Here is a 98,688-nt window from a genome sequence, read left to right as displayed (position 1 = left end):
GCATGTGTTTCATGCACTGGCTTTTAACACACTGTTGAGTTCTCAAGAAACGGACGCGTACTTCCTCACCAGAACCCGTTCCCGGATCCCCGCTCAGAGGCGTTCATCTCGTCTACTTAATCTTAGCAGGTCCGCCGATTTCGTGTCAAATTCGGAGACTTGAACAAACCGGACCAAACCTGCCTAGGATTGGATGCCTCGTTTCCGAGGCAACCCTCGTAACTTACCGTGTCATCCGGCACCTGTCGAATCAACCGATTATTCGGCGTGCTTCGGGCGCCAGAGGACAACCCATGCCAAAGCGCGTTGAAGCGCCTCGACCGAGGTGGCTTGTCATCTCAAGGGGCTTGTCCTGGGGCCCGTCCGCCTGATCGGCGTCCGGCTCGCTCCCGGGGACGAAGTGAAAGATTAGGTCGCGATCCGCGACACGTCAAATCGCCGTACGGCAAGCATGGCGGAACGCGGGATGGCGATGCTCGTCACCCGTGCTGCGCGAGCCGTCGTCGACGAAGGCTCGCCCGCAGCCGGGGCGGATGGCGACTGGCTGTGGGAGGGAGTGATCGGCGAGTTCGGGGACGGGGCTGGGGAAGCGCGGTTAGGGGTGAGAGTCAGGCCAGCTCGGATGACGGAGCCGACGGGGTGGGGTGGGGCGTTCGGACGCTCTGGGGGCGGGGAGCGGGACGGTCTGCGCCACTTGCCGCTCTGAGGTGCGGGGTTGTGTTCGGCGGCTGGGCTTCAGCGCGTTCGTTACGAAGGCGGTGACCGGCGTGTGGAGGCGGTGGGGAGGCCGGGACGCCGACCTGGTTGTTCGGACGGCTGCCGGGTTCCGAGTGCAGGGCGGGGGTTCTGAGGGACGCGTATTCTGCCCCGGTGACCACTGCCGCCACACTTGCCCCCTCAGTCCGACCTGCGACCCGTCTGCGTTCCTCTGCCCCTTGGTGGATGGCTTTGGTCGCGGGGGCGGTGGCGTTCTCCGGGACGGGGGCGGCCACCCTGAACGGTGACGAGCTGGCCACCATCAGCGCGGCTTCCCGTTCACTGGCGGGGTTGTGGGAGCTGGCCAGGAACATCGACGGGCACTTCCTGCCGTACTACCTGTTCATGCACTTCTGGGTTAAGGCCGGCACGGCTGAGCTGTGGCTGCGGCTGCCGTCGGCGGTGGCGATCGGGGTGGCGGCCTGGTTCCTCGCGGACCTCGGAAGGCGTCTGCACAGTGTGCGGGCGGGGGTGATCGGGGCGGCGCTGTTCGCGATCCTGCCGTCCGTCTCCTATTACGGGGCTTTCGCCAGGTCCTACGCGTTCGCGGCGGCTGCGGTGGTGTTCTCGTTCTGGGCGCTGCACCGGGCGGTGGAACGTCCGGACGGGGGGCGGTGGGTGACGTACGGGGTGGCGGTGGCGCTGGTGTGCTGCACGCATCTGTTCGCGGTGCTGGCGCTGCCCGCGCACCTCGCCCTGGTGCGGCGTGGGGTGCTGGTGCGGATGGCGGTGGCGCTGGGGATCGGAGGTCTGCCCGCGGTCGTGCTGGGACTGGTCGGGTTCGGGGAGCGGCACGCGATCAGCTGGATCCCGCAGCGGGGGCCGGAGGTGTGGCTCAAGTTCCCGAAGATGGCGGCGGGCTCGACCGGGGCCGGGGTGCTGCTGTTCGTGGTCGCGCTGGCCGGCGCGGTGGTGCTGTGGAAGTCGACGGCGGGCCGTGATCGGATGCGGGACGGCGGCAGCGGGTCGGCACTGCCTGATCAGGTGTGGGGGCATGGTGACGGTTCCGCAGCCTCTGGCCAGGCGTGGGGGGACGGTTCCGCAGCCTCTAGCCAGGTGCGGGGGGACGGTTCTGCGGCGTCTGGCCGAGTGCGGGGGGATGGTGGTGGTTCGGCGGGGCGGGATCTGGGGGCCGGAGAAGGTCGGCGGTGGGCGGTCGCGGGGGTGGGGTGGCTGGTGTTGCCGCCGCTGCTGCTGCTCGCGGTCTCGCATCTGGTGACACCGGCGTACGTGGACCGGTACCTGTTCGTGACGGCGCCGGCGCTGGCGTTGCTGGCGGGGGTGGCCGTGGCGGGGGTGCCGCGGTTCCCGGTGCCGGCGGGGGTGGCCCTCGTGCTGGTGGGGGGCCTGCTCGCGGCTTCCGACCAGGTGACGGTACGCGAGGAGAACGGGCGGTTCGAGAACATCCCGTGGGCGTTGCGGGTGGTCAAGGCGGAGCCCGAGGACGCGATCGTGTACGGGCAGAGCCAGCTTCGGGCCGGGTTCGAGTACTACGCGGACGCGGCGATGCCGGACGACGTGCTGAAGACGGGTGACGTGCCGGACGCCGACGGGTTCGGCTACCCCGAAAGGTCGGAGGTCGCGGCGGCGTTGAAGGGGCGCGATCGGGTCTGGGTGGTGTGGCGGGGCACCAAGCAGGCGGGGTTGCAGGGCGACTCCGTGCCGCGGGTGGCGCAGGTGAGGCAGGCGGGGTTCGAGCCCGTGTCGGTCAAGCATTCGGCGGATCTGCCGGGGCTGACGGTGGCCCTGTTCGAACGGAAACCAGAACGGAAACCGGAACGGAAACCAGCGCGGACCCCGGCGCGGACATCAGCCCGAAAGTAGGACGGGCGGGGCATCCCGGCGGCCCGCTTCGCCATGCGGCAGTGGGCCGCGCAGGGCTCGCCTCGCCATACGACAAGTGGACCCCGCAGGGTTCGTCCAGATATACGGAAGGCGGGCCCCGGAGGACCCGCCTTGCCATACGACAAGTGAACCGCGCAGGGCTCGTCCAGGCATACGGAAGGCGGGCCCCGGAGGGCCCGCCTCGTCGGTCGGGATCAGGCGACCTCGACACCGCCGATCGACTTCTTGCCGCGGCGCAGGACCATGAACCGGCCCGCCAGCAGGTCGGACGCCTCGGGCACGTACGCCTCGTCAGTGATCTTGACGTTGTTCAGGTAGGCGCCGCCCTCCTTGACCGCGCGCCTGGCCGCCGACTTCGACTCGACCAGCCCGCTGTCGGCCAGCAGGTCGACGAAGGACGCGCCGAGTTCGGCGACGGTGGCCTTGGGGACCTCCGCCAGGGCGGCCTCCAGGGTGGCGGCGGGCAGGTCCTCCAGCGAACCCTGTCCGAACAGCGCCTTCGACGCGGCCATGACCGCTTCCAGCTCGGCGCGGCCGTGGAGCAGCTCGGTGAGGTCTTCGGCCAGCGTGCGCTGGGCCTCGCGGGCGAAGGGGCGCTCGGCGACCGCCTTCTCCAGCTCTTCGATCTCCTCGCGGCTGCGGAACGTGAACACCTTCAGGTAGTGGATCACGTCGCGGTCGTCGGAGTTGAGGAAGTACTGGTAGAAGGCGTACGGGGAGGTCATCTCGGGGTCGAGCCAGAGCGCGCCGCCCGCCGTCTTGCCGAACTTGGTGCCGTCGGCCTTGGTGATCAGCGGCTGGGTCAGGACGTGCACGTGGCCGCCCTCGATGCGGCGGATCAGGTCGGCGCCCGCCGTGATGTTGCCCCACTGGTCGCTGCCGCCGATCTGCAGGGTGCAGTTGTAGCGGCGGAACAGCTCCAGGTAGTCGTTGGACTGCAGGATCTGGTAGCTGAACTCGGTGTAGCTGAGCCCCTCGCCCGCGAGCCTGGCGGAGACCGACTCCCTGGCGAGCATGCGGTTGACCGGGAAGTGCTTGCCGATGTCGCGCAGGAAGTCGATGGCGCTGAGCTCACCGGTCCAGTCGAGGTTGCTGACCAGGCGGGCCGGGTTGGACTCGGCGTCGAAGTCGAGGAACTTGCCGACCTGGCCGCGCAGGCGCTCCACCCACTCGGCGACGATCTCGCTGGAGTTGAGGGAGCGCTCGGTGTTGCGGCCGCTCGGGTCGCCGATCAGGCCGGTGGCCCCGCCGACCAGGCCGATCGGGTTGTGCCCGGCGAGCTGCAGGCGGCGCAGCGTGAGCAACGGCACGAAGTGGCCGATGTGCAGGGACGGCGCTGTGGGGTCGAAACCGGAATAGACCGTGATCGGTGCCTTGGCCATGGACGCGCGCAGGGCGTCGAGGTCGGTGGACTGGGCGATCAATCCTCGCCACGCGAGGTCGTCGATGATGTCGGTCACGGTGATGTGGCTTCCCTGAGTCGGAGTCGGTGCCTTTAGCCTGCCCGATCGGTGTGCCGGCGCGCCACTTGGATACGCTCGGTGTCCATGTGGAGGGTCCGTCGCGAGCTGGCCGTTTTCAAGATCTTAGGGGCTCTGGCGTGCGCCGGGCTCGCCGTCTTCTGGTGGGTGGCCGGGGACGTGCGCGGGGTGATCCTCGCGGTGCCGGCGGCCGTGCTGGTGGGCGGGATGGGGCTGCGCGACGTGCTGGTGCCGGTGCGGCTGTCGGCCGACGCCGACGGGATCACGGTGGTGCACGGGTTCGCCGGCCGGCGGCACGTGCCGTGGGCGGCGATCGAGGACGTCACAGTGGACGTGCGCAGGCGGTTCGGGTTGCGCAGCGAGATGCTGGAGATCGACACCGGCGACCACCTGCACGTCTTCAGCGCTCACGAGCTGGGTGTCTCCCCCACGGAGGTGGCCGCGGAGCTGCGCCGGCGCGGCACGTGAGCGCGGTACGGCGAGACGGTCGGGTCGCCGTCGATCCAGAACCGCCACGGGGTCTCCTTGGCGGTCGAGACGCCGGTGCGCGGGCCTGACCGGATCGTGTCCGGGTCGGCGGGGCGGCCTTCGAGCACGGCGGCCGACCCGTGGGGCTGGCCGGTGAGCCTGGTGGCGTGCTGCGGCCCCGGGCGGGTGAGCCTGGTCGCGTGCTCCGGCCCGGGGCCGGAACGCCCCGGGTCGCCGGGATTCCCGAGGTTCCCGGTGAGGGGGCGCAGGGCGGCGGGCGAGCCTTCCCAGATCGCGTCGAGGCCGTTGTGCTCGCGCAGCAGGCCCAGCGCGACGGCCAGCCGGGCGGGCCCGCGGGCGAGATCACGGTCCGGCAGCCGTGCGCGCCGGCCGGCGGCCGGGGTGCGGCGGGCGCGGGCGTCGTCCAGGCCGGCGACGATCTCGCCGGCGCGGACCAGCACGGCCGAGCCGTGGCCCTCGGGCAGGCAGACGAGGTTCGCGCAGAAGTGCATGCCGTAGGTGAAGTACACGTACAGGTGGCCGGGCGGGCCGAACATGACGGCGTTGCGGGGTGTCCTGCCGCGGTAGGTGTGGGCCGCCGGGTCCTCGCCGGGGCCGCCGTACGCCTCGACCTCGGTCAGGCGGACGGCGACCGGGCCGTGCACGAGGACGCGGCCGAGCAGGTCGGGCGCGACCTCGTGCGAGGGCCGGTCGAAGAAACTCCGCGGCAGCGGCGCGGCGCTCAGTTGCCCGAGGCCCATGCCGCCTGCGCGTCGACCGCCTCGCGCAGGGCGACGAGCTGGTCGCGTACGCGGTCGGGCGCGGTGCCGCCGTGGGCCTTGCGGGCCGCCAGCGCGCCGGGCACGTTGAGCACGTCGCGGACGTCGGGCGTCAGGTGCGGCGAGACCTTGGCCAGCTCGTCGTCGGTCAGGTCGCCGAGGTCCTTGTCGTTGACCTGGCACCAGACCACCAGGTGGCCGACGGCCTCGTGCGCGTCGCGGAACGGCACGCCGCGCCGCACCAGCAGCTCGGCCAGGTCGGTGGCCAGGGCGAAGCCGTCGGGGGCCGAGGCCTCCATGCGGGCGGTGTTGACGCGCATGGTCGCGACCAGCCCGGCCATCGCGGGCAGGACGAGCAGCAGCGTGTCGACCGAGTCGAACACCGGCTCCTTGTCCTCCTGCAGGTCGCGGTTGTAGGTCAGCGGCAGGCCCTTGAGCGTGGTGAGCATCGACATGAGGTTGCCGATCAGGCGGCCGGACTTGCCGCGGGCCAGCTCGGCGACGTCGGGGTTCTTCTTCTGGGGCATGATCGACGAGCCGGTGGAGTAGGCGTCGTCCATCTCGATCCAGCGGAACTCCTGCGAGGCCCACAGGACGATCTCCTCGCCCAGCCGCGACAGGTGCACGCCGATCATCGCCGCGTCGAACAGGAACTCGGCGGCGAAGTCGCGGTCGGCGACGGCGTCCATCGAGTTGGGCGCGGCGGCGGAGAAGCCGAGCTCCTCGGCCACGGCCTGCGGGTCGAGCGGCAGCGAGGAGCCCGCCAGGGCGCCGGAGCCGAGCGGGGAGACCGCGGCGCGCTTGTCCCAGTCGGTGAGGCGGTCGATGTCGCGGGTGAAGGCGTGGACGTGGGCCAGGAGCTGGTGGCCGAAGGAGACGGGCTGGGCGTGCTGCAGGTGCGTCATGCCCGGCGCGGCGGTCTCGGCGTGCTGCTCGGCCTGGGCCATCAGCGCGGTCTCCAGCTCGACCAGGCGGGAGACGATGCTGCGCACGTGGTCGCGGAGGTAGAGGCGCAGGTCGGTGGCGATCTGGTCGTTGCGGCTGCGGCCCGCGCGCAGCTTGCCGCCGAGCGAGCCGAGCCGCTCCAGCAGGCCGCGCTCCAGCGCGGTGTGCACGTCCTCGTCGGCCACGGTCGGGCGGAACTCGCCCGCCTTGCAGGCGGCCTCCAGGTCGTCGAGCGCGCCGATCATGCGCTCGAGCTCCTCGTCGCTCAGCAGCCCCGCCCTGTGCAGCACGCGGGCGTGCGCCCTGGACGCCGCCAGGTCGTACGGCACCAGCCGCCAGTCGAAGTGCACGCTCACCGACAGCCGGGCCAGCGCGTCGGACGGACCGCTCTCGAAGCGCCCGCCCCACAGCCGCATCGGCTTGCCATCACTCACCGTCATCTCCTCCATTTCCCACGCGACCATAGTGCAACTCAGCCCTTCTTTGCGTCAGGGGCGGCCGCGATCCCGGCGACCGGTTCAGCCACGCCGGTCCGCCACGCGCAGCAGCGCCTCGGCGACGGCCTGGCCGCCCGCCGGATCCCGGCTGATGACGAGGATCGTGTCGTCGCCCGCCACCGTGCCGAGGATCGACTCCCAGTCGGCGTGGTCGATGGCGGAGGCGAGGAACTGCGCGGCGCCCGGCGGGGTGCGGACCATGACCAGGTTGGCCGAGGCCTCGGCGGCCACCAGCAGCTCCTCGGCGATGCGGTGCAGCCGCGCCGCCGGGGTCTCGCCGCCGCCGCCCGTCCTGGTGAGCGGGATGCGGTCGCCGCCCTCGCCGGGCAGCGCGTACACCAGGGAGCCGTCGTCGGCGCGCAGCTTGAGCGCGCCGAGCTCGTCCAGGTCGCGGGAAAGGGTGGCCTGGGTGACCTCGACGCCGCTCTCGGCCAGCAGCTTGGCCAGCTCGGGCTGGGAGCGCACCGCCTTGCGCTGCAGCAGGTCGGTGATCTTCGCCTGCCGCGCGGCCTTGGTCATCGGGATGGTCATCCCCGGGTCACCAGCCAGTGGAGCAGGGCCTTCTGGGCGTGCAGCCGGTTCTCCGCCTGGTCCCACACGACGCTGGCCGGCCCGTCGAGGACGTCGGCGGTGATCTCCTTGCCGCGGTAGGCGGGCAGGCAGTGCAGGACGATCGCCTCGGGCGCGGCGTGCTCCAGCAGCCCCGCGTTCACCTGGTACGGCGCGAACGCCGCCGCCCGCTCCTGCTCGCCGCTCTGCCCCATCGACACCCACGTGTCGGTGGCGATCACGTGCGCCCCCTGGACGGCCGCGGCCGGGTCGGTCATCGCCACCACCGATCCGCCGGTCCTGGCCGCGACGGCGGCGGCCTGGCCGAGGATCACCGCGTCGGGCTGGTAGCCGGCCGGGGCGGCGATCCGTACGTGCATGCCGGCCGTGGCGCCGCCGAGCAGGTAGGAGTGGGCCATGTTGTTGGCGCCGTCGCCGACGTAGGTCAGCGTCAGCCCGGCCGTGCCGCCCAGCCGCTCGCGGACGGTCTGCAGGTCGGCGAGGATCTGGCAGGGGTGGAAGTCGTCGGTGAGGGCGTTGACGACGGGCACCGCCGAGGCGGCGGCCATCTCCTCCACCAGGTGCTGCCCGGTGGTGCGCCACACGATGGCGGCCACCTGGCGGTCGAGCACGCGGGCGATGTCGGCGGTCGGCTCGCCCCTGCCCATCAGCACCGCGACGTTGTCCACGACGAGCGGCAGGCCGCCGAGCTCGCCGATGCCGGTGTGGAAGGAGACGCGGGTGCGGGCCGAGGGTTTGTCGAACAGGACGGCGACGGTCTTCGGGCCCTCGAACGGCCGGTAGCCGAACCGGTCCTTCTTCATCGCGGCGGCCAGGTCGAGCACCTCCGCCTGCTCCTCCGGCGTCAGGTCGTCGTCCCTCAGGAAGTGTCTGACCTGCGCCGAGTCCGCGCGGTGCCGGGTCACGCCGACGCCTCCTCAAGGATCGCGGGGAACGCCTCGACGAAGGCGTTCACCTCCTCGTGGGTGACCACGAGCGGCGGCGCGAGGCGGACGGCGTCCGGCTGGAGGGCGTTGACCAGGAAGCCCGCCTCGGCGGCGGCCTGCTGCACCCGCGCGGACCGCTCCTCCGAGAGGACCGCGGCCAGCCACAGCCCGCGCCCGCGCACGCCCTTCAGCAGCGGGTGGCGGACGGCCTCCAGGCCGCCGCGCAGCCCGGCGGCGACCGACTTGACGTGGTCGAGGTCGAGATTGTCCAGCACGGCCAGCGCCGCCGCGCACGAGACCGGGTTGCCGCCGAACGTCGAGCCGTGGTCGCCCTTGTCGAACAGCCTGCCGACCTCGCCGAACCCGACGCACGCGCCGATCGGCAGGCCGCCGCCGAGGCCCTTGGCCAGGGTCAGGATGTCGGGGGTGACGCCGTCGGCCTGGTGGGCGAACCAGTGGCCGGTACGGCCGATCGCCGACTGGATCTCGTCGGCCACCAGCAGCGCGCCGGTGGCGTCGCAGATCTCGCGGGCGGCCTCGAAGTAGCCCTCGGGCGGCGGGACGACGCCGGCCTCGCCCTGCGTCGGCTCCAGGAACACCGCGATGCAGTCGCCGGTCACCGCCTCCTTGAGCGCGTCGGCGTCGCCGTACGGGACGAAGCGCACGTCGACGGGGAACGGGCCGAACTGGTCGCGGATGGCCTTCTTGCCGGTCAGCGACAGGGCGCCGATCGTCCGGCCGTGGAAGCCGTTCTCGGCGGCCACGAAGTAGGAGCGGCCCTCGCGCCGGCCGTACTTGAGCGCGAGCTTGTAGGCGGCCTCGTTGGCCTCGGTGCCGGAGTTGGCGAAGAAGATCCGGGCGGGCGCGTTGAGCAGGCCGAGCAGCCGCTCGGCGAGCAGCACCTCGGGCTCGTGCAGGAACAGGTTGCTGGTGTGGGCGAGCGTGGCGACCTGCGTGGAGACGGCCTGGACCAGGGCGGGGTGGGCGTGGCCGAGCGAGCTGACCGCGATGCCGCCGATGAAGTCGAGGTACTCCTTGCCGTCGACGTCCCAGACGCGGGTGCCCTCGCCGCGGGCCAGGGCGATCGGGGGGACGCCGTAGTTGGGCATGAACGCCTGCTCGAACCGCTCGTGGAGGCTCATGAGGGCATCACCATGGTTCCGATTCCTTCGTTGGTGAAGATTTCCAGCAGCATCGAGTGGGGCACGCGGCCGTCGAGGACGTGCGCCTGGGGCACTCCCCCGCGCACGGCGGTCAGGCACGCCTCCATCTTGGGCACCATGCCGCTGGACAGCGTGGGCAGCAGCTTCTCCAGCTCGTCGGCGTCGAGCTGGTCGATCACGTCGGTGTCGTCGGGCCAGTTGGCGTACAGGCCCTCGACGTCGGTGAGGACGATCAGCTTCTGCGCGCCGAGCGCCACGGCCAGCGCGGCGGCCGCGGTGTCCGCGTTCACGTTGTAGATCTCTCCGTCGGCGCCGACGGCGACGCTGGAGACGACCGGGATGCGGCCGTCGTCGATCAGCGCGCGCACCGCGCCGGGATCGACCTTGACGATCTCGCCGACCTGGCCGATGTCCACCGGCAGGCCGTCGACCAGCGCGGGCTTGCGCTCGGCGGTGAACAGGCAGGCGTCCTCGCCGGACATGCCGACGGCGAACGGGCCGTGCCGGTTGACCAGGCCGACGATGTCGCGGCCCACCTGCCCGACCAGGACCATCCTGACGACCTGCATGGCCTCGGGTGTGGTGACGCGCAGGCCGGCGGTGAAGGTGGACTCGATGCCGTGCCTGTCGAGGGCGCTGCTGATCTGCGGGCCGCCGCCGTGGACGACGACCGGGCGCAGGCCGGCGTGGTGCAGGAACACGACGTCCTCGGCGAAGCCCTCCTTGAGGGACTCGTCGGTCATGGCGTTGCCGCCGTACTTGATGACGACGGTCGCGCCGTGGAAGCGGGTCAGCCAGGGCAGCGCCTCGATCAGCGCCTCGGCCTTGGTGGCCGCGGTGACGGCCCTCACGAGGAGTACGCCGAGTTCTCGTGGACGTACTCGGCGGTCAGGTCGGTGGTGTGGATCGTGGCGCTGTGGCGGCCGGCCGACAGGTCGATGGTGATCGTGACGTCCCGGGGGCGCATGTCGACCTTTGAGCGGTCGTCGCCGACGGAGCCGTCGCGGCAGATCCAGATGCCGTTGATGGCGACGTTGACGCGGTCGGGCTCGAAGGCGGCCTGCGTCGTGCCGACGGCGGCCAGGACGCGGCCCCAGTTGGGGTCCTCGCCGTGGATGGCGCACTTGAGCAGGTTGGAGCGGGCGACGGTGCGGCCCACCTCGACGGCGTCGTCCTCGGAGGCGGCGCCGACGACCTCGACGGCGATCGCCTTGGAGGCGCCCTCGGCGTCCACGAGGAGCTGCCTGGCCAGGTCGGCGCAGACCTCCTGCACCTTCTGCCCGAACTCGGCCAGGTCGGGCCGGACCCCGGCGGCGCCGCTGGCCAGCAGCAGCACGGTGTCGTTGGTGGACATGCAGCCGTCGGAGTCGAGCCGGTCGAAGGTGGTCGCCGTGGCGGCGCGCAACGCCGTGTCGAGCTCCTCGCTGGTCAGGTCGGCGTCGGTGGTGATCACGCAGAGCATGGTGGCCAGGGCGGGGGCGAGCATGCCGGCGCCCTTGGCCATGCCGCCGACCATGTAGCCGTCGGCCCGCTTGAAGGAGATCTTGGAGACGGTGTCGGTGGTGCGGATGGCGTCGGCCGCGGCCAGGCCGCCGTCGCGGGAGAGCTGGCCCGCGGCGGTCTGGACGCCGGTCAGCAGGGCCTCCATCGGCAGCCGCTCGCCGATCAGCCCGGTGGAGCAGACCGCGATCTCGCCGGCGCTGTCGCCGATGACCTCGGCGACCTTCTCGGCGGTGGCGTGGGTGTCCTGGAAGCCCTCGGGGCCGGTGCAGGCGTTGGCGCCGCCGGAGTTGAGCACCACCGCGCGCAGCCGCCCGCCCGCCAGGACCTGCTGCGACCAGAGCACGGGGGCGGCCTTGACGCGGTTGGCGGTGAAGACGCCCGCGGCGGCGCGGCTGGGCCCGTCGTTGACGACGAGGGCCAGGTCGCGGGCGTCGCCGGACTTGATGCCCGCGGCGATGCCCGCGGCCCGGAAGCCCAGTGGGGCGGTGACACTCATGGAGCAACTCCTGTCAGGGGAAGGCCGAGCTCTTCCGGCAGGCCGAGGGCGAGGTTGACGCTCTGGACCGCGCCTCCGGCCGTGCCCTTGGTGAGGTTGTCGATGGCGATGACGGCGACCACGCGGCCGGCGCGCTCGTCGAGCGTCACCTGGAGGGCGGCGGTGTTGGCGCCGTAGGTCATGGAGGTGGCCGGCCAGACGCCCTCGGGCAGGAGCCGGACGAACGGCTCGGCCTTCAGCGCGACCTCGTAGGCGGTGCGCAGCGACTCGCGGGTGAGGCCGGGGGCGGCGGGGGCGGTGCAGGTGGCCAGGATGCCGCGGCTCATGGGGGCCAGCGTGGGGGTGAAGGAGACGCGTACGGGGGCGCCGGCGACGGCGGACAGCCCCTGTTCCATCTCGGGGGTGTGGCGGTGGACGCCGCCCACGCCGTACGCGCTGACCGAGCCGATGACCTCGCTGCCCAGCAGGTGGGCCTTGACCGCCTTGCCCGCGCCGCTGGTGCCGCTGGCGGCCACCACGACGACGTCGGGGCCGGCCAGGCCCGCGGCGAAGGCGGGCCACAGGGCCAGCAGCACCGAGGTCGGGTAGCAGCCGGGGACGGCGACGCGCCGGGCCGCCTTCAGCACCTCGCGCTGGCCGGGCAGCTCGGGCAGGCCGTAGGGCCAGGTGCCGGCGTGGTCGCCGCCGTAGAACTCCTGCCAGGCCGCGGGGTCGGCGAGCCGGTGGTCGGCGCCGCAGTCGACCACGATCGTGTCCTCGCCGAGCTCGGCGGCGACGGCGGCGGAGTGGCCGTGCGGCAGCGCGAGGAAGACCACGTCGTGCCCGGCGAGCACGCCCGGCGTGGTCTCCTCCAGGACGCGGTCGGCGAGCTGCGGCAGGTGCGGCTGGTGGGCGCCGAGCGGGCTGCCGGCGTTGGAGGCCGCGGTGAGCGCGCCGATCTCGAACTCGGGATGGCCGAGCAGGAGGCGGAGCAGCTCACCTCCGGCGTAGCCGCTGGCTCCCGCGATCGCTGCTCTCATCCCGACCCTCCTGCATAATTATGCACCCTGTCTCATGACCTTGCTTGTGAAGATGATGCACTCAAGAGGATGATTATGCAAGCCGGGTCGGCCCGCGCCGGTGACAGGTCCATGTCCCAGTCCTTTCCAGGCCAATCCCAAGTGGCGGGCGGGATGCTGCGGGCATGAGCGACTTCCTGCCCGATCTCACCTTCGTCACCCCGTCGCGCGGGCCCGGTCCCGGGCCGTTCGGGCGCGCCGTCATCGTGCTGCTGTGGGTGGGGATCTGCGTGCTGCCGGCGGTGCTGTCGGTCCAGGACTTCCGGCTGGCCACCGGGCGGACCGGCACGCCCGGGACGCTGACCGTGCTCTCCTGCGCCGACCTGGGCCAGGGGCGTTACGACTGCAAGGGGCGGTTCACGCCCGACTCCGGCGGCCCGTCCGTCCCGGTGGACGCCTCCCCCGACTCCACGGCGGGCGACGTGACGCGGGCGCAGCTCACGCCCGAGGGCGACCGGACGGCGCCGGCCGGGACCAGGGGCGTGCTGGCCGCGATGGCGCTGCCCGCGGTGGGGCTGGGCGGGATCGGATTCCTGCCCTACGTGCTGCTCTACTGGGCCGGGGCGGGGCGGCGGGCCAGGCGGGCGGCCGTGGCGGCGGGAAGCGTGGTCACCGCCGCCGGGGCGCTGCTGATGGTCGTGGGGGTGGTGGCGGCCTACTCGTGAGGCCGCCACCCGGGCTCACCTGAGGAAGGCGGCGGCGACGCCCGCGTCCACCGGGACGTGCAGGCCCGTGGTGTGGGTCAGGTCGGAGCCGGCGAGCGCGTAGACCGCGGCGGCCACGTGCTCGGGCAGGACCTCGCGCTTGAGCAGGGTGCGCCGGGCGTAGAACTCGCCCAGGCGCTCCTCCTCCACGCCGTACACCGCCGCGCGGTTGGCGCCCCAGCCGGAGGCGAAGATGCCCGAGCCGCGCACCACGCCGTCGGGGTTCACTCCGTTGACGCGGACGCCGTGCTCGCCCAGCTCGGCGGCCAGCAGGCGGACCTGGTGGGCCTGGTCGGCCTTGGCCGCGCCGTAGGCGACGTTGTTCGGCCCGGCGAAGACGGCGTTCTTGGAGGAGATGTAGACGATGTCCCCGCCCATCGCCTGATCGATCAGCACCCGGGCGCATTCGCGGGAGACCAGGAACGAGCCGCGGGCCATCACGTCGTGCTGCAGGTCCCAGTCGTCCAGGCTGGTCTCCAGCAGGGAGCGCGACAACGACAGGCCGGCGTTGTTCACCACCAGGTCCACGCCGCCGAAGGCGAGCACGGCGGCCCGTACGGCGGCCACGACCTGATCCTCGGACGTGACGTCCACCTCCACGGCAACCGCGACGTCGGACGCCCGGTAGGCCGAGGCCCCGATCTCGGCGGCGACCTTCCCCGCGGCGGCCCGGTCGCGGTCGGCGAGCACCACGCACGCGCCCTCGGCGGCCAGCCGCCGCGCGGTCGCCGCGCCGATGCCCGAGCCCGCCCCGGTGACCAGCGCCACCCGCCCGGCCAGCGGCTTGGGCTTCGGCATCCGGCGCAGCTTGGCCTCCTCCAGCTCCCAGTACTCGATCCGGAACTTCTCCGACTCCGGGATGGGCGCGTAGGCGGAGACGGACTCGGCGCCGCGCATGACGTTGATCGCGTTGACGTAGAACTCGCCGGCCACGCGGGCGGTCTGCTTGTCCTTGCCGAAGGAGAACATGCCGACGCCGGGCACCAGCACGATCGCCGGGTCCGCGCCGCGCATCGGCGGCGAGTCCGGGGTGGCGTGGCGCTCGTAGTAGGCGGTGTAGTCGGCGCGGTAGGCGGCGTGCAGCTCGCGCAGCCGGGCGACCGCCTGGTCCAGCGGCGCGTCCGGCGGCAGGTCCAGCACCAGCGGGGCGACCTTGGTGCGCAGGAAGTGGTCGGGGCAGGACGTGCCGAGCGCGGCCAGGCGCGGGTGCTCGGCGCGGGAGAGGAAGTCCAGCACCTCCGGGGTGCCGGTGTAGTGGCCGACCTGCCGCGCGTCGGTGGAGGCCAGCCCGCGCACGACCGGGAACAGCGCGGCGGCCCGCGCGTGCCGTTCGTCCTCGGGCAGCGGCTCGTGGAGCACCGGCCCGAACGGGTCGGGGCGGCCGTTGGCGGCCAGGTACTCCTCCGCGGTGCGGATGATCTCCAGGGAGCGGGCCTCGCACTCCTGCGAGGTGGCGCCCCAGGCGGTGATGCCGTGGCCGCCGAGCACGCAGCCGACGGCCTGCGGGTTGGCCTCCTTGACGGCGGCGATGTCCAGGCCGAGCTGGAAGCCGGGCCGCCGCCACGGCACCCACACCACGCGGTCGCCGAAGACCCGCCGGGTCAGCTCCTCGCCGTCGCGCGCGGTGGCCAGGGCGATGCCGGCGTCGGGGTGCAGGTGGTCCACGTGGGCGGCCTCGACCAGGCCGTGCATGGCGGTGTCGATCGAGGGGGCGGCGCCGCCCCTGCCGTGCAGGCAGTAGTCGAAGGCGGCGACCATCTCGTCCTCGCGCTCGACGCCGGGGTAGACGGCGGCCAGCGCGCGCAGGCGGTCCAGGCGCAGGACGGCCAGGCCCGCCTCCCTGAGCGTGCCGAGGTCGCCGCCGGAGCCCTTGACCCAGAGCAGGTCGACGTCCTGGCCGGTGACCGGGTCGGCGGCGCGGCCCTTGGCGGAGGTGTTGCCGCCGGCGAAGTTGGTGTTGCGCGGGTCGGCGCCCAGGCGGTGGGAGCGGTCCAGGAGCTCGTTGATGACGTCCATGGTGGTCAGGCCCCCCAGCCGGCCTGCGTGCCGCCGACGCGCTCGGCAGCGATTTTCTCGAAATATCCGGACTTGGCGTACGCAGCCATCGGGTCGGGCGCGAGGCCCGTCTCCTCGCGCAGTTCGGCGAGCAGCGGCCGCACGTCGGTGTTGTAGGCGTCCATCAGCACGGCGTTCGCGCCCAGCACGTCTCCCCCGGCCTGGGCGGCGGCCAGCGCGTCCCGGTCGACGAGCAGCGCCTTGGCCGTGGCCTCCTGGACGTTCATGACCGAGCGGATCTGGCCGGGGATCTTGGGCTCGATGTTGTGGCACTGGTCGAGCATGAACGCCACGCCCGCCGTCAGCCCGCCGCCGCGCACGACCTCGTACATGATGCGGAAGAGCTGGAACGGGTCGGCCGCGCCCACCATGAGGTCGTCGTCGGCGTAGAAGCGGGAGTTGAAGTCGAAGCCGCCGAGCTTCCCCTCGCGCAGCAGGAACGCCACGATGAACTCGATGTTGACGCCCGGCGCGTGGTGGCCGGTGTCCACGACGACCTGCGCCTTGGGGCCGAGCCTGAGGCAGTGGGCGTAGGCGGTGCCCCAGTCGGGCACGTCGGTGGTGTAGAAGGCGGGCTCGAACAGCTTGTACTCCAGCAGGAAGCGCCGGCCCTCGCCGAGCCGGGCGTACACCGCGGACAGGGCCTCGGCCAGGCGGTCCTGGCGGGCGCGGATGTCGTCCTGGCCGGGGTAGTTGGTGCCGTCGGAGAACCAGAGCTTGAGGGTGTCCGAGCCGGTGGCGTCCATGATGTCGACGCACTCCAGCAGGTGCGCCAGCGCCTTGCGGCGCACCGCCGGGTCGGGGTTGGTGACGCTGCCGAGCATGTAGGCGTCGTCCTGGAAGACGTTGGAGTTGATCGCGCCGATGCCGACGCCGAGCTCGCGGGCGTGGGCGGCCAGGTGGGCGTAGTCGGCCACCTTGTCCCAGGGGATGTGCAGGGCGACCGTGGGCGCGACGCCGGTGTGGGCGTGCACCTGGGCGGCGTCGGCCAGTTTCTCGTACGGGTCGCGCGGCACGCCCCGCTGCGCGAACACCTTGAACCGGGTGCCGCTGTTGCCGTACGCCCACGACGGCGTCTCGATGTGCAGCGCGCGCAGGGCGGCCTTGATGTCAGTGGTCATGACTTCCCGATCAGTCCAGGTGGAACACTTCGTCCGGCGGCCGCATGCCCTCGTCGGGCCGGCCGTCGAGGGCTTCGAAGAAGGGCGCCATCTCGGCCTGCCGGCGGGCGTTGACCTCGGTGGCCTCCATCGCCTTCCTGGCGGCCGCGAAGCCGGCGGTCTCCAGGTAGCCGGCCAGCAGGCCGTCGTCGCACGGTCACCCCTCTTCAAAACGTTTTAATCCATCGCGGAGGAAACTACGATCACCCGCGGGCGCTGTCAATGCGTCTCCACGGTCAGATCGGCGGCACTGGCCAACCTCACCGTTGGTACGTTTTAATGTGGCGCCATGGCCATGGTCAGCATCAAGGACGTCGCCGCCCGCGCCGGCGTCTCCCCCGGGACGGTCTCCAACGTCCTGAACAGACCGGCGAAGGTCGCCCCGGCGACCCGCGAACGGGTGGAGGCCGCGATCCGGGAGCTCGGCTTCGTCCGGCACGGCTCGGCCTCCACCCTGCGCGCCGGCCACAGCAGGACGATCGGCCTGAGCGTCATCGACATCGGCAACCCGTTCTTCACCGAGGTCGCCGCCGGGGTCGAGGACGTCGCCAGCGAGCTGGGCTACGCGGTGATCCTCGGCAACTCGGCCGGCTCCCCGGACAAGGAGGAGCGCAACCTGGGCGTGCTGGCCGAGCAGCGGGTGCGCGGCGTGCTGATCACCCCGTCCGGCGAGGACCCGGCCCGGCTGGACCGGCTGCGCGAGCGCGGCATCAGCGTCGTGCTCGTCGACCATCCGGCCCACCGGCCCGACCAGTGCGCGGTCGCGGTGGACGACGTCGCCGGCGGCCGGGCCGCGGTGCGGCATCTGCTGGCCAGGGGCGGGCACGGCGTCGCGTACGTGACCGGCCCGCTGACCATCCGGCAGTGCGCCGAGCGGCGGCGGGGCGCAGCCGAGGCGCTGGCCGCGGCCGGGCTCGACCCCGCCTCGCTGCGGGTGGTCGGGGCGGCCGCGATGACCGCCCGCGCGGGCGAGCAGGCCGCCGCCGACCTGATGGCGGGCGGCCTGCCCGAGGCCGTGTTCTGCGCCAACGACCTGCTCGCGCTGGGCGTGCTGCGGGCCCTGCTGCGCGCCGGGGTGCGGGTGCCCGACGACGTGGCGCTGATGGGCTACGACGACATCGAGTTCGCCGCCGCCTCGGCCGTGTCGCTCAGCTCGATGCGGCAGCCGACGTACCAGCTCGGCCGCATCGCCACCGAGCTGCTGCTGGACGAGTGCGACAACCCGGCCGAGCACGCCCACCAGCACATCATGTTCCAGCCCGAACTGGTCGCGAGGGAGTCCACCCAATGAGCCGATTCGCCGCCGTGGACCTGGGCGCCTCCAGCGGCCGGGTGCTGGTCGCCGACCTGTCGGACGGGCTGGCCACGTCCGTGGTCCACCGCTTCCCCAACGGCCCGGTCCGCCTGGCCGGCCGCCTGCACTGGGACGTCCTGGGCCTCTACCGCGAGATCCTGGCCGGTCTGCGCGCGGCCGGGCCGGTCACCTCGATCGGGGTCGACTCGTGGGCCGTCGACTACGGCCTGCTCGACGAGAGCGGCGCGCTGCTCGGCAACCCGGTGCACTACCGCGACGACCGTACGCGGGGGGTGGCCGGGCAGGTCGCCGAGCTGATCGGGGCCGAGGCGCTGTACGCGGTGTCCGGGCTGCAGGTGCTCCCGTTCAACACCATCTACCAGCTTCTGGCCGACCGGCTCGACGGGGCCGCGACGATGTTGCTCGTCCCCGACCTGATCGGCTACTGGCTGACCGGCGAGATCGGCGCGGAGGTGACCAACGCCTCCACCACCGGCCTGCTCGACGTGCGCACCCGGTCCTGGGCGGTGCCGCTGATCGACCGGCTGGGCCTGCCCGAGGGGATCTTCCCCCGGCTGCGGCAGCCGGGCGAGCCGATCGGCGGGGTGCGCCGCGACGTCGCGGCGGAGATCGGCTTCTCGGCGCCGGTGCGGGCGGTGGCCTCGCACGACACCGCCTCGGCCGTGGCCGCCGTGCCGGCCGCCGGGCCCGCCTTCGCCTACGTCTCGTGCGGCACCTGGTCGCTGGCCGGGGTGGAGCTGGCCGCCCCCGTGCTCACCGAGGCGGGCCGGGCGGCCAACTTCACCAACGAGGCCGGGATCGACGGCACGGTCCGCTACCTGCGCAACGTCATGGGGCTGTGGCTGTTGCAGGAGTGCCTGCGGGCCTGGCCCGGCTCCTCGCTGGACGACCTGCTGGCGGCGGCGGCGCGCGAACGTCCGTTCGCCGCCGTGGTGGACCCCGATCTGCCGGTGTTCCTGCCGCCGGGCGACATGCCCGCGCGGATCGCCGCCGAATGCCGCCGCACCGGGCAGCGGCCGCCCTCGACGCCGGCGGGCTTCGTGCGCTGCGTGCTGGAGAGCCTGGCGCTCGGCCACCGCAACGCGATCCGGCAGGCCATGGAGCTGTCCGGCCGCGAGGTGGAGGTCGTGCACCTGGTGGGCGGCGGGTCGCGCAACGAGCTGCTGTGCCGGTTCACCGCCGACGCCTGCGGGCTGCCGGTCGTGGCCGGGCCGGCCGAGGCGACCGCGCTCGGCAACGTCCTGGTGCAGGCGCGGGCGGCCGGGCTGGTCGCCGACCTGGCCGGGATGCGCGCGCTGGTGGCCGCCACGCAGGAGCTGCGCCGGTACGAGCCGTCCGGCGACGCCGCCGCCTGGGCGGAGGCCGCCGCCCGCCTGGCCTGACGCCAACTGTCCCCCAAATACGCCTTTGACGTGGGACTTCGGGTTTCCTCCTGCCGGCGAAGGGGAGGACCGGGACCGGGGGGCACGGGCGCCGGGGGGAACGATGCCGAGCAAGGAGCGGGTGCTGCGGCTGCTGTCGCAGGGGCTGGACTACGCCGAGATCGGCAGGTTGCTGGGCGTGCCCGCGGGGCGCGCGTACCTGATCGCGACGGGCGTGCCGGCCGACGGGAGCGACGCGGTGGCACGCCGGCGGGGGCGGCCCGGCCTGCTGGCCGGACGTACCCAGCAGCTGGTCAACCCGCGCGAGGTCGGGCCGGTCGAGCGCGGCGACGTGCGCGCCTGGATGCGCGAGCGGGCCTGGAGCGACCGGCGCATGCGCCGGACGGACGCGTGAGCGGCATGGGGTTCTCCTGGCCGCTGCTGCGGCAGCTCACCGGCAAGGACAAGCTCGGCCGGGCCGCCGCGGTGAAGTCGCCGCGCACGGGCGCGCACCCGGCCCGGACGGCCGCCGCCGACCGCGTGGTCAAGTCGGTGTGCCCGTACTGCGCGGTGGGCTGCGCCCAGAACGTCTACGTCCGTGACGAGAAGGTGGTGCACATCGAGGGCGACCCCGACTCCCCGATCAGCCGGGGCCGGCTGTGCCCGAAGGGCGCCTCCAGCCTCCAGCTCACCACCGGCTCAGGACGGCTGAGCAAGGTCCTGTACCGCCCGCCGTACGCCGCCGACTGGCAGGAGCTCGACCTGGAGACCGCCATGGACATGGTGGCCGACCGGATCATCGCCACCCGCCGGGCGACCTGGGAGTGGGAGAACAAGGGCCGCCGGGTGGCCCGCACGATGGGCATCGCCAGCCTGGGCGGCGCGACGCTGGACAACGAGGAGAACTACCTCATCAAGAAGCTGCTCACCGCGCTCGGCGTGGTGCAGATCGAGAACCAGGCGCGGGTGTGCCACAGCTCGACCGTGGTGGGGCTCGGCACGTCGTTCGGGCGCGGCGGGGCCACGACGTTCCTGCAGGACCTGCAGCACTCCGACTGCGTGCTGATCCAGGGGTCGAACTTCGCCGAGGCGCATCCGGTCGGGTTCCAGTGGGTGATGGAGGCCAAGGCCCGCGGCGCGGTGGTCATCCACGTGGACCCGCGGTTCACCCGTACCAGCGCGCTGGCCGACCTGCACGTGCCGATCAGGGCGGGCTCGGACGTGGCCTTCCTCGGCGCGATCGTCAACCACGTGCTGGAGAACGAGCTGTTCTTCCGCGACTACGTCCTGCACTACACCAACGCGGCGACCATCCTGCGCGAGGACTACCGCGACGCCGAGGACCTCGACGGCCTGTTCTCCGGCTTCGACGCCGACAACCGCTGCTACGAGGACGACACCTGGCAGTACGAGGGCATGCACACCGTCGCGGCCTCCGGCGAGCGGGACGAGGACTACGACCGGCCGGCGGGCAGCCTCCCGGCCGGCCGCGCCGAGGTGCAGGGCGGCACCGGCGTGCCGCTGGGCGGCGAGCCGCGGCGGGACGAGACGCTGCGGCACCCGCGCTGCGTGCTGCAGGTGCTGCGCCGCCACTTCGCCCGCTACACGCCGGAGATGGTCCAGCAGGTGTGCGGGGTGCCGCCGGAGCTGTTCGCCCAGGTCTGCCGCCACCTGACGGAGAACTCGGGGCCGGAGCGGACCGCCGAGTTCGTCTACGCGGTGGGCTGGACGCAGCACAGCGACGGCGCCCAGTTCATCCGCACCGCCAGCATCCTTCAGCTCCTGCTGGGCAACATCGGCCGCCCCGGCGGCGGCATCCAGTCGCTGCGCGGGCACGCCAGCATCCAGGGCTCCAGCGACATCCCGACGCTGTTCAACCTGCTGCCCGGCTACATCCCGATGCCGCACGCCCACGAGCACGAGAAGATGCGCGACTTCCTGCGCGCCGACGCCGCCTGCCGCGGCTTCTGGGCGAACATGCCCGCCTACCTGGTGAGCCTGCTCAAGGCGTGGTGGGGGCCGGCCGCGACGCCCGACAACGACTTCCGCTTCGACTACCTGCCGCGCCTGACCGGCTCGCACAGCACGTACGACACGGTCCTGGCGCAGCTCGACGGCACCTGCAAGGGCTACCTGCTGCTCGGCGAGAACCCGGCCGTGGGCTCGGCCAACTCCCGGATGCAACGCCTGGGCATGGCCCGGCTCGACTGGCTGGTGGTGCGCGACCTCAACCTGATCGAGAGCGCCACCTGGTGGAAGGACGGCCCCGAGATCGAGACGGGCGAGCTGACCACGTCCGGGATCGGCACCGAGGTGTTCTTCTTCCCCGCCGCGGCCCACACCGAGAAGAGCGGCAGCTTCACCAACACCAACCGCTGGCTGCAGTGGCACCACCGGGCCGTCGAGCCGGCCGGCGACGCGCGCAGCGACCTGTGGTTCATGTACCACCTCGGGCGCATGATCCGGCAGAAGCTGGCCGGCTCCGCCGACCCGATGGACCGGCCCCTGCTCGACCTCACCTGGGACTACCCCGTGGAGGGCGAGACGGCCGAGCCGGTCGCCGAGGCGGTGCTCGCCGAGATCAACGGCTGGGACGCCGAGGGCCGGCCGCTCGACGGCTACAGCCAGCTCAAGGACGACGGCTCGACGGTGTGCGGCTGCTGGATCTACTGCGGCGTGTACGCCGGCGGCGTCAACCGGGCCGCCCGCCGCAAACCGGCCGCCGAGCAGGACTGGGTGGCCGCCGAGTGGGCGTGGGCGTGGCCGGACAACCGGCGGGTGCTCTACAACCGGGCCTCGGCCGCGCCGGACGGCCGTCCGTGGAGCGAGCGCAAGAAGCTCGTCTGGTGGGACGCGGACGCCGGCCGCTGGACCGGCCTGGACGTGCCGGACTTCGAGGAGGGCAAACCGCCGTCCTACCGGCCCGAGCCGGGGGCGCAGGGACCGGCGGCGTTGTCGGGCATCGACCCGTTCATCATGCAGGCCGACGGCAAGGGCTGGCTGTTCGCCCCCTCGGGCGTGGTGGACGGCCCGCTGCCCACCCACTACGAGCCCCAGGACTCGCCGGTCGCCAACCCGCTCTACGGGCGGCAGCGCAACCCGGCCCGCAAGCTCTACCGGCACGAGGCCAACCGTTACCAGCCGAGCGGTGCCGAGCCGGGCGCGTCGGTCTACCCGTACGTGGTGACCACGTACCGGCTGACCGAGCACTTCACGGCGGGGGGCATGAGCCGGCACACGCCGTACCTGGCCGAGCTGCAGCCGGAGATGTTCTGCGAGGTCTCGCCCGAGCTGGCCGCCGAGCGCGGGCTCGTGCACGGCGAGTGGGCCACGGTCGTCACCGCGCGCAGCGCCATCGAGGCCCGCGTGCTGGTCACCGACCGGATGGCGCCGCTGCACCTGGACGGCAAGGTCCTGCACCAGATCGGGCTGCCCTTCCACTTCGGCCCCAACGGCCTGGCCACCGGCGACGCGGCCAACGAGCTGGCGGCCATCTCGCTCGACCCCAACTCCCACATCCAGGAGGTCAAGGCCCTGTCGGCGGACATCCGCCCCGGGCGCAGGCCGCGCGGCCCGGCCCTGCCTGAGCTGGTGCTGGCCTACCGGCGGCGGGCGGGCGTGACCGAGGACACCGGAACGGAGGTGTGAGCCGTGGCCTTCGACCTCGACCGGGCGCCGCTCGACGCCGGCTACGACGACCCGCCCAGGCGCATGGGCTTCTTCACCGACACCAGCGTCTGCATCGGGTGCAAGGCGTGCGAGGTGGCCTGCAAGGAGTGGAACCAGGTGCCGGAGGACGGCCTGCTGTTCACCGGCATGTCCTACGACAACTCCGTCGGGCTCGGCGCCGACACCTGGCGGCACGTGGCGTTCGTCGAGCAGCGCAAGCCGCTGGGCCATCAGGAGACCGGCGCCCGTGACCTGGACTTCCGCTGGCTGATGGCCTCCGACGTGTGCAAGCACTGCACGCACGCGGCCTGCCTGGACGTCTGCCCGACCGGTTCGCTGTTCCGCACCGAGTACGGCACGGTCGTCGTCCAGGAGGACGTCTGCAACGGCTGCGGCTACTGCGTGCCCGCCTGCCCGTTCGGGGTGATCGGCCGGCGCGCGGCGAGCGGCACGGCCGCCAAGTGCACGATGTGCTACGACCGGCTGGAGGTCGGCCAGGAGCCGGCCTGTGCCAAGACGTGCCCGACGGACTCGATCCAGTTCGGCGAGCTGGACGAGCTGCGCGAGCGCGCCGACCGCCGTCTGGAGCAGGTGCGCGCGGCGGGCGTGTCCTCGGCCCGCCTGTACGGCCACGACCCGGCCGACGGCGTGGGCGGCACCGGCGCCTTCTTCCTGCTGCTGGACGAGCCCCAGGTGTACGGCCTGCCGCCGGACCCCGTGGTGACCACCGCGGACCTGCCGTCGATGTGGCGGCACGCCGGCGCGGCGGCGCTGGTCCTGCTGGCCGGGATGGCCGCCGCGGCGGCCTGGAGGAGGGGCCGATGAGCAACCAGACCGACGTGCGCCTGGACGACGCGCCCGGCCTGCGCACCGAGCGCGAGGCCACGCCCGGCTCGGCGGGCCGCGGCAGCCGCTCCCTGCGGCCGCCCGAGCCGGCGGCGGACTCCTACTACGGTCTGCCGGTCCTGAACGGCACGCCCTGGAGCGACCACGACATCGCCGGTTACCTGTTCCTCGGCGGCCTGGCCGGCGCCTCCTCCACGCTGGCCGCCGCCGCCGAGCTGACCGGACGCCCGGCGCTGGCCCGCGCCGCCAAGCTGGCCGCCCTGGGCGCGGTCGGCGGCTCGCTGTACGCGCTGATCCACGACCTGGGCAAGCCGTCGCGCTTCCTGAACATGTTGCGGGTGTTCAAGGTGACCTCGCCGATGAGCGTCGGCACCTGGATCCTGACCGCGTACGGGCCGCAGGCCGGGCTGGCCGCGCTCACCGGGGTGACCGGGCGGTTCCCCCGGCTGGGCCGGGCGGCCACGGTGGGGGCCGGGCTGACCGGGCCGGCGCTGGCCACCTACACCGCCGTGCTGATCTGCGACACCGCCGTCCCGGCCTGGCACGACGGGTTCAGGGAGATGCCGTTCCTGTTCGCGGGCTCGGCCGCCGCGTCGGCGGGCGGGCTCGGCATGCTGGCCGCGCCGGTCGCGCAGGCGGCCCCGGCCCGGCGGGCGGCGGTGATGGGGGCGGCCCTGGAGTGCGCGGCGGCCGTCCGCATGGAACGCCGGATGGGCCTGACCGCCGAGCCGCTGCGGCGCAGCCGTCTGCTCAGGGCGGGTCAGGCGCTGTCGGTCGCGGGCGCCCTGCTCGGTCAGGGGCTGGGCGCTCGCAGCAGGGTCGCGGCGGCAGCCGCGGGGGCGGCCCTGCTGGCCGGGTCGGTGTGCACCCGGTTCGGGATCTTCCACGCCGGGACGGCCTCGGCGTGCGACCCCCGGTACACCGTCGAGCCGCAACGCCGGCGGCTCGCCAAGTCGAGAGCGGAGCGTGATCTGTCATGAGAAGAGTCGCCGAGTACCTGCCGTTCATGGGTATCGTGCTGGTCGTCTGCACGGCGTCGTGGCTGGCGGGCAGGGGCAGGCCGGCCAGGCGGGCCTGACCCCGCCCGGGGATCGGTCGGTGGGGCTTACGCCCTCCGTGGCGGCGCGGGGCATACGATCGACAGATGACCGAAAAGACCGAAACCGCGCCTGGATGGCTGGCCCCCGAAGAGCTCGAGTCGGTGCGCGGCCAGTTGCCGATCCTCTACATCGACGCCGTGCCGGTACGCGTCGACGAGACCGGCGTGGTGACCCGCGTGGGCCTGCTGCTGCGGATCGCGGCGGACGGCACGGTCAGCCGGGCGCTGGTCTCGGGGCGGGTGCTGCACCACGAGCGCATCCGCGACGCGCTGCTGCGCCACCTGGAGAAGGACCTCGGGCCGGTGGCCCTGCCGCGCATCCCCGTCTCGCCGCAGCCTTTCACCGTCGCGGAGTACTTCCCGACGCCGGGCGTCACGCCGTACCACGACCCGCGCCAGCACGCGGTGTCGCTGGCCTACATCGTGCCCGTGGCCGGTGACTGCCGGCCCCGGCAGGACGCGCTGGACCTGGTCTGGTTCACCCCGGAGGAGGCGTCCTCGCCGGCCGTGCAGCAGGAGATGACCGGCGGCCAGGGGGTGCTGCTCAAGCAGGCGCTGGCCCACGTGGGCCGGCTGGTCTGACGCGGCGCCGCCGGGTGGCCGGCCGCCTGCACACTCGTCGCGCCGGTCGCCGGCTCCTGGAGACGGCCCATCCCTGGGTGCCCGGTCCTGCACGGATCCTCAACGGGAGCTCAACGTCCGCCGCCCTAACGTGCCCGTACGACATCCGGCACGACAAGGGAGGAAGACGTCATGAGGACGATCACCAAGCTCGGGACGGCGGCTGCGGCGGGGGCGTTCGCGCTGGCGCTGTCCGCCGGGACGCCCGCCACGGCGGCCACTTCGGCGGCGAGTGCCGCCGTCTCCGCCGTCCCGGTCTCCGCGCAGGCCGTCACGGCCACGTGGACGCAGGCCGCCGGCCCGCGCCCCAGCGTCCGGTGGTTGTGCGGCAAGCCGGTCATCAAGAAGCTGGTCCCGGCGTGCTCGCACGGCAAGTGGGAGCCGGTCACGATCAAGAAGATGCGCTGCGTGCAGGGACACGCGCCCTACGTGGGCTGGACGGGGCCGTCCAAGCTCGCCTACTGGGCGATGAAGTGCTTCAGGACGGGCGAGTGGGAGAAGTGGTGACCACCTTCCCCGCGATCGGGCCGCTGTAGCGACCTGACCCAGCTCTGAAGGCCGCCATGGACGTCCATGGCGGCCTCCGGCGTCGGCCCGGCCGTCTCCCTGTGCGCCGCCTCACCGGGCGGGGAGCCGTCACCCATGCCGGGCTTCGTCTCCGCGAGCCTGGCCGCGGCGAGCGCCTGCCCGAACCGTCTCAGGGGCGTTCGGCGCCCCTTCGCACCCAGTGGTAGAGCGGGTCGCCGGGGCAGTCGGTGTCGTAGCCGTCCCGGTGGCCCTTGACCTCGTCGCCGGCGTCGCCGTGCTCGCGCAGGTACTCGATGGCGTCGACGAGGGCGTTGAGCAGGTCGTCGTTCGGTTCGGTGAACCCGGTGTTGCCGAGCAGGGCGAGCACGGCGTAGTGGCCGGAGTTGAGCCCCGGGCCGTTGGCGGCGGGCAGGACGTGCGGACCGCGGCCCATGAAGGTGCGCCGGTGCGGGCAGCACACCATGTTGTAGCCGAGGTCGATGTAGGTCTCGCCGCGCCCGCCGGACATGTGCATGCGCTGGATGTCCCGGACCAGGTCGACGCACTTGTCGTGGTTGTCGGCGTCCGGCAGGTCGGAGGGCACCTTCCCGCCGGTGTAGTGGATCTTGACGCCTCTGGTGCCGGCCAGCCGGGTGTAACTGGTGGTGGGCTTCTTGGCGTGCCAGTCGGCACGGGTGATCAGCTGCATGTGGTGTCTCTCCTGGTAGACGATGCCTCGCCACCAGAATGTCAACTTAAAGTAGTTGTGTCATCACTTTTTGTCACTAGATTCACGTGCCGCCAAAGAAACACTTCCATGCTGGTCAGGCCGGTTCACCCCCGCTTGTACACCGTCCGGTCGTGGACGACCGCGTACGTGTTGCGCAGGGCCGCCATCGACTCGTCGTAACTGGCCGCGGCCACGCCGGTGAACAGGCAGTCGACGACCATGAGCTGGGCGATGCGGCTGCCGAGCGCGCCGGAGCGGAACTCGGTCTCGCGGGCGGCCGTCGTCAGCGTCACGTCGGCGGTGGCGGCCAGCGGCGAGTCGCGGAAGTTGGTGATCGCCACCGTGGCCGCGCCCGACCGGCGGGCGATGGCCAGGAACTCGACCGTGTCCACGGTCGCGCCGGTGTGCGAGACCGCGACGGCCACGCAGCCGGCGTCGAGCGTGGCCGCCGACGTCCAGGCCGAGTGGGCGTCGTGCCAGTTGATCGCGGTACGCCCGATGCGCGAGAGCTTCTGCTGCAGGTCCAGGCCGACCAGCGCGCTCGCGCCCACGCCGAAGGTGTCGATCCGGCGCGCGGCCAGCAGCAGGGAGACCGCCCGACCCAGGGCCTGCATGTCGAGGGAGCGGGCCGTGTCGGCGATGGACAGCGTCTCGTTGGTGGCGACCTTGGAGACGATGCCCTCCAGGCTGTCGTGGCGGTCGATGTCGCCCGACACCTCCGGCAGGCTCGACGTGGTCAGCTCCTCCCGGGCGGCGGCCCTGGTCAGGTCGATCCGGAAGTCCTTGAAGTGGGCGTATCCCATGCGCTGGTAGAAGCGCACGACCGAGGTCGTCGAGGTGGCGCAGCGGGCGGCCAGCTCGGCGATGGACAGGTTCGCGGCGGCGGCCGGGTCACCGGTGAACGTCTCGGCGATGCGCCGCTCCGATGGCCGTAATGCGGGCATGGCGGCACGGATGCGGATCAGCAGGCTTCCGTCGTCCTCGACCATTCGTCATCCATCCGTGTTGAGGAAATTTAGTACACCAGTGGTAGGGTCTGCGTAATTTTATGACCTACTGCCCCTGAGGAGACCACATGCCCCGTGGCGCGCTCTCCGCGATCGGCGCCGCCGCAGTGCTGTCCATCGCCCTGACCTCCTGTTCATCGTCTTCCGGGCCCGCGACCAGCACCGGCGCCACGGGCAAGTCCGGCGGCGCCCTGGTCGTCGGCGTGACCTCCGACCCCGACACGCTCTTCCCCTGGAAGGCCACCCAGTTCACAGCCGTGAACGTGTTGCAGAACATCTACGGCACCCTCACCGAGTTCGACAAGGACCTGAACGTCGTGCCGGGCCTGGCCGAGTCGTGGCAGGCCGCCGAGGACGGCAAGAAGCTGACCCTCACCCTGCGCAAGGGCGTGACCTTCGCCGACGGCAGCGCCTTCGACTCCAAGGACGTCAAGGCGTCCCTGGAGAAGATCATGGACGAGAAGACCGCGGCCGTGGCGCGGGCGTCGCTGGCGTCGGTGAAGTCGGTCGAGGCCCCCGACGAGAGCACGGTGGTGCTGGAGCTGACCGGCCCCGACGCCGCGCTCCCGGCGAACCTGGCCACCGTCAACATGGCGATGCTCTCCTCCGACGACACCGAGGAGAAGCTCAACGCCACCCCCAACGGCACCGGCCCGTTCACGCTGGGCAAGCGCGTCCCGAGCCAGTCGCTGACGCTGGCCAGGAACGACAAGTACTGGGGCGCCGAGAAGCCGAAGGTGGGCAGCGTCGAGTTCCGGGTGATCCCGGACGAGTCGTCCATCGTCTCGGCCATGCAGTCGGGCAACGTGCAGCTGGCGGTCTTCAACGACCCGCTGGTCGCGCAGACCGCGCAGGGCGGCGGCACGATCACCGTCACCAAGACGCCGCAGCTCAGCTACCACGCCCTCCAGCTCAACGCCCAGCGCGGCGACCTCAAGGACGTCAACGTGCGCCTGGCGATCCAGTGCGCGATCGACCGCAAGCAGGTGCTCGACACCGCCGCGCTCGGCGAGGGCGAGGTGACCGGGCCGATCACCGCCCCGGCCTTCAAGTCCGACCCGGCCAAGCGTCCCTGCCCGAGCCGCGACCTGGCCAAGGCCGCCGAGTACCTCGGCAAGGCGGGCAAGTCCGGCGGCGTGACGGTCAAGGCCATCGTCTCCCAGGGCGAGTACGCCACCTCCGTGAACGAGGCCCAGAACCTCAAGGCGCAGCTCGCCGAGGCCAAGATCACTCTGGACCTGGAGGTGCTGGAGTCCGGCGCGTTCGTGGACCGCTGGGTGGCGGCCGACTTCGACGCCGCCGTCGCGCTCAACGGCGGGCGCCCGGACCCCGACGGCTCCTACGGCCGCTACTTCACCAGCAAGGGCAACCTGAACAAGGTCGCCGGGTACAGCTCGCCGGAGCTGGACAAGCTGTTCGCCGAGGGCAAGGCCACGACCGACCCGGCCGCCCGCAAGGCGATCTACGAGAAGGTCTCGGCCGAGCTGGAGGCCAACGCGCCCTGGATCTGGCTGTTCACCAGCTACACCTACACCGGCACCACCTCCAACGTGTCCGGGTTCGTACCGATGGTCAGCGGGTCGCTGCAGTACCTGCGCACGACGTCCGTCGCCTGATGCGCCGGATCCTCGCCAGCCGGGCCATCCGGCGCGTGGCCTCGACGATCGGCACCCTGTTCGGGGTGGCCGTGTTCGTCTTCGTCATGCTCCGGGCGATCCCCGGCGACCAGATCACCGCGGGGCTCGGCACGGAGGCGGCTGCCCTCACCCCGGCGCAGCGCGCGGCCCTGGAGCAGTACTACGGGCTGGACCAGTCGCCGGTCACGCAGTTCTTCTCCTGGCTGGGCAACATGCTCACCGGCAACTTCGGCTACTCGGCCCGCTCGCAGCAGGGCGTGCTGGAGATGACGCTGCACTCGCTGCCGGTGACGTTCGAGCTCGCGGTGTTCTCGATCGTGCTGGCGCTGCTGCTGGGCGTGCCGCTCGGCATGTTGTCGGCGTCCAGGACGAACTCGCCGCGGGACGCCTTCGGCCAGGTCGTGAGCCTGGCCGGGTTGTCGGTCCCGGCGTTCCTGCTGGCCACCACGCTGCTGTCGATCTTCGCGGCGTCGTTCGGCTTCAACCCCAACGGCCAGGGCTTCGCCACACTCGCCGAGGACCCGCTGCTCAACCTGCAGCAGATGTTCCTGCCCGCGCTCGTGCTCGGCTTCGGCATCGCCGCGCCGATCCTGCGCACCACCCGTACGGCGGTGCTGGAGGTGCGCTCGGAGGACTTCGTGCGCACCGCCCGCGCCAAGGGCGTGCCGCCGCGCCGCCTGCAGGTCCGGCACGTGCTGGGCAACGCGCTGGTGCCGATCGTGACGATGACCGGGCTGCAGTTCGGCTACCTGCTCGGCGGCGCGGTCGTGGTCGAGCAGATCTTCTCGGTGCCCGGCGTGGGCCGGCAGGTGCTGCTCGGCATCCAGCAGAAGGAGTACGCGGTCGTGCAGAGCACGGTCCTGGTCATCGCGCTGGCGTTCGTGCTGGTCAACCTGCTGACCGACGGGCTGTACCGGATCATCGACCCGCGGGTGAGGGCGTCGTGACCACGCTGCGCAGGAGCCCCGCCATGCTGGCGGGCACGATCGTGCTGCTGGTGCTGGCCCTGGTGGCGGCGCTGTCGTACGCCGGGCTGCTCCCCTACGACCCGATCGCCCAGAACCCGCCCGAGCGGTTCCTGTCGCCGTCCGGGACGCACCTGTTCGGCACCGACCAGTTCGGCCGGGACGTCTTCTCCCGGGTGGCGGCCGGGGTCGGCAACTCGGCGCTCATCGCGGTGGTCGCGGTGGCCTTCGCCACCGTGGTCGGCACGCTGGGCGGCCTGGTGTCCGGTTTCTACCGCGGCTTCGCCGACGGCGCCATCGGCGGTGTGACGAACGTGCTGTTCGCGTTCCCGCCGCTGCTGCTCGCCCTCTCGCTGGCCTCGGTGCTGGACCGCAACTGGTTCACGGTCGCCGTCGCCATCGCGATCGTGTACGTCCCCATCTTCATCCGTGTCACGCGCGGCCCGGTGCTCTCCCTCCGGGAGATCGAGTACGTCAAGGCCGCGGTCTCCACCGGCCAGAGCCGCTGGCAGATCATGCTCAGGCACGTGCTGCCCAACATCACCTCGATCATCGTCATCCAGGTGGCGCTGTCGTTGTCGTGGGCGGTGCTGACCGAGGCGTCGCTGAGCTTCCTCGGCCTGGGCACGCCGCCGCCCGCCCCCTCGCTGGGCTCGATGATCTTCGAGGCGCGCAGCCTGGTGTTCGTCGCCCCCTGGACGCTGATCGCGCCGGGCGCGGTCGTCGTGCTGCTGGTGGTGGGCCTGAACCTGCTCGGCGACGGCCTGCGTGACACTCTCGACCCCAGAACCCGAGGCAAGCGGTGAACCTCTCAGAACTGACCACGGAATCGGCCGACCCGCGCTTCGCGGGCATCGACACCATGAGCGTGGCCGAGCTCGCCGCGACCATGAACGCGGCCGACGCCACCGTCCCCGCCGCGGTCGCCGCGGCGCTGCCGCAGATCACCCCGGCCATCGAGGCCGCCGCCGAGCTGGTACGGGCCGGCGGCCGGCTGGTCTACGTGGGCGCGGGCACGCCGGGCCGGCTCGGCGTCCTGGACGCCTCCGAGTGCCCGCCCACCTTCAGCACCCCGCCCGAGCAGGTCTTCGCCGTCATCGCCGGCGGCGAGCGGGCGATCGTGCACCCGTGCGAGGGCGCCGAGGACGACGCGGGGGCCGGCGCGGCGGCGATCGACGCGGCCGGCGTCGGGCCGCTGGACACGGTGGTGGGCATCGCCTCCAGCGGGCGCACGCCGTACGTGCTGGGCGCGGTGCGGCGGGCCCGCGAGCGCGGCGCGCTGACCGTCGGGCTGTCCTGCAACCCGGGCACCCCGCTCAGCGCGGCGGCCGAGCACGCGATCGAGGTGCTGGTCGGGCCCGAGGTGGTCAGCGGCTCGACCCGGCTCAAGGCGGGCACGGCGCAGAAGCTCGTGCTCAACATGTTCTCGACCATCGTCATGGTCCGGCTCGGCAAGACATACGGGAGCCTGATGGTCGATGTCAAGGCCAGCAACGGCAAGCTACGGGAACGGGCGATCAGGATCGTGCGCACGATCGCCGGCGTGGACCGCGAGGAGGCGGAACGAGTGCTCGACCAGCACGGTTTCAACGTCAAGCAGGCGGTGCTCGGCGCCCGGCTCGGGCTCGGGCCGCAGGAGGCGGCGGCGCTGCTGGACCGCAGCGAGGGACGGCTGCGCGTGGCGCTGGGAGAGCCGGCGTGAAGATCCTCGGCATGATCTCCGGCACCTCGCACGACGGCATCGACGTGGCCCTGGTCGACTTCGCCCTCGACGGCGACGTGCTGACCGGCCGCGTGCTGCACACCGCGAGCACCCCCTACCCCGGCGAGCTGCGCGCCCGGCTGGTGGCCGCGCTGCCGCCCGCGCCGGTCACGCTGGCCGAGGTGTGCGTGCTCGACACGCTCATCGGCCAGTGCTTCGCCGAGGCCGCCGCGGCCGCGGCCGAGCAGGCCGGTCCGGCCGACCTGATCGTCTCCCACGGCCAGACGGTCTTCCACTGGGTGGAGGGCGCACACGCGCGCGGCACCCTGCAGATCGGCCAGCCCGCCTGGATCGCCGAGCGCACCGGCGCGCCCGTGTTGTCGGACGTGCGCATCCGCGACATCACCGCGGGCGGGCACGGCGCCCCGCTGGTCTCCGTGCTGGACGACCTGCTGCTCGGCGGCCTGCTGACGGACGGGCGCACGGGCGGCACGGGCGACACGGCAGGCACGGGTGGCACGGGCGGCGCGGCAGGCAGGGGTGGCGCGGGTGGCGCGGCGGCGCTCAACCTGGGCGGCATCGCCAACATGACCGTCGTGCGCGACGGCGTCCTGAGCGCCTACGACATCGGCCCGGCCAACGCCCTCGTCGACGCCGTGGTGGCCGGGCGCGGCCTGAACCCGCGCGGCTACGACGAGGACGGCCGCCTCGCCGCCTCAGGCCGGGTGGACGAACGCCTGCTCGACGTGCTGCTCGACGAGCCGTACTACCGGCTGGCCGCGCCGAAGAGCACGGGCAAGGAGCTGTTCCACCTGGCCTACGTCGAGGCGGCGATCGCCAGGGCGGGCCGCGAGCCGTCCGGGCCTGACCTGGTGGCGACGCTGACCGAGCTGACGGTCCGCACGGTGGCGGCCGACGTCGCCGCGGCCGGCGTGGACGTGCTCGTCGTCTCCGGCGGCGGCTGCCGCAACCCGGTCATCATGGACGGCCTGCGCGCCGCCCTGCCCGGCGTGCGGGTGTCGCTGTCGGACGAGCTCGGCGCCCCGGCCGACGACAAGGAGGCCATCGCCTTCGCCCTCATCGGCTGGCTGACCGCCCACGGCCTGCCGGGCACCGTCCCCGGCGGCACGGGCGCGAAGGCCGCCCGGGTGCTCGGCACGCTGACGCCGGGCGCGGGCCCGCTCGTCCTGCCCGCCCCGCTGCCCACGCCGCCGCGCTCGCTGGTGCTGCGCCGATGACCCCGGCCCCCGCCGCGCCGTCCGGACCTTCGAGCCGGCCGGAGGGACCGGCGAGCGTCGAACCAGGCCCGCCCGCGGGCCTGGTCCGGGCGGCCCGGACGCCGTGGTTCGACCTGACCGAGTGCACCGGCCACCGCACCGTGCGCCGGACGGACGGCGGCGCGCTGGCCGGCGAGGCCCCCATGACCCTCGGCACGTACCACGACCTGGCCTCGGTCACCAAGGTCGTCGCCACCACCACGGCCCTCCTCCGCCTGGTCTCCGACCGCCTGGTGGACCTGGACGAGCGGGCGGCCGCGTACCTGCCGGAGGGCTGCCCCGACCAGGTGACCGTGCGGGACCTGCTGCTGCACCGGGCCGGGCTGTGGGAGTGGTGGCCGCTGTACCTCGACCCGCGGATGCCCGCACCGCGCTACGCGCCCGGCCGCGAACGGCACTACTCCGACCTGGGCTTCATCCTGCTCGGCCGGGTGGTCGAGACCGTCACCGGCACGTCGCTGGAGCGGGCGGTGGCCGAGCTGGTCACCGGCCCGCTCGGGCTGGCCGGCACCACGTACGCCCGGCCGGCGGGCCCCGAGGTGGCCATGAGCGCCCTGGACGACCGGGTCGAGATGCGCATGCTCGACACCTCCGAGCCGTACCCGGTGCCCTTCCGCAGCACGGACTTCGCCGGCTGGCGGCGCGAGCCCGTGCTGGGCCGGGTCGCCGACGGCAACGCCTGCCACGCCTTCGGCGGCGTGGCGGGCCACGCCGGGCTGTTCTCCACCGTCCCGGACCTGCTGCGGTACGCCGCCGCGCTGTCCCGCTACGAGGAGCACGACCGGCTGTGGCGGCCCGAGGTCGCCCGCGAGTTCTTCACCCCCGGCCCCGACCCCGGCCAGGCGCTCGGCTTCCGCACCTACCGGCTCGACCTGCGGGGGGAGACCGTCACCGTGCTCGGCCACCCCGGCTACGTCGGCTGCGCCGTCGGGTTCGTCCCCGGCCGGGACGTCGCGATCGCGCTGGCGAGCAACCGCCTGCTGACGACGGCCGCGCCGACGCCCACCGACGCCCTCTGGACCGGCCTGCTGCAGGCCATCACCCACCGATCGAGGACCGCATGACCCCGCTCCTGGAGATCCGCGACCTCTCCGTCGCCTTCCGCACCCGCAAGCAGGACGTCACCGTCGTCAGGAACGTCTCGATGGAGATCCTGCCGGGACAGACCGTGGCCGTGGTCGGCGAGTCGGGTTCGGGCAAGTCCACCACGGCCGCCGCGGTCAACCGGCTGCTGCCCGCGGGCGGCCGCATCACGACCGGCCAGGTGCTGTTCGACGGCCGCGACCTGGCCGGGGTGAGCGAGCGCGAGATGACCGCCGTCCGGGGGGCGGGCATCGGCCTGGTGCCCCAGGACCCGATGTCCAACCTCAACCCGCTGATGCGCATCGGCGACCAGATCGCCGAGGCCCTGGAGGTGCACGGCCTGGCCGCGGGCCGGGCGGCGCGCGGGCGCGTGACCGAGCTGCTGGAGATGGTCGGCATCCCCGAGCCGGAGCGGCGGGCCGGGCAGTACCCGCACGAGTTCTCCGGCGGCATGCGGCAGCGGGCGCTCATCGCCATGGGCCTGGCGTGCCGGCCCAAGCTGCTCATCGCCGACGAGCCGACCTCGGCCCTGGACGTGACCGTGCAGCGGCGCATCCTGGACCAGCTCGGGCAGCTGACCGCCGAGATGGGCACGGCCGTCTTCCTCATCACGCACGACCTGGCGCTGGCCGCCGAGCGGGCCGACGTGGTGGCCGTCATGTACCGGGGCGAGATCGTGGAGACCGGCCCGGCGGCCGAGCTGCTGGCCGACCCGCGGCACGAGTACACCCGGCGGCTGCTGAAGGCCGTGCCGAGCCTGTCGTCGGTGCGGGTGGCCGAGCCCGGCCCGGAGGAGAGCGCCGAGGACCTGGTCGTGGTGGAGGACCTGCGCAAGGTGTTCCCGCTGCGGGGCGGCGGCGGGGAGTTCACGGCGGTGGACGGGGTCTCCTTCACGATCCCGCGCGGCCGTACCGTCTCGGTCGTGGGCGAGTCCGGCTCGGGCAAGTCGACCACCGCCAACCTGCTGCTCGGCCTGGACGGCATCACCTCCGGCCGGATCCTGTTCGACGGCACCGACCTGACCTCGCTCGGCCGCCGGGAGCTGTTCGCCTTCCGCCGCCGGGTGCAGCCGGTCTTCCAGAACCCGTACGCCTCGCTCGACCCCCGCTACACGGTGGAGAAGTCGATCGCCGAGCCGCTGCGCGTGCATCGCGTGGGCACCCCGGCCGAGCGCGCGCGGACCGTCGCCGAGCTGCTGGAGAAGGTGTCGCTGCCGGCGTCGGTGGCCGGGCGGCTGCCGCACGAGCTGTCCGGCGGCCAGCGGCAGCGGGTGGCCATCGCGCGGGCGCTGGCGCTCTCCCCCGAGCTGGTCGTGCTCGACGAGGCCGTCTCCGCGCTGGACGTGCTGGTCCAGGCCCAGATCCTGGAGCTGCTCGCCGACCTGCAGCGCGACCTCGGGCTCAGTTACCTGTTCATCAGCCACGACCTGGCCGTCGTCCGGATGATCTCGCACCGTGTGCACGTGATGCAGGCGGGCCGGATCGTGGAGAGCGGCACGGCGGCCGAGATCTTCGGCTCGCCGCGCGCCGACTACACCCGCGAGCTGCTCGCCGCCATCCCTGGACGGGCCGCCTGATGGTAAGTTGGAAATCCGGACCTACCTGAGCGGAGGGGCCTTGTCCCGCCCGAGAGAGTGCTCGATCGCCAACGCGCTGGCCGTCGTGGGCGAGCGGTGGAGCCTGCTGGCGATGCGCGAGATCATGCTCGGGGTGCGCCGTTTCGACCAGATCGCCCGCAACACCGGCGCCAGCCGCGACATCCTCACCGCCCGGCTGCGCAAGCTGGCCGAGGTGGGCCTGCTGGAGCGGGTGCCGTACGAGCGGCACCCGCCGCGCCACGAGTACGTCCTCACCGAGGCGGGCCAGGCCCTGCACACGGTCCTGCTCGCCCTCATGGACTGGGGCGACCGGTACGTCACCGAGGGCGAGCCGCCCACCGTGTGGCGCCATTCGTGCGGCGAGCCCCTGGAGCCGCTCACGGTGTGCGCGCACTGCCGGGAGCCGGTGCGCCCGCAGGAGCTGACCGTGATCCGGGTGGACCAGCCGCAGTAGCGGGGATCGTTTTTCCAGGGGCCCGCCGGGGCCGTGGTAGGGCCTGCCCTACCACGCAAGGGCCCGCCGCCAGGATCGATCGCTGCCCCGCCGGGCCCGTAGCGTCGTGGCCATGACAACCCTCCGGCACCGCGTCGCCACCGACACCCGTTACACCCTGCTCGGCCTCCCCATGGCCGCCGCCTCCTTCACCCTCACCGTCGCCGGCGTCTCGGCCGGTCTCGGCTCGGCGGTCGTGTTCGCCGGGCTGCCCGTCCTGGCTGCCACCGCCGCCATGGCCCGCCACTTCGCCGACCTGGAGCGCGCCGCGCTCCCCGGAGTGCTCGGCCACCCGATCGCCCGCCCCCGCTACGCGCAGACCCCCGCGGGGGCGGGTTCCTTCCGCCGCATGATGAACCCGCTGGTCTCCGGCCAGGCGGCGCTGGACCTGCTGCACGCGATCATCACCTTCCCGGTCTCGCTGGCCGCCGCCGTCGTGAGCGCGGTGTGGTGGGCGGGCGCGGTGCTCGGCCTGACCTTCCCGATCTACGGCTGGGCGATCGCCGCGATCCCCGGCGTGGACGGCGGCCTGCCCGCCCTGCTCGGCCTCGGCACCGGGACCGTGCCGTTCGTGGTGTTCAACACGGCGGTGGGCCTGCTGTTCGCGCTCACGCTCGTCCCGGTGGTGCGGACGGCGGCCCTGGTGAAGGCGAGCGTGTCCCAGGCCCTGCTGACCCGCGCCCACGTCCCGTCCGTGGAGGGCGTGTCCCCGGTCTGGGTGACAGCCCGATAGGGACGGGCTACCCTCCCAAGTGCCGACGTTTCCGATCTTGTGAGGGCAGGGAAGCCGTGCCGTCGTGGGCAGAGCTGCCGATCGGCCAGGTGGTACGGCTCGACGCCGACCCCGACGCCCTGGCACTGGCCCTCGATCCCCTGCCGGACGACGCCCCGGCCGTCGTCACCTACTTCGCCGCCGAGGAACGTTCCGTCGCCGGCCTGGCCGCCTCCGTCCTGCGTGAGCTGGACAAGGCGGCCATCGCGCTGTTCCCGGCCTGGTTACCGGGCGCCGAGGGCATGCGGGAGCCGTCCGGGGTGAACGTGGCCGCGGTCCAGGCGCTGGCCCTGCGCAGGGCCTCGGTGACCGGCCACTTCGGGCCGTTCCTCGCCGAGCTGGCCCGGCGGGCGCTGAGCGGCGGGCCCAGCGGGCTGGCGCCGGAGGTCCGGGCGGCGGGGCTGGTCAGGGTGCTGGCCGACAGCTTCGGCCGGGCCCGGCTGGCGGTCCTGGTGCGGGTGCCGGACGGGCTGGGCGCGGCGGCGCTGGAAGTGCTGGTCGCCGGGTGCGAGTGGCTGGCGCACCGGGGCCGGGCCGGCGTCTGGCTGGCGGGCGCGCCCCTGCACGACGACCGCGTACGGACGATCGCCACCCCGCTCCCCGCGCACCCGCTCCTCACGGGCCCGCTCACCCTGAACCCGCTCCCCGCGCACCCGCCCCCCACGGGCCCGCTCACCCTGAACCCGCTCCCCGCGGGCCCGCTTCCCGCAGCCGTACCTGACGCTCGCGAAGCCGTCCTGCTTCCCGCGACCGCCGATCGGGCGCCCGCCGTCGCGTATCCGCCGGTGGCGGGCAGGCCGCATCCGGGCAGCGCGAGCGAGCGGGCGCTGGAGGCCGCCCTGTCTGCGCGGGCGTGGGCCGAGGGCCGGGCCTGGAACCAGACGTACCGGCCGGGGCCGCTGGACGTCCCGATCCGGGTGGACCTGGTCTGGGAGCGGGAGCGCTGCGTCGTGGAGATCGACGGCCCCGATCACCGGGCTCCGGCCAAGTTCGCCGCGGACCGGCGGCGGGACGTTCTCCTCCAACTCGACGGTTACGCCGTGCTGCGCTTTCCCGATGCTCAGGTGATGACTGACATGGACACCGTCGTCCGTCAGATCGGCCAGTTTCTGCGGAACCGCCGCAGAGCGGAAGGATGAGATATGCCGGACAAAGGGCTGACCCTGCCCGAGTTCACTGCCCTGCTGGTGCTGGCCGTCGAAGCCCGCGAGGTCTCCAACAGCGAGCTCAAGGAGCACTACAGGCTGACCATCGACGGTCAGCGGCGGCTGAAGCTCAACGACCTGAAGCTGGTCGAGAGCCACCGGCCCAGGGGCGGACGCGCCTTCGTGCACGTGCTCACCGACTCCGGGTGGGCCAGGCTGGCCGAGGACCTGCGGGCCGGGGCGATCCCGCCGCAGACCGGCTCGTCGGGGGCCATCGCGCGGGCCCTGCTCGAATGGCTGCCCCGGTTCATGCGGCGCACCGACCAGCGGCTGTCGGAGATCTTCCAGCCGGAGCCGGACGTGCCCCCCGCCGGTCTGGAGTCGCAGATCCGGGCCGCGTACGCCGAGCTGGCCGCCGCGCCCGGTTCGTGGGTGAGCCTGGCCCCGCTCCGGCGGCTGCTCCCCGCCGCCCCGAAGCAGGAGGTGGACGAGGCGCTCGTCGTGATGGAACGCCTCCCGGACGTGAACCTGGTCCCGGAGTCGAACCAGAAGACGCTCACGCCCGAGGACCGCGAAGCGGCGGTGATCATAGGCGGGCAGGACAAGCATCTGCTGTGGATCGGCGAGCTGTGAGCGGCGGCGGCATCGCGGACCTGGCCGCGCTGACGTTCAACTACACCGAGGGCGCCGACGACGTGTGGCGCCGCTCCCCCTTCCACGTCGATGGCCTGCACGGCGCGTCGACGAAGATCCTCCTCGACGGGCTGGCCGAGGCCGCCCACCGCCCCGAGAGCAGCCCCATCGGCGTGGTCGTGCAGGGCCAGCGCGGCACCGGAAAGACCCACCTGCTCGGCTGGCTGCGCGAGCGCGCCCAGCGCGAGGACGGCTACTTCGTCCTGGTCGGCCTGCTGGACGCCAAGGGGTTCTGGGAGAGCATCGTGGTCTCCCTGCTGGACAGCCTCTCCCGGCCCCGCCACGACGGGCAGACGCAGCTCACCGTGCTCCTGGACCGGCTGGCCATCATGGCGGGGCTGTCCCGCATGGCCCGCCGCTCGATCACCGGCAAGCGCGGCCTCACCAGGGACGAGCTGGACGCCTTCGTCACCGCGTTCCGCCGCGTCGGGGGCCAGGTCGGCCGCGACAGCCAGGACGCCGCGCGCGCCCTGGTCCTGCTGGCCGGCGAGGATCCGGGGCTGCAGGACCTCGGGGAGTCGTACCTGTCGTCGGCGCCCGAGGGCGAGCCGGGCGAGCGGGCCCGCTGGGGCATCCGGCAGCTCGGCCGCACGCCGCAGGAGATCGTCAGGGATCTCTCGCGGCTGATGGCGCTCACCGGCCCGACGATCGTCGCGGTGGACCAGATCGACCCGCTCGTCGCCCAGTCACGGGTCACCACCTCCGGCAGCGCCGAGCACGACCCGGCCGAGCAGCTCATGATCGAGCGCATCGCGGGCGGCCTGATGGCGCTGCGCGAGGTCACCCGCCGGACGTTGACGGTCGTGACCTGCATCCCCGCCACGTGGGCGCTCATCGAGCGGGTCGCGGTCGACACCGTGCGCGACCGCTTCCGCCAGGCGGTGCCGCTCAAGACCATCCCCGACGCGGCCACCGCCCGCACCATGGTCGCCACGCGCTTCGAGGTGCAGTACGGCGAGGCGGGCGTCAAGCCGCCGTACCCGACGTGGCCGGTCCGGCCGGAGGCGTTCGAGCAGGCGCCCGGGATCACTCCGCGGGATCTGCTCATCCGGATCGACCGGCACGTCCGCGCCTGCCTGCTGGACGGCGAGGTCAGGGAGCTGACCGGGTTCGCGGCGGAGGCGGCGGCACATGCGCAGCCGACCGCGCGCCCTGCCGAGCACGCCCACCCCGCCGACCCCGGCGATCTCGCCGCGCTCGACGGCCGCTTCGCCGAGCTGCTGGCCGCCGCGCAGGCTCCGGTGATCGACCAGGCCAGTGAGGACACCGCGATGCCCGCGCTGCTGGCCGCCGGGCTGCACGCGTGGATCGCCGAGCAGGGTGCGGCCGGCCGGGCCTTCGGCATGGACCCGCCGCCGAGCGCCAAGCCCCCGCTGCACGCCCGGCTGCGCCGCACGCTCGACGAGAGCAGGGAGGACGAGGTCCACTGGGCCTTCCGCGCGATCAGCGCGACGCACGGCAACGCGGCGCTGAACCGCCTCCGCAAGGCGTGCGTGGCGGCCGGGCTGGACGCGGAGGTGCCCAAGCGGCGGTTGTTCCTGCTGCGCGACACCCCCTGGTCACCGGGGCCGGCGACGCGGGAGGCGATCGCGGCGTTCGAGCGGGCGGGCGGCAGGACGCTGCGGATGAGCCGCCAGGACCTGCTGGTCCTCGCCGCGCTGCGGGCCCTGATCGCGGAGAACCCGCCGGAGCTGGCCGCCTGGCTCGCCGCGCGGCGGCCGACGTCCGGGATCGGCTTCCTCACCGAGGCACTGGCCGACGCGTGGAGCGTTCCGGCCGTACCGGCCCCCGAGGCCCCTGTGGCGGCGAGGAGCCGGGGCGGCGGCGACGAGGAGCACTCCCTGACGATCGGGCGGCGCGTCTCGGACGGCGAGCCGGTGCGGATCGCGCTGGAGGCGCTGCGCAAGCACACCGCGATCTTCGCCGGTTCCGGCTCGGGCAAGACCGTGCTGATCAGGCGGCTGGTCGAGGAGTGCGCCCTGCGCGGCGTCTCATCGATCGTGCTGGACCCGAACAACGACCTGGCCCGGCTGGGCGAGCCGTGGCCCGACCCGCCGCGCACGTGGGCCGAGGGCGACGCCCGCCGCGCCGCGGAGTACCTGGCGGCCACCGACGTGACCGTCTGGACGCCGGGACGGACCGGCGGACGGCCGCTGAGCTTCCAGCCGCTGCCCGACCTGGCGAGCCTGGCCGGCGACCCCGACGAGTTCGCCGAGGCGGTCGAGGCCGCGGTCGCGTTCATCGTGCCGCGGGTCAGGCTGGACGCCAACACCGACAAGGCGCTGCGCGGGCAGGCCGTGCTCAGGCGGGCGCTGGCCGCCTACGGAGGCGGCGGCGCGACCAGCCTGAGAGGGTTCGCGGCGTACCTGGCCGACCTGCCCGACGGGGTGAGCGAGCTGGCCAGCGCCCGGCGCATCGCGGCCGACCTGTCCCAGTCGCTGACCGCGGCCATGGACAACGACCCGCTGTTCGGCGGGGCCGGGGAGCCGGTCGATCCCGGGTTGCTGGTGACGCCGCCGCCGGGCAGGCGGGCCCGCGTCTCGGTGCTCAGCCTGGCCGGGCTGCCGGGCCTGGAGCAGCGGCAGAGCTTCGTCAGCCGGCTGCAGATGGAGCTGTTCGTCTGGTTCAAGCGGCACCCCGCCCAGGACCGTCCGCTGGGCGCGCTGTTCGTCATGGACGAGGCGCAGACGTTCGCCCCCGCGGCGGGAGGCGCGTCGGTCTCCACCCGCAGCACGGTGCTGCTCGCCTCCCAGGCCCGCAAGTACGGCCTGGGCCTGGTCTTCGCCACGCAGGCGCCCAAGGGGCTGCACAACCAGATCCCGGGCAACTGCGCCACGCAGTTCTTCGGCCTGCTGAACGCGCCGATCCAGATCAGCGCGGCCAGGGAGATGGCCCAGTCCAAGGGCGGCGGCGACGTGCCGGACATCTCCCGGCTGGGCGCGGGCGAGTTCTACGTGGCCGGCGAGGGCGGCGGGTTCGCCAAGGCACGCGTGCCCATGTGCCTGACGCACCACCCGAAGGCGCCGCTCACCACGGAGGAGGTCGTCGCCAGGAGCCGCGGGGGCGCCTGATCGCCACGGTCCCGGCCGTGGAGGGGGCGGCCGGGACCGCGCCGGCCTGCGCCGGTCGTCCCAGGAGGCCGGGGCTGTGCGGCCTGCGCCGGTCTTCAGGGGGACGGGCGGCGGGCCGAGGCGAGCAGGCGGCGGGCGAGTACGGCGAGGTAGAGCGCCCAGCCGGCGCCGACGACGGCCAGGGCGGCGACCGGCTGCCAGCCCGGCAGCTCCTCGACGGCCCGCCGGCACACGGCGACCGTCACCGGGATCGTGTAGAGCGCGAAGAAGGCCAGCCCGAGCACCCGTCCTGCCACGAGGAACCAGGCGTACACCCGCACGCCGCGCGGCGCCGTACGGGTGCGCCGCGCCCGCAGGTACGCCTGCGCGTCGGCCATGAGGTTCTTGTTGCCGCCGGCGTTGGCGATGGCGTAGTAGACGTCGGTGCGCATGAAGAACAGGAACTGCCAGGCGATCTGCGACAGGCAGATGACGACGACCAGCCGCACCACGGGCAGGTCGGCGGCGTACAGCACGCAGGTCCCGGCGCAGGCGAGGAACCAGTCCACCCGCATGCCCGCCAGGTGGGCGCGGTAGCGGGCGCGCCTGGGCACGCCCCAGATGCCGGTGATCCTGGTCTGCACGACGAGGAACTGCAGGCGGGTGCCGAGCGACAGCTCGGCCCGCACGCCGAGCGACCGGGCCGCGGCGATGTGGCCGAGCTCGTGCACCAGCACCAGCAGCCAGGAGCCCACGGCGAAGGCGACGGTGAAGGTGAGGCTGTCCGACCAGACCAGCGAGGAGAACGAGGGCAGCACGCCGGGCCTGGCGACCGCCGCGGCCAGGGCGCACACGGTCAGCGCGGCCAGCACGGCGTGCGCCGGGCGGGAGAACAGCCAGGCCACGTGGCCGGGCCTGATCCGGTCCCACACGTTGGGCGGACGCCGCGGCGGCCCGAGCAGCCCGGCCGCGCCGAGCCCGGTCACGAACTCGGCGACGTCCACGTCCAGGCCGCGTTCGGCCAGGACCAGGGCGCGGGCCTCGGCGGCCGTCCTGGTGCCGTCGAGCGCCTCCACCACGGCCGCCGCCACGCCGGGCACGTTGACGAACGTCTCGCCGTTGCCGATGACGTAGTCGTCGGGGCCGTCGGCCACCACGCTGAGGAACGACAGGTCCGTCAGCGGCTCGGCCTTCACCCGCACACCTCGCAGCCGTCGCGGCGGTCGAAGTCGTAGGCCGTGGTGGTCAGCGTGAGCAGGTCGAGCCAGAGGCTGCGGCCCTCGACGGCGGGAGCTCCGGTGCCGGTCAGGAAGCGGATCACCTCGGACGCGAGCATGCCCGACACGATCCCGCACAGCGGCCCGAACGACGGGATGGCCCGTCCGGGATTGTCGTTGGCGGGCAGGACGGTGGAGCCGTACCGCGCGGCCAGGGCGGCCTCCTGGCAGGCCAGGCAGCCGGTCTTGCCGGGCACGACCAGCGGCCCGAGCAGGCCGACGTGCTGGTTGAAGCCGCCGGTGACGAACGGCGTGCCGGCCCGCACGCAGGCCTCGTTGACCCAGCGGCGGATGTGCGGCTGCGGGGTGTCGACGGTGTTGACCACGAGGTCGGCGTCGGTGACGACGTCGGAGGGGCCGGTGATGCGCCGCTCGACGCGGGTGACGCGGACGTCCGGGCAGTGCTCGCGCAGCCTGCGGGCGGCCGCGGCCGTCTTGGGCTCGCCGAGGTCGCGGACGGTGTAGAGGTGCTGGCGGTGCAGGTTGCCGATCTCGACGCGGTCGTCGTCGAGCAGGGTCAGGCGGCCGACGCCGGAGGTGGCGAGGTGCAGGGCGACCTGGCCGCCGATCGCGCCGGCGCCGAGCACCGCCACGTGCCGGGCGGCGAGGTCGCCGAGCGCGGCCACGGCCCGGTCGGCCGGCTGGAACATGGCCATGAACAGCGCGAACCTGGACAGCCGGGCGTCGGCGGCGAGCGTGCCGAGCTCGGCGTCGGTGACCAGGAAGCGGGCCGCGCGCAGCTGTTCGACGGCCGAGTCGATCTCGGCGGGGGTGAGGTCGTCGAGGAGGTCGTACAGGTCGGACTGCTCGACGGGGGTCTCGGCGCACAGGCGCAGCAGGCGGCGCAGGGGCGGCGGCGCCGGGTCGAGGATCTGGCCGGTCGGGGGGAAGTCGCCGAGCCGGACGCGCCCGCGGGCGTCGTCGATGAACAGGGGGAAGACCGGATTCACCTGAATCCTGGGCATGAAGGCGGCTCCCGGGCGAGTGAGGGCCTCCCGCGGGGTCGGGCCGCGTCGCGGGAGGCCCGAAGTGGTCAGCAGCTGTTGCTGTTACCGGTGGTCTCGACTTCTTCGACCTTCTTGATCTCGATCGTCATGAGCGATCCTTCCGTCGATCTTGATGGGCCGATGAGATCATAAAGTAAAGATCGCCCCTTTTGATAGACCCAAGTACGAAATATCCGTGAAATCGTCTTATATCCGCGCAATAAAGTCGCGGGAACGTTTCCACATTAGCGCCGCCGACTCTTCCGAGTATCCGGGAAGATCGGGATCGGCGAACAAGTGCACATTTCCCGGATAAATGAAGCACTCGAATAACGGCCCCAGCTCCGTCCGCAGACTGCGGACGTCACCGGCGTCCACCCACGGGTCGCCCTCCGCGTAGTGGAGCTGCACCGGCACCGAGACCGGCCACCCCTGCGCGCTCACCTCGGCCACGGCCGCACAGCCGTGGTAGAGCAGCAGCCCCCGGGCCAGCGGGTGCGTGGCCGCCAGGAGCTGGGCCCCGAACCCGCCCAGTGAGAACCCGGCGAACACCACCGGCCCGCGCACCTGCGCGGCGATCTCCCGCCAGCGGCGCGCGAGCTCGTCGAAGCCGATCGCGTCCCGTTTGCGCAGCCCGGATTCGAGGTCGTCGAAGACCTCGCCGTCGTAGTAGTCGGGCGTGCGCACGACGTGCCCGCCCGCGCGAAGCGCCTCCGCGGCCCCCATTACCCCCGGTCGCAGGCCCTGTGCGGAGTGCAACAGGATGATCTCTGCCATGTGCACTGTGTACCACCGCGCGCAGGCCCCACCAAGGGCCCCGTTCGGGCACCCTCCCGTGCCCCGCCGCGCCGGCGTGCGGGTCCCCGGGCGGCGGCCATGTCCGCCCGGGGGGTCGCGCGGGTCAGGAGCAGGTGTAGGCGGACGGCGTCGCGGTGTCGCCGCCCGGCCTGCTGACCTGGAACCCGAAACTGGTGCTCGCGCCGGGCGCGAGCGTGCCGTTGTACCCGGCGTTCCTGGCGGTGACGTTCTGCCCGCTGACGGTGACGGCGGCGTTCCAGGAGCCGGTCAGGGTGTGCCCGGCGGGCAGGGTGAAGGTGACCGTCCAGCCGTTGATCGGGGACGTGCGGGTGTTGGTGACGGTCACGGGCTGGATGACGTACCCGCCGCTCCACTGGGTCTGCACGGTGCCCGCTGCGGTGCAGCCGCCCCCGCCGCCCCCGGTCAGGGTGGTGAAGGTGACCGCCGGGGACTCGCCGGACAGGTTGCCCGCGCCGTCGCGCGCCCGCACGTAGACCTGGTACTGGGTGGCCGCGGTCAGGCCGGTCAGGTTGATGCTGTTGCCGGTGGACTGGCCGAGCTGGGTGTCGGTGCCGCCCTGCTCGCGGTAGACGTTGTAGCCGGCCAGGCCGCTGCCGCCGGTGTCGGTGGAGGCGGCCCAGGTGAGGGTGGCCGAGTTCGCGGTGACGTTGCCCGCGGTGGGGGCGCCCGGCGTGCTGGGCGGGGTGGTGTCGGTGGAGGCGCCGCCGGCCAGGGCGTCGTGCACGGCGGTGTACGACGGCTTCTGCTGGTAGCTCTCGTTGTAGATCAGCGCGGCGCCCTGGCCGGGGAAGGTGTCGGGCACCCAGGAGTACTTGTCGGTGAAGCCCCAGATCGTCACGCCCTGGCAGGCGGTCACCGCGAGGCAGGCGTTGACGACGTTGCGGTAGTAGGTGGCCTGGGTGGCGTCCTTGGTGGCGTCCCTGGGGGTCTGCATGCGCACGTCCAGCTCGGTGATCCGGACCTGGACGCCGAGCGCGGCGAAGCGCTGCAGGTTCTGCTGGAAGTCGCTGGGGAAGCCGTACTGGATGGCCAGGTGGGACTGGAAGCCGACGCAGTCGATCGGCACGCCCTGCTGGCGCAGCGAGGAGACCAGGTTGTAGATCGCCGTGCTCTTGGCGTTGATGCCCTCGGTGTTGTAGTCGTTGATGCACAGCTTGGCGTCGGGGTCGGCGGCGCGGGCGGCGCGGAAGGCGTCGGCGATGTAGCCCGAGCCCAGCGTGTTGTACCAGAACGACGTGCGCAGGTTGCCGTTGTCCTCGAAGACCTCGTTGACCACGTCCCACGAGACCACGGCCGGGTTGTCGGCGAAGTGGCCGACGACGTTGGCGATGTGGTTCTGCATGGCCGCGCGCATCGCGGTCGCGCTCAGGCCCTGCACCCAGCCCGGCGTCTGGTTGTGCCACACGAGGGTGTGGCCGTGCACCTGCTGGTCGTTCTGGGCGGCGAAGGCGACGATCGCGTCGGCGCCGGAGTAGTTGAACTGGCCCTGGCTGGGCTCGGTGGCGTCCCACTTCATCGCGTTCTCGGCGGTGACCTGGCTGAACTCGGTCGCCGCGATGGTGCGGTAGGACGTCTCGCCGGACAGCGGGCCGGTGGCGAGCGCCGTGCCGATGAACTTGCCCTTGGCGGACGCGTGCGTGCGCAGCGGCGCCGAGGCGTCGGCGGAGGTGGCGGGGAGGAGGAAGGCTGCGAGAATCCCCAGCAGGGCGAGGACTCTGACGGACAGGGACGAGAGCACGGGCATCTACCTCCGGAGGCAGGCACTCGATTCCGAAACCTTTCGATCCGCGGCGGATCGCACCGCAGACGGTATTGACATGCGAGAGAACGGTCAATGCCGATCCCACCCAGCCCCCAAAAGAGCAGTTGGCGAGCGAAAAATATCGGCTTTCACATGAAACTTTCACGGCTGCCCGCCCCCGGGGTTTTGGCTGCTCTAGCGCGACGTACCTACCGGTCGGTACTGTGAAAGTCCGGAATAATCGTCTGATGCGGGAGTTCTGCGCATGTCCCTTTCGCACGCCCAGGTCCAAGCCCAGCTCACCGGCCCCGGCCAGCTTTTCGAGACCGAGGAGATCGGCGACACCGGGGTACGCACGTGGAAGCACGCGCCGGCACACTTCCGCGCCCTGCTGGAGACCAGCAGGTTCCACGGCGAGCAGGTCTTCCTGGTCTACGAGGACGAGCACATCACGTTCGAGGAGCACTTCCGCCGCGCCGCCACCCTGGCCGGCCGCCTGGTCGAGGAGTACGGCGTCACCAAGGGCGACCGCGTCGCCATCGCCATGCGCAACTACCCGGAATGGGTGGTCTCGTTCTCGGCCGCGCTGGCCGCCGGAGCCATCGCCGTACCGCTGAACGCCTGGTGGACGGAGGCCGAGCTGGCCTACGGCGTGCGCGACTCGGGGGCCAAGGTGCTGATCGCCGACGGCGAGCGGGCGGTCAGGCTGGCCTCCACGGGCGTGCCGATGATCGTGACCAGGGGCGAGGCGCCCGAGGGCGCGCGGTCGTTCGACGACGTGCTGGGCGAGGTCACCGCCGACGTGCGGCTGCCCGACGTCGAGCTGTCCCCCGAGGATCCGGCGACGATCTTCTACACCTCCGGCACCACCGGCCGGCCCAAGGGCGCGCTGGGCAGCCACCGCAACCTCGGCCAGTCCCCCATGACCGTGGCCTACGGCCTCGTCCGCTCGGTCACCATGGCCGGCAAGGACGCGGGCGCGGCGGCGAGCGTGCGCCGGGTGACGTTGCTGACCGTGCCGCTGTTCCACGTCACCGGCTGCTTCTCCGCCATGATCACCTCGATGTTCACCGGCGGCGGCGTGGTGCTCATGTACAAGTGGGACCCCGAGCAGGCGCTGCGGCTGATCGAGCGCGAGCGCGTCACCACGATGATCGGCGTGCCGACCAACGCCTGGCAGCTCATGTCGCACCCCGACTTCGGCAAGTACGACCTGTCGTCGCTGACCACCCTCGGCTACGGCGGCGCCCCCGCCCCGCCCAAGCTGCTGGAGCGCATCACCACGAACCTGCCCGACCGCGCCCCCTCCAACGGTTACGGCATGACCGAGACGACCGCCCTGGCCATCGGCAACGGCGGCGCCGAGTACCACGCCAGGCCCGACAGCATCGGCATGCCCTCGGCCGTCGTGGACGTGCGCGTGGTGGACCCCATGGGCGCCGAGCTGCCCGCCGGCGAGGTGGGCGAGCTGTGCGTACGCGGCCCGAACGTGATCATGGGCTACTGGAACCAGCCCGAGGCCACGGCGCAGACGTTCGTGGACGGCTGGCTGCACACCGGCGACCTGGCCAGGATCGACGAGGAGGGCTTCGTCTACATCGTGGACCGCGCCAAGGACATGGTGATCAGGGGCGGCGAGAACGTCTACTGCGCCGAGGTCGAGGCCGCCCTGTTCGAGCACCCGGCGGTGGACGACGTGGCGGTGATCGGCGTCCCGCACGACGAGCTGGGCGAGGAGGTCGGCGCGGTGATCCGGCCGGCGCCGGGCCGGTCGGTCACGCCCGAGGAGCTGCGCTCGTTCCTGGCGGACCGGATCGCCAAGTTCAAGATCCCGGCGCACGTGTGGTTCCGCGAGGGCGAGCTTCCCCGCAACCCCGGCGGCAAGATCCTCAAGACCCACCTGCGCCGCGAGGTCCTCGGCTCCTGACCGTCCCCTCCCGGGACGCCGTACCTCTCCGGACCCAGCTTCCGGGACCCGCACCCTCCTGAAACCCCTCCGGGGCGCCTCCGCAAGGAGGCGCCCCGTTCTTTTTCCCCGAAGAACCCGCAGGTCAGAGAGCGGTTCGCGGACTTCATTACCTGGCGCGTAATCGCGGCCCCTACGCCCCGGCTGACATCGTTCAAGTGTCGCAACCAGCACTTGAAGGAGCCAAGATGACCGCCCTCACCGTCACCGCCGACCGGACCAGGTTCCTGCGCCTCGCACTCGCCGCGGACGCCGTCGTCACCGGCGGCAACGGGCTGGTCTACCTGGCCCTGGCCGGCCCGGCGAGCGACCTGCTCGGCCCGGGCGCGGGCCTGCTGCGCGAGATCGGGATCTTCCTGCTCGTGTACGGCGCCGCCGTCGGCCTGCTGGCCTCCCGCCCCGCGATCAACCCGGCGGCCGTCAAGGCCGTCATCGGCCTGAACATCGCCTGGACCCTGGGCAGTGTGGCCGCCGTCGTGACCGGCGCGCTCGAACTCAGCACGCTCGGCGCCGTCTGGGCCATTGCCCAGGCCCTGGTCGTGGGGCTGTTCGCCGAGCTGCAGATCACCGGCCTGCGCCGGACCCGCCGCTAGCAGCTCTCCTGAGAACCGTTGAAAGAACTCCTGGCAGAAAGTGAGATCGTCATGACCACCGAACTCGTCGAGCGCTACGTCGCCGCCTGGAACGAGACCGACGCCGACGCCCGCGCCAAGGCCGTCGCCGAGCTGTGGACCGAGGACGCGACCTACACCGACCCCATGGCCGACGTGGCCGGGCACGCCGGGATCGCCGCCGTGATCGAGGGCGCGCAGGGCATGTTCCCGGGCCTGGTGTTCACGCCGGGCGAGGTGTTCGACGCCCACCACCACATCGCCCGCTTCACCTGGCACCTCGGCCCGGCCGGCGAGGAGCCCCTGGCCGTCGGCTTCGACGTGATCGAGCTGGCCGAGGACGGCCGCATCCGCAAGGTCCTCGGCTTCCTCGACAAGGTGCCCGCCGCCTGACATCCCTCCCGCGAAGGCCCCCGGTCCCCCCGGGGGCCTTCGCCGTTCCTAAATGATTTGCCCTCATCGCGGACGTGGTCCGACAATCAGACTTCGTGCCACTCATGCGCCTGCTCCGTCAGCTCTCCCCCGACCTGAGCCCGCTGCGCGACTCCCGCGACTACCGGCTGCTGTTCGGCGCCGGTGTCGTCACCATGTTCGGCACGATGATCACCATGGTGGCGTTGCCGTACCAGATGAAGGAGCTGACCGGTTCCTACGTCGCGGTCGGGCTGATGAGCCTGGCGGAGTTCGTGCCGATGGTGGTGTGCGGGTTGTGGGGCGGCGCGATCGCCGACGCGCTCGACCGCCGCCGGATCATCGTGCTGAGCGAGCTGGGCCTGCTGGTCACCACCGCCGCCCTCGTGGTCAACGCGATGCTCCCCCACCCGCAGGTCTGGGTCCTGTACGTGATGGGCGCCCTGTCCACCGGCATCGCCTGCCTGCAGCGTCCGAGCCTGGAGGCGGTGATGCAGCAGGTGGTCCGGCACGACCAGCAGGCCGCGGCGGCGGTGCTGAACAGCCTGCGCTGGAACGTCGGCGCGATCGTCGCCCCGGCGCTGGGCGGCCTGCTGCTGGTGCACCTCGGCACGCACGTCGCCTACGCCATCGACACGGCGACCTTCGTGCTGTCCCTGGCGCTGCTGTGGCGCATCAGCTCGCTGCCGCCCGTCGAGGACGCCGCGCCCGCCTCGCTCAGGTCGCTGGTCGAGGGCGTGCGGTACGCCACCGGCCGCGGCGACCTCATGGGCACGTACCTGGTGGACATCGCGGCCATGGTGTTCGCCATGTCCAACGCGCTGTTCCCGTTCCTGGCCGACGAGCTGCGCTCGCCCGAGTCGCTCGGCCTGCTGTACTCGGCCGCCGCCGTGGGCGCGCTGGCCGCCTCGGTGACCGGCCGCTGGACGGCCCGCGTCCAGCGGCAGGGCCTCGGCGTGATCGTCGCGGCGGCGCTGTGGGGAGTGGCGATGACGCTGACCGCGCTGGCCCCGAGCGTGTGGCTGGTCTTCCTGTGCATCGCGCTGGCCGGCGCGGCCGACATGATCAGCGGCATCTTCCGCACCACGATGTGGAACCAGACCATCCCGCAGGAGCTGCGCGGGCGGCTGGCGGGCATCGAGCTGCTGTCGTACGCCAGCGGCCCGATGCTGGGCAACGCCCGCGCGAGCCTGATGGCCAACTTCGGCGGCACCCGCTTCTCGCTGGGCGCGGGCGGCCTGCTGTGCGTGGGCGCCGTTCTCGGCCTGGCCGCCGCCCTGCCCGGGTTCCGCCGCTACGACGCCAGAACCGACGAGCACGCGATCGCCGAACGCGCCCGCCGCCTCGAACAGTCGTCCGACCAGCCCACCCCGGCCTGACCGGCCGGCCACCCCACCGGCCGGGGCGGGGCCCTACTCCGGCTCCCGCCAGCCGTCGTACCGCTCCACCAGCTCATCCACCTGGCCGAGGGCCTGCTCGTTGAGCCCCTCCACGACGACGAGCCACTGGGCGTCCTCGGCGTCGTCCTCACCGGCGAGCGTCTCCCGTACCACCCGGGGCACGCCGAGCCCCGGGAACCACTCCCCCAGCGTCTCGGCGACCTCCTCGGCATCCCCACGCTCGCCGAACACCAGCAACTGCCTCATGCCCCACATTCTCCCGCGAGTTGCACGCGTGTACGTTCGTTCACCGAGCGTGAGCGGAGTGCAGTGACTAGCGTTGGAGGATGACTGCCGAAGCGGTCCTCCCCGACTGGGCCTTCCCTCCGCCGCAGGGCTTTGTCGCCGAGGACCTCGACCGCATTCCGGATCTGCCTCCGCACACCGAGCTGATCGACGGAAGCCTGGTCTTCGCGGGCCCCCGCCAACGCTTCCACCACGACGTGATCTTCGGTCTGCACCGAGCGCTCGCCGAGGCCGCCCCCGACCGCCTCCAGGTCTGCCAGGCGATGGCCGTGAAGCTGACCCCCGAACAGCGGCCCGAGCCCGACCTGATCGTCCTTGGGCCACAAGCGCCTTCCGACGAAACGATGACCTGCTAGCAGGCCAAGGATGTCGTCCTCGCCGCCGAAGTGGTCTCGCCCGCCTCCGAGGTGCGCGACAGGAAGCGCAAGCCCACCCTCTACGCCGAGGCGGGCATCCCCCATTTCTGGCGCATCGAGAAGGCCGGCGCGCTGCCGGTGGTCTACGTCTACGAGCTCGACCCCGCCACCGGTACCTACATCGGCACCGGTGTCCACCATGACCGGCTCAAGCTGACCGTGCCGTTCGACATCGACATCGACCTCACCGCCCTCGGCCGGCGCCGCAAGTAGAAAGGGCCGGTACGGCGATCCGTACCGGCCCCCTGTGATCGGCTCAGGCGCTGCGGAGCTGGGCGCCCACGCGGTCGGCCGCCATCGCCACCGCCGCGTCCCTGGCCGCCGTCGTCTCCTCGACCGTCAACGTACGGCCCGCCGCCCGGAACCGCATCGTGTAGGCGAGCGACTTGTTCCCCTCGCCCACCTGCTCACCCGCGTAGACGTCGAACAGCCGCACCGACTCCAGCAGCTCGCCGGCCCCGTCGCGCAACGCCGCCTCCACGTCGGCCACCGGCGTGAAGTCGGGCACGACGAGCGCCACGTCCTGCGTCGCCACCGGGTACGGCGACACCGGCGGCGCCTGCACCGGCCCGGGCATGCCCGACTCCAGCCGCGACAGCTCCAGCTCCATGGCGGCGGTGCGCGGCGGCAGCCCGTACGCCTCGATGACCCGCGGGTGCAGCTCACCGGCGTGCCCCACCAGCGTGTCGCCCACGTAGAGGGCGGCGCACCGGCCCGGGTGCCAGGGCTCGTGCTGGTCGGCGCTGATGGACAGCTCGACCCGCGACTCGGCGGCGACCAGCCGGGCGGCCTGCACGGCGTCGGCCCACGAGGCCTGCCGGCCCGAGCCCCACCAGCCGGACCGCTCGAACTCCCCGGCCAGCACGACCGCGACCCGCAGCGGCTGGTCGGGCAGCGCCGCCTCGATCGAGGCCAGCTCCTCCTCGGTGGGACGGCGCGAGACGCCGAGCACCGGAGCGGCGGCGGGGGCGTTCTCCCGGGGCCGGTAGACCGCGCCCGTCTCGAACAGCGCCACGTCGCCGAAGCCGCGCCCGACGTTGCGGACCAGCGTCTTGAGCAGGCCGGGCAGCAGCGTCGTGCGCATCAGCGGCTCGTCCTCCGACAGCGGGTTGGCCAGGCGCATGGCCCGGCGTCGCGCGTCGTCGGCGGGCAGCTGCAGCCGGTCGAAGTCGTCGGCCCCGATGAACGGGTAGCTGAGCACCTCGACGTGGCCGCCCTCGGCCAGCGCCCGGCCGACCCGCCGGCGCAGCCGCTGCCCCTCGGTCAGCCCGGCGCCCGCCGGGGCGCTGGGCAGCACCGACGGCAGCCGGTCGTAGCCTTCGAGCCGGATGACCTCTTCGGCCAGATCGTTGGGGTCGGTGAGGTCGGGCCGCCACGACGGCGGGGTGACCGTGATCATGTCGGGGCCGGTGACGGCCAGCCTGGCGGCCAGCTCGCCGCCGGTCACGACGCCGGTCGGGTCGACGCCGCCCTCGCGCACGGCCGGGTCGTCGCCGTCGGTCACCAGGCAGCCCACCTGCTCCAGGCGGCCGACGACGACCTCCTTGGAGTACGGGACGCCCGCCACGGCCGACGGATGACCGGCCGGGATCGCGATGCGCGCCGGCGTGACGTCGACCTCGGCGTGCGTCACGCCGGGCTGCACGGTCGCGCCGCCCAGCTCGGCCAGCATGCGCACCGCCCGCCACGAGGCGACCAGCGGCAGCTCGCGGTCGACGCCGCGCTCGAACCGCTTGGACGCCTCCGACACCAGCCCGTGCCGGCGCGACTCGCGCGAGATGCCGGTGGCCGAGAAGTGGGCGGCCTCGATGACGATGTCGGTCGAGCCGTCGGAGATCTCGGTCTCCAGGCCGCCCATCGTGCCCGCCATGGAGATCGGGCCCGACTGGTCGGTGATGAGGATGTCGTCGGGGTCGAGCTCGCGCACGACGTGGTCGAGCGTCTCCAGCCGCTCGCCCTCCCGGGCCCGCCGGACGACGATCTCGCCGGTCAGCTTCGACCGGTCGAAGGCGTGCAGCGGCTGGCCCAGCTCCAGCATCAGGTAGTTGGTGATGTCGACGGCCAGCGACACCGGGCGCATGCCGGCCCGGCTGAGCCGCACCCGCATCCACAGCGGGCTCTGGGCGGCCGGGTCGAAGCCGCGCACCTCGCGCAGCACGAACCGGTCGCAGGCCGTCGGGTCGCCGATGGAGGCCGGCCAGGACGGCTCGGTCTCGGCGGGCACCTCGACGTCGGCCGGGTCGCGGAAGGCCACGCCGAACGCGGTGGCCACCTCGCGGGCCACGCCGCGGACGGACAGCGCGTAGCCGATGTCGGGCGTGATCTCCAGCTCGATCACGTCGTCGCGCAGGCCGAGCAGCTCGACCACGTCGGTGCCGATGGGCGTGCCGGCGGGCAGCACCATGATGCCGTTGTGGTCGTCGCCGAGGCCCAGCTCGCGCTCGGAGCAGATCATGCCCTCGGACATGCGCCCGTACGTCTTGCGCGCCCCCACCTCGAACCCGCCCGGCAGCACGCCGCCGGGCAGCACGACGGGGACGCGGTCGCCGGCGACGAAGTTCGTGGCGCCGCAGACGATCTCGCGCGGCGTCGCCTCGCCCACCTCGACCTTGCAGTGCCTGATCGGCTTCTTGAAGCCGGTGAGCTCCTCGATCTCCAGCACCTCGCCGACGACGACGTTCTTGACGTCGTGGCCGTAGGAGGTGATGGATTCCAGCTTGAGCCCGGCCATGGTGAGCCTGTCGGCCACCTCGTGCGCGGTGGCCGCCGGGAGATCGACGTACTCCCGCAGCCAGGAGAGCGGGACCTTCATCAGATCTCCATTCCGAACGGGAGCGTGAAGCGCACGTCCCCCTCGATCATGTCTCGCATGTCTTCGGCGTTGTGGCGGAACATCAGCGTGCGCTCGATCCCCATGCCGAACGCGAACCCGGAGTAGCGCGAGGGGTCGACGCCGCAGGCGATGAGCACCCGCGGGTTGACCATGCCGCAGCCGCCCCACTCGATCCAGCCCTCGGACTTGCAGGTGCGGCACGGCGGGTTGCCGGGGATCGCCGAGGCGCCGCGGCAGACGAAGCACTTCAGGTCCATCTCGGCGGACGGCTCGGTGAAGGGGAAGTAGTTCGGCCGGAACCGGGTGGTGATGCCCTCGCCGAACATGACCTCGGCGAACCTGTCGAGCGTGCCCTTGAGGTGGGCCATGGTCAGGCCCTCGTCGACGGCCAGCCCCTCGGTCTGGTGGAAGACCGGGGTGTGGGTGGCGTCGAGCTCGTCGGTGCGGAACGTCTTGCCCGGCGAGATGACGTAGACCGGCAGCTCGCGCTGGAGCAGCGCGCGGATCTGCACCGGCGAGGTCTGGGTGCGCAGCACCATGCCCGACTCGGTGGAGTCCACGAAGAACGTGTCGTGCTCGGAACGGGCGGGGTGGTCGGGGGCGATGTTGAGCGCGTCGAAGTTGAACCACTCGCCTTCGAGCTCGGGGCCCTCGGCGACCTCGTAGCCCATGGCGACGAACGCGTCGGCGATGCGCTCCTGCAGCGTGGTCAGCGGGTGACGGGCGCCGCGCGGCCGCCGGTCCCAGGGCAGGGTGACGTCGACGGTCTCCTCGACGAGCACCCGGGCGTCGCGCTCGGCCTCCAGCTCGGCCTGGCGGGCGGCCAGCGCCTCGCCGATCGCTCTGCGGGCGCCGCCGACGCGCTTGCCGGCCTCGGCGCGGGCGGCCGGCGGCAGGGCGCCGATCTCGCGGTTGGCCAGGGCGATGGGCGAGCGGTCGCCCGCGTGCGCCAGCCTGGCCTGCTTGAGTGCGTCGAGGCTGTCGGCCGCCTTGATCGCCGTGAGGGCGTCGGCCTCCATGCGGGACAGCTCGTCGGCATGCAACGGCGTCACCTCGACGGGGTCGTAGTCAGACAAGAGTGAGCTCCGTATCCAGGGCTTGAGCGGAAATGAGTCTAGTGGGGCCCGCCCACCGGACCGACTTCGACGGCTGTCGAGCCGCTCGGGGCTTCAGACCGTGGCGAAGTCGGGTGTGCCGGTGGGCACGGTAAATCGGAACTCCGCGCCGCCCTCGGGCGCGCGCTGCACGGTGATCGTGCCGCCGTGCGCCTCGACCAGGCCCTTCACGATGAACAGGCCGAGCCCGGTGCCGCCGCGCCTGCGGCTGTTGCCGCCCCGCCAGAACTGCCGGAAGACGCGCGGAGCCAGCTCGGGCTCGATGCCCTCGCCCTCGTCGCGCACCGACACGGCCACTCCCCATCCGACGGACTCGATCTCGATCGTCACGGTGCCACGCCCGTGGCGCACCGCGTTCTCCACCAGATTACCCAGAATCTGGTCGATCTTGTCCTGGTCGAGCCACATCTCCGGCAGGCGGTCGCCGACGATCAGGCGGTAGCGGTCTTCGGAGTCGCCCGCCGCGACCCGGCCGGCGACCAGCCGGCGCGCCCTGGCCGGCAGGTCGACGACCTGGCGGCGCACCTCCAGCCGCCCGGACTCGATGCGCGAGACGTCGAGCAGCTCGGTGATGAGCCGGGTGACGCGGTCGGCGTCGTTGTTGACGGTCTCCAGCATGACGCGCTTCTGCTCGTCGGTGAAGCGCGTCCACTTGGCCAGCAGGGTGGCGGTGAAGCCCTTGACGCTGGTCAGCGGCGAGCGCAGCTCGTGGGCCACGGTGGAGACCAGGTCGGCGCGGCTGCGCTCCAGCCGGGCGCGGGCGCCGCCGTCGCGCAGGGTGATCGTGACCCGCTCGACCTCGCCGCCGCGCTCGGGCTCGCGCACCAGCCGGGCCGCGACGTAGAGCTCCTGGCCGCCCGGCAGGTGCAGCGGCCGCTCGGGGACCCTGGTCCTGGTACGCAGCCCGCCCTCGGGATCGAGCGCCTTCCACCACTCGCGCCCGTCGTGGTCGCGGAAGGGGAAGACCTCGTTCATCTCCCGGCCCACGGCGCGCTCCATGGCGACCCGGGTGAGCCGGGCGGCGGCCCGGTTGACGGCCAGCACGCACCCATATCGGTCGGTCACGATAAGACCGTCGGGGAGGTCGTCGATGGAGATCGTGCACGCGGCGGCCACGACTCGCCCGTCGGTTTCTGCGCCGTGCACGACCTCGCCTCCTCCGCCTACAACGCCGACAATAGCGGGTTTCCGGCCGCCTAGGGCACTCGCTGAGCCCTGGCGGAGGAGTAAAGGCACACCGCCGCGGCGGTGGCCAGGTTGAGACTTTCAGCCTGTCCGTAGATGGGCACTCTGACCACATCGTCCGCCTCGGCGCGTATCTCCTCCGGCAGTCCCCAGGCCTCGTTCCCGAAGATCCACACGGTCGGTCCGGAAAGATCCACGTCGTCGAGCGTGTGCTTGCCCGCGCCGTCGGCCGCCAGCACGCGCATGCCCCGCTCCCTCAGTTGACGCACGGCGGCGGCGACCGGTGCACCGATGACGACCGGCAGATGAAACAGGCTGCCCGCGCTGGCGCGCACGCACTTGCCGTTGTAGGGGTCGACGGAGGCGTCGGTGAAGATCACGGCGTCCGCCCCGGCGGCGTCGGCCGCCCGCATGACGGTGCCGGCGTTGCCCGGGTCGCGTACGTGCGCCAGCATCGCGACCAGCTTCGGCTGCCCGGCCAGCGCCTCCTCCAGCGGCACGTGCACGAGCCGGCACACCGCCAGCAGCCCCTGCGGGGTCACCGTCTGGGACAGCTCCGACATGACCTCGCCGCTGGCCCGGTGGACGGGCACCCCCTGCAGCGTGGCCTGGGTGACGAGCTCGGCGTGCCGCAGCTCGGCCTCGGCGGTGGTGAACAGCTCCAGCGTCACCCCGTCGAGTTTGAGCGCCTCGCGCACCGCCTGCGGCCCTTCGGCCAGGAACCTGCGGTCCTGCTCCCTGAAGGCGCGCTTGGTGAGCCTGCGTGCGGCCTTCACCCTCGGCGACTTCACGTTGGTCAGCTCGGACCCGGCCATGCTCTCCCCCTGATCGTGCGTGGATACAGCAAAAGGGCCCACCGTGACGGTGGGCCCTCTGTGCCTGAAGGCGACCTCAGCTCGCGGTGGCCGGAGCGTTCACGTTCGACGGCAGCGCCTTCTTGGCGGCCTCGACGAGCGTGGCGAAGGTCGAGGCGTCGTTGACCGCGAGGTCAGCGAGGATCTTGCGGTCGACCTCGATGTTGGCCAGGCGCAGGCCCTGGATCAGGCGGTTGTAGGTGATGCCGTTGGCGCGGGCAGCGGCGTTGATCCGCTGGATCCACAGACGGCGGAACGCACCCTTACGGTCCTTGCGGTCCCGGTAGGCGTACGTCATCGAGTGGAGCATCTGCTCCTTGGCCTTGCGGTACAGCCGCGACCGCTGGCCACGGTAACCGCTCGCCCTGTCGAGGACGACCTTGCGCTTCTTCTTGGCGTTGAGCGCCCGCTTCACGCGTGCCATGTTTCTTCTCCCCGGGGGTTCGCGCTACTTGGCGAGCAGCTTCTTGATCTTCTTGGTGTCTGCCGGCGAAACGACGACTTCACCCTTGAGACGACGCGTCAGCGTGGACGACTTCCACTCGTTGTAGTGCGCGCGGCTGGCGCGGCGGCGCTTGAGCTTGCCGGTGCCGGTGAGCCGGAACCGCTTCTTCGCACCGCTGTGCGTCTTCATCTTCGGCATGTCGCCGTCTCTCCTCAATTCGGTCGTGCCGGTGGCCGGGCCGGTGCTGGCCGGCCCGGTCGCGGCTTGTTCGTCTGCCGGTGGCTGCCGGGGCGCGTGGTGTAAGGCTAACCCCGGCTGCAGGTCACGCTTCCTGTACGGAAGGTTCCGCCGCCTGCACGGAAGACTCCTCTTCCGATGCGGGAAGCTCCTCGCCGCCACGCTGCGCCTTGGCGGCAGCCTTTTCGGCCTTGGCCTCGGCCTTCTTCTTGTGCGGACCGATCACCATGATCATGTTACGGCCGTCCTGCTTGGGCTGGGACTCCACGAACCCGAGCTCCTGGACGTCCTCGGCCAGCCGCTGCAGCAGCCGGAAGCCGAGCTCCGGCCGGGACTGCTCACGCCCGCGGAACATGATCGTGACTTTGACCTTGTCCCCCGCCTTGAGGAACCGCACCACGTGACCCTTCTTGGTCTCGTAGTCGTGCGGGTCGATCTTCGGCCGGAGCTTGATCTCCTTGATGATCGTGTGCGCCTGATTCTTGCGCGCCTCGCGCGCCTTCATCGCGGACTCGTACTTGAACTTGCCGTAGTCCATGAGCTTGCACACGGGCGGTCGAGCCGTGGCCGCGACCTCGACGAGGTCGAGGTCGGCCTCCTGGGCGAGCTTCAGCGCGTCGTGAATGCTGACGATGCCGACCTGCTCGCCGTTCGGGCCCACGAGGCGAACCTCGGGAACTCGGATACGCTCGTTGATGCGGGGCTCAGTGCTGATGGGGCCTCCTAGGTTTGCGATCCCTACGTGCTCGTCGTGGCGGGGGCCTTCCGCGCCGAAGACGCGAAAAGCCCCGCACGTCGCGCATGCGGGGCCACTGAGCTCTGTGGCTTCGTGGCCTCGAGCTCCCCGGAGAGTCCGGCGTGATCCTGGACCCGGCCACCTTTCGGCGACTCGGGTGGGAGGGAGACCTCCGCTTGCGCGTCCAGCAAGGCATGCCGGACCGATCAGAGAGCTACATTACCACAACCACGCAGGCGCCTCGAATCATCCCGCCGGCGCGGGTAATCATCGGGAAGATCACTGCGGACGGGCCGCGGCCCGCCGGGCGATCTCGGCCTCGCCCGCCGCGCGCATGGCCTCGACCGGCACGTCCGGACGGCCGGTCATCAGCTCCACCTGCCGCGCCGCCTGGTGCAGGAGCATCGCGAAGCCGCCGACCACCGTGCCGCCCGCGTCGCGGACCGCCGTGGCCGCCCTGGTGGGCCAGGGAGCGTAGACCACGTCGAACAGCGCCGGCACGCGGGCCAGCCGCCCGGCGAAGGCGTCGGCGGCCCCCGCGGGCAGCGTGGAGACCACCAGGTCCACCCCCGTGTACGCGTCGAGCTTGTCGAACGTCTCCACCGCCAGCGCCACGCCCAGCCGTTCGGCCACCTCGGCGGTCTCCCCCGCCCTGGCCGGGTCGCGGACCAGCAGCGTGGCCGCGAACAGCCCCAGGTTGCGCAGGGCCGCCAGCGCGGAGGCGGCCGTGGCGCCGCCGCCCAGCACGGTCGCCGACCGCGGCGCGGGCACGCCCGCCTCGGCCAGCGCCCGCTCGATGCCGTAAACGTCGGTGTTGTGGCCGTGGCGCAGGCCGTCGGCGAAGACCACGGTGTTGGCCCCGCCCACCTCGACGGCCAGGTCGGAGACGGTGTCGAGGAGCGGCAGCACGGCGCGCTTGAGCGGCATCGTCAGCGACAGCCCCGCCCAGGCGCGCTCGCCGCCCAGCTCACCGCCCTGCTCGCCGTCGCGCTGCTCGCCGCCCCGCTCGCCGTCGCGCTGCCCGCGCACGGGGGTCAGCCCGGCGAGCAGGCCGGGCAGCCGCGCCTCGTCGCACTCGATCGCCTCGTAGCTCCACCCGTCGAGCCCCATCGCCGCGTAGGCGGCCCTGTGCAGGTGGGGCGAGAGCGAATGCCCGATCGGCGAGCCCATGACCGCAGCCCGCATCGACACTCCTTCCGGGAACACGGTCCCTCCTCCTACCACGCCGCGGGGGCCGCCGGTCGTCGGACGGCTCCCGCGGCGGAGGTCAGCCGCCGTTCCGCTTGTACTCGGCCAGCAGCGCCTGGCGTTCGGCCTCGGTGGTCGCGAACTTGGTGACGCGGCTGTTGGGGTCGGTGGCGACGAAGTAGAGCCAGTCGCCCTTGGCCGGGTTGAGCGCCGCCTCGATGGCGTGCTGGCCCGGGTTCGAGATGGGGCCCGGCGGCAGGCCGAGGTACATGTACGTGTTGTACCGGCTCTTGGTCTTCGTCTCGGCGATGGTGGCGGCGGTGCGGTACTTGTTGAGCGCGTACATGACCGTGCTGTCCATCTCCAGCTTCATCTCCGGGTCGCGGTCGAGCCGGTTGTAGATGACGCGGGCGATCTTGGGCATGTCCTCGAACCGGCCGGCCTCGGCCTGGATGATGCTGGCGATGACCACGATGTCCTGGGGCTTGCGGCCCAGGGCCTTGGCGCCGCCTTCGAGGTCGACCTCGTCGGCCGTCTGGTTGAACCGCTTGACCATCGCGCCCAGGATCTGGGCCGGGGTGGCGTTGGGCGGGAACTCGTAGGTGGCCGGGAAGGCGTAGCCCTCCAGCTTGCCCTTGGCGTACGACGGCAGGTCGAGGTCGGCGGTGTCCTTGGCCGCGGCCGCGAACCCCTTGGCCGGCTTGCCCGTCGCCTTGGCCAGCGTGGTCAGCGTGTCGGACAGCCTCAGGCCCTCCTTGACCCCCACCTTGGCCAGCAGCTTGTTCTCGGGGCTCAGCATCGCCACCGCGTCGGCCGCCGACATCTTCTTGCGCATCTTGTACTGGCCGGGCTGGAGCGAGCCGCTCTTGCCGGCGTTGCCGATGGCGGTGCTGAACGCCCTGGCGCTGGCCACGACGCCGAGGCGCACCAGCTCCTCGGCCACCTCCGACGCGCTCTGGCCGTCCTTGATCTCGACGGTCACCTCGCCGGTGCCCTGGCCGGTGTAGTCGTCGGGCACGAGGGCGTCGCTGACCCACAGGTAGCCGTAGTAGCCGCCGCCGCCGATGATGCCCGCCAGCACGACGAAGGCGAGCAACGGCGCGATGAAGCCGCCCCGGTTACGACGTCTGCGCCGGCGGCGGTTGCCGCCGCGCTTGCCGGAGCCGCGGGCACGGCGCCGGGACCGGCCCTCGTCGTCCTCGGTGCCGAGCAGGGAGTTCAGATCGAGATCGCTCATAGCTGCGCTGGCCAATCTCCCGGTACGGCCCGTTCGGCGTCAAGCGGTTGTGCCGAACCGGCGGAGCTCACCGGGCGAAACGGGGGGATCCGCCGGTCATGCTCCCACGACCAGCGGAGATCACTCTGGGTAGCCATGCTAGGGGATGGGAAGAGGGCGCATGACCCGGTATGGGGCTTTTGCGCGGGCACAGGGGGGGTCCCGCCGAACATCAGTCCGTCCCGAGGTTCTTGTTCAACTCTTCCCGGTATCTCACGAACTCGCTCTCTTTGTTGGTGAATTTGGTGATTCTATGCGCCGGATCCGTCGTCACAAACCAGTGCCAATCACCCGCGGCTGGATTCAGGGCCGCCAGCAGCGCCTTCTCACCCGGATTGGCGATGGGCCCCGGCGGCAGTCCGCGGCGGTGGTAGGTGTTGTAGGGCGAGTTCACCTTGGTGTCGCTCTCCGTGACTTTCAGTGACCGGCGGTTCTGCGCGTACAGGACCGTGGTGTCGAGCTCCAGCGGCGTGTTGCTCTTGAGTCTGTTGTAGATCACTCTGGCGATCTTGGGGTAATCGGCGTCGGTGCCGCCCTCCGCCTGCACGAGGCTGGCGACCGTGAGCGCCTCCAGCGGGGTCAGGCCGAGCCGCCGGGCCCGCTCCGCCAGGTGGATCTGCCGGGCGGCCACGCCCCACCGCTCCACCATGGCGGCCAGCACGTCCACCGCCTTGTCGCCGGGCTCGACCTCGTACGTGGCGGGGAACAGGAAACCCTCGATCCCGGGCGCGTACGACGGCAGCCCGAGCAGGCTCTTGTCCACGCTCTGCAGCTCCTTCAGCGGCAGCGCGGCCAGCTGGGCGACGCGCCGCAGCACCTCGGCCGCGCGCAGCCCCTCCGGCACCGCCACCCGCCTGACCATCCGGGAGGCGGGCGCGAGCAGCAGGTCGAGCGCCGCGCCCGCGGCCATGCCCTTGCGCAGCCGGTAGTGGCCAGGACGCAGCCGGTTGGCCACGGCCCGCTCCTGAGCCGCATTCACGAACGAACGCGAGCTGGCCACCACGCCGGCGTCGGCCAGCGCCGTGCCGATGTCCTCGGCGTTCGCCCCGGGCGGAATGCGGACGGTCACCGTCCCGCTGCCCACGCCCTCGAAGTCCTCGGGGCTCAGGTACGGCCTGACCACCGTGAGCACGCCCGCGCCCGCCGCCACCAGGGCGGCGACCAGCGCCGCGGAGACCAGCCCAGCCTTGCCCAGGGCCCGGCCACGACGGGACGACCGATCACTCCCGGCCCGCTCCGCACCCACCGGACGCGGGCCGCTCCCGGCGGACCCCCCGGCCACCGGCCGCGAGCCACCTCCGGAAGCCTCCTCGCGAGCCGACCGCGGGCCGCTGCCGGAAGGCTCCTCGCCGGCCGACTGCGGGCTGCTTGAGGATGGCTCCTCGCGAGCCGACCGCGGGCCGCCCCCGGGCGGCTCCTCGTCGGCCCACTGCGAGCTGCTGCCGGCAGGGATTCCAGCCGCCGGCTGCCGGCTGCCTCGGGGAGGGTCCTCGGCCGCCGGCTGCGTCTCGTGCTCGCTGTCCGGCCGCAGGAACGGGATGACCTCGCCGTCGTCGTCGGGGGTGGTGCTCACGCGGCCACCTCGCCGGTCGGACGCCCGGCGGGCGGCATCGGGGCCTGCGCACGAGCCATGCCCTCGGGACGGGCCTTTCGGTGCCGCCCGGTCATGAGGCAGGTCCGTCGGCCGCCGCGGGGGGCGGTTCGACGGGCCTGCCTGGTGGTCTGTCGGTGGCGCGTTCGGAGTCGAGGGCGTCCTGGAGCAGCACGACGGCGGCCGCCTGGTCGACGACCCCGCGCTGCTTCTTGGCGCGTACGCCGCTGGCCCGCAGCCCGTGCTGGGCGGCGACCGTGGTGAGCCGCTCGTCGAACAGCCGCACGGGCGTGGGCGCCAGCCGGCCGGCCAGCTCGGCGGCGAACGCGCGGGCCAGCCCGGCCGCCTGCCCCTCACGCCCGGACAGCGACGTGGGCAACCCCACGATCACCTCGATCGCCTCGTGCTCGGCGACGATCTCGGCGAGCCGGTCGAGGTCGCCCTTGCCGCGGCGCACGGTCTCGACCGGCGTGGCCAGCGTCCCGCTGGGGTCGCTGCGCGCCACGCCGATGCGTACGGAGCCGACGTCGACGCCGATCCGCGAACCGAACCTCATGTCATCCGATCTGCTCGCCGATGGCCTGTTCGACCAGGCCGAGCGCGTCGCCGATCGCCTCGGGCCGCGTACCGCCGCCCTGCGCGACATCGTCCTTGCCGCCACCGCCACCCCCAAGAGCCTTGGCGGCGACGCCGACCAGCCTTCCGGCCTTGAGCCCCCGCTCGCGCCCCGCCTCGTTGACCGCGGCGACCACCACGGGCCGGTCGGAGGGGGCGCCGGCGATCACCACGACCGCCGGCCGGTCGGCCGGGAATCTGCCACGCACATCAAGCGCGAGCTTACGCAGATCGTCGGCGCCGGTGCCATCAGGCGCGCGGTGTGTCACCACGGAGACTCCGTGCAGGTCACGGGCCTGGGACGCCAGCTCACCGGCCACCTGGAGCACCTGCGCCGAGCGCACCTTCTCCAGCTCCTTCTCGGCGGTGCGCAGGCGGGTGACGATGCCCTCGATGCGCTCGGGCAGCTCCTCGCGGCGCGCCTTGAGCTGCTCGGACAGCTGGGCCACCAGCACGCTCTCGCGGGCCAGGAAGCGGAAGGCGTCGATGCCGACCAGCGCCTCGACCCGGCGCACGCCCGCGCCGACCGACTGCTCGCCCAGCACCTTGACCAGGCCGAGCTGCCCGGAGCTGTGCACGTGAGTGCCGCCGCACAGCTCGCGCGAGTAGTCGCCGATCTCGACCACGCGGACCTCGTCGCCGTACTTCTCGCCGAACATCGCCAGCGCGCCCATCGCCCTGGCCTCGGCCTGGGAGGTGTAGAACGCGTTGACCTTGAGGTCGTTGATCAGCACCGCGTTGACCTCGTCCTCGACGTCGCGCAGCACGCTGGCCGGGACGGCGCCCGCCGCGGTGAAGTCGAAGCGGAAGCGGCCCGGGGAGTTCTCCGAGCCCGCCTGCGCGGCCGTCTCGCCCAGCGCGTTCTTGAAGCCGCGGTGGACCAGGTGGGTGGCGCTGTGGCTGCGCGAGATCGCCCGGCGGCGCTCGACGTCGATCTCGGCCTGCGCCTCGTCGCCCGCCTTCAGCTCACCGCTGCGGACCTTGCCACGGTGGACGATCAGGCCCTTGAGCGGCGACTGCACGTCGAGGATCTCGACCTCGGCGCCCGCCGTGCGGATGACGCCCTGGTCGGCGAGCTGGCCGCCGCCCTCGGCGTAGAAGGGGGTGCGGCCGAGCACGATCTCGACGGTCGTGCCCGCGCCGGCCGCCGGCACGCTGACGCCGTCGACCAGGATGCCGACGACGGTGGTCTCGGCCTCGGTCTCGTCGTAGCCCAGGAAGTCGATCTTGCCGGCCTTCTCCAGCAGGTGGCCGAAGACGGAGATGTCGGCGTTGCCGGTCTTCTTGGCCGCGGCGTCGGCCTTGGCCCGCTGCCGCTGCTCCTTCATCAGGCGGCGGAAGCCCTCTTCGTCGACCTTCAGGCCCTGCTCGGCCGCCATCTCCAGGGTGAGGTCGATGGGGAAGCCGTAGGTGTCGTGGAGCTGGAAGGCCTGGTCGCCCGAGAGCGTCGAGCCGGACTTGCGCTTGGTCTCCTCCACGGCCACGTCGAAGATCGCGGTGCCGGTGCGGAGGGTGCCCAGGAAGGACGTCTCCTCGGCGTCGATGACCGCGTGGATCTGCGGCGCGTCGGCCTTGAGCTCGGGGTACTGCTCGCCCATCACGTTGATCGCGACGTCGGTCAGCTCGTGCATGTAGCGCTCGTCGCCGGAGCCGAGCAGGCGCAGGTTGCGCACCGAGCGGCGCAGGATGCGGCGCAGCACGTAGCCGCGGCCCTCGTTGCCGGGCATGACGCCGTCGGCGACCAGCATGGTGCCGGTGCGCACGTGGTCGGCGATCACGCGCAGGCTCACGTCGGCGCGGTGGTCGCGGCCGTAGCGGGTCTTGGTGAGCTCGGCCGCCTTGTCGAGGATCTTGTAGGTGGTGTCGATCTCGTAGAGGTTGTCGACGCCCTGCAGGATCGTCGCCATGCGCTCCAGGCCCATGCCGGTGTCGATGTTCTTGGCCGGCAGCTCGCCGGAGATGTCGAAGTCGACCTTGGTGCGGACCTGGCTGAGCTGGTACTGCATGAAGACGAGGTTCCAGACCTCGAGGTAGCGGTCCTCGTCGGCGACGGGGCCGCCCTCCTTGCCGTACTCGGGGCCGCGGTCGTAGTAGATCTCCGAGCAGGGGCCGCCGGGGCCGGGCACGCCCATGTGCCAGTAGTTGTCCTCCAGGCCGCGGCGCTGGATGCGGCTCTCGGGCACGCCGACCTTGTTGCGCCAGATGTCGTAGGCCTCGTCGTCCTCGAGGTAGACGGTGGCCCACAGCCGCTCCTCGGGGAAGCCGAAGCCGCCGTCGGACTCGGACCTGGTGAGCAGCTCCCACGCGAACGGGATCACTTCGGACTTGAAGTAGTCGCCGAAGGAGAAGTTGCCCAGCATCTGGAAGAAGGTGGCGTGCCGGGTGGTCTTGCCGACCTCTTCGATGTCGGGGGTGCGCACACACTTCTGCGCGGTGGCCAGCCGTGACGCCGGAGGCTTGCGCTGCCCCAGGAAGTACGGCTTGAACGGCACCATACCGGCAGGAACCAGGAGTAGCGTGGGGTCCTCAGCGATCAGGCTGGCCGAGGGCACGACCTTGTGCCCACGCTCCTCGAAGAAGCGCAGGAAGCGGCGGGCTATCTCTGCCGACTCCATTGTGGCCATCCTTTGCTGGTAGTCAGTTGTCGATTTCAGCGTTGTCGAGCCCGAAGCGCGCCCGCAACTGGGTTTCGCGCTCGGCGGCCTCGCCGAGCGCGTCAGAGGTAAAGTCTCTCACCCGCGCGAGCATCCCCGCCGCGCCGTCGGCGGTGCGCCGTACGACGTGGGTCGGGTGCAGCGCCTGCAGCCTGCGCATCACCCAGAAGGCGAGGAACGCGCCGAGCGAGAGGTAGAACAGCCGTCTGATCACCGGGACCGCCTCACCCGGGCGGGCCTGCGGGCCTCGATGGCGCGCCGCACGCCGTAGCCGAGCGACGACACCTTGATCAGCGGGCCCGTGAAGATGGTCTGCGTCACCGCGCTGAGCTTGGCGGCGTGCGCGCTGACCTGCTTGACGTCCTGGGCGATGGCCTCGACGGCGACCAGTTGCCTGTTGGTCTCGTTGACCGTGACGCTCACGTCGTCGAGCAGCGGGACCAGGCGGTTGTTCAGGTCGGAGACCGCCTTGGTGGTCTCGGTGAGCAGCCTGGCGAGCTTGACGAGCACCATGGCGAGAACGCAGACCAGGACAATCCAGCCCGTGGCCGCGATCAGCCCGGCGACCTCTCCAGCGGTAAGCATCCGCTCATCTCCCTCGTACGCTGGGCCGGAACGGCATGAACCCTATCGCGTCCCGGCGACAAGGTCGGTGAGGAAAACGGGCCGGATCCGGCGGCGAGGCCACCTGCGGACACTTCCGTGACCGATCACATGCCGCTCCGACCAGGCGTTCCGCCGCCCGGCCCGCCTCCTGCCACTCCTTCTGTCACGCCTTCTGCCACTCCTTCTGTCACGCCTTCTGTCACGGCTCGGGCACGCGGGCGAAGGCGCGTACGGGAACCCGCCCGGCGCCCTCCAGGAGCGGCGGCGCGGCCGTGAACAGGGCGCCGGTGGGCGGCAGCCGGTCGAGCCCGGCCAGCCGCTCCACGACCGGCACGCCCGCCGCCAGCAGCACGTCGAGAGCCGCCGAGCCCCCCGGGCCGTCGAGCCCGTCCGCGTCGGTGCCGACCAGGGACGCGCCGCTCGCGGCCAGCCACTCGGCGGCCTGCGGGGTGAGCCTTCCCCCGCCGGGCGCGCCGGTGTGCAGCAGCACCGCCCTGCCGCGCACGTCGAAGGCGGCCAGCGCGCCCACGCCGACCTCCCGCGCCTCGGCTCCCGCCACGCGCACCACCACGGCGGGCAGTTCGGCGGTGCGGGCCAGGGGCAGGCCGGTCAGGTCGCCGCCGGGCGCGACCAGGCGCGTGCCGCCGTCGGCGGGCGGGCGGGCCAGCTCGACCAGCACTCCCCCGGCGGCCGGCGCGGCCTGCGCGGCGCGGTCGGAGGGCCCTCCCCTGGTGCCCTTGTGCGGCTCGGCGAAGATCTCGACGTTGTCGAGCTCGACGCCGTCGGTCATCAGCAGGCCGAGCGAGGCCACGAACAGCCCGGCGATCTCGTCCTCGGAGGCGTCGGGGCCGGGCAGGTCGACGCGGAAGCCGTGGACGGCGAGGTCGCCGCCGTTGCCGAAGGTGATGCGGGCGTCGAAGCTCGCGCGGTGGTCGGTCATGATGGCGATCAATCTAGCGCGCGTGCAGGGGCTCAGGAGCCGCGCAGGAACTCGCGGATCCGGGCCCACCGGTCGGCCACCGGGGCCTCGGCGCCGTGCCGGGTGGGCTCGTAGTAGCGGCGGTCGCGCACCTGCTCGGGCGCGTAGTCCTGGCGCACCAGGCCGTGGTCGAAGTCGTGGGGGTACTTGTAGCCGCCGCCGTGGCCGAGCTTGGCCGCGCCCGGGTAGTGGGCGTCGCGCAGGTGGCCGGGGACCTGGCCGATCAGCCCCTTGCGGACGTCGCCGACCGCCGCGCCGATGGCCTTGACGACCGCGTTGGACTTGGGCGCCATCGCGCAGTGGATGACGGCGTGGGCCAGGTTGATCTGCCCCTCGGGCAGCCCGATGAGCTGCACGGCCTGGGCCACGGCCACCGCGGTCTGCAGGCAGGTGGGGTCGGCCATGCCGACGTCCTCGGAGGCGAAGATGACGATGCGGCGGGCGATGAAGCGCGGGTCCTCGCCGGCCTCGATCATGCGGGCGAGGTAGTGGAGGGCCGCGTCGGCGTCGGAGCCGCGCATCGACTTGATGAACGCGCTGATCACGTCGTAGTGCTGGTCGCCCTGGCGGTCGTAGCGCACGGCGGCCTTGTCGGCGGCCTTCTCCACCACCTCCACGGTGATGTCGTCGGCCAGCAGCGCGGCGGCCTCCAGGTAGGTCAGCGACCTGCGCGCGTCGCCGCCGGCCAGGCGCACCAGGTGGTCGAGGGCCTCGGGCGCGAGCCGGGCGCGACCGTCCAGGCCGCGCGGCTCGGCCACCGCGCGCTCCAGGACCGCGCGCACGTCGTCGTCGGACAGCGACTCCAGCGTGAGCAGCAGCGAGCGCGACAACAACGGCGAGATGACCGAGAAGTACGGGTTTTCGGTGGTGGCGCCGATGAAGGTGACCCAGCGGTTCTCCACCGCCGGCAGCAGCGCGTCCTGCTGGGCCTTGTTGAAGCGGTGGACCTCGTCGACGAACAACACGGTCTGCCGGCCGCTCATGCCCAGCTCGCGGCGGGCGTTGTCGATGGCGGCGCGGACGTCCTTGACGCCGGCCGAGACGGCGGAGATCTCGACGAAGCGGCGCTTGGTGACGTTGGAGACGACGTAGGCCAGGGTCGTCTTGCCGGTGCCGGGCGGGCCCCACAGGAACAGCGACATGGGGGCCTCGCTCTCGACCAGCCGCCGTAGCGGCGTGCCGGAGCCCAGCAGATGCCGCTGGCCGATCACCTCGTCGAGGGTGCGCGGGCGCATCCGCACCGCGAGGGGTTGCGGGGTGGCCTCCTCAGCCGCCGAATCGAACAGGCTATCCACAACGCGAGATTACACGCCGGTCAGACCCGCCGCGGCCCACACGGCCCTGGCCCCGGAGTCGCCCGCCCGGAAGCAGAAGTAGCCCGCCACGACGGCCAGGACGACCGTCAGCGCCGACAGCACCAGCGTGACGGGCCTGCCGAACCGGTCGGAGGTGAGCGAGCCGCGGGCGGGGGTGGTGGCGTACACCAGGGCCAGGCAGGCGGCGGCGAGCCCGGCCGCCGACAGCAGCAGCGGGGTCGCGAAGCCCTCGTGGACGGCGACGCGCGCGCCGAGCGGGCCGCCCACGCCGGTGAAGCGGGCCCGCTTGAGGCTCTCGCCGCTCTCCTTGGCCGCCAGGACCGCCGCGGGGGCGGCCACGGCCAGCAGCACCACCGCCCACGCCGTCACGGCCCGTACGCGGGGCGCCAGGGCGTACGCGGCGCCTACGAGGACGAGCAGCGGGGTCAGCACCACGGCGAGGTGCACGATCAGCGGATGGGCCGGCAGGCCGAGGATCTGGTCGAACACGATCACTCCTTGGAGGGGTCCACCTGGACTACGTATCCGTCAGCGAAATGGTTCTCTCCTCGCTTGCCCCACTCTGCGGCTTCCGCCACTTACGCCCGGCACATATCGGAGGCCGGTAGCATTCGCGGAGTTGTTTGGTCATGTGTCGGCAAAGATGAAGGAGACAACCGGTGAGCGGCGACGACCGCCAGAGCGAGCTGGCCCGGGAGCACAAGGAGCGGCAGGCGAGGCGCGCGGCCGAGCAGACCGCCAAAGCCAGGCGGAACACCTTCATCGGCGCGGGCGTGGCCGTCGTCGTGGTGGCGGGCGGCATCTTCGCCGCGACCACCCTGATGGGCGACGACAAGAAGACGGTCGCGGCGGAGAGCACGCCCTCGCCCTCCGCCAGCACCAGTTCCCCCGCCCCGACGGCGCTGCCGAGCACCACGCCGCCCAAGAAGGCGGGCAAGGTGTCGTGCACCTACAAGCGTGACGACTCCGCGCCCAACAAGTTCGTCGGCCTGCCGGGCAAGCGGCCCAACCTCAAGCTCAAGACGATGACCGTGAGCACCAACCACGGCGACATCGTGATCGACGTCGACGCGAACGCGACCCCGTGCTCGGTCAACTCGATGGCGTTCCTGGCCAAGAAGGGCTTCTACGACAACACCAAGTGCCACCGGCTGGTGACGCCGGAGACGGCCGGTCTGTACCTGCTGCAGTGCGGCGACCCGCAGGCCAAGGCCGACGGCCGGAACCCGACCGACGGGCAGGGCACGGCCGGTTACGTGTTCGGCGACGAGGCCGTCGGCATGTCCTACACCAAGGGCGTGGTGTTCCTGACCCAGCCCGACGGCGCGTCGGGGCAGAACAGCAGCCAGTTCGCCATCTCGCTGTCGGACGAGAACGGCCAGCTGGAGCCGCAGTACTCGGTGCTCGGCATGGTCCGCTCCGGCCTGGACATCATCGAGAAGGTGGCCAAGGACGGCGTCATCGTCAACGGCGACGACATCGTGGGCGACGGCGGCTCGACCGCGCCGAAGAACCCGATCATCATCAAGCGCGTCACCTTGAGGTAGCACGCGGAACACGACGGCGGGCGCCCCCCTTCGAAGGGGGGCGCCCGCCGTCGTCGTGTCAGGACTCGGACTTGGGCTGGGCGTCGACGCCCGCCTCCTTGCGCTGGTCGGCCGTGATCGGCGTCGGCGCGCCGGTCAGCGGGTCGAAGCCGGAGGCGGTCTTCGGGAACGCGATCACGTCGCGGATCGAGTCGCCGCCGGACAGCAGCATGCAGATCCGGTCCCAGCCGTAGGCGATGCCGCCGTGCGGGGGCGGGCCGTACTTGAACGCCTCCAGCAGGAAGCCGAACTTGCTCTCGGCCTCCTCCTTGGAGATGCCGAGCACGTCGAAGACCCGCTGCTGCATCTCGGCCCGGTGGATACGGATCGAGCCGCCGCCGATCTCCATGCCGTTGCAGACCATGTCGTAGGCGTAGGCCAGGGCCTCGCCCGGGTGGTCCTGGAAGTTGTCGGCCCACTCCGGCTTGGGGCCGGTGAACGGGTGGTGCACGGCCGTCCAGCCGCCCTCGCCGTCCTCCTCGAACATGGGGGCGTCGACCACCCACAGGAACGACCACTGCGACTCGTCGATCAGGCCGCAGCGACGGCCGATCTCCAGGCGGGCCGCGCCCAGCAGGTCGCGGGAGGCCGAGCGGGCGCCGGCGGCGAAGAAGATCGCGTCACCGGGGGCGGCGCCGACCTTGGCGGCCAGGCCGGACAGCTCCTGCTCCGACAGGTTCTTGGCGACCGGGCCGCCGAGCGTGCCGTCCTCCTGGACCAGCACGTAGGCCAGGCCCTTGGCGCCGCGGCTGCGCGCCCACTCCTGCCAGCCGTCGAGCTCCTTGCGGGTCTGCGAGGCGCCGCCCGGCATGACCACCGCGCCGACGTAGTCGGCCTGGAAGACGCGGAAGGAGGTGGCCGAGAAGTAGTCGGTCATCTCCACGAGCTCCTGGCCGAAGCGCAGGTCGGGCTTGTCGGAGCCGTAGCGGGCCATGGCGTCGGCGTAGGTCATGCGCGGCAGCGGCATGGGGATCTCGTAGCCGAGGATCTCCCGCCACAGGCGGCCGACCAGCTTCTCGCCGACCTCGATGACGTCCTCCTGGTCGACGAAGGACATCTCGACGTCGATCTGGGTGAACTCGGGCTGGCGGTCGGCCCGCAGGTCTTCGTCGCGGTAGCACTTGGCGAGCTGGTAGTAGCGCTCCAGGCCGGCGACCTGCAGCAGCTGCTTGAACAGCTGGGGCGACTGCGGCAGGGCGTACCAGTTGCCGGGCTGCAGGCGGACCGGCACCAGGAAGTCGCGCGCGCCCTCGGGGGTCGAGCGGGTCAGCGTCGGGGTCTCGACGTAGACGAAGCCGAGCTCGTGCATCACCTCGTTGGCCAGGTAGGTGGCCTTGGAGCGGGTGCGCATGGCGGCGGCGACCTGCTGGCGGCGGATGTCGAGGTAGCGGTACTTGAGCCGGGCCTCCTCCGACACGCCGACGTTGCCCTCGATGGGGAACGGCAGCGGTGCGGACTCGCTCAGCACCTCGACCCGCTCGGCCACGACCTCGATCGCGCCGGTGGGCAGCTCGGGGTTCTCGTTGCCCTCCGGGCGCACCCTGACCTGGCCGACCACCTGCACGCAGTACTCGGCGCGCAGGTCGTGGGCGTGGTCCTCCTCGCGGAAGACCACCTGCGCCGAGCCGGAGGCGTCGCGCAGGTCGATGAAGACCACGCCGCCGTGGTCACGGCGGCGGGCCACCCATCCTGCGAGCGTCACCTGCTGCCCGGCGTGCTCCTTCCGGAGCGACCCGGCCGTATGCGTGCGGATCACTGCACTTTCCCTTTCAAAACGTCGGCGACCTGGGCCAGCGGCACCTGGGTCTGTTCAGCGGTGGTCAGGTCCTTCAGTTGCACGGCCTCGGCCGCGAGGTCTCGCTCGCCCAGGATCAGCGCGAAGCGGGCGCCGGATCTGTCGGCGCCCTTCATCGCTCCCTTGAGCCCCTTGCCGCCGAAGGCCATGTCGGCGCTGACGCCCGCCTCGCGCAGCTCGGAGACGAGCAGGAACATGCGGCGGCGCGCGTCGTCGCCCAGCGGGACACCGTACACCTGGACGCGGCCCGGCGCGGCCTCGCCGAGCAGACCCTCGGACTCCATGGCCAGGTAGGTGCGGTCGGCGCCGAGCGCCCAGCCGACACTGGGCAACGGCGGGCCGCCCAGCATCTCGCTGAGCCCGTCGTAGCGGCCGCCGCCGCCGACGGCCGACTGGGAGCCGAGCCCGCCGTGCACGAACTCGAACGTGGTGCGCGTGTAGTAGTCGAGCCCGCGCACCAGGCGCGGGTCGTCCTCGAAGGCCACGCCCGAGGCGGTCAGCAGCGAGCGGACCTCCTCGTGGTAGGCCTTGCAGGCGGCGCACAGGTGGTCGACGACCAGCGGCGCGCCGGTGAGCTGGGCCTGCACCTCGGGCCGCTTGTCGTCGAGCACCCGCAGCGGGTTGATGTCGATGCGGGCCCTGGTCTCCTCGTCGAGGTCGAGCCCGCGCAGGAAGTCCTGGAGCGCGGCCCGGTAGGCGGGCCGGCAGTTCTTGTCGCCCAGCGAGTTGACCAGCAGCTTGACCTGCCGGAGCCCGAGCGAGGCGAAGCCGCGCGCGCCGAGCAGGATCAGCTCGGCGTCGAGCGCCGGGTCCTCGGAGCCCAGGGCCTCGGCCCCGACCTGCCAGAAGTGGCGGTAGCGGCCCTTCTGGGCACGCTCGTAGCGGAACTGGCTGCCGGAGTACCACAGCTTGACCGGGAGCTGCCCGTTGTGCAGGTTGTGCTGGAGCACGGCGCGCACGACCGACGCGGTGCCCTCGGGACGCAGCGTCAGCGACCTGCCCGCCTTGTCGGGAAAGGTGTACATCTCCTTCGACACCACGTCGGTGGACTCGCCCACGCCCCGCTTGAACAGCTCGGTGTCCTCGAAGACGGGGGTCTCGACGTAGCCGTAGCCCGCCTGCCTCAGCGGCGCGGCCAGCGCCTCGCGCACGGCCAGGATGGCCTCGGAGCTGGGCGGCAGCCAGTCGAAGGTGCCTTTGGGTGCTTGGAAGCTCATTAGATCCCTCGTGTGGGACCGGCCTGCGGCGCCGCTTCCTTCAGGTAAGGGTTGGTGGCGCGCTCGCGGCCGATCGTGGTCTGTGGTCCGTGGCCCGGCAGGACGACCGTATCGTCAGGCAGCGGCAGGCACTTGGTGGCCAGGCTGTTCAGGATGGTCGGGTAATCGCCGCCGGGAAGATCGGTGCGGCCGATGGAGCCGGCGAACAACAGGTCGCCCGAGAACATGATCTCGTCGCCGGGCAGCCGGAAGCTCACCGACCCCCTGGTATGGCCGGGGGTGTGGTCGACCACGAGATCGAGGCCCGCCAGGCTGAGCGCCGCGCCGTCGGACAGCTCGCGCACGTCGTCGGGCTCGCTCAGCCTGATGTCGCCGAACAGCGAGACGCCGCCGCCCCAGCCGGCCGAGGGGTCGCTCAGCAGGTGGCGGTCGTCGGGGTGGATCCACGCGGGGACGTCGCGCGCGCCGCAGACGGGGGCGACCGACCACACGTGGTCGAGGTGGCCGTGCGTGAGCAGCACCGCGACCGGCTTGAGCCGGTGCTCGCGCAGCAGCTCGTCGACGCCTTCGGCCGCGTCCTGGCCCGGATCGACGATCACGCACTCCTCGCCGGCCGCGGGCGCGACGACGTAACAATTGGTCTGGAGGGCCCCTGCGGGGAAGCCTGCGATGAGCATCTGCCTCAGGTGATCTCGTCGAAAAGCCAATGGGAATGTAACCGAAGGGTACCGGTGCGGGTCGCCGGGCTGCGAATCATTACCCATTGGCCGATACGATTCGCCCACCTCAGTTGATTGACTATGGGAGGCAAAGCGGTGGCCACGGGCAAGGACCGGCAGAAGCAGCTGGCACGTGAGCACTACGAGCGGCAGATGCAGCGCCGCATCGAGCGCGAGCAGAAGGCCAAGCGCACCGCGATCATCGGCTCCACGGTCGGCGTGGTGGTCGTGGTGGGCGGCATCGTGGCCGCGGTCGCGCTGCTCGGCGGCGGCGGCTCGACGACCGAGGCGTCCGCCTCGCCCTCGGCCTCGGCCCCGCAGGACACCGCGTCGGCCGCGGCCAGCACGGGGCCCAAGCCGTACAACGCGGCGACCGGCACCTGCGACTACGTCAAGGAGGCCGCCGGCGGCCAGGTCAAGGACGTCGGCATGCCGCCGGCCAAGGTCAAGACCGAGCCGGCCAAGAAGACGATGACGCTCGACACCAACCTGGGCGACATCGTGATCGAGCTCGACAACGCCAAGGCGCCGTGCACGACCAACTCGCTGGCCTTCCTGGCGAGCAAGAAGTTCTACGACGGCAGCAAGTGCCACCGGCTCGGCAGCGACAAGTTCCCCATGCTGCAGTGCGGCGACCCGACGGCCAAGGCCGACGGCAAGAGCCAGGACGGCGCGGGCGGCCCCGGCTACGTGATGGCCGAGGAGAACCTCCAGGGGGCCACGTACAAGCGCGGCACGGTGGCGATGGCGAAGACCTCGGCGCCGGGCAGCACGGGAAGCCAGTTCTTCCTCGTTTACGGCGATCTCGGACTCACCCCGGATTACACGCCGGTGGGTACGATCACCAAGGGGCTCGACATCCTGGACAAGGTGAACAAAGCGGGCGTCATCGCTGACATGGGAGATGGGACCGGAGCACCGAAGCAAACCCTCGAAATCAAAGACGTGACAATCGCCGGCAAGAGCTGACGTAATACAAACTAGGGACGAAGTAGTCCCGAAGGGTCTGATGGATAGTGCGGGAGGACACGGTGAGCACCGACCCGTGGGGCCGGGTAGACGACGACGGCACCGTCTACGTGCGTACGGCTGAGGGAGAGCGGGCCGTCGGCTCCTGGCAGGCCGGTGAACCCGAAGAGGCACTGGCCTACTTCCATCGCAAGTACGACGAGCTGTCCGGCCAGGTGCAGCTCCTCGAACAGCGGGTCAAGGGCACCGACCTGGCGCCCGCGCAGGCCGAGGCGAGCATCGCCAAGCTGCGCGAGGCCGTCGCCGACGCCCACGCCGTGGGCGACCTGGCCGCGCTGACGGCCCGCCTCGACGGCCTGACCGAGCTGGTCGGGCATCGCCGCGAGGAGGTCAAGGCCGCCCGCGACCAGGCGCGCGCCGAGGCCAGGGTGGTCAAGGAGCGCATCGTCGACGAGGCCGAGCGCATCGCCGACGAGACCACCCACTGGAAGACAGGCGGCGAACGGCTGCGCCAGCTCGTCGAGGAGTGGAAGGCCGCCGACCGGATCGACCGGGTCACCGAGGCCGCGCTGTGGAAGCGCCTGTCGGCGGCCCGTACGGCCTTCGCCAAGCGCCGCAAGCAGTACTTCGCGGGCCTGGACGAGCAGCGCGAGGGCGTGCGCGCGGCCAAGGAGCGCATCGTCGCCGAGGCCGAGGCCCTGGCCGGCTCCACCGACTGGGGCACGACCGCGGCGATCTACCGCGAGCTGATGCAGCAGTGGAAGACCGCCGGGCGCGCCTCGCGCGAGGCCGAGGACGAGCTGTGGGGCCGCTTCAAGGCCGCCCAGGACCAGTTCTTCCAGGCCCGTTCGGCGGTCTTCGCCGAGCGCGACGCCTCGCTGGCGGCCAACGCCGAGGTCAAGGAGGAGCTGCTGGCCGAGGCCGAGAAGATCCTCCCCGTCACCGACGCGCGCACGGCCAGGGCGGCGCTGCGGCACGTCCTGGAGCGCTGGGAGGCCGCCGGACCGGTGCCGCGCGAGCAGCGCGACCGGCTCGAAGGCGGGCTTCGCAAGATCGACGAGGCCGTGCGCAAGGCCGAGGACGCCGAGTGGAAGCGGTCCAACCCCGAGGCGAGGGCCCGCGCCCAGAGCACGGTCGACCAGCTGCGCGCCTCCATCGAGCAGCTGGAGAAGCGGCTGGCCAAGGCGCAGGCCGCCGGCCGGGCCAAGGACGTCAAGGAGGCCGAGGAGGCGCTGGTCGCCCGCCGTTCGTGGCTGGAGGAGGCCGAGCGCACGCTGACCGAGTTCAGCTGAACCGATCTTCGGAAGGCGGCCGGGGTCCTACGCTGACGGCATGGACCCCGTCAGCGTCGCGCGCGCCCTCGTCGACGAGCTGTTCCCCGGCGCCCTGTACGCCTTCGTCGGCGGCAGCGTGCTCACCGAGCGCCGCACCAGCACCTCCGACCTCGACGTCGTGGTGGTGCTCGACGGGCTGGCCGTGCCCTACCGCGAGTCCCTGCGCTGGCACGGCTGGCCCGTCGAGCTGTACGTCCACAGCGAGACCAGCCTCGACGCCTACGTCGACCGCGACCTGGCCGAGCGCAAGCCGGGCGTGGCCCGCATGTGCGCCGACGGCGCGGTGCTGGTCGACCGCACCGGCGGCCGGGCCAGCGACCTTCAGGCGGCGCTCGGCGACCGGCTGGCCGCCGGTCCCGGCGGCCTGGCCGCCGCCCGCGCCGACCAGGCCCGGTACGCCCTGTCCGACCTGCTCGACGACCTGGCCGGCGCGACCGACCCCGGCGAGCAGCTGTTCATCCGCTGGCAGGTGGTCCAGGAGACCGCCAGGCTGGCCCTCGACGTGGGCGGCCGGTGGCGCGGCAACGGCAAGTGGCTGCTGCGCGAGCTGCGCGGGCACGACCCGGCGCTGGCCGACGAGCTGCTGGCGGCCCATTCCGACCCGGCACTGCTGACCTCGGTGGCCTCAGGCGTCCTGGAACGGGCCGGAGGGCGTCTGTGGGAGGGCTACCGGGCCGAGGGCGACCCGTTCCACCTTCCGCTGCGTCACATCGCCTCAGACGCGCTGTCGGGCGACACGGCCCAGAGCGCGGGGATGCGCAGGCTGGCCGCCGTCAGCGGGGCCACGGCCGGTTCCTCGGCCCTGTGGATGGGCCAGACGCACGTCGCGCCCGCCACCCGCTCCTCCGACCACCATCACGGCGCCTCCGAGACCGCCATCTACGTCGTCAGCGGCACGCCGCGCTTCGTCTTCCTCCAGGACGGCCGCGAGCGGCGCATCGAGGCGGCCCCCGGCGACTACGTCTACGTGCCGCCCTACACCCCGCACCGCGAGGAGAACCCCGACCCCGAACGGGAGGCCGTCGTGGTGATCGCGCGCAGCACGCAGGAGGCGATCGTGGTCAACCTGCCGGACCTGAAGGGCTGAACCGCCACCGGCCGGCCGCTCAGCTGCCGGCGCCGCTCACCCGGTAGACGTCGAAGACGCCCTGGATGCTGCGCACCGCCTTGAGCACGTGGCCCAGGTGCTTCGGGTCGCCCATCTCGAAGGTGAACTTGCTGATCGCCACCCGGTCGCGCGAGGTCGTCACGGACGCGCTGAGGATGTTGACGTGCTGGTCGGACAGGGTGCGCGTGACGTCGGACAGCAGGCGCGGCCGGTCGAGGGCCTCGACCTGGATGGCCACCAGGAACACGCTGTCGTCGCCGGGCGACCAGCTCACCTCGACCAGCCGGTCGGGCTGCTCCCTGAGCTGCTGGACGTTGGTGCAGTCGGCGCGGTGCACGGACACGCCGTGGCCGCGGGTGACGAAGCCGACGATCTCGTCGCCGGGCACCGGCGTGCAGCACTTGGACAGGCGCACCCACACGTCGGCGTCGCCCGCCACGACCACACCCGCGCCGCCGCCGCGCGGACGGCCGCGCAGCCGGGTCGGCAGGGACGTCTCGGCGATGTCCTCCTCGGCGCTCTCCACGCCGCCGATCGAGGCCACGAGCTTCTGCACGACCGCCTGCGCGGCGATGTGCCCCTCCCCCACGGCCGCATACAGCGCCGAGACGTCGGGATAGCGCAGGTCGCGGGCGAGCGCCAGCAGCGCCTCGCCGGACATCAGGCGCTGCAGCGGCAGGCCCTGCTTGCGCATGGCGCGGCCGATGGCCTCCTTGCCCGCCTCGATCGCGGTCTCGCGGCGCTCCTTGGAGAACCACTGCCGGATCTTGTTGCGGGCCCGGCCGGACTTGACGAACTTCAGCCAGTCGCGCGACGGCCCGGCGTCGGGCGACTTGGAGGTGAAGATCTCGACCGTGTCGCCGTTGCCGAGCCGCGACTCCAGCGGCACCAGCCGCCCGTTGACGCGCGCGCCGATGCAGCGATGGCCGACCTCGGTGTGGACGGCGTAGGCGAAGTCGACCGGCGTGCCGCCCTCGGGCAGGGCGATGACCTGGCCCTTCGGGGTGAACACGTAGACCTCGGAGACCGACAGGTCGAAGCGCAGCGACTCCAGGAACTCGCCCGGGTCGGAGGTCTCCTTCTGCCAGTCGAGGAGCTGGCGCAGCCAGGCCATGTCGCTGCCCGGCTTGACCTTGCCGGTGGGCCCCGGCGCGCCGACCTCCTCCTTGTACTTCCAGTGGGCGGCCACGCCGTACTCGGCCCTGTGGTGCATCGCGTGGGTGCGGATCTGCAGCTCGACCGGCTTGCCCTCGGGGCCGATCACCGTGGTGTGCAGCGACTGGTACATGTTGAACTTGGGCATCGCGATGTAGTCCTTGAACCGGCCGGGGACCGGGTTCCAGCGCGCGTGGATCGTGCCCAGCGCCGCGTAGCAGTCGCGCACGCTGTCGACCAGGACCCGGATGCCCACCAGGTCGTAGATGTCGTCGAAGGCGACGTCGCGGGCGATCATCTTCTGGTAGACGGAGTAGTAGTGCTTGGGCCGGCCCTTGACCACCGCGCGGATCTTGGCCTCGCGCAGGTCGCCGGAGACCTTCTCGATGACCTCCTGCAGGAACAGGTCGCGCCGCGGCGCGCGCTCGGAGACCATGCGCGCGATCTCGTCGTAGCGCTTGGGGTAGAGCATGGCGAACGCGAGGTCCTCCAGCTCCCACTTGATCGTGTTCATGCCGAGCCGGTGGGCCAGCGGCGCGAAGATCTCCAGCGTCTCGCGGGACTTCTGGTGGCGCTTGTGCTCGGGCAGGTAGCGCATGGTGCGCATGTTGTGGAGCCGGTCGGCGAGCTTGATGATCAGCACGCGGATGTCGCGCGACATCGCCACGACCATCTTGCGCACCGTCTCGGCCTGCGCCGCGTCGCCGAACTTGACCTTGTCGAGCTTGGTGACGCCGTCGACCAGCGAGCCGATCGTGTCGCCGAAGTCGGCGCGCAGCTCGTCGAGGCTGTAGGCGGTGTCCTCGACGGTGTCGTGCAGCAGCGCGGCGCACAACGTCTCGTCGTCGGTGCCCAGCTCGGCCAGGATCGTCGCCACGGCGAGCGGGTGGGTGATGTAGGGGTCGCCCGACTTCCGCTTCTGGTCGCGGTGGTGGTAGGCGGCCATGTCGTAGGCGCGTTCGATCAGGCGCAGATCGGCCTTGGGATGGGTGGCCCGGACCGTGCGGAACAGCGGCTCCAGCACCGGATTCATGGCCCCACCCCCAAACCGCCGTCGACGCACCGCAGGAACGCCGGGCGCGTCGGCATTACCAGCGTCGGTTACGTCGGGCGCGACCACATCACGGGGCACTCAGACTCCTCACGTTCGAGTCCAGATCCCCCCAGTGTATCCAGGCTGTGAACCCGGACTCGCTCGGGCCGTCTCAGACGATCACCAGGGAGTGCAGGTCGACGGCCGGCAGACGCTCGCGTCCCTTGAGAAAAGCCAGCTCCATCAGCACCGCGAGGCCGACGACGTGCGCGCCCGCCCGCTCGACGAGCTCGATGGTCGCCCTGGCCGTGCCGCCGGTCGCCAGCACGTCGTCGACGATGAGCACCCGGTCGCCGGGCGCGAAGGCGTCGCGGTGCACCTCGATGGTGGCCGAGCCGTACTCCAGGTCGTAGGACTCCTCCAGCGTCGCGGCCGGCAGCTTGCCCTTCTTGCGCACCGGGACGAACCCGGCCGCCGCCCGGTAGGCCACCGGCGCCGCCAGGATGAATCCCCTGGCCTCGATGCCGACGATCTTGTCCACCTGGGTGAGGCCGGCCAGCTCGTCCACCACGGCCGCCATCGCGACGGGGTCGCCGAGCAGCGGGGTGATGTCCTTGAACAGCACGCCGGGCTGGGGATAGTCGGGGACGTCCCTGATCCGGTCCAGGATCAACTGGCTGAGCTCGCTCATCGTGCTTCCATCGCCTTCCTCGTGGGTGCCGCGCTCCATGATGGCCTACTCCGGGCCCTCCTCGGACCGCCGTACGTCCCGGACGGCCTCTGAGCGGCCTCACACGCCCGCCGGTGACAGGTCCCGCCCCGGGTGCCCCTCAGCCCCCTCCGGCGCCGCACGGCCCCCCCTGAACGCGGCGGCGCCCCCGCCCTGACGGACGGGGGCGCCGGGACGAGCCACGGACGGGGCTCAGCCCTTCGCTACGGCTGCGCTTTTGGAACCCTTCGCCCCCTTGCCGGAGGTGGAGGCGAGCCGGCGCGCGATGGCCTGGTACTTCGGCTCCCGCTCCTTGAGCGTCACCAGCATCGGCGTGGCCACGCACAGGGACGAGTAGGTGCCGACGATCATGCCGACGAACAGGGCCAGCGACAGGTCCTTCAGCGTGCCCGCGCCGAGCAGCGTGGTGCCGATGAACAGGATGGCCGCCACCGGCAGGATCGCGACCAGCGAGGTGTTCAGCGACCGGATCAGCGTGTGGTTGAGCGCGTTGTTGGCCGCCATCGAGTACGTCATCTTGGAGGTCGTGCCCAGCTTGGCCGTGACCTCCTTGATCATGTCGAACACCACGACCGCGTCGTAGAGCGAGTAACCCAGGATGGTCAGGAAGCCCAGCAGCGTCGCCGGCGTGACCTCGAAGCCCGACCAGGCGTAGACGCCGGCGGTGATGACGAGGTCGTGGATGAGCGCGACGATCGCCGACAACGCCATCTTCGGCTCGAACGCCATCGACAGGTACAGGATGATCGCGAGCATGAAGACGCCCAGGCCGATCCAGGCCTTCTGGGAGACCTCACCGCCCCAGGAGGCGCCGATCGACTGGACGCTGACGTCCTTGACCGGGACCTTGTACTCCTTGGCGATCGTCGTCTGCATCTGGTTGAGCGTCGACTCCGTCAGGGTCTCGGTGGTGACCCGCCAGTTGTCGCGGGCCCGCTGCACGATCACCTGGTGGGCGCCCTGGGTGCGGAAGTCCTCGCGGACCTCCTCGACGGTGCCGCTGGTGGCCGGGAACGTGAAGACCGTTCCGCCCTTGAACTCGACGCCCAGGTTGAGCCCGTTGAACAGGATGCCGGCCAGGGAGACCGCCAGCAGCAGGCCGGACAGGCTGTACCAGAGCCTCCACTTGCCGACGAAGTCGACATCGATCTCGCCGCGGTAGAGGCGACGCCCCAGTCCCATCTCAGGCCTCCTGCGGAGTGGTCGTGGCGGCCGGCTCGGTGCTCATGCGCTCTGCGTCGAGGCCGGACAGCGGGTGCCCCTTGGCGAAGAACTTCAGCCTCGCCAGCAGGGCGATGAACGGCTTGGTGAACAGGAACACCACCACGATGTCGATCAGCGTGGTCAGGCCCATCGCGAAGGCGAACCCGGCCACACCGCCCACCGCCAGGAAGTACAGCACGATGGCGGCGATGAACATGACGGCGTCGGCGATCAGGATCGTGCGCCGGGCACGGACCCAGGCCACCTCGACGGCCGCGCGAAGCGTCCGCCGACCTTCCTTCATCTCATCACGTATGCGTTCGAAATACACGATGAAGGAGTCGGCGGTGATGCCGATGGAGACCACCAGGCCGATGATGTGCGGCAGCGAGAGCCGGAAGCCGGCGTTGTGGCCGAGCACGACCACCGCCGTGTACGTCAGGATCGAGGCCACGACGAGGCTCAGCACCGCGACGATGCCGAGGCCGCGGTAGTACAGCAGCGAGTAGACGACCACCAGGCCGAGGCCGATGATGCCCGCGATCAGGCCGCCTTCGAGCTGGTCGGCGCCGAGCGTCGACGACACGGTGTCGATCGAGCTGCGCTGGAACTTCAGCGGGAGGGCGCCGTACTTGAGCTGGTCGGCCAGGTTGGTGGCGCTGACCTGGTCGAAGCCGCCGGTGATCTCGGCGCGGCCGCCGGGGATCGGGCTGATGATGTTCGGGGCCGTGATGACCACGCCGTCGAGGACGACCGCCACCTTGTTGCGCGGCTCCTGGGCGTTGTAGGCGGTGGTGGTGAGCTTGCTCCACTCGCCCGCGCCCTTGCTCTTGAAGTCGAGCTGGACGATCCACTCCACGGTGCCCTGGCGCACGCCGGCCGAGGCGGTGTCGATGTCGGTGCCGACGACCTTGGCGACGTCGAGGACGTACTTGTAGCTGCCGTCGGTCTCGCAGGCCGCGTACTGCTTGTTCGGGTCGTCCTGGACGCCCTGGCCGCGGTTCTTGGGGTCGGTGCAGTCGAGCTTGTGGAACTGCTGCAGCACCGCGGGGTCGATGCCCTGCGTGTTGATGCCGGCGTTGGGGTCCTGGCTCGGCTGCGTGGGCGGCGTGCTCGGCGACGGCGTCGGCGTGGCGTTCCTGCCCTTGGTGTTCTGCTTCTGGCCGTTCTGGGCCGTCTGGTCGCGGCCGGTCTGCGTGGCCTCGGGCGTGGCGCCCGGCGTCGGCGCGGTCAGCGCGGACGACAGCGCCTTGCCCGTCGGGGACGCGCTCGGCGTGGTCGCCGACTGCGTGCCGGACGGCTTGCCCGACGGCCTGGCGGTCGAGGACGGCTTGGCGGACGGCGAGGCGCCCGGCGTGGGCGCCTCGGTGGTCAGGTTCTGCGGGACCTGCGTGGCCTCCATGGCGAGCACCTGGCGGAAACGCAGCTCCGCCGTGGTGGCGACCAGCTTGATGGCCTCGCTCTGTCCGACGCCCGGGATGGAGATGATGATGTTGTCGCCGGACTTGGCGACCTCCGCGTCGGAGATGCCGGTGCCGTTGACCCGGTCGCGGATGATGTTGACCGCGCGGTCGAGGATCTCTTCAGGCGGAGACTGACCGGACTGGGTCACGGGTGACAACGTCACCGTCGTTCCGCCGGCGAGGTCGAGTCCCAGCTTGGGCGTGAACGCCTTCTGCAGGAACATCGTCCCGCCCAGGGCGAGGATGAGCGCCAGCAGCACCAAGAGCGTGCGCCCTGGTCGGCTGTGGCGGCTGGTCGGTCGGGCCACTGGTCGTCGATTCTCTCAGATAGGGGTTTGTCGCAGAGCTTAGTCAGGACTGCTTGCTGCTGGAGCCCTGATCGCCGTTGGGCTCGACGGTCGCGTCGGAGTCCTTGGCGTCACCGTCGGCGAGGTCGGTCGCGACCGGCTCGTCGGCCACCACCGGAGTGTCACCGGGCTGGACCACACGGCCGATGGCCGCCTTGACCCAGCGCGTCTCGATGCCGGGCGCGACCTCCAGCACGACGTCCTCGTTGTCCACCGCGACGACCGTGGCGAACAGGCCGGTCGTGGTCATGACGCGGGCGCCCGGGGTCAAGGAGTTCTGCATCTGCTGCGCTTCCTGCTGGCGCTTGCGCTGCGGACGGATCAGCAGGAAGTAGAACACCACCACCAGAAGGATCAGCGGCAGGATGCTTCCGAGTTGTCCCATGTCCATAGGGGCGACCTTCCATAGTCGTTCAAGAATTTGACACCGGCCTCGCGCCGGAAATTCCGTTGCGTAGCTCTCGGGCCGCGCCGCTCAGCCCGTCAGCCTACACAGCCAGCCAAGGCACGGAGTGTAGGCGGTTGTTATGAAACGCGGCAACGAGGCAGCGATTCGGCGCGCGGGGAAGTTCCCGATTTGAAATGGTTGCAACCGTTTCGTGATCACGGTGCAACGGCGGCCCCGAACGCGTCCGGCGGCGGTGTCATACCCAGGTGTGTCCAGGCGGAAGCGGTCGCGACCCGGCCGCGCGGGGTCCTGGCCAGCAGCCCCTGCCGGACCAGGAACGGCTCGGCCACCACCTCGACGGTCTCGGGCTCCTCCCCCACGGCCACGGCGAGCGTGGAGAGACCGACGGGGCCGCCGCCGAACTTGCGCAGCAGCACCCCGAGCACCGCCCGGTCGAGCCGGTCGAGCCCTTCGGCGTCGACTTCGTAAAGATTGAGCGCAGCCGAGGCAATGTCCCGGTCGATCACGCCGTCGGCGCGCACGTCGGCGAAGTCGCGGACGCGGCGCAGCAGCCGGTTGGCGATGCGGGGCGTGCCGCGCGACCGCCGGGCGATCTCGTGGGCGCCCTCCTCGGGCAGGACGACGCCGAGCAGCCGCGCCGACCGGTGGAGCACCTGCTCCAGCTCGCCGACCTCGTAGAAGTCCATGTGGGCGGTGAACCCGAACCGGTCGCGCAACGGCGCCGGCAGCAGCCCGGCCCGCGTGGTGGCGCCGACCAGCGTGAACGGCGCGATGTCGAGCGGGATCGCGGTCGCGCCCGGCCCCTTGCCCACGACGATGTCGACCCGGAAGTCCTCCATCGCCAGGTAGAGCATCTCCTCGGCGGGCCTGGCCATGCGGTGGATCTCGTCGATGAACAGCACCTCGCCCTCCGTCAGCGTGGACAGGATGGCGGCGAGGTCGCCGGCCCGCTCCAGGGCGGGGCCCGAGGTGATGCGGAGCGGCATGTTGAGCTCGGCCGCGATGATCATGGCCAGGGTGGTCTTGCCCAGGCCCGGCGACCCGCTCATCAGCACGTGGTCGGGCGGACGCTGCCGGCGCATGGCGCTCTCCAGCACCAGGGAGAGCTGCTCGCGCACCCGGCCCTGGCCGATGAACTCGGCCAGCCGCTTGGGCCGCAGCGCCGCCTCGATCTGCAGCTCGTCGCCGCCGGCGTCGGCGGAGACCAGCTCGCGCTCATAGTCCATGGCCACCGCTCCTTCCCGCGCGCCGGGGCGTCGTCTCGGACTTCATGATCATCGTACGCTGAGGGACCGGAGCGCGGCCTTCAGCAGCGCGGCCACCTGCGGCTGACGTCCGGCGGCGAGGTCGGCCTCGGCCTCGGGCGCGACCCCGGCCACGGCCTCGTCGGCGTCTTTGCTCGAATAGCCCAGGCCCACCAGGCCGGAATGCACCTGCTCGCGCCACAGGGCGGCGCGCCGCTCCCCGCCGATCGCCGCGTTGACGGCCTCCTCGGGGGTGCCGAGCCGGTCCTTCAGCTCCAGCACGATGCGCTGGGCGCCCTTCTGCCCGATGCCCGGCACCCGCGTGAGCGCCTTGAGGTCGGCGGCGGCCACGGCCACCCGCAGCGCGTTGGGCGTGTGGACGGCGAGCATCGCCAGCGCCAGCTTGGGGCCGACGCCGCTGGCCGTCTGGAGCATCTCGAAGACGGCCCGCTCGTCGTCGCCGGCGAAGCCGTAGAGGGTCAGCGACTCCTCGCGCACCACCAGCGAGGTGGCCAGCCTGGCCTGCTCGCCCACGCGCAGCGTGGCCAGCGTGCCTGGGGTGCAGTGGGCGAGGATGCCGACGCCCCCGACCTCGATCACGGCTCCGTCGGGCGCGATCGACGCCACCCTGCCCGCCACCGACGCGATCACGACTCGATCTCCTTCTCCATGAACCCCACGAACCCCACGAACTCCATGAAACGGTCAGGCCGCGCTCTTCGCACGGGTCAGCGCCCCTTGCCGGCGCGGGCCATGGCCTCGGCCAGCCGGTGCTGGGCGCCGCCGCGCCAGATGTGGCAGATGGCCAGGGCCAGCGCGTCGGCGGCGTCGGCCGGCTTGGGCATCTCGGCCAGCCGCAGCAGTCGGGTGATCATCGTGCCGACCTGCTTCTTGTCGGCCGTGCCGCTGCCGGTGACGGCGGCCTTGACCTCCGAGGGCGTGTGCAGCGCGACGGGCAGCCCGCGCCGCGCCGCGCACAGCACGGCGATCCCGGCCGCCTGCGCGGTGCCCATGACCGTGCGGACGTTGTGCTGGGCGAAGACGCGCTCCACGGCCACGGCGTCGGGACGGACCTCGTCGAGCCACCGCTCGATGCCGGCCTCGATACCGACCAGCCGGGTGCCGAGCTCCTCGCCGGCGCCCGTGCGCACCACCCCGACGGCCACCAGCGACAGCGGCGCGCCCGGCCGGCCCTCGACCGCGCCCAGGCCGCACCGGGTCAGCCCCGGATCGACGCCCATCACCCGCACCGGTTCGCCTCCCGCGCCGCCGAACATCTGTTCGGCACGAGACTCTACCCCGGCTGAGCTGGCCGCGCACCGTGAATCGCCCGCCGCGAACGGCGGGCGGGCCGGTCAGAAGTAGTCGAGCATGTACGGCTTGGCGGCGAAGGCCGTGTCGAGCAGCTCGTCGTGACGGTCGTCGCCGGACATCAGGCCGGTCCTGCGCAGCGTCGCGGTGGGCACGCCCGCGTACAGGGCGGAGAAGCCGCCCACGCTCAGCGCCGCGGCCCCGCCGTCGGCCGGGGCGGCCGGGACGGCCGTGCCTGAGCCGCCGGAGAACTCCAGCCGGAAGCAGCCGCCGCCGCGCAGCGGGTCGTCCACGGAGACCACGGCACCGCCCGTGACGGCGGCTGGGAAGCCCCTGCGCTCCACGGCCGCGGCCACGTCGAGCACCCGGAACATCCAGCGCACCTGCGTGACGTGGTCGGTGGAGCGCTCGCCGAGCAGCCACAGCACCGGGTCGTCGGGGGCGACCGGCGCGGTGACCTTCCTGGCGATGGACGACGAGCTGCCCACCATCGACCACAACGCCCTGGACGTCTCCCCCGAACCGGCGACCAGGTTCTCGACGTGCATGTCGTCGCCGTTCCAGCGGTAGACGAGGTAGCCGTCGGGGGCCAGGTAGAGGAAGTCGTCCTCGTTGGACAGCCAGACGCGCCAGGCGTTCTCGTCCCAGGCGACGGGGCCGCTGGAGCGGGCCGCCTCGTGCGCGCGGTGGAGCAGGGAGACGACCTCGGCGGCGTCGCCGGGGCCCATCCTGCGCAGCTTGACCTCGCCGGACGGCCTGATGCGGCGCAGCGACTCGGCGGGCAGCGTGATCATGTGCCGGGCTCCGGCGTGCTCGTAGCCGAGCGAGCGGTACAGGGGCGTGGTGGCCGGGTAGAGCGCCGAGACGGCGTCGCCGTGGGCGGCGGCGCGGTCGATGACGGCGCGCATGATGGCGGTGCCGACGCCGTGGCCGCGGTCCTCCGGGTTGACGGTGACCCCCGCGACGCCGGCCATGGCCTGCGGACGGCCGTACCACCACTGGGTGAAGCGGCGCAGCCGGGCCGAGGCGGCGAGCCTGCCGTCCTCGAACGCGCCCAGGTAGCGGCCCTCGCCGAGGGTGGGCGTCACGGTGTGGCGCCACCGCTCGGCCTCCGCGCCGGAGATCGGGCCGAAGGAGCGTTTACGCAGGTCGAGAACGTCGTCGAGGTCGTCGGGGGTGAGATCGCGAATTTCCACAACCACTCAACCTACGGGCTGGTACGGGCGGGTCGCGATCCGTTTACGCTGACGGCGAGCCGGTCGAGGTACCGCAGCTGGGCGGCCACGACGGCGGCCAGCGCGACCGCGACGACGAGCAGCGGGGTGCTCGCGCCGGCGTCGGGGACGCCGTGGAGGCCGCCGAGCCGGCCCATCTGCGCGACGGGCACGGTGAACAGCTCCGGGCTCTGGGCCACGAGCAGCGGCCAGAGCACGTCCTGGGCGTTGACCAGCGTGACGGCGCCGGCCAGCACGCCCGCCATGGGCAGGGACGGCAGCAGGACGCCGCCGAAGAAGTCCCTGTCGTTCCGCTCGGCCAGCCCCTTGCACAGCAGCGTCAGCACCAGCAGCGCCGGGACGCTGACCAGCAGCGGCGGGAACAGGGCGAAGAAGGTGTCCACGAGGCGCAGGTTGCGCATGTTCTGCCAGTCGGCCACGCCGAGGGGGCCGGTGCCGACGAACAGCCAGGGGGCGAACGGCAGCAGCAGCCACTCGCTGCGCGCGCCCAGGGGACGCAGGCCGCCGATGCCCAGGGCGGCCAGGTAGGCGACGCCGACCGACACCAGCGCGCCGGCCACGGCGGGGACCCAGGTGTTGACCTGTGCGCGCAACCCGCCGGAGGCCGCGCCGTCGCCGCCCGCGAGCACGCCGGCGATCCACGGCCAGGCGCAGACCACCCCGACGACCACCACCAGCACCAGCGCCACGACACCGCCGACGACGCCGCCCCCGGCCCCCGCCCGCCCGCCCGGCGAGTCGGGGAACGCTCCACCCCGAGCCCGCTTCGGGAGCACGGTGACGCGGAGGCGGGCGGCCACGGCGACGACCACGGCGACGATGCCGAGCACGCCGAGAAGTACGCCCGTCAGAGCCGCGACGGCCGCCCCAGGGCCGAACTGGGCCATCCTGAAGGCGTAGTCGTACTGAAGGCCCGCCAGGGTCTGTGTGGCGCGCTCAGGGCCGCCCCGGGTGAGCGCCATGCCGATCGTGAACGCCTGCGCCCCCACGGCGACGGTCGCCAGCGCCACCAGCACCGCCACCACGGCCGTGGCGCGCCCGGCGGTGCCGCCGCGCAGCGCGGGCAGGAACGCCGTCAGCGCCAGCGCGCACACCACTCCAAAGGTGGCGGCCACGACGACGAGCCGCAGCGTCCCCGGGGCCGTGGCGGGGTCGCGCAGTCCCTCGGCCAGCGTGGCGATGCCCGGACCGTCGGGCGAGGTCCCCCGCAGCCAGGCCGCCGCCACGCCGATCGGCGAGAACGTGACGATCGCCAGCGACAGCACGGCCAGGCCCGCGCGCCGCAGCGGGGCGCCGCCCCGGTCGAGCGCCAGCGCGAGCAGCGGCCCGACGACCACGGCCACCAGCAGCGGCCCGACGGTCAGCGAGAGCGTGAAGCCCAGCGCCCGCCAGAACTCCTCGCCGCCCAGCACCTTGCCGTAGTTGTCCAGGCCCACGAACCTGCTCGGCTGCAGCACGCCGCCGCTGTGCAGGCTGAGCACGATCGTCTGGACCGTCGGCAGGACCAGCGTGATCAGGGTGCCGAGCAGGGCGGGCACGGCCAGCAGCCAGCCCAGCGCGCGGTAGGACGGGGCGGGCCGGGCGGCCGGGGGCGCGGGGACCGGGGTCGGTGGGATGGGGGAATTCACGTCGCCCGACCCTAGCCGCGTCCGGGCGCGATCGCACGCGTAACGGCCGGGCGGGCATTTGGTGTCGAACACCCGCGAGCCCGGCAAGTGCCAGGTCACAGGCGGAAACCGGCCCCGGGAAAGAGCAAAGGCCCGGGGGGCGCCCCCGGGCCCTCGGTGGCGCGGGATCAGTCGAGCGCGGCCAGGACGTCGTCGGAGACGTCGAAGTTGGCGTAGACGTTCTGGACGTCGTCGCTGTCCTCCAGCGCGTCGATCAGGCGGAACACCTTCTTGGCGCCCTCCTCGTCGAGCGGCACGCTCATCGTCGGCAGGAAGCTCGACTCGGCCGAGTCGTAGTCGATGCCGGCCTCCTGGAGCGCCTTGCGGACCGGCACGAGGTCGCCGGCCTCGGAGACGACCTCGAAGGAGTCGCCCATGTCGTTGACCTCTTCGGCGCCCGCGTCGAGCACGGCCATCAGGACGGTGTCCTCGTCGAGGCCGTTCTTGGGCACGATCACGACGCCCTTGCGGTTGAACATGTACGACACCGAGCCCGGGTCGGCCAGCGAGCCGCCGTTGCGGGTCAGCGCGACGCGGACCTCGGAGGCGGCGCGGTTGCGGTTGTCGGTGAGGCACTCGATGAGCACCGCGACGCCGCCGGGCGCGTAGCCCTCGTACATGATGGTCTGCCAGTCGGCGCCGCCGGCCTCCAGGCCGCCGCCGCGCTTGCGCGCCCGCTCGATGTTGTCGTTGGGCACGGAGTTCTTCTTGGCCTTGAAGATGGCGTCGAAGAGCGTGGGGTTGGCGTCCGGGTCAGGGCCACCGGTCCGTGCCGCCACCTCGATGTTCTTGATGAGCTTCGCGAACAGCTTGCCGCGCTTGGCGTCGAGCGCGGCCTTCTTGTGCTTCGTCGTCGCCCATTTGGAGTGGCCGGACATTACCTAGAGCTCCCTCACCATGTCTACGAAGTAACGGTGCACGCGAGTGTCCCCGGTCAGCTCGGGGTGGAACGAGGTCGCGAGCAACGGCCCTTGACGGACCGCGACGATCCTATCCCCAGGCTCGGCCGTGCCCAGCACCTGAACGTCAGCGCCGACCGATTCCACCCACGGAGCACGGATGAACACAGCGTGTACGCGTTCGCCCGCGAAGTCCAGGTCCGACTCGAACGAGTCCACCTGACGGCCGAAGGCGTTGCGCCTGACCACCATGTCGATGCCGCCGATGGTCTGCTGGCCCTCGATGCCGTCCTCGATGCGGTCGGCCAGCATGATCATGCCGGCGCACGAGCCGTAGGCGGGCAGGCCCTCCTTGATCCGCATCCGCAGCGGGTCCAGCATGTCGAAGGTGTCGGCGAGCTTCCACATGGTGGTCGACTCGCCGCCGGGGATCACCAGGCCGTCGACCGCGTCGAGCTCGGCCGGGCGGCGCACGGCGACGGCCGAGGCGCCGGCCTCCTGGAGCATGCGCGCATGCTCGCGCACGTCTCCCTGGAGAGCGAGTACACCGATCGTGGGCACAGCGATCCTTCCGTTAAGGTCCGGTTTCCGACAATTCAACACCATGATGGCCCGGCATCTTCCTACCAGAGCACTCTGGCGTAAAAGCAGGGTCAGGCGGCGGCCTGGACGGCGTCCACGCGGGCCAGGGCGCTCAGGTGGTGGCGGCGGGCGTACAGGAAGGCCATGCCGATCGCGCAGCAGACGGCGCCGACGACGTAGGGGACGGCGATGCCGATCTCCTCGCCGAGCTTGGTCGCGACGAACGGCGCCAGCGCGCCGCCCATCCAGCGCACGAAGTTGTACCCGGCCGAGGCGACGGGCCTCGGGGCGTCGGAGACCTCCATGGCCGACTCGGTGAAGACGGTGTTGTTCAGCCCGATCGGGATGCCGGACAGGACGGTGAACACGATGATCCCGGCGTGCGCCCCGGCCGTCCCTGACACGGCGATGCCGACCTGGAAGAGCGCGAGCAGGCCCAGGGCCAGGTGCAGCACGTTCACCGAGCCGATCCTGCGCTGCAGCGGCGGCGCGCCGAACACCGAGGCCAGCGCCACGCAGACGCCCCAGCCGAAGAACACCGCGCCGATGCCGTACGGCGACATGTGCAGGATGAACGGGGTGAAGGCGAGGATCGTGAAGAACGCGAAGTTGTAGAACAGGGCGGTGAAGGCGGTCGTGGACAGCCCGCCGTGGGCCAGGGCCCGGATGGGGGCGCTGAGCCCGGTCTTTACCGCGGGCTTCGGCCCCGTCCTGAGCAGGGTGGCGATCAGCACGAAACCGGCGGCCATCAGCGTGGCGGTGCCGAAGAACGGCGCCCGCCAGTTCCAGTCGCCGAGCAGCGCGCCGACCAGGGGGCCGGCCGAGATGCCGAGACCGAGCGCGGCCTCGTACAGGATGATGGCCGACTCCGCGCCGCCGCTGGCCGCGCCGACGATGACGGCCAGCGCGGTGGCCACGAACAGGGCATTGCCGAGGCCCCAGCCGGCGCGGAAGCCGACGAGCTCGGCGACGCTGCCGGAGGTGCCGGCCAGCGCGGCGAACACCACGACCAGCGCCAGCCCGGCCAGCAGCGTGCGCTTGCCGCCGATGCGGCTGGAGACCCAGCCGGTGATCAGCATGGCCACGGCGGTGACCAGGAAGTAGCTGGTGAACAGCAGGGACACCTGGCTGGGCGTGGCGTGCAGTCCTTGGGCGATGGAGGGCAGGATGGGGTCGACGAGGCCGATGCCCATGAAGGCCACGACCGCGGCGAACGCGGTGGCCCAGACGGACATCGGCTGGCGCAGGATTCCGCCGCCGGTGTGCATGGTGTCCCCTTACTGGGTGGTTCTGTCGATGCCGAGCTTGGCCAGGACGGGCAGGGCCGCCGCGAGCACGTCGCGCTCGTCGTCGGTGAGCGCGGCCAGGTCCTGGGCGAGGCGGGCGATCCTGGCCCGGCGCACGGCGTGCAGCCGGTGGCGGCCCTCGCCGGTGAGCTCGACCGTCCTGACGCGGGCGTCGGCCGGGTCGGAGCCGCGCGCCACCAGGCCCGCGTACTCCAGCCGGTTGATCTGCACGGTCATGGTCGGCAGCTGGACGGCGTGCTCCTCGGCCAGCTCGGTCATCCGGCGCGGGCCGTCCTCGAGCGAGCCGAGCACGGCGTACTGCTGGGTGGTGACGGGCTGGCCGGCGCTGGAGCGCCGCAGCAGCAGGACCAGGTGGCGCAGCACCTTGGAGACCTGCTCGGCCATCCGGGTGGGATCGTCCCTCATACTTAGCCCAACTAACTTAGCCTGGCTAATATTCCGGGCGAAGAAAAGGCGGCGTCCCAGCCCCCGGGGACGCCGCCTGCCTCAGGGCTACGGGCGTTCGGTCTCCAGCCGGACGGTGTCCTCCACCGTCACCTGCTTCCTGGCGCCGATCGCCGGGTCCAGCGGCCGCAGGTACGTCTGCCGCACCCCCGGCACCCGGTCCTCCACCACGAACGTCGCCCGCGTGTACGCCTGCGCCCCAGGCTCGCGCACCTGCGGCACGACCTTGAAGTCGGCCGTGAGCAGGTCGCGCTCGATCTTCGTCAGCACGTATCCGCGCTGGTTGTTGTAGAACTTCAGATGCGGGTTGATCGTCAGGTACGGATGCGTCGCCGGGTCGGAGTCCGCGCCGTCGCCGCCCGTGGTGATGGAGGTGGCCACGAGTTCCGAGCCCACGGTGGGCCCGGTCGGGTCGTCGTAGTCGAGCTTGAGGTCGCTGGCCCAGTGGGCGTGCACGTCGCCGGTCAGCACCACCGGGTTGCGGACCCCGGCGTCCACCCAGCCCTGGGTGATGCGCCGGCGGGAGGCGACGTAGCCGTCCCAGGCGTCCATCGAGGTGATCTTGGCGGGGCCGGCGTTGTTGTCGCGCTGGGCGAAGAACACCTGCTGGCCCAGGATGTCCCACTGGGCGCGCGAGCGGTGGAAGCCCTCGATCAGCCACTGCTCCTGCTCGGCGCCGGTGATCGAGCGCGCCGGGTCCAGCGCGGCCGGGCAGTCGCGGTAGCCGTCGCCGCAGCCCTGGTCGTCGCGGTACTGGCGGGTGTCCATCATGTGGAAGGTGGCCATCCTGCCCCACCGGATCCGCCGATAGAGCTGCATGTCGATGCCGCGCGGGATCGACGTGCGGCGCAGCGGCATGTTCTCGTAGTAGGCGCGGAAGGCCGCGGCGCGGCGGGCCGGGAAGTCCGGCTGGGGCACCTCCGGCTTCTCCGGCACCTCGTCGGCCCAGTTGTTGTCCAGCTCGTGGTCGTCCCAGACGACCAGCCAGGGCGCGGCGGCGTGCGCGGCCTGCAGGTCCGGGTCGGCCTTGTACTGGGCGTGCCGCTGGCGGTAGCCGGCCAGGGTCTCGGTCTCGGGGCCCTCGTGGTCACGGACGTTGCCGCCCGGGATGGTGTAGGTGTCCTTGGTGTACTCGTACTGGTAGTCGCCCAGGTGCAGGACCAGGTCCGGGTGCTCCTCGGCCAGCCTGCGGTAGGAGGTGAACCAGCCGTGCTCGTACTGGGCGCAGGAGACGAAGGCCATCGACAGCGCGCCGCCGTAGGACAGCGGGTGCGGGGCCGTGCGCGCCCGTCCCATGGGCGAGACGTACGGGCCGACGCGGAAGCGGTACCAGTAGTCCCGGTCCGAGCTCAGCCGGTCGACCTCGACGTGCACGCTGTGCCCCCACTCCGGCACGGCGACGGCCACCCCCGACCGGACGACGCGGCGCCCGCGCTCGTCGGCGTAGACCTGCCACTGCACCGGGAACGGGCGCTGCGGCATGCCGCCGAAGCCGTCCTCGGCCAGCGGCTGCTGGGCCAGCCTGGTCCACAGCACGAACCCCTCGTGGTCGGGGTCGCCGCAGGCCACGCCGAGCGTGAACGGGTCGGTGGACAGCCCGCGCGAGGCCAGTGCCTGCACGGTCTCTGCGGCGGGGTCCGGCTCGGCGCTCGCCGCCGTGGCGGGGATCGCCGCGGCGGCGCCCGCCGCCAGGCCGGTGACCAGGAAATGCCGTCGGTTCAGCTGGGACACGGTGCGCTCCTCGGGACGATCAAGGATGAGGGACGCCCGTAGCCTGACCGAGTCTCATGACAGGCCGGTGAACCGCGGACAACACGAAAGAGGCGACATCCTTCGCGAATGCCGCCTCTTACGAAGCTTTTCATCGTCACATGACGATCATGGACCTCCGGCGGGCCGCCGGCCTGCGGCGACGCGCCGGTTCACCAGCCGCGCTCGGCCAGCCGGTGCGGCTGCGGGATCTCGTCGACGTTGATGCCGACCATGGCCTCGCCGAGACCGCGCGAGACCTTGGCGACGACGTCGGCGTCGTCGTAGAACGTGGTGGCCTTGACGATGGCCGCGGCGCGCTTGGCCGGGTCGCCGGACTTGAAGATGCCCGAGCCGACGAACACGCCCTCGGCGCCGAGCTGCATCATCATGGCGGCGTCGGCCGGGGTGGCGATGCCGCCCGCGGTGAACAGCACGACCGGCAGCTTGCCGTTCCTGGCGACCTCGGCGACCAGCTCGTAGGGCGCCTGCAGCTCCTTGGCGGCCACGTAGAGCTCGTCCTCGGCCAGCGTGGTGAGGCGCCTGATCTCGGCGCGGATCGTGCGCATGTGGGTGACGGCGTTGGAGACGTCGCCGGTGCCGGCCTCGCCCTTGGAGCGGATCATGGCCGCGCCCTCGGTGATGCGGCGCAGGGCCTCGCCCAGGTTGGTGGCGCCACAGACGAAGGGCACGGTGAACTGCCACTTGTCGATGTGGTTGGCGTAGTCGGCGGGGGTGAGCACCTCGGACTCGTCGACGTAGTCGACGCCGAGCGACTGCAGGACCTTGGCCTCGACGAAGTGGCCGATGCGGGCCTTGGCCATGACGGGGATCGACACGGCGGCGATGATGCCGTCGATCATGTCGGGGTCGCTCATCCTGGACACGCCGCCCTGGGCGCGGATGTCGGCGGGCACACGCTCAAGGGCCATGACGGCGACGGCGCCGGCATCCTCAGCGATCTTGGCCTGCTCGGGGGTGACGACGTCCATGATGACGCCACCCTTGAGCATCTCGGCCATGCCGCGCTTGACACGGGCCGTTCCGGTGACGGGGGTGCTTTCAGGCGTGCTGGACACGGTCTTCCTCACGGGCTCTCAGGGCGGACGGTAAGTTATCAAACCCATCGTAGGTCCTGATGGACCCCTCCCCCGACATGCCACGATGTCAGGATTTGCCGCTCAACTTATACAGAACGGTCATCAAGGGGTGACGGGCTTGCGGCTGGCGAGCGCGATCCAGACCTGGCCGGGGGCGAAGTTCATCGGCTCGCCGCTCTCAGTGGTGAACGTCGTACCGGTCTCCTCCGATTCCCGTTCCCAGTTGGCCGCGTAGGCTTTGCCGTCGCGCAGCACGACGGCCTTGCCCTTGCCGGTGGTGTGCACGAGCGGGGTGTAGCTCTGGTGGAAGTCGTGGAACTGCGAGCGCTCGGTCTTGGTGTACTGCACGACGATCGTGGGCGCGCCGAGCTGGCCGCCCTCGGCCGCCATGTCCTTCTTGCCGTCCTGCCAGATCAGCCACTGCTTCTTGGCCTCCGACCAGGCGAAGGTGAAGCGCGCCGCGGGCCACCTGACGGTGTACGACTTCTTGTCCACGCCGCCCTCGGCGGGCGCGTCGCCGAAGGTGAAGCCGATGTCCTTGGCCTCGGTGGCCTTGGGGGCGCCCGACAGCAGCTTCCTGGTGTTGGCGAACAGGTTGTAGGGGGCGTAGCGGCCCGGCTGGCGGAAGTAGGCGCCGGGGTTGCGGGTGTCGCCGACGTCGTACAGCGGGGCCTTGGCGATGAACGGCAACATCTTGGTCTGCGCGCCGGAGTAGGCGAACGCCGGCTTGCCGAACTGCGGGACGATGTGCAGGTCGGAGATGCGGGCGCTGCGCACCGGGCCCACCTTGGCCGGGATCTTCGAGGAGAAGATCGCCATGAGCCGGGTCAGGCCGGCCTCGACCTGCTCGACGTAGACGACGTCCGCGCTCTTGAGCCCGAGCTGCGGCTTGCCCGCGGCGGTGTTCTCGATCTTCACCGCGAGCACCGGCTTGAGCTCCTCGTAGGGCTGCCCGGTGAACGGGTGGCCCTCGGCCTTCTCGGTGGGCTCCTCGGAGGGGGCGGCGGTGGCCGCCTGCGGCGCCTTGCCGGACGCGGGAGGCTCGTCGGACGAGCAGGCCGCGACGGGCCCGAGCACGGCCGCCCCTGCCAGAGTCACCGAGATCATCCGGGATAGCCGCACCTTGCAACAACTCCTCGCCTTTGCCCAGAAATCGGGAAGAGCTTACCGGCCTCCCCACATTTGGTCATTCAGGCGACATAGTTGCGGGCGGATTGTCATCGATCTCGAAGAATTCCGGGAACTCGGTGTGACCGGCCAATCGCAACGTCCTGGCCAGCCAGCGCCGCTGCGCCGTACGGGTGACCCCGACCGCGTTGTTGTAGAAACGGCGCGAATAGACGACCTTGGCCACCGCCGCGTCGAGCTCCTCCAGCAGGTCGCCGCCACCGGGCGCCTCGGCCAGCTTCTCCCTGAAGCGCTCCTGGTCGGCCGCGGCCCGCAGGGCCCGCGACAGGTCGCTCTCGGCGTGCTCGCGCTCCTCGGGGCCGGCGATCCTGGCCTCGTGGGCGGCGGCGGCCAGCACCAGCGAGGTCGCGGGGTCGAGCAGGCGCGAGCCGGCCAGTTCGAGCACCACGGCCCGGCGCCGCATGAGCGCGGCGTCCAGCGCCTCGCGGGCCAGTTCGAGCCGGATGTGCAGGCGGTCGAGCCGGCCCGCCCGCCAGGAGATGTAGACGGCCGTGAGCACGACGACGATGCCCACGATCAGCACGATCATGGTGGATGTCACAGCGGTTCCCTACAGGAGCTCTCGGCAGGCGGTCACAGGTCTTCCTCCACCCGGCCCGCGCCGCTGGTGGTCACCGTCTCGTAGACGCGCACCACGTCGCGGGCGACCGTGGACCAGTCGTACTTCCTGACCGCCACCAGCGCCTCGGCGGCCAGTTTGGCGCGCCGCTCGGGCGCGTCGAGCAGCGCGGCGGCCTCGCGGGCGAGCGAGGCGGCGTCGCCGTTGGCGAACAGCGCGCCGGCCTGCCCCTCGCCCAGCACCTTGCGGAAGGCCGGGATGTCGCTGGCCAGCACCGTCGCCCCCGAGGCCATGGCCTCGGCCAGCACGATGCCGAAGCTCTCGCCCCGGGTGTTGGGGGCGCAGAACACGTCGACCGAGTGGTAGGCGCGGATCTTGTCGGCCTCGCTCACCATGCCGAGCACGGTGACCCGCTCGTGGAAGGGCTTGGGCACCTTGTCGTAGACGTCCTTGGCGTCGCCGGGCCCGGCGATGAGCAGCTTCAGGTCAGGACGCTCGGCGGCCAGCGCGTTGAAGGCGTCGAGCAGGATCGGCAGGCCCTTGCGCTCTTCGTCCATGCGGCCGAGGAAGCCGATCGTGGCGCCGTCGGGGCCCCGGCCGGGCAGCGGCTCGGCCTCGGTGTAGCGGGCCACGGTCACCCCGTTGGGGATCAGCACGGTGTCGCCGCCGAACTGCTCGACCAGGCTCTTGCGCGCCGCGTCGGAGACCGCGATGCGGCCGCTCAGCTTCTCCAGCGCGCTGCGCAGCAGCGGCTCGGCCACCGCGATGGCGCGCGAGCGGGTGAAGGAGGCGTGGAAGGTGGCCACGATCGGCCCCTT

89 protein-coding genes and 2 pseudogenes (1 of these 91 cut by a window edge) are annotated in these 98,688 nt (G+C 72.1%); 33 read left to right on the top strand and 58 right to left on the bottom strand.

Annotated elements, in window-relative coordinates; all coding sequences use genetic code 11:
* The first annotated feature begins 942 nt into the window (after nucleotides 1–942).
* Nucleotides 943–2,580 carry a glycosyltransferase family 39 protein gene (locus AB0J71_RS28520; protein ID WP_364416860.1) on the top strand — a complete coding sequence of 546 codons (1,638 nt, stop codon included), beginning with the start codon at nucleotides 943–945 and terminating at the stop codon, nucleotides 2,578–2,580.
* Nucleotides 2,581–2,795: 215 nt separating this feature from the next.
* Here the strand turns inward: AB0J71_RS28520 and tyrS are convergent, their stop codons facing one another.
* Nucleotides 2,796–4,061 carry a tyrosine--tRNA ligase gene (tyrS, locus tag AB0J71_RS28515; RefSeq protein WP_352330051.1) on the bottom strand — a complete coding sequence of 422 codons (1,266 nt, stop codon included), beginning with the start codon at nucleotides 4,059–4,061 and terminating at the stop codon, nucleotides 2,796–2,798.
* 87 nt (nucleotides 4,062–4,148) lie between these two features.
* On the opposite strand from tyrS, the gene AB0J71_RS28510 reads away from it, so the two are divergent.
* Complete coding sequence (locus tag AB0J71_RS28510; protein WP_352330053.1) at nucleotides 4,149–4,550, top strand: PH domain-containing protein; 402 nt, start codon at nucleotides 4,149–4,151, stop codon at nucleotides 4,548–4,550.
* Here AB0J71_RS28510 and AB0J71_RS28505 read toward each other — a convergent pair.
* From AB0J71_RS28505 to argC, 8 genes are all read right to left on the bottom strand, one after another.
* A complete protein-coding gene (locus tag AB0J71_RS28505; RefSeq protein ID WP_364416858.1) occupies nucleotides 4,490–5,311 on the bottom strand; it encodes a DNA-3-methyladenine glycosylase in 822 nt (273 codons plus the stop codon). The two genes, AB0J71_RS28510 and AB0J71_RS28505, sit on opposite strands and share 61 nt — an antisense overlap.
* Nucleotides 5,293–6,714: an argininosuccinate lyase gene (argH, locus tag AB0J71_RS28500; RefSeq protein ID WP_352330308.1), complete on the bottom strand. Its 1,422-nt coding sequence runs from the start codon at nucleotides 6,712–6,714 to the stop codon at nucleotides 5,293–5,295. Before argH ends, AB0J71_RS28505 begins: the two co-directional genes overlap by 19 nt.
* A 78-nt stretch (nucleotides 6,715–6,792) precedes the next feature.
* Complete coding sequence (locus tag AB0J71_RS28495; RefSeq protein WP_352330310.1) at nucleotides 6,793–7,302, bottom strand: arginine repressor; 510 nt, start codon at nucleotides 7,300–7,302, stop codon at nucleotides 6,793–6,795.
* A complete protein-coding gene (gene argF / locus AB0J71_RS28490; RefSeq protein WP_352330312.1) occupies nucleotides 7,299–8,246 on the bottom strand; it encodes an ornithine carbamoyltransferase in 948 nt (315 codons plus the stop codon). Before argF ends, AB0J71_RS28495 begins: the two co-directional genes overlap by 4 nt.
* Nucleotides 8,243–9,409, bottom strand: a complete 1,167-nt coding sequence (locus AB0J71_RS28485) for an acetylornithine transaminase (protein WP_364416856.1) — start codon at nucleotides 9,407–9,409, stop codon at nucleotides 8,243–8,245. Before AB0J71_RS28485 ends, argF begins: the two co-directional genes overlap by 4 nt.
* On the bottom strand, nucleotides 9,406–10,281 hold the full coding sequence (argB, locus tag AB0J71_RS28480; protein ID WP_364394154.1) for an acetylglutamate kinase: 876 nt from the start codon (nucleotides 10,279–10,281) through the stop codon (nucleotides 9,406–9,408). Before argB ends, AB0J71_RS28485 begins: the two co-directional genes overlap by 4 nt.
* On the bottom strand, nucleotides 10,278–11,429 hold the full coding sequence (gene argJ / locus AB0J71_RS28475; RefSeq protein ID WP_364416853.1) for a bifunctional glutamate N-acetyltransferase/amino-acid acetyltransferase ArgJ: 1,152 nt from the start codon (nucleotides 11,427–11,429) through the stop codon (nucleotides 10,278–10,280). The genes argB and argJ overlap by 4 nt, the downstream gene beginning before the upstream one ends.
* Nucleotides 11,426–12,448: an N-acetyl-gamma-glutamyl-phosphate reductase gene (gene argC / locus AB0J71_RS28470; RefSeq protein WP_352326923.1), complete on the bottom strand. Its 1,023-nt coding sequence runs from the start codon at nucleotides 12,446–12,448 to the stop codon at nucleotides 11,426–11,428. The genes argJ and argC overlap by 4 nt, the downstream gene beginning before the upstream one ends.
* A 164-nt stretch (nucleotides 12,449–12,612) precedes the next feature.
* Here argC and AB0J71_RS28465 point away from each other — a divergent pair, with 164 nt between their 5' ends.
* Complete coding sequence (locus AB0J71_RS28465; RefSeq protein WP_364416851.1) at nucleotides 12,613–13,152, top strand: hypothetical protein; 540 nt, start codon at nucleotides 12,613–12,615, stop codon at nucleotides 13,150–13,152.
* 15 nt (nucleotides 13,153–13,167) lie between these two features.
* Here the strand turns inward: AB0J71_RS28465 and AB0J71_RS28460 are convergent, their stop codons facing one another.
* The 3 genes and pseudogenes from AB0J71_RS28460 to AB0J71_RS28450 all read right to left on the bottom strand — a co-directional run.
* Nucleotides 13,168–15,207 carry a bifunctional aldolase/short-chain dehydrogenase gene (locus AB0J71_RS28460; protein WP_364416849.1) on the bottom strand — a complete coding sequence of 680 codons (2,040 nt, stop codon included), beginning with the start codon at nucleotides 15,205–15,207 and terminating at the stop codon, nucleotides 13,168–13,170.
* A gap of 5 nt (nucleotides 15,208–15,212) precedes the next feature.
* Nucleotides 15,213–16,367 carry an L-rhamnose isomerase gene (gene rhaI / locus AB0J71_RS28455; RefSeq protein ID WP_364416847.1) on the bottom strand — a complete coding sequence of 385 codons (1,155 nt, stop codon included), beginning with the start codon at nucleotides 16,365–16,367 and terminating at the stop codon, nucleotides 15,213–15,215.
* Nucleotides 16,368–16,377: 10 nt separating this feature from the next.
* A pseudogene (locus AB0J71_RS28450) lies at nucleotides 16,378–16,560 on the bottom strand (L-rhamnose mutarotase); the annotation flags it as partial.
* Nucleotides 16,561–16,695: 135 nt separating this feature from the next.
* Between AB0J71_RS28450 and AB0J71_RS28445 the strand changes: the two are divergent.
* From AB0J71_RS28445 to AB0J71_RS28410, 8 genes are all read left to right on the top strand, one after another.
* Complete coding sequence (locus AB0J71_RS28445; protein ID WP_364416845.1) at nucleotides 16,696–17,697, top strand: substrate-binding domain-containing protein; 1,002 nt, start codon at nucleotides 16,696–16,698, stop codon at nucleotides 17,695–17,697.
* On the top strand, nucleotides 17,694–19,103 hold the full coding sequence (locus tag AB0J71_RS28440; protein ID WP_364416843.1) for a rhamnulokinase family protein: 1,410 nt from the start codon (nucleotides 17,694–17,696) through the stop codon (nucleotides 19,101–19,103). The genes AB0J71_RS28445 and AB0J71_RS28440 overlap by 4 nt, the downstream gene beginning before the upstream one ends.
* A gap of 103 nt (nucleotides 19,104–19,206) precedes the next feature.
* Complete coding sequence (locus tag AB0J71_RS28435) at nucleotides 19,207–19,497, top strand: hypothetical protein (RefSeq protein WP_352326917.1); 291 nt, start codon at nucleotides 19,207–19,209, stop codon at nucleotides 19,495–19,497.
* Between the two features lie 5 nt (nucleotides 19,498–19,502).
* The gene (fdh, locus tag AB0J71_RS28430; RefSeq protein ID WP_352326927.1) at nucleotides 19,503–22,730 is read left to right on the top strand and encodes a formate dehydrogenase; all 3,228 of its coding nucleotides are present in this window, start codon (nucleotides 19,503–19,505) and stop codon (nucleotides 22,728–22,730) included.
* Nucleotides 22,731–22,793: 63 nt separating this feature from the next.
* Nucleotides 22,794–23,576: a 4Fe-4S dicluster domain-containing protein gene (locus AB0J71_RS28425; protein WP_352326926.1), complete on the top strand. Its 783-nt coding sequence runs from the start codon at nucleotides 22,794–22,796 to the stop codon at nucleotides 23,574–23,576.
* Complete coding sequence (gene nrfD, locus AB0J71_RS28420) at nucleotides 23,573–24,577, top strand: NrfD/PsrC family molybdoenzyme membrane anchor subunit (protein ID WP_364394162.1); 1,005 nt, start codon at nucleotides 23,573–23,575, stop codon at nucleotides 24,575–24,577. Before AB0J71_RS28425 ends, nrfD begins: the two co-directional genes overlap by 4 nt.
* Before the next feature lie 164 nt (nucleotides 24,578–24,741).
* On the top strand, nucleotides 24,742–25,278 hold the full coding sequence (locus tag AB0J71_RS28415; protein ID WP_352324412.1) for an NUDIX hydrolase family protein: 537 nt from the start codon (nucleotides 24,742–24,744) through the stop codon (nucleotides 25,276–25,278).
* Between the two features lie 171 nt (nucleotides 25,279–25,449).
* Nucleotides 25,450–25,824 (top strand): hypothetical protein, encoded by a 375-nt coding sequence (locus AB0J71_RS28410; protein WP_364416841.1) that lies wholly within the window; start codon nucleotides 25,450–25,452, stop codon nucleotides 25,822–25,824.
* A gap of 190 nt (nucleotides 25,825–26,014) precedes the next feature.
* Here the strand turns inward: AB0J71_RS28410 and AB0J71_RS28405 are convergent, their stop codons facing one another.
* Entirely contained in the window at nucleotides 26,015–26,533 is a 519-nt protein-coding gene (locus tag AB0J71_RS28405) for a peptidoglycan recognition family protein (RefSeq protein ID WP_364416839.1), read from the bottom strand.
* Nucleotides 26,534–26,658: 125 nt separating this feature from the next.
* On the bottom strand, nucleotides 26,659–27,543 hold the full coding sequence (locus AB0J71_RS28400) for a MurR/RpiR family transcriptional regulator (RefSeq protein ID WP_352324409.1): 885 nt from the start codon (nucleotides 27,541–27,543) through the stop codon (nucleotides 26,659–26,661).
* Between the two features lie 86 nt (nucleotides 27,544–27,629).
* Between AB0J71_RS28400 and AB0J71_RS28395 the strand changes: the two genes are divergently transcribed.
* The 12 genes from AB0J71_RS28395 to AB0J71_RS28340 all read left to right on the top strand — a co-directional run bounded on the left by AB0J71_RS28395 (nucleotide 27,630) and on the right by AB0J71_RS28340 (nucleotide 41,996).
* Entirely contained in the window at nucleotides 27,630–29,177 is a 1,548-nt protein-coding gene (locus AB0J71_RS28395) for an ABC transporter substrate-binding protein (RefSeq protein WP_352324408.1), read from the top strand.
* Complete coding sequence (locus tag AB0J71_RS28390; RefSeq protein WP_364416837.1) at nucleotides 29,177–30,145, top strand: ABC transporter permease; 969 nt, start codon at nucleotides 29,177–29,179, stop codon at nucleotides 30,143–30,145. The genes AB0J71_RS28395 and AB0J71_RS28390 overlap by 1 nt, the downstream gene beginning before the upstream one ends.
* On the top strand, nucleotides 30,142–30,969 hold the full coding sequence (locus AB0J71_RS28385; protein WP_364416835.1) for an ABC transporter permease: 828 nt from the start codon (nucleotides 30,142–30,144) through the stop codon (nucleotides 30,967–30,969). The genes AB0J71_RS28390 and AB0J71_RS28385 overlap by 4 nt, the downstream gene beginning before the upstream one ends.
* Nucleotides 30,966–31,865, top strand: a complete 900-nt coding sequence (murQ, locus tag AB0J71_RS28380; RefSeq protein ID WP_352324405.1) for an N-acetylmuramic acid 6-phosphate etherase — start codon at nucleotides 30,966–30,968, stop codon at nucleotides 31,863–31,865. The genes AB0J71_RS28385 and murQ overlap by 4 nt, the downstream gene beginning before the upstream one ends.
* Entirely contained in the window at nucleotides 31,862–33,103 is a 1,242-nt protein-coding gene (locus AB0J71_RS28375; protein ID WP_364416833.1) for an anhydro-N-acetylmuramic acid kinase, read from the top strand. The genes murQ and AB0J71_RS28375 overlap by 4 nt, the downstream gene beginning before the upstream one ends.
* Nucleotides 33,100–34,206, top strand: a complete 1,107-nt coding sequence (locus AB0J71_RS28370; protein WP_364416831.1) for a serine hydrolase domain-containing protein — start codon at nucleotides 33,100–33,102, stop codon at nucleotides 34,204–34,206. The genes AB0J71_RS28375 and AB0J71_RS28370 overlap by 4 nt, the downstream gene beginning before the upstream one ends.
* On the top strand, nucleotides 34,203–35,801 hold the full coding sequence (locus AB0J71_RS28365; protein ID WP_352324400.1) for an ABC transporter ATP-binding protein: 1,599 nt from the start codon (nucleotides 34,203–34,205) through the stop codon (nucleotides 35,799–35,801). Before AB0J71_RS28370 ends, AB0J71_RS28365 begins: the two co-directional genes overlap by 4 nt.
* Nucleotides 35,802–35,841: 40 nt before the next feature.
* Nucleotides 35,842–36,276 (top strand): helix-turn-helix domain-containing protein, encoded by a 435-nt coding sequence (locus tag AB0J71_RS28360; RefSeq protein ID WP_364416829.1) that lies wholly within the window; start codon nucleotides 35,842–35,844, stop codon nucleotides 36,274–36,276.
* 112 nt (nucleotides 36,277–36,388) lie between these two features.
* Nucleotides 36,389–37,048 (top strand): sensor domain-containing protein, encoded by a 660-nt coding sequence (locus tag AB0J71_RS28355; protein ID WP_352324398.1) that lies wholly within the window; start codon nucleotides 36,389–36,391, stop codon nucleotides 37,046–37,048.
* A gap of 56 nt (nucleotides 37,049–37,104) precedes the next feature.
* Nucleotides 37,105–38,226: a DUF559 domain-containing protein gene (locus AB0J71_RS28350; protein WP_364416827.1), complete on the top strand. Its 1,122-nt coding sequence runs from the start codon at nucleotides 37,105–37,107 to the stop codon at nucleotides 38,224–38,226.
* A 3-nt stretch (nucleotides 38,227–38,229) separates the two neighbouring features.
* On the top strand, nucleotides 38,230–38,865 hold the full coding sequence (locus AB0J71_RS28345; protein WP_364416825.1) for a hypothetical protein: 636 nt from the start codon (nucleotides 38,230–38,232) through the stop codon (nucleotides 38,863–38,865).
* On the top strand, nucleotides 38,847–41,996 hold the full coding sequence (locus AB0J71_RS28340; protein ID WP_364416823.1) for a DUF87 domain-containing protein: 3,150 nt from the start codon (nucleotides 38,847–38,849) through the stop codon (nucleotides 41,994–41,996). Before AB0J71_RS28345 ends, AB0J71_RS28340 begins: the two co-directional genes overlap by 19 nt.
* A 95-nt stretch (nucleotides 41,997–42,091) precedes the next feature.
* Here the strand turns inward: AB0J71_RS28340 and AB0J71_RS28335 are convergent, their stop codons facing one another.
* The 4 genes from AB0J71_RS28335 to AB0J71_RS28320 form a co-directional block, all read right to left on the bottom strand.
* Entirely contained in the window at nucleotides 42,092–43,171 is a 1,080-nt protein-coding gene (locus AB0J71_RS28335) for a hypothetical protein (protein ID WP_364416821.1), read from the bottom strand.
* Entirely contained in the window at nucleotides 43,168–44,217 is a 1,050-nt protein-coding gene (locus AB0J71_RS28330; protein WP_364416819.1) for a TOMM precursor leader peptide-binding protein, read from the bottom strand. The genes AB0J71_RS28335 and AB0J71_RS28330 overlap by 4 nt, the downstream gene beginning before the upstream one ends.
* Before the next feature lie 228 nt (nucleotides 44,218–44,445).
* Nucleotides 44,446–45,015: a dienelactone hydrolase family protein gene (locus tag AB0J71_RS28325; RefSeq protein ID WP_352324392.1), complete on the bottom strand. Its 570-nt coding sequence runs from the start codon at nucleotides 45,013–45,015 to the stop codon at nucleotides 44,446–44,448.
* A gap of 124 nt (nucleotides 45,016–45,139) precedes the next feature.
* Nucleotides 45,140–46,801 (bottom strand): endo-1,4-beta-xylanase, encoded by a 1,662-nt coding sequence (locus tag AB0J71_RS28320; protein WP_364416817.1) that lies wholly within the window; start codon nucleotides 46,799–46,801, stop codon nucleotides 45,140–45,142.
* A gap of 262 nt (nucleotides 46,802–47,063) precedes the next feature.
* Here AB0J71_RS28320 and AB0J71_RS28315 point away from each other — a divergent pair, with 262 nt between their 5' ends.
* The 4 genes from AB0J71_RS28315 (at nucleotide 47,064) to AB0J71_RS28300 (ending at nucleotide 51,165) form a co-directional block, all read left to right on the top strand.
* On the top strand, nucleotides 47,064–48,725 hold the full coding sequence (locus tag AB0J71_RS28315) for a class I adenylate-forming enzyme family protein (RefSeq protein ID WP_352324389.1): 1,662 nt from the start codon (nucleotides 47,064–47,066) through the stop codon (nucleotides 48,723–48,725).
* A 227-nt stretch (nucleotides 48,726–48,952) separates the two neighbouring features.
* The gene (locus AB0J71_RS28310) at nucleotides 48,953–49,357 is read left to right on the top strand and encodes a hypothetical protein (protein WP_352327927.1); all 405 of its coding nucleotides are present in this window, start codon (nucleotides 48,953–48,955) and stop codon (nucleotides 49,355–49,357) included.
* 51 nt (nucleotides 49,358–49,408) lie between these two features.
* Entirely contained in the window at nucleotides 49,409–49,768 is a 360-nt protein-coding gene (locus AB0J71_RS28305; RefSeq protein ID WP_352327926.1) for a nuclear transport factor 2 family protein, read from the top strand.
* Between the two features lie 104 nt (nucleotides 49,769–49,872).
* A complete protein-coding gene (locus AB0J71_RS28300) occupies nucleotides 49,873–51,165 on the top strand; it encodes an MFS transporter (protein ID WP_352327925.1) in 1,293 nt (430 codons plus the stop codon).
* 33 nt (nucleotides 51,166–51,198) lie between these two features.
* Here the strand turns inward: AB0J71_RS28300 and AB0J71_RS28295 are convergent, their stop codons facing one another.
* Nucleotides 51,199–51,432 carry a hypothetical protein gene (locus AB0J71_RS28295; protein ID WP_364416815.1) on the bottom strand — a complete coding sequence of 78 codons (234 nt, stop codon included), beginning with the start codon at nucleotides 51,430–51,432 and terminating at the stop codon, nucleotides 51,199–51,201.
* A gap of 80 nt (nucleotides 51,433–51,512) precedes the next feature.
* On the opposite strand from AB0J71_RS28295, the gene AB0J71_RS28290 reads away from it, so the two are divergent.
* Together AB0J71_RS28290 and AB0J71_RS28285 are read left to right on the top strand one after the other, a co-directional pair.
* Nucleotides 51,513–51,827 (top strand): hypothetical protein, encoded by a 315-nt coding sequence (locus AB0J71_RS28290; protein WP_364416813.1) that lies wholly within the window; start codon nucleotides 51,513–51,515, stop codon nucleotides 51,825–51,827.
* An 18-nt stretch (nucleotides 51,828–51,845) separates the two neighbouring features.
* Nucleotides 51,846–52,100 (top strand): annotated as a pseudogene (locus tag AB0J71_RS28285) (Uma2 family endonuclease); the annotation flags it as partial.
* 43 nt (nucleotides 52,101–52,143) lie between these two features.
* On the opposite strand, the gene AB0J71_RS28280 reads toward AB0J71_RS28285, so the two are convergent.
* From AB0J71_RS28280 to AB0J71_RS28200, 17 genes are all read right to left on the bottom strand, one after another.
* Nucleotides 52,144–54,699, bottom strand: a complete 2,556-nt coding sequence (locus tag AB0J71_RS28280) for a phenylalanine--tRNA ligase subunit beta (RefSeq protein ID WP_364416811.1) — start codon at nucleotides 54,697–54,699, stop codon at nucleotides 52,144–52,146.
* On the bottom strand, nucleotides 54,699–55,739 hold the full coding sequence (pheS, locus tag AB0J71_RS28275) for a phenylalanine--tRNA ligase subunit alpha (RefSeq protein WP_352327928.1): 1,041 nt from the start codon (nucleotides 55,737–55,739) through the stop codon (nucleotides 54,699–54,701). Before pheS ends, AB0J71_RS28280 begins: the two co-directional genes overlap by 1 nt.
* 150 nt (nucleotides 55,740–55,889) lie before the next feature.
* Nucleotides 55,890–56,981, bottom strand: coding sequence for an ATP-binding protein (locus AB0J71_RS28270; protein ID WP_352327921.1), 1,092 nt, complete (start codon nucleotides 56,979–56,981; stop codon nucleotides 55,890–55,892).
* Between the two features lie 50 nt (nucleotides 56,982–57,031).
* On the bottom strand, nucleotides 57,032–57,835 hold the full coding sequence (locus AB0J71_RS28265) for an RNA methyltransferase (protein WP_352327920.1): 804 nt from the start codon (nucleotides 57,833–57,835) through the stop codon (nucleotides 57,032–57,034).
* Between the two features lie 76 nt (nucleotides 57,836–57,911).
* Nucleotides 57,912–58,298, bottom strand: a complete 387-nt coding sequence (rplT, locus tag AB0J71_RS28260; RefSeq protein WP_352327919.1) for a 50S ribosomal protein L20 — start codon at nucleotides 58,296–58,298, stop codon at nucleotides 57,912–57,914.
* A gap of 24 nt (nucleotides 58,299–58,322) precedes the next feature.
* Complete coding sequence (gene rpmI, locus AB0J71_RS28255; RefSeq protein WP_125635662.1) at nucleotides 58,323–58,517, bottom strand: 50S ribosomal protein L35; 195 nt, start codon at nucleotides 58,515–58,517, stop codon at nucleotides 58,323–58,325.
* A gap of 124 nt (nucleotides 58,518–58,641) precedes the next feature.
* Entirely contained in the window at nucleotides 58,642–59,271 is a 630-nt protein-coding gene (infC, locus tag AB0J71_RS28250; protein ID WP_364394191.1) for a translation initiation factor IF-3, read from the bottom strand.
* Nucleotides 59,272–59,571: 300 nt separating this feature from the next.
* Complete coding sequence (locus AB0J71_RS28245) at nucleotides 59,572–60,477, bottom strand: shikimate dehydrogenase (protein WP_352331458.1); 906 nt, start codon at nucleotides 60,475–60,477, stop codon at nucleotides 59,572–59,574.
* 82 nt (nucleotides 60,478–60,559) lie between these two features.
* On the bottom strand, nucleotides 60,560–61,717 hold the full coding sequence (gene mltG / locus AB0J71_RS28240) for an endolytic transglycosylase MltG (RefSeq protein ID WP_364416809.1): 1,158 nt from the start codon (nucleotides 61,715–61,717) through the stop codon (nucleotides 60,560–60,562).
* Nucleotides 61,718–61,928: 211 nt separating this feature from the next.
* Nucleotides 61,929–63,329, bottom strand: a complete 1,401-nt coding sequence (gene mltG, locus AB0J71_RS28235) for an endolytic transglycosylase MltG (RefSeq protein WP_364416807.1) — start codon at nucleotides 63,327–63,329, stop codon at nucleotides 61,929–61,931.
* 91 nt (nucleotides 63,330–63,420) lie between these two features.
* Entirely contained in the window at nucleotides 63,421–63,903 is a 483-nt protein-coding gene (ruvX, locus tag AB0J71_RS28230; RefSeq protein WP_352327834.1) for a Holliday junction resolvase RuvX, read from the bottom strand.
* A gap of 1 nt (nucleotide 63,904) precedes the next feature.
* Nucleotides 63,905–66,577, bottom strand: a complete 2,673-nt coding sequence (gene alaS / locus AB0J71_RS28225) for an alanine--tRNA ligase (protein ID WP_352327835.1) — start codon at nucleotides 66,575–66,577, stop codon at nucleotides 63,905–63,907.
* Nucleotides 66,578–66,599: 22 nt separating this feature from the next.
* A complete protein-coding gene (locus AB0J71_RS28220; protein WP_352327836.1) occupies nucleotides 66,600–66,830 on the bottom strand; it encodes a hypothetical protein in 231 nt (76 codons plus the stop codon).
* Nucleotides 66,827–67,201 carry a DUF948 domain-containing protein gene (locus AB0J71_RS28215; protein ID WP_352327837.1) on the bottom strand — a complete coding sequence of 125 codons (375 nt, stop codon included), beginning with the start codon at nucleotides 67,199–67,201 and terminating at the stop codon, nucleotides 66,827–66,829. Before AB0J71_RS28215 ends, AB0J71_RS28220 begins: the two co-directional genes overlap by 4 nt.
* Nucleotides 67,202–67,421: 220 nt before the next feature.
* Nucleotides 67,422–68,162: a hypothetical protein gene (locus AB0J71_RS28210; protein WP_352327838.1), complete on the bottom strand. Its 741-nt coding sequence runs from the start codon at nucleotides 68,160–68,162 to the stop codon at nucleotides 67,422–67,424.
* Between the two features lie 32 nt (nucleotides 68,163–68,194).
* A complete protein-coding gene (locus AB0J71_RS28205; protein ID WP_352327839.1) occupies nucleotides 68,195–69,496 on the bottom strand; it encodes a replication-associated recombination protein A in 1,302 nt (433 codons plus the stop codon).
* 9 nt (nucleotides 69,497–69,505) lie between these two features.
* Complete coding sequence (locus AB0J71_RS28200; RefSeq protein WP_352327840.1) at nucleotides 69,506–70,006, bottom strand: hypothetical protein; 501 nt, start codon at nucleotides 70,004–70,006, stop codon at nucleotides 69,506–69,508.
* A gap of 170 nt (nucleotides 70,007–70,176) precedes the next feature.
* Between AB0J71_RS28200 and AB0J71_RS28195 the strand changes: the two genes are divergently transcribed.
* Nucleotides 70,177–71,064, top strand: a complete 888-nt coding sequence (locus tag AB0J71_RS28195; RefSeq protein ID WP_352327841.1) for a peptidylprolyl isomerase — start codon at nucleotides 70,177–70,179, stop codon at nucleotides 71,062–71,064.
* A gap of 58 nt (nucleotides 71,065–71,122) precedes the next feature.
* Here AB0J71_RS28195 and aspS read toward each other — a convergent pair whose 3' ends face one another.
* Genes aspS through AB0J71_RS28180 form a run of 3 tightly spaced genes read right to left on the bottom strand, consistent with a single transcriptional unit; the run spans nucleotide 71,123 to nucleotide 74,792 of the window.
* The gene (aspS, locus tag AB0J71_RS28190; protein ID WP_364390134.1) at nucleotides 71,123–72,859 is read right to left on the bottom strand and encodes an aspartate--tRNA ligase; all 1,737 of its coding nucleotides are present in this window, start codon (nucleotides 72,857–72,859) and stop codon (nucleotides 71,123–71,125) included.
* The gene (gene hisS, locus AB0J71_RS28185) at nucleotides 72,856–74,115 is read right to left on the bottom strand and encodes a histidine--tRNA ligase (RefSeq protein WP_352330195.1); all 1,260 of its coding nucleotides are present in this window, start codon (nucleotides 74,113–74,115) and stop codon (nucleotides 72,856–72,858) included. Before hisS ends, aspS begins: the two co-directional genes overlap by 4 nt.
* Nucleotides 74,115–74,792 carry an MBL fold metallo-hydrolase gene (locus AB0J71_RS28180; protein ID WP_352330193.1) on the bottom strand — a complete coding sequence of 226 codons (678 nt, stop codon included), beginning with the start codon at nucleotides 74,790–74,792 and terminating at the stop codon, nucleotides 74,115–74,117. The genes hisS and AB0J71_RS28180 overlap by 1 nt, the downstream gene beginning before the upstream one ends.
* Before the next feature lie 123 nt (nucleotides 74,793–74,915).
* Between AB0J71_RS28180 and AB0J71_RS28175 the strand changes: the two genes are divergently transcribed.
* The 3 genes from AB0J71_RS28175 to AB0J71_RS28165 all read left to right on the top strand — a co-directional run bounded on the left by AB0J71_RS28175 (nucleotide 74,916) and on the right by AB0J71_RS28165 (nucleotide 78,224).
* A complete protein-coding gene (locus AB0J71_RS28175; protein WP_352330191.1) occupies nucleotides 74,916–75,803 on the top strand; it encodes a peptidylprolyl isomerase in 888 nt (295 codons plus the stop codon).
* Nucleotides 75,804–75,865: 62 nt separating this feature from the next.
* Nucleotides 75,866–77,095 (top strand): DUF349 domain-containing protein, encoded by a 1,230-nt coding sequence (locus AB0J71_RS28170; protein ID WP_352330189.1) that lies wholly within the window; start codon nucleotides 75,866–75,868, stop codon nucleotides 77,093–77,095.
* A 40-nt stretch (nucleotides 77,096–77,135) separates the two neighbouring features.
* Nucleotides 77,136–78,224: a cupin domain-containing protein gene (locus AB0J71_RS28165; protein WP_364390131.1), complete on the top strand. Its 1,089-nt coding sequence runs from the start codon at nucleotides 77,136–77,138 to the stop codon at nucleotides 78,222–78,224.
* 19 nt (nucleotides 78,225–78,243) lie between these two features.
* On the opposite strand, the gene AB0J71_RS28160 is transcribed toward AB0J71_RS28165, so the two are convergent.
* The 19 genes from AB0J71_RS28160 to AB0J71_RS28070 form a co-directional block, all read right to left on the bottom strand.
* Nucleotides 78,244–80,433 (bottom strand): bifunctional (p)ppGpp synthetase/guanosine-3',5'-bis(diphosphate) 3'-pyrophosphohydrolase, encoded by a 2,190-nt coding sequence (locus tag AB0J71_RS28160; protein WP_352330550.1) that lies wholly within the window; start codon nucleotides 80,431–80,433, stop codon nucleotides 78,244–78,246.
* A gap of 172 nt (nucleotides 80,434–80,605) precedes the next feature.
* A complete protein-coding gene (locus tag AB0J71_RS28155) occupies nucleotides 80,606–81,124 on the bottom strand; it encodes an adenine phosphoribosyltransferase (protein WP_352330551.1) in 519 nt (172 codons plus the stop codon).
* Between the two features lie 231 nt (nucleotides 81,125–81,355).
* Nucleotides 81,356–82,345 carry a protein translocase subunit SecF gene (gene secF, locus AB0J71_RS28150; RefSeq protein ID WP_364390129.1) on the bottom strand — a complete coding sequence of 330 codons (990 nt, stop codon included), beginning with the start codon at nucleotides 82,343–82,345 and terminating at the stop codon, nucleotides 81,356–81,358.
* A gap of 1 nt (nucleotide 82,346) precedes the next feature.
* The gene (gene secD, locus AB0J71_RS28145; RefSeq protein ID WP_364416864.1) at nucleotides 82,347–84,089 is read right to left on the bottom strand and encodes a protein translocase subunit SecD; all 1,743 of its coding nucleotides are present in this window, start codon (nucleotides 84,087–84,089) and stop codon (nucleotides 82,347–82,349) included.
* A 91-nt stretch (nucleotides 84,090–84,180) separates the two neighbouring features.
* Nucleotides 84,181–84,561 carry a preprotein translocase subunit YajC gene (gene yajC / locus AB0J71_RS28140; RefSeq protein WP_352322544.1) on the bottom strand — a complete coding sequence of 127 codons (381 nt, stop codon included), beginning with the start codon at nucleotides 84,559–84,561 and terminating at the stop codon, nucleotides 84,181–84,183.
* A 218-nt stretch (nucleotides 84,562–84,779) separates the two neighbouring features.
* On the bottom strand, nucleotides 84,780–85,811 hold the full coding sequence (ruvB, locus tag AB0J71_RS28135) for a Holliday junction branch migration DNA helicase RuvB (RefSeq protein ID WP_352322545.1): 1,032 nt from the start codon (nucleotides 85,809–85,811) through the stop codon (nucleotides 84,780–84,782).
* A gap of 48 nt (nucleotides 85,812–85,859) precedes the next feature.
* Nucleotides 85,860–86,480, bottom strand: coding sequence for a Holliday junction branch migration protein RuvA (gene ruvA, locus AB0J71_RS28130; protein WP_352322546.1), 621 nt, complete (start codon nucleotides 86,478–86,480; stop codon nucleotides 85,860–85,862).
* A 77-nt stretch (nucleotides 86,481–86,557) separates the two neighbouring features.
* Nucleotides 86,558–87,079, bottom strand: a complete 522-nt coding sequence (gene ruvC, locus AB0J71_RS28125) for a crossover junction endodeoxyribonuclease RuvC (protein ID WP_364416805.1) — start codon at nucleotides 87,077–87,079, stop codon at nucleotides 86,558–86,560.
* Between the two features lie 105 nt (nucleotides 87,080–87,184).
* Entirely contained in the window at nucleotides 87,185–88,336 is a 1,152-nt protein-coding gene (locus AB0J71_RS28120) for a GNAT family N-acetyltransferase (RefSeq protein WP_364416803.1), read from the bottom strand.
* Between the two features lie 11 nt (nucleotides 88,337–88,347).
* A complete protein-coding gene (locus AB0J71_RS28115) occupies nucleotides 88,348–90,003 on the bottom strand; it encodes a sugar ABC transporter permease (protein WP_364416800.1) in 1,656 nt (551 codons plus the stop codon).
* A 167-nt stretch (nucleotides 90,004–90,170) separates the two neighbouring features.
* Entirely contained in the window at nucleotides 90,171–90,920 is a 750-nt protein-coding gene (locus tag AB0J71_RS28110) for a YebC/PmpR family DNA-binding transcriptional regulator (protein ID WP_352322550.1), read from the bottom strand.
* A 3-nt stretch (nucleotides 90,921–90,923) separates the two neighbouring features.
* Nucleotides 90,924–91,547, bottom strand: coding sequence for a pyridoxal 5'-phosphate synthase glutaminase subunit PdxT (gene pdxT, locus AB0J71_RS28105; RefSeq protein WP_352322551.1), 624 nt, complete (start codon nucleotides 91,545–91,547; stop codon nucleotides 90,924–90,926).
* Between the two features lie 47 nt (nucleotides 91,548–91,594).
* Nucleotides 91,595–92,791: an MFS transporter gene (locus AB0J71_RS28100; protein WP_364416798.1), complete on the bottom strand. Its 1,197-nt coding sequence runs from the start codon at nucleotides 92,789–92,791 to the stop codon at nucleotides 91,595–91,597.
* Nucleotides 92,792–92,800: 9 nt separating this feature from the next.
* Nucleotides 92,801–93,235 carry a MarR family transcriptional regulator gene (locus AB0J71_RS28095; RefSeq protein ID WP_364416797.1) on the bottom strand — a complete coding sequence of 145 codons (435 nt, stop codon included), beginning with the start codon at nucleotides 93,233–93,235 and terminating at the stop codon, nucleotides 92,801–92,803.
* A gap of 87 nt (nucleotides 93,236–93,322) precedes the next feature.
* The gene (locus AB0J71_RS28090) at nucleotides 93,323–95,005 is read right to left on the bottom strand and encodes an alkaline phosphatase D family protein (RefSeq protein WP_352322554.1); all 1,683 of its coding nucleotides are present in this window, start codon (nucleotides 95,003–95,005) and stop codon (nucleotides 93,323–93,325) included.
* Between the two features lie 191 nt (nucleotides 95,006–95,196).
* Nucleotides 95,197–96,114 carry a pyridoxal 5'-phosphate synthase lyase subunit PdxS gene (gene pdxS / locus AB0J71_RS28085; protein ID WP_352322555.1) on the bottom strand — a complete coding sequence of 306 codons (918 nt, stop codon included), beginning with the start codon at nucleotides 96,112–96,114 and terminating at the stop codon, nucleotides 95,197–95,199.
* Between the two features lie 111 nt (nucleotides 96,115–96,225).
* Nucleotides 96,226–97,230, bottom strand: a complete 1,005-nt coding sequence (locus AB0J71_RS28080) for a DUF3048 domain-containing protein (RefSeq protein WP_364416795.1) — start codon at nucleotides 97,228–97,230, stop codon at nucleotides 96,226–96,228.
* A gap of 79 nt (nucleotides 97,231–97,309) precedes the next feature.
* The gene (locus tag AB0J71_RS28075) at nucleotides 97,310–97,852 is read right to left on the bottom strand and encodes a hypothetical protein (protein WP_352322557.1); all 543 of its coding nucleotides are present in this window, start codon (nucleotides 97,850–97,852) and stop codon (nucleotides 97,310–97,312) included.
* A gap of 32 nt (nucleotides 97,853–97,884) precedes the next feature.
* Nucleotides 97,885–98,688, bottom strand: the 3' portion of a protein-coding gene (locus AB0J71_RS28070; RefSeq protein ID WP_352322558.1) for a glycosyltransferase family 4 protein. Its footprint extends 327 nt past the window's final position; the window shows 804 of its 1,131 coding nt (coding positions 328–1,131); its start codon lies beyond the right edge, outside the window — the gene reads right to left on this strand; its stop codon occupies nucleotides 97,885–97,887.

It is taken from the genome of Nonomuraea sp. NPDC049637, from assembly GCF_040675235.1.
In the GTDB taxonomy this organism is placed as follows: Bacteria; Actinomycetota; Actinomycetes; order Streptosporangiales; family Streptosporangiaceae; genus Nonomuraea.
The sequence above is the reverse complement of the archived record's forward strand: the minus strand, read 5'-3'. Positions and strand labels throughout refer to the sequence as shown.

What these genes read in the sequence shown, in the direction of transcription:
- AB0J71_RS28165 (WP_364390131.1), top strand. Translation starts at nt 77,136, where the DNA reads ATGGACCCCGTCAGCGTCGCGCGCGCCCTCGTCGACGAGCTGTTCCCC.
- AB0J71_RS28495 (WP_352330310.1), bottom strand. Translation starts at nt 7,302, where the DNA reads ATGACCATCCCGATGACCAAGGCCGCGCGGCAGGCGAAGATCACCGAC.
- rhaI (WP_364416847.1), bottom strand. Translation starts at nt 16,367, where the DNA reads ATGACCACTGACATCAAGGCCGCCCTGCGCGCGCTGCACATCGAGACG.
- AB0J71_RS28520 (WP_364416860.1), top strand. Translation starts at nt 943, where the DNA reads ATGGCTTTGGTCGCGGGGGCGGTGGCGTTCTCCGGGACGGGGGCGGCC.
- AB0J71_RS28505 (WP_364416858.1), bottom strand. Translation starts at nt 5,311, where the DNA reads ATGGGCCTCGGGCAACTGAGCGCCGCGCCGCTGCCGCGGAGTTTCTTC.
- AB0J71_RS28265 (WP_352327920.1), bottom strand. Translation starts at nt 57,835, where the DNA reads ATGGCCGGGTCCGAGCTGACCAACGTGAAGTCGCCGAGGGTGAAGGCC.
- yajC (WP_352322544.1), bottom strand. Translation starts at nt 84,561, where the DNA reads ATGGGACAACTCGGAAGCATCCTGCCGCTGATCCTTCTGGTGGTGGTG.
- nrfD (WP_364394162.1), top strand. Translation starts at nt 23,573, where the DNA reads ATGAGCAACCAGACCGACGTGCGCCTGGACGACGCGCCCGGCCTGCGC.
- ruvX (WP_352327834.1), bottom strand. Translation starts at nt 63,903, where the DNA reads ATGAGGTTCGGTTCGCGGATCGGCGTCGACGTCGGCTCCGTACGCATC.
- AB0J71_RS28300 (WP_352327925.1), top strand. Translation starts at nt 49,873, where the DNA reads ATGCGCCTGCTCCGTCAGCTCTCCCCCGACCTGAGCCCGCTGCGCGAC.
- AB0J71_RS28465 (WP_364416851.1), top strand. Translation starts at nt 12,613, where the DNA reads ATGAGCGACTTCCTGCCCGATCTCACCTTCGTCACCCCGTCGCGCGGG.
- secF (WP_364390129.1), bottom strand. Translation starts at nt 82,345, where the DNA reads ATGGGACTGGGGCGTCGCCTCTACCGCGGCGAGATCGATGTCGACTTC.
- ruvB (WP_352322545.1), bottom strand. Translation starts at nt 85,811, where the DNA reads ATGGACTATGAGCGCGAGCTGGTCTCCGCCGACGCCGGCGGCGACGAG.
- fdh (WP_352326927.1), top strand. Translation starts at nt 19,503, where the DNA reads ATGGGGTTCTCCTGGCCGCTGCTGCGGCAGCTCACCGGCAAGGACAAG.
- AB0J71_RS28305 (WP_352327926.1), top strand. Translation starts at nt 49,409, where the DNA reads ATGACCACCGAACTCGTCGAGCGCTACGTCGCCGCCTGGAACGAGACC.
- AB0J71_RS28320 (WP_364416817.1), bottom strand. Translation starts at nt 46,801, where the DNA reads ATGCCCGTGCTCTCGTCCCTGTCCGTCAGAGTCCTCGCCCTGCTGGGG.
- argH (WP_352330308.1), bottom strand. Translation starts at nt 6,714, where the DNA reads ATGACGGTGAGTGATGGCAAGCCGATGCGGCTGTGGGGCGGGCGCTTC.
- pheS (WP_352327928.1), bottom strand. Translation starts at nt 55,739, where the DNA reads ATGGAGGCCGACGCCCTCACGGCGATCAAGGCGGCCGACAGCCTCGAC.
- AB0J71_RS28355 (WP_352324398.1), top strand. Translation starts at nt 36,389, where the DNA reads ATGACAACCCTCCGGCACCGCGTCGCCACCGACACCCGTTACACCCTG.
- AB0J71_RS28415 (WP_352324412.1), top strand. Translation starts at nt 24,742, where the DNA reads ATGACCGAAAAGACCGAAACCGCGCCTGGATGGCTGGCCCCCGAAGAG.
- AB0J71_RS28365 (WP_352324400.1), top strand. Translation starts at nt 34,203, where the DNA reads ATGACCCCGCTCCTGGAGATCCGCGACCTCTCCGTCGCCTTCCGCACC.
- AB0J71_RS28435 (WP_352326917.1), top strand. Translation starts at nt 19,207, where the DNA reads ATGCCGAGCAAGGAGCGGGTGCTGCGGCTGCTGTCGCAGGGGCTGGAC.
- AB0J71_RS28390 (WP_364416837.1), top strand. Translation starts at nt 29,177, where the DNA reads ATGCGCCGGATCCTCGCCAGCCGGGCCATCCGGCGCGTGGCCTCGACG.
- AB0J71_RS28295 (WP_364416815.1), bottom strand. Translation starts at nt 51,432, where the DNA reads ATGAGGCAGTTGCTGGTGTTCGGCGAGCGTGGGGATGCCGAGGAGGTC.
- AB0J71_RS28400 (WP_352324409.1), bottom strand. Translation starts at nt 27,543, where the DNA reads ATGGTCGAGGACGACGGAAGCCTGCTGATCCGCATCCGTGCCGCCATG.
- AB0J71_RS28245 (WP_352331458.1), bottom strand. Translation starts at nt 60,477, where the DNA reads ATGCGGGCTGCGGTCATGGGCTCGCCGATCGGGCATTCGCTCTCGCCC.
- AB0J71_RS28160 (WP_352330550.1), bottom strand. Translation starts at nt 80,433, where the DNA reads ATGAATCCGGTGCTGGAGCCGCTGTTCCGCACGGTCCGGGCCACCCAT.
- AB0J71_RS28445 (WP_364416845.1), top strand. Translation starts at nt 16,696, where the DNA reads ATGGCCATGGTCAGCATCAAGGACGTCGCCGCCCGCGCCGGCGTCTCC.
- AB0J71_RS28345 (WP_364416825.1), top strand. Translation starts at nt 38,230, where the DNA reads ATGCCGGACAAAGGGCTGACCCTGCCCGAGTTCACTGCCCTGCTGGTG.
- AB0J71_RS28280 (WP_364416811.1), bottom strand. Translation starts at nt 54,699, where the DNA reads ATGAAGGTCCCGCTCTCCTGGCTGCGGGAGTACGTCGATCTCCCGGCG.
- AB0J71_RS28100 (WP_364416798.1), bottom strand. Translation starts at nt 92,791, where the DNA reads ATGCACACCGGCGGCGGAATCCTGCGCCAGCCGATGTCCGTCTGGGCC.
- pdxT (WP_352322551.1), bottom strand. Translation starts at nt 91,547, where the DNA reads ATGGTGTTGAATTGTCGGAAACCGGACCTTAACGGAAGGATCGCTGTG.
- argJ (WP_364416853.1), bottom strand. Translation starts at nt 11,429, where the DNA reads ATGAGTGTCACCGCCCCACTGGGCTTCCGGGCCGCGGGCATCGCCGCG.
- rplT (WP_352327919.1), bottom strand. Translation starts at nt 58,298, where the DNA reads ATGGCACGCGTGAAGCGGGCGCTCAACGCCAAGAAGAAGCGCAAGGTC.
- AB0J71_RS28330 (WP_364416819.1), bottom strand. Translation starts at nt 44,217, where the DNA reads ATGCCCAGGATTCAGGTGAATCCGGTCTTCCCCCTGTTCATCGACGAC.
- AB0J71_RS28155 (WP_352330551.1), bottom strand. Translation starts at nt 81,124, where the DNA reads ATGAGCGAGCTCAGCCAGTTGATCCTGGACCGGATCAGGGACGTCCCC.
- AB0J71_RS28290 (WP_364416813.1), top strand. Translation starts at nt 51,513, where the DNA reads ATGACTGCCGAAGCGGTCCTCCCCGACTGGGCCTTCCCTCCGCCGCAG.
- mltG (WP_364416809.1), bottom strand. Translation starts at nt 61,717, where the DNA reads ATGAGCGATCTCGATCTGAACTCCCTGCTCGGCACCGAGGACGACGAG.
- AB0J71_RS28180 (WP_352330193.1), bottom strand. Translation starts at nt 74,792, where the DNA reads ATGCTCATCGCAGGCTTCCCCGCAGGGGCCCTCCAGACCAATTGTTAC.
- AB0J71_RS28210 (WP_352327838.1), bottom strand. Translation starts at nt 68,162, where the DNA reads ATGACCGACCACCGCGCGAGCTTCGACGCCCGCATCACCTTCGGCAAC.
- AB0J71_RS28215 (WP_352327837.1), bottom strand. Translation starts at nt 67,201, where the DNA reads ATGCTTACCGCTGGAGAGGTCGCCGGGCTGATCGCGGCCACGGGCTGG.
- AB0J71_RS28315 (WP_352324389.1), top strand. Translation starts at nt 47,064, where the DNA reads ATGTCCCTTTCGCACGCCCAGGTCCAAGCCCAGCTCACCGGCCCCGGC.
- AB0J71_RS28370 (WP_364416831.1), top strand. Translation starts at nt 33,100, where the DNA reads ATGACCCCGGCCCCCGCCGCGCCGTCCGGACCTTCGAGCCGGCCGGAG.
- AB0J71_RS28440 (WP_364416843.1), top strand. Translation starts at nt 17,694, where the DNA reads ATGAGCCGATTCGCCGCCGTGGACCTGGGCGCCTCCAGCGGCCGGGTG.
- AB0J71_RS28510 (WP_352330053.1), top strand. Translation starts at nt 4,149, where the DNA reads ATGTGGAGGGTCCGTCGCGAGCTGGCCGTTTTCAAGATCTTAGGGGCT.
- AB0J71_RS28095 (WP_364416797.1), bottom strand. Translation starts at nt 93,235, where the DNA reads ATGAGGGACGATCCCACCCGGATGGCCGAGCAGGTCTCCAAGGTGCTG.
- AB0J71_RS28425 (WP_352326926.1), top strand. Translation starts at nt 22,794, where the DNA reads ATGGGCTTCTTCACCGACACCAGCGTCTGCATCGGGTGCAAGGCGTGC.
- AB0J71_RS28175 (WP_352330191.1), top strand. Translation starts at nt 74,916, where the DNA reads ATGGGAGGCAAAGCGGTGGCCACGGGCAAGGACCGGCAGAAGCAGCTG.
- rpmI (WP_125635662.1), bottom strand. Translation starts at nt 58,517, where the DNA reads ATGCCGAAGATGAAGACGCACAGCGGTGCGAAGAAGCGGTTCCGGCTC.
- hisS (WP_352330195.1), bottom strand. Translation starts at nt 74,115, where the DNA reads ATGAGCTTCCAAGCACCCAAAGGCACCTTCGACTGGCTGCCGCCCAGC.
- AB0J71_RS28410 (WP_364416841.1), top strand. Translation starts at nt 25,450, where the DNA reads ATGAGGACGATCACCAAGCTCGGGACGGCGGCTGCGGCGGGGGCGTTC.
- AB0J71_RS28485 (WP_364416856.1), bottom strand. Translation starts at nt 9,409, where the DNA reads ATGAGCCTCCACGAGCGGTTCGAGCAGGCGTTCATGCCCAACTACGGC.
- AB0J71_RS28325 (WP_352324392.1), bottom strand. Translation starts at nt 45,015, where the DNA reads ATGGCAGAGATCATCCTGTTGCACTCCGCACAGGGCCTGCGACCGGGG.
- alaS (WP_352327835.1), bottom strand. Translation starts at nt 66,577, where the DNA reads ATGGAGTCGGCAGAGATAGCCCGCCGCTTCCTGCGCTTCTTCGAGGAG.
- AB0J71_RS28395 (WP_352324408.1), top strand. Translation starts at nt 27,630, where the DNA reads ATGCCCCGTGGCGCGCTCTCCGCGATCGGCGCCGCCGCAGTGCTGTCC.
- AB0J71_RS28310 (WP_352327927.1), top strand. Translation starts at nt 48,953, where the DNA reads ATGACCGCCCTCACCGTCACCGCCGACCGGACCAGGTTCCTGCGCCTC.
- AB0J71_RS28080 (WP_364416795.1), bottom strand. Translation starts at nt 97,230, where the DNA reads ATGATCTCGGTGACTCTGGCAGGGGCGGCCGTGCTCGGGCCCGTCGCG.
- AB0J71_RS28110 (WP_352322550.1), bottom strand. Translation starts at nt 90,920, where the DNA reads ATGTCCGGCCACTCCAAATGGGCGACGACGAAGCACAAGAAGGCCGCG.
- argC (WP_352326923.1), bottom strand. Translation starts at nt 12,448, where the DNA reads ATGAGAGCAGCGATCGCGGGAGCCAGCGGCTACGCCGGAGGTGAGCTG.
- AB0J71_RS28405 (WP_364416839.1), bottom strand. Translation starts at nt 26,533, where the DNA reads ATGCAGCTGATCACCCGTGCCGACTGGCACGCCAAGAAGCCCACCACC.
- AB0J71_RS28460 (WP_364416849.1), bottom strand. Translation starts at nt 15,207, where the DNA reads ATGGACGTCATCAACGAGCTCCTGGACCGCTCCCACCGCCTGGGCGCC.